We start from the raw sequence: 94,129 nt of genomic DNA on the forward strand, positions 1-94,129 counted from the left end.
GGATTGGTTTGCACTAAGGCTCGATGATGAAACCAGCTTAGTCGTGTTCCAACTACGAAACTCAACAACAGGCGAAGCCAGTTATGCTCACGCAAGGTTAATGCAACAAGATGGTTCTGGCATTGCGATTTCACAGCAAGACATCAGACTAACCGCCATCAAGCAAACAGAAATCGATGGGCGCGATTATCCAACAGAGTGGCAGGTTTCAATTCCAAGCCAGCAAATAGAACTGACAGTCTCGGCACTGAACCCCAAAGCAAAAATGCCACTATCGGTTCCCTATTGGGAAGGGCCTATTGTGATTGAAGGAACATACTCAGGCACGGGTTATATGGAGCTAACGGGGTATTAGGCATACCGGCACGAACCGTCTTAATACGGCACTATGCGCCTACTCAAATTTTACCGCTTTCTCCTATGTTAGAATCCTATTTTTACGTTGAAGTAGCTTATGAACCACAATCATTTCCAAGGTAAATACGAAGTTGAGCTTAAGTATCGTCTTGACTCGAAATCGACCTTTCTTGAAGTCTTACAGTTAATGCCTCACGAAGTTATGCTCGAAGATAATGTTGAATGTGACTGGTATTTTGATTTATCAGATAAAACCTTACATGCCGAGAATAAAAGCGTGTGTATTCGGACGATGGAACCTTCGGGTATCAAGTTGTGGATAGTAAAAGGCCCTGAGTCAGACCGATGTGAAGCGACAAATATTACTGACGCCTCGAAAGCTCGCAGCATGTTGGAAACCATGGGATTTGAAGTGGTGCTAAAAGCGGAAAAAACACGGAGCATCTACTTTGTTGGAGATTTTCATATTACCGTCGATTCCTTGGCGGGTATCGGTGATTTTGCTGAGTTCGCAATAATGACAGATGATGAATCTATGTTATCGGACTACAAAGTTGAACTGGAAGGTCTGGCGAATGAATTTGGTTTAACACCAAAAGCCTTGCAAACGAAATCATACAAGCAAATGTTCGTGGAAAAAGGAGCATAGCAAGAGGCTATGGCGTCGATAGTTCGTTTTGGGCGCTCTTTTTCCAGTTTCCTATCGAAAATAGTCGTTGTTAAGTAGCTTCAAATACCGATTCACATTAAAAAGCCATCACGAAGATGGCTTTTTAATACGGATTACAGAGGCGTACCTACTGCTTAGCATTGTTCAGACGACCAATCAACCGTTACATCTACTGCCATAAATATCGTTTACCCAGCCTGGGTTATCAATCAACGGGTTGCGGTTGCCTTGCCATTGCACGGCTTTTTCATGGCGGTTACGTTCCCAATTGTCTACTGGGTCAGCGTTATGCCATTGGAGTAATGTGCATAGCTTTCCAACCTTAGGCTTACCTGACGTACTCGAAACATCATCAACCAGATACAAGTCAGGCATGTTTGCGTTGTTACCTTCATAACGCACAGCCATGTAGAAAATCGAACGAGCAGTATCACCCTTAACGGCATCTCTAGGTTCAAAGCTGTCGTAATCGGTTTTGTTCAGTGGAGATTTTTTCAATGGCGAGCCGCCAAAATCAAAGTCTTTGTTTGAGCGGATTGAGTTAATCTCTGCATCGGTTGGCTGTAGGTGGTGGATATCGGTATAGCCCCACTGGTCTTTACGCTTGAAACCAAAAGATTTAGGCCAAAGGTGCTCACGGTTCCATGCATTTTTATCGTTATTTCCCGACGACGTAAAATCTTTAGATTGTGAACGGCCGCTGTAATACAGAATAACGTTGTTCGAGTTATTCGGGTCTTCATTGGTGTCTTTTAATGCAGACCAAACTTGGCTATACGACAATTGTTTTTGCCCACGAGCAGCAATGACACCAAGCATGTCTTTTAAAGCATTTCCACTCAGCCCTTCAGCTTCGAGGTAATAGCCGTCAGGGAATGTAGTATCGGCAAGCGCAACTGGACTAAGAGCTGTAGAAATTAGGAAAAGGCTTAGATTTAAACGCATTTTCATTGTTTTAGTATCCTTATTATTGTTTTAATCACTCACTATTGATGAGTGCCCTAATACTCTACAAAACACAATTTATATGCAATCGGTTTATTTATAAAAAGGGGAATCTAGCACTTTATTATTGAAGGGGTAAATATCCAGCTCTCGATACGCTATTACCAGCAATGCACTCTGGAGAATTTGGTTTAGCAATACTTCTCGTTACTTACCGATGACAGATATCCGCTTTTCAAACTGATGCCTCTCCATACACAAACTACAACAATCTGTTCTTATATTGTTCTGGTGTTTGGCCAGAATATTTCTTGAACATACTAATGAAGGGGCTGGCTTGGTTGTAACCTAATGTGAGGGCGACTTCTTTAACCGACTGGCCGTTTCTTAATAGATCCATTGAGTACAGGTAGCGAACTCTTAGTCGCCATTCGGTGAAGCTCATTCCCAATTCACTTTGGCAATGACGCGACAGAGTACGCTCGGTGGCGTGTACTTTCTCAGCCCAGTCTTTTAACGAGATATCGTCTGTTGGATTCTCTTCTATCGCCGCAAGAATGGGAGCAAGATACTTGTTATCCGTTGAGGGCAAGAAGTGATGCTCGACTTGGCGTTCTGCAAGTTGATCGAGCAATACCTGAACAAGCCTTTGATCTTGTTCGCTTTGTGCGACGTTGATATCACGCTGGCGAAAGTCATCAATGATCGAGGAGACGATTGGGGTGATCTTAATGAGGCTGGTTTTCTCCGGCAGATGCTGAGTTAACTCATGGGCAATATTCAATGAACAGTAGTCCAATGGCTTACGGTTGTAACTGCAGTGCATGACCCCAGCTGGCACCCAAATCGCTAGATGTGGTGGCGCGAGAAAGCGTATGCCTTCGGCTTCCATTTCAAGAATCCCACCGCTGATCAACTGAACCTGTCCCCAAGGGTGGCTATGTATACGAGTTTCAGTGTTCGATAAAAAAGCTTCGAAATTCATAAATACATTGGATGGTGCCTTATCGATTGATAAGGATGGATGAAGGTTTCTTGAGTGTTTTTTCAAACTTGTCTTCCTATCGCGCCTGATGTCTTTTTAAAGATATCTGTAAGTATAACGACCTGTCAAACTAGCCGCATCAACTCATTTGCGACGGAATTCACATGCATTATCTTTTACCATTTTTCACAGTCTGTATCTGGGGTGCAAATGCGATCGTCAACAAACTGGCCGCAAGCACCATTGAACCGAGCGCGATGAGTTTTTACCGTTGGTTTATTGCGATGTTAATTTTGACGCCTTTCTGCATTCGCTCAGTGATTAAACAGTGGCCAATCATTAAACCTAACTTGTCTAAGTTAGCGTTCCTTGGCTTTTTGGGCATGGTGTTAAACCAATCTTTGGGTTACTACGCAGGCTTAACCACCACCGCTTCTAACATGGCATTGATCACTTCGTTAGTACCATTGATCAGTGTGTTCCTTAGCGTACCTTTGCTAAACAAGTCTATTTCTAGCCTAAGTATTGTCGGCGGTGTGTTGTCTTTGGCTGGGTTGGCGTTAATGCTCGGCAAAGGCGACCCTCTGTTCTTCATCCATCAAAACCTTACCCAAGGTGACGGCTACATGTTAATAGCGGCCTTTGTTTACGCCTCTTACTGTGTGTTGCTAAAACGCTGGAAAATGCCAATCAGCAGTTGGGTTGTGATTTATATTCAAGGGCTGTTTGCTGTCGCGATGTTGACTCCTCTTTGGTTAACAAGCGAACAACTATTACCCTCACAGCAAGCGATTCCATTGATAGCTTATGCCGCAGTTGCTGCCTCTATTTTAGCACCTTGGATGTGGGTGAAAGCGATTGACACTATTGGTGCAGATTCAAGCGCGATGTTCATGAATTTACTTCCTGTTGTTGCGATAGTATTGGCGGCTACATGGCTAGGTGAAGAGATTAATCAGTTCCATATCATTGGTGGTGTGATGGTGATTTCAGGCGTTATCCTTGCTCAAATTAAAAGGAAACCAAGGCTGGAAGCTGCCCTACCTCAGCAAAGCTAAGTGAACGTTACCAAAACTAACCTAGCAACAATGCGCTAGTCGATTTCACCTCACAATGCCAGCTTCCTCAGCAGGCATTGTTGTTTTCCTGTTTTGTTCAACGGTTCTGTTCATAACGCTTTTAAATGCTTTTAATTCCAACACGCTGTGGTTGCAACATGTTACTGACTCAGGTTTAATGAATTCAGTACTGTTTAAATTGTAAAAGGAATTACAATGACCCAACCAACACTCCCTGTGATCATATCCTCACTGCTTGCTCTATCGTCTGCCTCAAGCTTCGCAGCCTCTGTTTCTACTGAGACACCATTAGCTGAAGAACAACATTTTGTGCGTGGCAATGGCGCAGAGCCCAACACCCTAGACCCCAACTTTGTTAATTCCGGTATGCCCGGCGACATCATCGTCAATGATATGTTTGAAGGCTTTGTGATTGAGAACCGTGACGGGCAGATCATCCCAGGACAAGCTAAAGAGTGGGTAATCAGCAAAGACGGCAAAACAGTGACATTTGTGTTGAAAGAGGGTCTTCAGTGGTCGAATGGCGATTCGGTGACAGCATCAGACTTTGTTTTTGGTTGGCAGCGTGCCGTGTCTCCGAAAACGGGCAACAACACGGGGTTTGTTTTCTCGACCGCGAACATCGTTAACGCCAGTGACATTATTGCCGGAGATAAAGATCCATCAGAATTGGGTATTAAGGCGCTAGATGAACACACGGTAGAAATCTCACTTTCAAAGCCTACGCCCTACTTCATGAGTTTAATGAGCATCAAAACCTTCTTCCCTCTACCCGCTAAGTTGGTTGAAGAGAAAGGAGATCAATGGACTCGCGCAGAAAATATCGCGACCAACGGTGCTTACACACTCAGTAAATGGGTACCCAACGAATACGTAGAGGTGACCAGAAACTCGAATTACTGGGATAACGCTTCAACCGTCATCAATAAGGTGACTTACCTTGGTTTATCGTCTCAAAATGCAGAGCTGATTCGTTATCAATCTGGTGAGATTGACATGACGAACCGTGTGCAACTTGAGTATTACCAAAAGCTAGCGAAAGAAAGCCCAGAACAGATTAAAGCGCAGGCTTTGTTAGGATCATATGTTTATTCGTTCAATACTCGTCAGGCTCCGTTTGATGACGTCAGAGTTCGACAAGCATTAAGCATGGCAGTAAACCGAGAGATTTTGGTCGATAAGGTGACAGGCCAAGGTGAACCTGAAGCCTACAGCGTAACGCCTAATAATATCCCGAACTACGCAGCTCCTAAGTCTTTATTCGAAGCGCTAGATAGCTCACAGCGCCAAGCTAAGGCTAAACAGCTACTTGAAGAAGCTGGCTATGACCAAGACAACCCACTCAAATTCACACTCACGTATAACACCAGCGAAAACCATAAAAAGATCGCCATCGCGATAGCTTCGATGTGGAAACCACTTGGCGTGAAGGTTGAGTTAGAGAATATGGAGTGGAAGGCGTATGTGGCCGCAAAAGGATCGGGAGACTATCAGCTTGCTCGTTCGTGGGCCTTTGGTGACTATCCAGAGCCTTCAGCCCTGTTAGAAGCCTTCACTTGTGGTCATACAGCTAATGAGAGCGGGTACTGTAACTCTGATTATGATGAGCTGTTGCAGCAAGCGAGTAAAACGGAAGATCAGTCTAAACGTTTTGCTTTATACCAGCATGCTGAATCGCTACTTAACGAATCTGCAGCAGTTATGCCTTTATATCACTATAACCACACTCGATTAGTGCGAAATACACTCAAAGGCTTCCCTAACAATAATCCGAAAGGAAATATCTACGCTAAGGATCTATACTTTGTAAAAGAGTAAAAGTGAGCTGAGCAATAAATAATTTTAACTACCACTTTAGTGGTAATTACGATACAGTCACTTTAACTAAACCAAACAAGCAACGGTTAGTTGGCAGACATAAAAAGGTACCGACATGAGTACCAAATGGCTTAGAAACACCTAGCATTACGCTAGGTGTTTTTTTTTTTGAAATCGACTTTCTATTTGGGTTGTTCATGTTTGCTCCGCCTTGTTTACCTCTCGCCTCCATCGCTAGAAAACACCGATGTTCATCAGTTCGTCATCCGTTTGAAAAAAATAGTCTTAACCGTGAGATTATCCGCTTTAATTTATGTCATCTTAAGTATATTGTTATTAGCAAGTAACAAGCATGTTATGCAGCACAATAATAATGAAGGAAGATAGATGAGCAGTAACAATAACCGACCAGATGGTAAACGAGACGTTACTCTGCGTTTTTTAGCTGAACCTGGGGATGTGAACTTTGGTGGTAAAGTTCATGGTGGTGCAGCAATGAAGTGGATCGATTTAGCAGCCTACGCTTGTTCTGCTGGGTGGAGTGGTAAATATTGTATTACCGCTTACGCAGGGGGGATTCGATTCGTAGCTCCGATCCATGTTGGCAACCTTGTAGAGGTAAGTGCGAAGGTCATCTATACCGGTTCATCTTCTATGCACATCGCTATCGACGTTCAAGCCAGCGACCCTAAAGAGCTCAACAATCGCCTAACGACTCACTGTATCGTTATTATGGTTGCTGTTGATGAAAACGGTAACCCGACTAAGGTGCCAGAGTGGGTACCAGAAACGCCAGAAGACATCGAATTAAGAGATTCGGCTATTCGCCTAATGAACATGAGAAAGCAGATAGGCGAAGAGATGGAAGCGCACGTGAAGTACCTTAAATAAGGTCCATATCTAGCGCTACCCTACAAAACCTAATTACAATGCCAAGCACATGCTTGGCATTTACTTATCTAACTCAACTCCCCTTTATAAACTCTCACAGACTAAGCCGCGTCTTACCCAATACTGCTTATATCAATACGACTTGTCTCAATACAGCTTATATAGCGTGATACCCAGCCAAGGGTTGAAATGAAGCCGCTATTGTTTATCGATTTACTCGGACTGTAATAAAGTCGTCATTTAGCTCTGGTTAAATACCGCCAATCATAATGGATGTATTTGAATTTCCCGGAGCTACTCTTGAGCGTCACACGCCCCACTCTTAGCGAATCTACACTGAACAATCTCAAGGCAGTTGAGTACCAATGGGTCAGAACATTGTACGTAGAAGGTTACGATAGCAATGAAATTAACCACTATATCCAGACTTGTTTTGGCGGGGATAACACGTTTGCGGATCTCTTTCGCCGTGTGGCACTCGATCAAGAAAGCATTTATGTGTTGTTGCAACACTTGGGTTGTGCTCCTTCGAGCAAAGAATTCTAGCTTCTACAGTTCATCGCTAATCGTTCATAGTTCCTAGCTAATCATTTCCCTAACCAATCATTGGTCCTAGCTGACCCTTTTTCCTAACTGATCATTTTTCTAACTGGCCCTTTTACCTAACTGATCATAATCATCAGAATCTAGCTTGAATCAGCGACTAACATCAACCATTCGTCATTCACTACTTTCCCAACTCATTCCATAAGCCAGAGATATAACTCTCTGTAATTCACAGCTGCCTACCGTTTCTATATACATTTTCTGTGTAACTTTTGTATTTGTTGCACGCAAATCATTGAAGTATCACGCATTGGATTATTAGCAATATATCAATAGACCAACAGCCCCTTATACTGAGTGTCTGATTTGTGAGACTCGTTCATGTCTTCAAGTAAGAGGAATGAGGTAGGGAAGGTTTGAGAGAGAAGTGACTCGAAGCTTTGAACATGAAGCCGTTATGAGCACAAGAATTGACAGGTAAAGCGAACATCAAGACAAAGTAGAAAGCAAAAAAGTAGCAGGCATAAAAAAACCCAAGTAAGTACCTGGGTTAGAGTTACAAAAACCACTAATCATTAATAGCGTAAGGAACCTGATTAGTAGCCAGCTATGCGTAACCTGAGGGTTATTTTTATTACTGATCGGCGGCCAAACCAAATGATGTAATAAAAATGCCAATATAGAGCGACCTAAAAGGTCGCTCTTTGTCTTTCTTATAGGGTACAGCTTATCCTTTTACACCACCTGCCGTCAAACCGCCAACTAACCAACGTTGAGCAAGTAAGAACACGATAGTAATCGGAAGTGCTGAAAGTACAGCCGCTGCCGCAAAGTCACCCCATAGGTAGTTCTGAGGGTATAGGTATTGCTGCATACCTACCGCTAGCGTGTAAGAGTTCACATCAGTTAGCAGGATAGATGCGACAGGCACTTCACCTACTGTTGCGATGAACGAAAGAATAAACACAACCGCTAGAATTGGCACAGACAATGGCAGTAGAACCAATCTGAATGCTTGCCAAGGTGTTGCACCATCAAGTGCAGCCGCTTCTTCCAATGAGTTATCAATCGTCTCAAAATAGCCCTTAATCGTCCATACGTGCAGTGCGATACCGCCCAAGTACGAGAAGATTAGACCGCCATGCGTGTTCAAGCCTAAGAACGGGATGTATTGACCGAGTTTGTCGAACAACGCGTAGATAGCCACAAGAGCAAGTACCGCTGGGAACATTTGGAAAATCATCATCGCTTTCAGGATAGTTTCTTTACCTTTAAAGCGCATACGAGCAAATGCATAAGCCGATGTCGTTGACAGTGCCACGATTAGAATCGAGGTAACACCCGCCACTTTAATCGAGTTCCATAACCAAGTCAGCACTGGGAACGGAGGTGGTGTCACTGAGCCGTCTGCATTCGTTACCGACATACCAAGAGCTAACTTCCAGTGCTCCAGTGATGGATTATCAGGAATCAAACTACCTGTTGCAAAGTTACCTTCACGGAACGAGATCGCGATGATCATCAGTAGTGGGAAGATAATCATTGCCAAGAAGCACCACAACACTGCATGCGTTGCCCACACTCGGTATTTAAGGCCTTTACCTTGTACCATAGCCATTGTCGTGCTCCTTAATCTTGAGACAGTTTAGTGAAACGAAGGTTTAGTAACGCGAGTCCACCAACCAATAGGAAAATAAGCGTTGCGATAGCACTTGCTAGACCAAAGTCTTGACCGCCGCCGCCTTCGAATGCGATTCGGTACGTGTAGCTTACAAGCAAGTCTGTGTAACCCGCTGGCTCTGAGGTGCCAATCATGTTAGGGCCACCGTTGGTCAATAGTTGAATCATTACAAAGTTATTGAAGTTAAAGGCAAACGCTGCAATCAATAGCGGTGTTAGCGGCTTAATCATCAGTGGGAATGTAATACGCTTGAAGTTATCAAGGAAGTTCGCACCATCAATCGCTGACGCTTCGTACAAATCATCAGGAATCGCTTTAAGTAGACCCATACATAGAATCATCATGTAAGGGAAACCAAGCCATGTGTTAACCATCAACACCATGGTTTTCGCAAGAAGTGGGTCAGAGAACCAGTTCGGGCTTAAGCCGAAGATATTCTCAAGCACCATGTTGATCTCACCAAAGCTCTGGTTGAATAGACCCTTAAAGATAAGAATCGAGATAAACGCTGGTACGGCGTAAGGCAGAATCAGTAGAACACGGTAGATTGAACGACCTTTGAGCTCTTCCCATTGCACGATATTCGCAAGCACAAGTCCGATAACAAGCGTGAACGCTACGGTACATACTGAGAAGATTACCGTCCAAATAAAGATGCTGATGAACGGTTCTTTAATGCCATCATCTTTCCACACACGTTCAAAGTTATGTGTACCAATATTAACAACAAAGCCTGGAGAGATTGTGTTACCTGTAAACTCACCATTGGCATCAACAGGTTGATAGAAACCCTCTTCCATATTTGGTTTGAGAACTTCACCCGTTTCATTGTTGATTAACGTTTCATCATCGTCTTGAAGCGTGTAAAGCGGAGCAACAGAAGCAAACTTACGTAAGCCACTCATGCGGATGTCGTCACCGTTAGGCAAGTGAAAATCAACCGCGTTGATCGCAGAACGGTTTTGGATGATCGCTTTGATCTTCTCTTTCTCACCTTGTGCAGACTCAATTGCAGATAGGTCCATCTCTGTTGCACTCATATCTTCAAAAGAAAATACGTCTGTTGCTAACAGTTGGTCACCATCTTTAACAACGATCTGGTGACCGTCATCAGTCTTGTACAAGGTAAATGGGTAACTCTCACCGCTTTGAAAAGATCGGTCTAAAAGGACAGTTTGAGTACGCTCTAGAGAAAGTTGGTTTTTTGCGCTGTAGTTAGTGAACGCAAGCCCGACGGTATAAGCCAATGGGAAAAGAATGAACAAGATCATTCCGGCAATACCCGGGTAAATATAACGGTGGGCGTAAGTTTTCTTACTGCCAAAAATGTAAAGTGCCAAAGCCGTTAAAATCACAGTAAGCAGCGCAAAAGCGAGCTCACCGCGTGAATACATTAGAATTGTAGCGTAGCCGTTAATTAAGCCAACGCTACCAAGCAACCCCCATTTGATGAAGACGCTTTTACTGCCTGGAAGGCTTGATGGTGCTGAGATAGCATCTGTACCTTGAACTGACTGCATAGAGGAACCTGCTAGCGATATAGATAAAAAATAGAAAAGTAAGGAGAGGTTACCCTCTCCTTAAAAGGTAGTGCTTGGTTGTTACTTAGTCATTCGACCTTCAGCAGCTTTTAGTGCTTGGTCTACTGATTGACGGCCGTCAACTACGTTGCCGATCGCTTCTTCCATGCTGTACCAGAACGTTGTGAACTGAGGGATGTTAGGCATGATTTCGCCGTTCATCGCGTTGTCCATTGTTGCAGCAATACGAGTGTCGCTATCTAGTTGACGTTGGAAAGAGTTAAGAGCAACAGCGCCTAGTGGCTTGTCGTCATTCAGGCTCTTCATGCCTTCGTCAGTTAGTAGGTAGTTTTCCATGAACTCAACAGCTAGGTCGCGGTTTGGAGAAGCAGTGCTGATACCACCAGCCCATACACCAACGAAAGGTTTAGACGCTTTACCGTTGAACTTAGGAAGCGTTGTTACGCCGTAGTCAACGCCAGCTTTCTCGATGTTTGCCCAGCCCCATGGACCGTTGATTGTCATTGCAACATTACCCGCAACGAATTCAGACTCAGCAACTGAGTAATCCATGTCTGCAGAAATAACTTTGTCTTGTACCATTTTCTCGATGAAACCAAGAGACTTCTGAACACCGTCAGACGCTACGCCCGCATCTTTAATGTCGTAACCTTCAGCAGTTTGTTTGAATGCGTAACCGCCGTCAGCTGCAAGTAGAGGCCATGTGAAGTAAGCGCCGCCACGTAGAGGCCACATGATCGCTTTCTTGCCGTCTTTTTGAAGCTCAGCGTTAAGTGCTGGGATTTCTTCCCAAGACTTAGGTGGGTTAGGAACAAGTGCTTTGTTGTAGATAAGAGAAACTGACTCAACTGCTACTGGATAAGCGATTGTTTTGCCTTCGTAAGAAACAGCGTCCCATGCGAAGTCTACGATACCTTCTTTAGTTTCTTTAGAAGGTTTGATATCAACAAGAAGACCGGCTTCTGCAAAACCACCAAAACGGTCGTGTGCGTAGAAAATCATATCTGGGCCATCGCCAGCTGCTGCAACTTGAGAGAACTTCTCTTCTAGTTTGTCAGGGAAAGCAACGGTTACTTTAACACCAGTGTCTTCTTCGAAGCGTTTACCTACTTCAGCCATGCCTTCATAAGCTTTGTCACCGCCAACCCAGATTGTTAGTTGTCCTTCTTCGATAGCAGCATTTGCACCAAAAGAACCCAGAGCAACTAATGTTCCTAGAGCTACAGCGCTTAGAGCGTTTTTCATGTGAATATCCTTTTTATATTTATACGTAGGGCACATCTACCAAGACGAGCCAGTTTTCAGGGCTTATGATCTGAGAAAATAGACTCTAACTCATCATCCTAGCCACTACGCCCTAGCTATTATGGCTTAATTTCGTGATCGCCATCCGGTCAGATTGGAGACTGAAATCACAAAACACATACTCATCGTGATCAGAGTCACCGTTATGCCGTGGATTTATTTGAACTGGATCGCCTATTATCAATAACCCCATTTATCTACTCCTCCCCTCCTACTCCCCCTCGTTAATTTTTCATTGGGAGGATGTACGATTGCGCCAATTCACCGAAACTGCATTCATCCAAGAATGGATAGTAAGAACCCTTTACCAGCGAATGTTATGCGTTGACGCATTGTTCATTTAGTTGGCTTCACTGCCCGCTGTTGTCTTTATAAAGCATCGAGCTAAATCTGTGATTGAATCACGGGGGAGATTTAGCTGGATGTGGGGGAAATAGGCACCAGTTTGGCTATGACGGGTGGGCTTGGTTAAAGAATCCAAGTCTCACCCACTTTTTTTCTTACTCATTCAATACTTACCAATTCCTACAGTTACTGCTGACCCAAAAATTTCTTATAATGATAAGCAGTAAAACTTAAAATTTGATCGATCGAGGACTAGCTAGATGGCGAGTGTCACGTTAAAAAACGTTTATAAATCATATGGTGATGTACAGATTTCTAAGGATGTAACCTTAGACATCAACGAAGGTGAGTTCGTAGTATTCGTTGGACCATCAGGTTGTGGTAAATCGACGCTATTACGCTGTATCGCAGGTCTAGAAGACATTACGTCTGGTGATTTGTACATTGGCGACCAACGCATGAATGACGTTGAGCCTTCAAAGCGTGGCGTAGGTATGGTATTCCAGTCTTACGCGCTTTACCCTCACCTTAACCTTTACGACAACATGTCTTTTGGCCTAAAGCTAGCGAACGCTGACAAAGCTGAAATTGATAAGCGTGTTGAGCATGCTGCAGAAATCCTTCAGCTTGGTCACCTACTAGAGCGTCAACCTAAAGCATTGTCTGGTGGTCAACGTCAGCGTGTTGCGATTGGTCGTACTCTGGTTTCTCAACCAAATGTATTCCTACTTGATGAGCCGCTATCTAACCTTGATGCTGCGCTGCGTGTTCAAATGCGTTCACAAATCACTAAGCTACAGCGTCAACTTGGTTGCACCATGATCTACGTTACCCACGACCAAGTGGAAGCGATGACAATGGCCGATAAGATTGTTGTTCTTGATGGCGGTTACGTATCTCAAGTCGGTAAGCCACTTGATCTTTACCACTACCCTCAAAACCGTTTCGTTGCTGGCTTTATTGGCTCGCCTAAGATGAACTTTATGTCGGTTCACATCGAGCAAGCTGAAGCAGAACGTGTATTGGTACAACTTTCTAACGGCATGACTTTCTGGATCCCAGTAGATGGTACCACTGTCAATGCTGGTGACCGTATGTCTTTGGGTGTTCGTCCTGAACACTTGTTGTCTGCTGAAACAGGTGATGCGACGATTGAAGCTGAAGTGATGATGGTAGAGAAACTAGGTAACGAAACACAAGTTTACCTAAACCTCGAAAGTGCCGATGCTGATGTTATCTACCGTCAACCAGACACGTTGACGATTGAATCTGGTGACAAGCTGGCGATTGGTATTCCTGCACACCGTTGTCACTTGTTCCACAGCGATGGTCGCGCATGTCGTCGCTTGTACAAAGAGTACGGTACAGATTAATCGGTTCGCCTTTTAAGATATAACTTGCCCATATCGAATCCCTCTTACCTTGTAAGGGGGATTTTTTATTCTGTAAGCTCTACTCACTTAGTTCCGCTCTCATTCATCTTCATCTTCATCTTTTAACGACTGACAATAAAAAAGGCCTAGCGGATGCTAGACCTTTATCTATTTGAGCTAGAAGCCACCCTATCTAACGATATAGGTTGGCTCTACTGAAACTTAGTGGATTGGCGTATCACTTGTTTTGTTGAACTGGCCAAAATGCTTTTCTAACACTTCTGGTGTTAGTTTGCCTTCCGCTTCTAGTCGCTTAAACTCAGCAACGATCGCTTTTTGCTCTTCAATTGATGGCAGTTTTACTTCTGGCTCATCGCCCATCTCTTGAGTCATCTGCTCTAGTTCTTTTTCAAAATCGCTCATGATACTTACCTAAATATTAAACCTAATCAGATTTTACTCATTTACGCCCTGTGATGCTAGAGCGATTAAGTGCAAAGCCCGAAACCAGATCAAGCTAAGGCCAGTTAGAAGAAAACAAGCCCGTAAATAAAAAGAGCTGGATTCACGATTAAATGAATCCAGCTCTTCGTCTATGTCCCTTTCTAAGCCATGCTACAGCGTAAAGGAATCAAAACTTAAAGGAATTAAAGCTTAAATGAACCAACCATCTTATCCAGACGTGAAGAAAGGTCTCGAAGCTCTTGGCTCGCTTCAGCAAGCTGCTCAGCAGTGCCCGTTGTCACTTCATTGATTGCGTTAATCTCTTCAATGTTCTGGTTGATGGTGTGAACTACGGTTGATTGCTCTTCCGTTGCCGTTGCCACTTGAGTGTTACGGTCAGTGATGTCAACGATACGATCTGAGATACCACCCAACACGTCTACCGCTTCATCCGATGCTGACACGCCCTCAAGTGTAATCACTTTACCTGCACTCATTGCCGTTACCGCATCTTTCGCATCGCTTTGAAGTTGGTTGATCATCTTCTGAATCTCTTCCGTTGAATCTGCCGTGCGGCTTGCAAGGTTACGAACTTCATCTGCTACCACAGCAAAGCCACGGCCTTGCTCACCGGCACGTGCAGCTTCAATCGCAGCGTTCAGTGCGAGTAGGTTGGTTTGCTCTGAAATATCACGAATAACACCCAGAATAGAACCGATATCTTGAGTTGTTGAAGCAAGCTGTTCAACCACTTGACCCGTGCTTTCGATATCTTGTGCTAAACGACTGATCGCGTCTTTTGCTTTGTTTACCACAGAACGACCCACTTCCGTATTCCCAGAAGCTTGCGTGGCTGTTTCTGCTGCTGTCGCCGCGTTTGATGCAATCTCACTGATGGTCATACCCATTTGGTTGATTGCAGCCACCACTTGAAGGGTTTGGTCACGTTGTTCTTGGCTGTTGTCGTGGGTGATGTGTGCTTTGTTAGAAACACTTTCCGCCGCCACCTGAAGCGCTTGGCTTGTCGAGCATACTTCTTTCATCGACTCGTGAATCTTCTCAATGAATCCGTTAAAGCCCTTAGAAAGCTGTGCGATTTCATCGTTGCCTTTTACTTCAATACGCTGCGCAAGATCGCCATCGCCTTCGCCAAGGTCACCGAATCGCTTGGCCAGAAGTTTAATTGGCTGAGTAATGCTGTTTGCTAGCACTACGCCCATTAGGATAAACACCAAAGCCACAACAGCCGTCATGATCAGCATCTTTTGCGCAGTCGCATCAAGCTCAGCAAACACTTCATCGGTTGGAACCACACCAATAACGAACCAGTCCATTGATGACACATAAAGACTCGCAACAAATAGCTCTTGTCCTTGGCTTTCAGTGGTGATCAGGTTGAAGCCCGACTTGTTCAACAGCTGGCTTGATTGAGGGCCGTAAAGTTGTTGCAGTGAAGAGTCACTACGAGAACGCTCACGGTGAATTTGTACATCACCTTGACTATCAGTCAGAAATACAAAGCCAGTATTTTCAATCTTGAAACCGTTAAGCAGGTTAACCATGTCATCCATCGACTTTGATAGACCTGACATCGCCAAACCAGAAGGCTGTTGGTAGTTAGCGAACATTTTCACTTCACCATTGGCTTCTTGGAACATGCTCACCATGGTTGGCTGTCCAGATTGGGTAAAGCCAAAGAACCAACCATCTTGTTGTTGGTTTAACTGACGTAAGAAACCATTTTGGTTCCAGTAGAAAGCCGTTTGACGGTTCGCTACTGAAGCATCGTTCAACTGATATTGATTACGCACGTTGTTCAGTTGTTTAACGAGTTTGTTTTCTAATTCAGCATCACGATCGGTCGATTCGATAGCATCAGAAATGAATTCATTTGACGCAATTTGCTCCGCAGCTAACAACAGTTGAGAGACCTCACGGTCAATTTCACCATTGATTCGCTCAAGCATCCCAGGAAGCTCAATATCAACCAATCGATGACTCAATACATCTCTTGCTTGTTGTTGCGCCATCGCACCGACAATGACTGTAGAAGCCAGAACCGCAAAAGTAATTCCAAGTACAACCTTTTGCTTAATACTCAGAGAGTTAGTTTTCAACATATTTGGACCTTTAAAAAGAATCGCTCGTTATTTGTGTACCCTGAACAGGACTTTTTTAGTGCACTCCAATCAGAAATGCACAATCTGAGTGATGTATCGGCCAAAACCAATAAAACTAGAGAGGATTATCGCAAAAATTTGCAAATATGATGTAACAACTAAATTAACTTAGCTTGAAATGGTATCAATAGGGTAAATACAGAAAAGCTTGGTATTTATTTTTGCTATTTGACCATTGAGGTTTCACCTGATTTTCACGAGAGTCATCCTTTGAGCTTTAGTATGTAAAAGCCGGTTGATATGGTAAAAATCATAATCGTGTAGTGTTTTAACTAAACACTTGTAAATCATTCCATTTTTGGAAAAATAAATTACGTAGATGTACTGGAACTTTTTCCTATTAATAAGTGACCAATACTCAAAATAAGAATCAAATGGCCCCCAGAGAGTCCAAAAATGCATAAAAATAACTTCGAAATCCTTCAAAACTACTTAGAGTCTCAAATCATTGGTCAGCAAGAGCTCGTTAAGCAACTAATGATCGCCTTATTGGCAGATGGTCATATTCTTGTTGAAGGGCCTCCCGGGTTGGCAAAAACCCGTGCCGTAAAGTCACTGGCTGACTGTGTCGAGGGAGATTTTCACCGTATTCAATTTACCCCCGATCTATTGCCTGCCGACTTAACTGGTACCGATATTTTTCGTCCAGAAACCGGAGAGTTCACTTTCCAATCTGGACCTATTTTTAACTCGCTGATTCTAGCGGATGAGATCAACCGTGCTCCAGCGAAAGTCCAAGCCGCGATGTTAGAAGCGATGGCGGAGAAACAGGTGACCGCAGGTCGAAAAACCTATGCGCTGCCTGAGCTGTTTTTGGTGATGGCAACGCAAAACCCGATTGAGCAAGAAGGTACTTACCCGCTACCAGAAGCTCAGTTAGACCGTTTCTTGCTGCATTTAGAAGTGGCTTATCCAGACATGGAAAGTGAGCTTGAGATCTTGCGCCTAAACAGAGGCGAAGCTCAAGGCAATCAACCTGTTCAACCAGAGCCTATTTCTCAACAAACTATCTTCGAAGCTCGCCAAGAAGTGCTCAACATTCACATGGCAGACACCATCGAGCAGTACATTATTCGACTGGTTATGGCGACTCGCCAACCTAAACAATACAGCGACCAACTTGATCAATGGTTAGACATGGGCGTTAGCCCGCGTGCAACCATTGCGTTAGACCGTTGTGCCCGCGCTCACGCTTGGCTTGCAGGACGAGATTACGTCACGCCACAAGACGTTCAAGCGATGGCATTCCCTGTATTACGCCACCGCCTGCTTCGTAGCTACCACGCACAAGCCGAAGGGGTCACTGCAAACCAAGTGATCGCTCACCTTATCTCGTTGGTTGGTAGCGCCTAGGGATACGCGCATGAATAATCAATTACCCAACCATAGTGACGGCGTCACGTTAAATCTGGACGAACTGCTGCAATACAAAGCGCAGTCTGTTCGCTGGTTGCCTCCAGCCAAGAGCCTGTGGTCGCAACTTAACGGTCAACACGAGAGCAATCGTAAAGGTCGCGGGATGAATTTTTCGGAAGTTCGTCAATATCAGGCGGGTGACGATATCCGCAGTATTGATTGGCGCGTCACGGCGAGAACAGGCAAGGCGCATACCAAGCTGTTTTCTGAAGAAAGAGAACAGCCTGTGATTTTGTTCTTAGATCTGTCGAGCAGTATGATTTTCGGCTCAACCTTGTTGCTGAAATCGGTTCAACTCGCGCACTTTGCCAGCCAACTTTGCTGGTTAACCGTTGCTCAAAGAGATCGTATTGGCGCAGTAATAGATACCGGCCAAGAGATCATTGAGATTAAACCCAGTGCTAGCAACCATGCACCGCTGCGTATTTTACAAAAAGTCATAGAAATCAATAATACAGCGCTGACCAACCCAGACAATCACAGCAACACAACCTTAGAGCATGGGTTGAAGTCTCTTCATCAGCTTTGCCCGAAAGGCAGCGATATCATTATGCTCAGTGATTTTGTTCGTTATAACGAAAGTAATTACTCACTTATCAATCAAATACGTCGACATAATCGGGTTCGCTTGGTGCATTTTTACGACCCGTTGGAGCAAGGTGTTACTGCATTCAAAGGTTCAAAACAGATCACCGACGGCAATAAAACCCAATGGTTTAACTTTTCATCAAGCAAGGAAAAGGAAAAGCTAAGTCATGCATTCGATCTGAAACAACAACAGCTTATGCAAATGAGCCTTTCTTTGGCGATCCCATACAGTTCATTGTCTTGTGCGCAATCGTTAATGAGCCAAGTATCAGGAGTTCAGTCATGAATCAACCTCTCGACTTGAGTCCTATTATTACGCCAAGCGCACCGTCATGGTGGCCTTTGGCATGGGGTTGGTGGGCTGTGATTATCACGGCTATTACTCTGATCGCCTTAGTGTATTTCATTGTAAAACGCAGACAAAAGAACCAACACGCGAAGAATGAAGCACTTGCTTGCTTGCGTAATAGTCAGCCTTCAAATGCCTTGTCTCCGAGTGCAGCTCAAAACATCCTTCGTCAAGCAGCACTGAGCTATTTTCCACGCGACAAAGTGGCAGGTTTGTCTGGTGATGATTGGTTGACGTTCTTAGATGCGCAATTGGCAAAGCCGTTATTCGCCGCAAAGCAATCGCAATGGCAACAAGCGCTCTACCAAGATGCATCCTTGATGACCGACGAACAGAAAAAGGCTCAACAGCAATTGGTTAATGATTGCGAAACCTGGCTTCGTAAAGCCCTTCCTCCAAAGCGAGGTCGTTATGACTGATCTTTTAAGCACGAGCTTACTAAATATTGAATTCGTTTGGTGGTGGATGTTTTTCCTCGCGCCACTGCCGGTTCTCGTTTACTTGTTCTCTCCTAAGGCGGAATCGAACAATGCCCTAAGGCTTCCGTTTTTGCCCGAGGACAGCAATACCAAAACGCCGAGCAGTCGCTTGCCCAAGGCGTTGTCGGTCATCATCTGGCTTTTATTGGTAACGGCGATGGCACGCCCAGTTTGGTACGGTGAACCGGTTGAGTTTCAACCAAAACACCGAGACTTGATGCTGGTTGTCGACCTCTCCTACTCCATGAGCCAAGAAGACATGCAGTTCAATGGCGAGTACATCGACCGCTTATCGGCAGTGAAACATGTATTGAGTGACTTTATTGAGCGACGAAAAGGCGACCGAGTTGGACTGGTGTTATTTGCTGATCACGCCTACTTGCAGACGCCACTTACGTTAGACAGAGACACGCTCTCACAACAACTCAATCAGGCTGTCCTAAAGCTGATTGGTACTCAAACTGCGATCGGTGATGGTATCGGCCTTGCCACCAAAACCTTTGTCGACAGTGACGCCCCTCAGCGTGTGATGATCCTACTCAGTGACGGCAGCAATACCGCGGGCGTATTAGATCCACTAGAAGCCGCGGATATTGCTAAGAAGTACAACGCGACGATTTATACCGTAGGTGTCGGTGCGGGCGAAATGATGGTCAAAGAGTTCTTCATGACTCGTAAGGTCAATACTGCTCAAGACTTAGATGAACGCACGCTAATGGAAATCGCCAAGCGCACTGGCGGTCAATACTTCCGAGCGCGAGACAGCAAAGAACTGGCAACTATTTACGACACCATCAATCAGTTAGAACCCGTGACGAACGCCACTAAGATATGGCGACCGCAACAAGAGTGGTTCGTATGGCCACTGTCTGCGGCAATGTTCTTCGCATTTATGCTGTTAGCCATTAGGAGAAACAATGTCTAACTTTACTTTTATCTACCCATATTGGTTCTTGGCTCTTGCCGCGCTGCCCGCTATTTGGTGGCTTAGCAAAAGACAATCGAAGCAAGGGTTATTAGCGTCACATATCGCCCGCTACTTGGCTCCTGAATCGAGCAAGCCATCGAAAAACCGCAGTACTTACTTTGGTATTTGGTGGATAGTCGGTGTCATCGCGTTGGCTGGACCAAGCTTTGAAAAAAATGAACAGCCGAGCTTTGAAAAAACGCAGGCGCGAGTTGTGATCATGGATATGTCGATGTCGATGTATGCCACCGATATTAAACCGAACCGTTTAACACAGGCGCGATACAAGGCTTTGGATCTGCTCTCATTATGGCAAGAAGGATTGACGGGAATGGTGGCCTACGCAGGTGATGCTTACACCATTAGTCCTTTGACGTCAGACATCAATACCATCAAGAACCAAGTCCCTAATCTCTCTCCGGATATCATGCCCTTTCAAGGCGGAGATGCTGCATCCGCAGTCAAACTCGCGATTGAGATGATGGCTCGTGCTCATATCTATCAAGGCGATCTGGTACTTATCGGCGATGATATCGATGATCATGAGAAGACAGAGATCGAATCGCTACTCTCTGGTAGCAATTGGACATTGTCGATTTTAGCGGTAGGAACTGAAAGTGGCGCACCGATCTCTCTACCAAGCGGGTCGATGCTGCAAACAGATTCAGCTCAAACCGTGGTTGCGAAAACTAACTTAGACAATATGCGCGACCTAACTCGTCGCTCTGGTGGCACGTTCACTGAAGTGCAATTTAATAACTCAGATGTTGAGCACATCGCAAGTTATCTCGACCGAGTTGCTACAACATCAGAAGTCACCAAGACCAATAACTCACTCAACACCAGAGTGAACAACGGTTTCTGGCTATTGCCGTTTCTATTACTTCCTGCCCTTGGCCTATTTAGAAAAGGGGTCATTTGGTGTGGCCTAGCTGTGCTTGTATCGTTTAGCCAGCCGAATACTGCGTTTGCGAGCCCTTGGAAAACCGATGACCAAGTGGGTTATCAGTTGTATCAAGATGAGGACTTTCAACAAGCTGCAGAGCAGTTCCAACAACAAGAGTGGAAAGGCATCTCACAATACAAAGCAGGCGAATTCGAAGCTGCAGAGCAGACACTACAAGGTTTGAATGGCGAAGATGCTCGTTACAACCTGGCGAATGCACAAGCTCAGCAAGGCAAGTACGATCAAGCAATAGAAGAGTATCAACACATTCTAGACAACAACCCTGAGCACGCATACGCGAAGAAGAATCTAGAGATCGTCAAACAAGCCCAACAGCAACAGCAACAGCAACAGCAACAGCAACAGCAACAGCAACAGCAACAGCAAGGCGATTCTGAGTCCAAAGACCAAAACGAACAAGACCAGCAAGGTCAGCAAGGTCAGCAAAATGATTCTTCGCAAAGCTCGCAGGATCAACAACAAAGCTCTGCTGACAATGGCAAGTCGCAAAGTCAAAGCGGCAGCCAAGATCAAAACAACAAACAAGATCAAAGTGAAAGCCAAGCTCAGAATACTGACCAAAGCCAAGCTGATAGCCGCTCTGATTCCATGACGGATGAAGAAAACGACAAGCAAGCTGAGCAACAAAACAAAGCGGGTCAAAAAGATAAGCCGTCACAGGACAAAGATGACTCAGCATCTCAGGTAGCCCAAGCTCGAGAATCTGATAAGGAAGACAGCGATAACAATGCTCAACAAGCTGCAGCACAAGTATCAGGTCAACCGATGTCGAGCGATCCTGATATGCGGAAACTTGAGCAAGTAGAAAGCGCTCGTGATCCGAGCCAACTGCTTAAAGCGCAAATGATTCTACAAGCACGACAAAAAAGTGCTCCTAACAACCAAAACAAAAAGTGGTAACCATGCGATTATTAAACAAGCCATTTTTATCAATACTACTGACACTGCTAATCGGTGTTTTCTCGTCACATTCTGTATTCGCAGCGAACGCTGTTGCGAGTGTTTCGCAAAACAGTGTGACCAAAGATGAAGTCTTCCTACTTAGAGTAGCGACCGATGAAAAAGTATCGTCCGGTGCTTTAGATCTATCCTCCCTTCAGAAGGATTTCTACGTCAGCACCCCAAGATTTGGGTCGTCGATGCGAATCGTCAATGGCAGCCGTTCGGTGTCTAGCGAATGGAATATTACCCTTGCCCCACTTCGATTAGGCCGATTTGAGATTCCTAGCTTTGATATTGACGGCGCAAAAACCCAACCGATCACCATCAACGTTTCGGTTAATAAATCCGCTCCAAAGCAGAGTGATATGGCCGAGTTTAAACTTAATCTGAGTAAAGATTCGCTGTACCCTCAAGAGGTCGCGGAGCTTGATGTAAAACTCATCATTAAGGCGGATCCTAGAAGACTACAAGACCCTAAAATTGCGCCACCGAGTTCACCGCAATTAGACGTGGAACCGATTGGAGAGTCTAAGCAATTTCAAGATGTTATCAACGGACAAGAAGTCACGGTTGTTCAGCAATCTTTCCATATATCGTCACAGCAAGCAGGACAGTTTCAGCTTCAAGGGCCAAAGTTAACTGGTGCTGTTGTTTACTCAACCAACAACTCAAGCACAACGCGCCTTTTCCAGCTCGACACGCCTGTTGAAACCTTAGATGTCACAGTGAATCCGGTACCACAAGGCTATCAAGGTGAGTGGTTACCAACATCGAACTTCAAGTTGATTCAGAAGTGGTCAGATAGCCAAGGCAACGAGCTGAAAAATAGCAATGCTTTAGGTGGCGACAAGCAGAATATTGAAATGGAAGCCGGTGATTCGTTAACTCGAACCATCACAATGACAGCCAGCAACTTGACCCAACACCAGTTACCAAAACTGAACATCACCTACCCTAAATCGGTGCGTGTTTATGAAGAAAAACCGCAATTTGGCACTACCCAATCCGGTAATGCTATCGTGGTGTATAAGCAAGTTCTAATCCCTAAGGAATCTGGAAGCATCTCTCTGCCTGATGTTTCTCAAACTTGGTTTAACACCGATTCGCAATCACAAGAGACCAGTAAAGCTCTTGGACTTGAGTTGTCGGTTCAAGCAAGTGACCGCGCGATATCAAGCACGCCGCCTCCTGTGATAGAAGCACCAACCCAACAAGCCAGCCCGACGATTGTTACCGTTGATAACCCTGGAATATGGCCTTACCTAACCGCGCTGTTCGCAGCCTTGTGGTTAATCAGTTCTGCAGTTGGTTTCTACTTCTGGTCACGCCGCGGCACAACAGCAAAACCAAAGCGACTAGATGAACGTCAATCCGATACAGCAGAAGCGCTGATTACCGCGCTGAAAGCAAAAGATGGCGTGATGACGAGAACCTTGTTTGAGCAATGGAAAACAGAAAACTCAGACTTGAGTGGTGAGACGTTAGAAACAGTCGAGGCCGAGCTAACCAAGCTCAACCAAAGCCTCTATGCTGAAGCTGGCTCACCAAGTCAGTCATGGGATCCTTCTGAGGCAATCAAAGCGGTTAAGAAGCCAAAACGCATCTCGAGCAAAGCACACAAGAGCACATTAGAAAGGCTTTAGTTAACCAGCAAGCTAAGTAAGCAGAAAGCTAGTTAAGCTGAAAATCGAAGTAAGCTGAAAAGAACGAAGCCGTGATGACCACATTGTGATCATCACGGCTTCATTCGTTTTTAAGAACAGAAAAATTAAATGCCACACTAAGTCAGTGGCGTCGCAACCTTTCTCCGCTTTAAAGCAGAGACAATTCGATTTCGCCCTGAGTCTTTGGCTTGATACAAAGCTTTGTCGGCCTTGCCATACAGCAGATCAAAATCGAATTGATGCTGGTCTGAGGTTATCGAGGCATAGCCGACGGATGCGGTTAAATACTGACTGGTGCTGCTTTCACAATGAAGGATTTTCGCCTCTTCAATGCATTTTCTGATCGACTCTGCACGCTGTTTAGTTTCAGAGTGATGAGTGCCGATCATCAACAACATAAACTCTTCACCACCAATACGACAGAAAGTTTCCTTATCGCTATGAACATGGGCATTCAGTATCTTGCCTATGGTACGCAGAGCAGCATCACCTTCCGTATGGCCATAAACGCTGTTGTACAAACCAAAGTGATCGAGGTCGACAAGGATCAATCCAAATGTGACTTCGTGTTGCGTGGCAAACGCTCCTTGATCGTCACAGTTTAGATCTTCTAACACCTGCGACAACATACGACGATTTCCAAGACGTGTCAGCGGGTCTAATTTAGAGATGATATCCAACTGCTCATTGGCTCGTTCAAGCTCTTGAGTGCGCTTACTGACCTCTTGTTCGAGGGTTTCATTAAGCTTTTTGAGCTCCTCTTGCGCCATGGTTCTCTGTAGCACCTCCGCAAGGCTAGAAGCGAAGATACGTATCACCTCACGGAGCTGTGAGGTTAAAGGGCTGCGAGTTAATAAGTTATCCGCGGCAATAAACGCAATCGGCTCACCCGTATTGGTGGTAAGCATCGTCATTGCCGTCCAACCGACTCCCACAATATTGAAATCGTGATAGATAGGCACGGACTCTTCAAAGGCGACTTGGTTAGGACAGGCTCGCGCTGCGGCGACAATGTCACGCTCCACCAGCTCTGAGCGATAATAGGATTCATCGACAATATCGCCTTTTATGTCCGTGCCCCACGTACCTTGCATGTAACTGCAATTTTTATCGGTGAGGAAAACAGCCAGTCGGTCGATGCCTAAATGCTGAATCGCAAAGCTCACCGCCGATTTACACACTTCACTGACGGTATCGCAACGAGACAGCTCCACCATACTTGAGTGCAGCATGCGTATATTTTGTTCTTGGCGCTTGCGAATATAGATCTGAGAAAGCAGAGAGCCAAAGGATTCAAGCATCTGCTTTTGATAATTGGTGATAGGTGAACGGTGAATGTAGTTATCCATCGCAATCCAGCCGACGGGTTTATCGCCTTCACGTAAGATGAGCATTCCATTCCATCCCTGCCCGACCACTTTCCCTTCTGTGTAAAGCGGGGCTTGCTCGATAACAATCAGGTTGGTGTGATTGTCAGATAAAGCCTCAATATATTCGGCTTCAAGCTGGTGTAAATCATATTGAGTATGGTGCTCACTATTTGTCTTACCGGACTCATCAGTGCCGTATGTCCCGCTAAAACAGCGCTTTTTCATATCCAATAGCATGAAGATCGCTCGGTCAAAGCCTAAACGGTCGCGCACCGCTTCTACTGACGCTTTATATAACGCATCCAAAGAGTCGGGATTAGAAAGCTCTAATGCCACCTGATGAACCAGTTTCATGTTCTCGACAAATAGCTCACGAAGCTTAATTTCATCTAGGTACTGCGCTTCACGCGTGTCGCGGTGTTTGATCTCCAGCGCAGCGTTCTTTTCAGCACGAATGCATTGCCAGCGTGCTGCTGCAAGTTGAAGGACATCAAGATCTTGGTCGAAGGTTTGGTTGATCCGCTCTGCATTGCAATTTTGAACAATTAAATAAGTTCTGCAGGCAGGCGCGTTGTCGAGCATCATGATGAATGACTCTCCACCTAATACCTTCATGTGTTCCCACTTACAGGTATTGATAGACATTGGAAGCACACCATCAGCGGTATCAAACTGGGAAACCCAAGGCCAAAACGTCGCAGGATAATTCGCCAGAGAGGTTAGCCCACCACAACAAAATAAGGGTAACGAATCGCCTTCCGGTATCGGTTCTGCAAATATCCCCATTCCTTTTGGCGCGAGTACCTTAGCAAGGTAATCAAAAAGAAACTCTGCCAATAAACGGTGGTCGCGAGTAGCAGATATTTGTTTTGCAAAGGCTTTAACAGGCACGCTTCCGTCCATTGGCGATTAAGAGTGAAGCAAAAATACCGAAGCATTGATATGCAATCAATGTAACTAAAAATGAGATGTTAAGCGGGTCGCAATTTCAATTTTTACATTATCACAAGCATGAGAAGGACGACAAAAATGGGATTTTCTGCCCAAAATTTCATCGACATTAGGACTTTTTTAAAGACATAAAAAAGCCCCACCTAAAGTGGGGCAAAACTTCCATCGCTTATAGTTATAGTGATAATTCTGTCGATCTATTCGATTATCTAACCTGCGTTTCAGTTAGCGTACTGCCTTTTAAAAAACTAAAGCAGCACTGAGTTAATCGAATTAACCAAAGTCACCGTTTACGTAACCTTTAGTACGATCATCTTTTGGTTCGCTGAAGATAACACTCGTTTCATTGTGCTCTACAAGCTCTCCCATTAGGAAGAAAGCAGTACGGTCTGAGATACGACGCGCTTGCTGCATTGAGTGCGTTACGATAACGATAGTGAAGTCTTTCTTCAGGTCTTCCATCAATTCTTCAATCTTGTGTGTCGCGATTGGATCGAGTGCCGATGTAGGTTCATCCATCAGGATTACATCCGGTTCCATGGCAATCGTACGAGCGATACATAGACGCTGTTGCTGACCACCAGACAAACCAAATGCGTGTGCTTTAAGACGGTCTTTCACTTCGTCCCAAAGTGCCGCACTGCGTAGTGAGCTTTCTACTACTTCATCAATGTGTTTCTTGTCTTTGATACCTTGAGCACGTAAGCCGTAAGCGACGTTCTCGTAGATGCTCATTGGGAATGGGTTTGGCTTTTGGAATACCATGCCTACGCGAATACGCAGGTCAGCCACATCAATGTTACCGTAGATGTTCGTGCCATCCATATCCAGCTTACCTTTAATAGTAACGCCTTCAATTAGGTCATTCATGCGGTTCAAACAACGTAGCAGTGTCGATTTACCACAACCAGATGGGCCAATCAGAGCCGTTACCTGACGTGTTGGAATTGGCAGGTTAATAGACTTAAGCGCTTGGTTGTCACCGTAAAACAGATCTAGGTTCTCAATATCAAATTTGTTCATTTTCGTATTCTCTAAATTCTTAAATTCGTGTCTAACTTGATGCTTTCTTTATCACGGGGGCTCTTTTTATTGTTGAGCCAGCTAATGAGCTTAGTAAGTTGCCGTGTTGAAGCGTCTCGCAATCAGTTTTGTAACCATGTTGATCAAGAGAACCAATACGATTAAGACTGTTGCCGTGCCGTAGGCTTGGTTCCACTCATCGATAGTAAATAGCTCTGTTGTCAGCTTATATAGGTGAACCGTTAGTGTACGGCCAGAATCAAATACCGATTCAGGAACACGTGCCACCATACCTGCTGTTAAGAATACAGGTGCTGATTCGCCAATTACACGACCAATACTAAGAATGACCGAAGTTAAGATACCTGGCATTGCGCTTGGTAAGATCAAACGCCAGATAGTGTAGATTTTTGAAGCGCCAAGGCCGTATGAGCCTTCACGGTAAGTTTGTGGTACTGACATCAATGCTTCTTCTGTAGTACGAATGATTACAGGAAGAATGAGAATACTCAGCGTTAATGCACCCGACAAAATCGAGAAGCCAAGGCCAAGAATCGAAACAAAGAAGGTCATACCGAACAGACCAAAGATAATCGATGGAATACCCGCTAAAGATTCGGTACAGAAACGAATTACTTTAACCAGTTTACTGCCCACTTTTGCGTATTCAGTTAGGTATATTGCCGTCATGATGCCGAGTGGCGCTGCCACAGCAATTGATGCGATTACCATGTAGATCGTGGCGATGATCATTGGGAAAATACCACGTTCTTCACCGGTACGAGTGTAGTCGTCAGTGATGAAGTTCCAGTCTACGTATTGCAGGCCATTCGATAAGATGTACCAAATGATCCAGAATAAGAAACCAACGGTGACTGCTGCTGCCGCCCAGATAAAACCTTTCAAGATATTATCTTTCGTTTGACGTGCTTGTTTTAGTTTTACGCGATCCATATTACTTATCCTCGCCTACTTCGTTTTTTCACGATTAAGATAAAGCAGAGCACCATTTAACATCATGATGAATACCAGAAGCACAACGCCGGTTGCGTAAAGTGCACTCGCGTGGATGCCGCTTGCGTAAGACATTTCAATAGCAATGTTTGCTGTTAGCGTACGAGCTGAATCCAGAATACCTTCTGGCATTGCTGGCGCATTACCCATCACCATGATGATTGCCATCGTTTCGCCCAGTGCACGACCGATACCCAAAATCACACCAGTCATAATGCCTGAACGTGCAGCAGGAACGAGTAACTTAAAAATCGTGTAGATTTTAGAAGCACCCAGTGCAAGTGAGCCTTCTTTGTACGTACGAGGTACAGCGCGGATCGAAGTTTCAGAAACCGTAATAACGGTAGGAAGAATCATGATACCCAGAACAATGATACCCGCGAAGATAGTGTTACCCGCTGGTACTTGGAAAACGTTCTGAATCATTGGAACGATAATTACTAGACCGAAGAAGCCGTAAACTACCGACGGGATACCCGCTAGAAGCTCAACTGCTGGTCGAATAATATCGGCAAGACGCTTTGGAGCAATCTCAGCAATAAAAATAGCGGTTAATACACCAACTGGTACACCAACAACTACAGCTCCAAGAGTCGAAACAATCGATGCAACAATCATAGTTGCAACACCGAATAGAGCTGGCGGTAACCAATCCACACCCAGAACGATGCCAGAAACACCGGCCTCTTGGAATGCAGGGATACTCTCTGCAACGATAAAGTAAGCGATAACGGCTAGTGATACGATGCCGATTACAGCACTCGATAAGAACAAGCCGTGGAAGATTCTTTCTCTCCAGTCAATGCGCTTCTTAGCACGCAGACTCGGCTTATTGATTTGAGTCGCTTCAGTATTCATAAGCTTTTCACTATTTGCGATGGTCATATATAAAATCTCAAACTTTGTGGCTCAAAAAGAGCTCGAAATAAACAAAGTTGAAAGAAAAGGCTCAGCCTAAAGCAGGCTGAGCAATAATTAAGATTGAGTCAGTTAAGATTAGTTAACTGTGATGTAGCCTTTCTTACCAGCGATAGCTTGAGCTTCGTCTGCAACCATCCAGTCTAGGAATTGTTGAGTTTCAGCTGTTGGAGCGCCTGCTTTGTAAAGAACTAGGAAAGGACGAGCAACTTTGTAAGAGCCGTTCTTAACGTTATCAACTGATGCTTCTGCGCCGTCGATAGTTAGAGCTTGAACTGTGTTGTCTACAGTACCAAGAGAGATGAAGCCGATAGCGTATGGGTTGCTAGCTACAGAAACTTTAAGTGCGCCGTTACCGTTTGCAACTTGTGCACGTTGAGAGATAGCCGATACTTTCTTATCGCCAATCTTCTTCTTAAGTTTCATGATGTCTTCGAATGCACCACGTGTACCAGATGCAGTATCACGAGTGATTGCTACGATTGGCTTATCAGCACCGCCAACATCTTTCCAGTTAGTGATGTCGCCTTTGTAGATTGAAGTGATTTGCTCAGCTGTAAGAGCAGATACTTCGTTATTTGGGTTAACAACAACTGCGATACCGTCACGAGCGATAACTAGCTCTTTCAGGTCAGCTGTTTTCTCTTCTTCTTTTAGGTCACGAGAAGAGATACCAAGGTCAGCACTTCCATTTTTTGCTGCTTTGATGCCTGCAGAAGAACCTGGTGCTTGAATTTCGATGAACACTGGTTCGCCTTTATTCATGTAGGTTTCTGCAAAAACTTCAACCAGTGGAGAAGCACTGTTAGAGCCAACTACAGAGATAGTTTCTTTAGCTGAAGCTGTATTCACTGTTAGAGCGCCTAGTAGTGCGATTGCACCGATAACTGTCTTTTTCATCACAAATTTCCTTTAGTGGCGTTATTGCCGTAATGTTGTTTTGCTTGAACGGTGCCCACTTTAGAATCTGAATGTGACAGTTGTGTTTCACTTAATTGAAGCCTATATGACAACTACAATTTATTTTCTTGTTTTACCCCTACCAAATAGCCTTGAAGTAATAAATTGACCTCATTCATAGGCGCTGAATATTCATTCCAACCTATTTAAGCCAAACCGCTCAATATCTCGCCACCCCTTTAATTACCTAATACCACACAAGGTTCCGTGCTAAATAACCCTATCTTAAAAATGGCTAAAGCCTTGTTTGCACAATAAATAATCAAAATTTATTAAATATCTATCGCATATATCAAAATCGAATCTATTACTGATTGAATTGTCATTCTCAGAAGTTAGAATCTCTGGCTAATTACAATAATAACAATTGCTTCTGCTCATTTACTTATTCAAAGAGGGACAATACATGCGCCAACTTCTCAGTGGCTTATCGATAAAAATACAAATTCTTATTCCAGTACTCTTTTCCGTCGTATTACTTTTGACGGGTGTCATTATCGGTGGTGACAAACTGGAAAATGCTTTTAAAGATGTATCAACAGCAACGGATCAACTCATTCTACATAAAGAAGAACTTAGCGAAATCGTCGACAACAGCTACGGCATGCGCATCAAGGCCATCTACAGCCTGTTCAATGCTGATGATGTAAAGACGCTAGTAGAAACGCTAAATCAAAAACGAGACCAGAATACTAGACTACTGAACTCGCTTGATACCGTACCAGGCATGCAAGATGAAGTAGCCGCAATGAGCAAAGCGATGAATCACTACGTCGACTTTTCTCGCACCACCATGCTTCCTCTATTAAGAGCAAAGCATGGCAATTCAACGCTATCTTCTGACTTTGATAACCGCTACCAGATCGCAATTGACCAATACCGTCACGCGGGTAATGACATGGTGCAAGCAATCAACACGCTTTCTAAAAAGCTCAACCTGCTTGCAACTCAAGAAGTCGACATCAATGGCCAACAACACACCAGCACACTGAATACGGCGACCATTGCTCTACTCGTGATTCTTTCAATCGCATTAATCATCAGTTGGACGCTTGCTGGCATCATTGTTAAGCCGCTTAGCAATATCCAAGAAACCATGCGTGAAGTAGCGAAAGGCAACCTGCTCGTTAAAGCTGAAGAGTATGGCGATAACGAGATCTCACGCCTTGCCCAAGACGTAAACAAGTCGGTTGAGCAATTGCGCGACACAGTAAGTTCACTTTCTCGAATCAGTATTGAAGTGGCGTCTGCATCAACAGAGTTGGCGGCTGTGATGACACAATCAAGCGCTAACTCAGATCAAGAGAAGCAAGAGGTGGAGCAAGTTGCTTCTGCAGTAAATCAACTTGAGAGCACAGCATCACACGTCAACGAGAATGCGGTACAAGCTGATTCAGCATCTAAGCAAGCAGACGAAATGGCAACACACAGCATGAGCTTGTTTAACGAGAGCAACCAAGCTAATGAGCAAATGGCGATTCAGCTTAGCGAAGCGGCAAACGTTGTAGGCACACTAAAAGAGCACTCGGAGCAAATAGGTAAAGTGATTGAGGTGATTCAAAGCATCTCCGAGCAAACTAACCTTCTAGCGCTTAATGCAGCAATTGAAGCCGCTCGTGCTGGTGAGAGTGGCCGTGGCTTCGCAGTGGTAGCCGATGAAGTTCGAATGCTGGCTGCTCGTACGCAAGATTCAACCAAAGAGATCCAAGCGATCATCGAAGGCTTGCAGGTTCAATCGGGCAACGCTAATGAGAGCATGAGCAGTTCACTGTCTATGTTAGAGCACAACCAAACGCTCTCGGGCGAGGTAAGTGCAGCCCTTTCGGGTATTGCTAACTCAGTAACCGACATGACTGAAATCAACACCCAAGTTGCCTCTGCCGCAGAAGAGCAAAGCCAAGTGACTGCAGACATCAACCGTAATATCTCAAACATCTACAGCCTAGTAAGCCAAAACGTAACCGGCATTACCCAAGCCGCTGCAGCAAGCCATGAGCTATCTAATCTAGCCGAGCAGCAAAAGCAGCAGTTGGATTATTTTAAAGTCTAAGGTTTAAGGTCTAAGGTCTAAGGTCTAAGGTCTAAGGTCTAAGGTCTAAGACTTAAGTTAAGACCTATATACCAAAACCTAAATGGCCGTGGAAAACCACGGCCTTTCTATTTACGCATTAAAAACTAAATCATTCTGCAACTAATAAGACGCTAAATTTATATTGTGCTGCGTTGTACTGGTAAACCTCACCATTAATCGAATCAAACGTCATCACGCTCTGACCATCACTCGCAGGAGTTGAACTCCATATATAAACGGCTAAGTTTCCAGCTTCAACGTTAAACGTATCACCAAACACCTTGTGACTTATTGCTGGAGAATGGCAAGCCACTTCTTTTAATGACACTAACTCTTTGATGTTTGGCAAGCGCCACTCTTTTTCACCACCGAACTGATGCAATGCATGACTGCCACTCTGATCATTGATTGATTCGACCATAGAGAGCGCACTCTGCCAATGGTAGGTTTCAGCTGGCCCACTACAAGCCAATGTCTTCGTATCCCAAGTTTTACCCAGTTGGCAACGCATCCAAGTTAGGCCCGTCAGTTCATCGCTAAACGTCCCATTATCATTCGCGACATAACGCGTGCTCGGCGCCGATTTTTCCATATCTAAACTGCACTCTTGTGCCATTGCACCCGCAGAAAACAGAGCCATTAAAGTGATGGAGAGTAAATTTTTCATATCTATTGACCTTGTAGTGAAACTAAACGAACTGGAAATTGGTACGAGTCATAATTATCTGAAGAATCAACATCACCTGAATAGATCTCTATTGAACCAACAACTCCTCTATCTGAGCCTTGTGTTCCAATCTCGTTATAATAGAAGCCACCTTCAACAGCGCCATTTGTGTATTGGCTATAAGTTATGGATTGAGTCCATACCGAGCCAGTGTAAGTTGTATAATCAATACCAAGGGTTTGATATGGGAAGTACTTGTAAGTTAAGCCATAAACTTCACCGTCCGAGTTGGTTTCTGTCTCACCGAAGTCGAGTACGTTGTAGAATTCATGGAACGTTGGTAAGCGCCAATCTGACTTGCCGCATAAGTTCATTGCATTGATATGTTCAACGTAATCTTGAGTGGTACATATCGCGTCACCTTTCGTTTTACACGTCACTAATTCAACATCTTGATCGTAAGGCGTTACTATTCCGGGTAACTCAAGCGCTAATATGCGATCTTTATGTTGAATAGAGCTTTCATCATCCGTTTTCGACTCCCAAATCAAGCCACTACGTTGATCCAAAACACAAGACCACTCCGCTGCATCATCAGCAAGCACCTGGCCACTTGAATCTAACTTTGCGAACTGGAAACCATTGCCGGTATTAGCATTCAGCTCTGTTTTATCAAAGCCATATTCAGCATCTTGACCTGGGAATGAACTCTGTGGTTCAACGACATTTTGTGTGTCATCGATATCTGAGAAATAACGTAAAACACCCGTATCATTCAATGCTGTCGCAGCTTTTAGCTCTCCTTCGAGGAAATTTGCAAAAGCAGTAACTTGGTCATTATCTAGTACTCCACCCACATAATCGGCCGCACTCTTATCAAATTTCGCACTCAATTGAGCCAGCATAAACGCGCGATTAGAGTGCTTAAACGCCTTAATTGTTGATACGACATTTTGTTCCAGACTCGCGAGTTCAGACGCAGATAAATCGTCTTGAATATCGCCAGATATAGTGATGCCACTTTTCGCCAACTGCGCTTTTAATTTGTTGTTAGCTTCAGCTACCGTCAATCCGTCCGCGACATAACCCGCCAATAGTGAACTGATACCATTAATCTCATTCCCCGTATTTTTTTGAAGACCGGGAGCGGCAATATAAGCGTAAGAAGATGCAGAACCGCTCGTGCTATTGGCTGCAATCCCCGTATCCACCTGAGCTAACAAAGGAACCGATAAAATCGACTTCTTAGTACTAGTAAGACTAAATTCGCCATTCGCGTTAGCCGTCGAGCTTGGTTCTCCACTATCACACATGTAGTTTTGATTTATGTCTGCACAGACCTTACTTTGTAAATCTACATTCTGTGCTGTCACTGTACCTGACACTGTATAGGTTGGTGCTGCTGATGCAGAGGTATCGGAACCACCCGAACCACCGCAGCCAGCAAGAGCCAAAGAGATGGCCAAAATTGTCAATTGAGGTTTCATAGAGTTATCTTCTTGTTTTGTTTTTAAAGAGCCTTGCCGTTAGAGACAAGTAACGCGTACCAAATGACCTGCCGAACGAGAGCAAGGACATGAATAGAATTGATATGAGTGAAGCTGAACCACCAGAAGAGCCACTGGTAACTGTTGGTTCTTGTGGTGAAGTCGTTGTTTCTCCACATTCGTATTTCGAAATCGTGCCAAGCCCCCACCGTTTTAAGTGCCCAGTTTCATCATTTACATAATCGGCAATTTCTAAACGCCAAGACCCGTTAATAGGCTCACCCTTAAACGAATCAAGAACCGAGTCATGCTTAAGTGTGAAGTAACCATCAAAGCCAGAAAATCGCGTCGATTTATGGTTAAGTAAATCAACTCGTGTTCCCTTCGGGGAAATAAGGGTCACCACTAAATCACTCAACCGAGGGTGATCGATATCTAAATACAGACCGAAATTTTCGTCTGCGGTCTGAGCCGTGCCATTTAGAGTGAAATTGAATGTTTTAAAGCCAACGATCGGCTGATTAGTTGAGCTAAACCGGCTATCAGGAAGGTAACTGTTCACTTCTTTGATATCGGATTCGAGTACAGGTAAGCCATATACAAGAGACAAATCATGTTGCCAATTTTGTGATTTGAGGGCGTCGTTGTATCGGTAATCGACACTCGTATTCATCGCGACTGAAGAACCACACATCTCACCTGTCGGAAGTGTCGCTTCAATCGTTAGTTGGTTAACCGGAGGACTAACAAACGACTTCATCAATCCTGAAATATTAATTTGGCCATCCACTTGAGCCTGTCTTAACGTCGGGTACAATTCCATCGTCAACGGCTTCTTTGGATCAACATAGCGGTCAAGAACCTCTACTTTAAATGGCTCAATGATCAATCCATGCACATCAAACTTTTGCTTCAATATTTCGGCATAATCTCGATTCGGATACAGCTTTTGAGCCACAAACAGTGTGCTCTCAGCTAGGTCGTGCATTTTCAATCCACGACCCAACCCGTACATAGACTCGAGTATGATTGAATCAAACTCGTTAAAAGCGATCTCACCATACTGCTCAACTGAGGCTTTCAGAGCCTGGAATAAAGGCGTTGACCAAAGCTCATCACCTAGTTCACCAGCAACACTTTCATGAGGGCGATATTCCGCTTGTCTAAAGTAACGTGCTCTTTGGTTCCATAGGCTACGAGTGGTATTTCTTACGCCAAAGTAACCATCCCAGTTAAAAACAGTATCTATCTCGAACTCTTGCCCGCGAGTCTGTGCATTTTCATATTGAGTACGAAAGCTAAAGCTGCCCGCCCAGTAGTCTCCAAACCCTTCGCCGATGGCACCTGTATGACCATAAGCCCAATCCTTTACTATGTGATAATGAATTCCGTGTCCAAGCTCATGCAGAATTACGTCACCATCTAATGCATCTGGAGAGCCACCGCCAATACCAAACAAAGCCGCTTTAGGGCCATAATAGTACGTCGAGTTATCTGCAGATAAGCCTCTGCCATCGAACTCAAGCGGGACATCAAACAGATCAAAGCCCAAGCTACTGATATAGCTTAAGGACTGATCTAGATGGGTAAATACCATCAATTGAGGGAATCGCACATCTTGCCAATCCACATTTTGCAGCTCGTTCAGATCAGCAAACTTTGTGAGACCTTCAGCTGCGAGAAAATTTGAAGTGTCACGGTTCGTTGTCGCACCTGAGTCTGGATCAAGTGAATACAAGGCTGTTGCATCAACCTGAGATACACGAGCATTGGTAAGGTAGATACCATCGCTGTGGTTCAATACCTCCACATCAGTTTGTACATAATGTGGAAGACTCGGGTATTGGCTGACATCGGTTAATAAAGTTTCTGGTGGTGCAGCTCTGTCCATGGTTCTCAAATCTGGACTGAATACGTTCACATGCGTCGCAACAACTTGACCACTGCTTAAGCTCGGCGCTCGCTCTGCTTCTAATAAACGAGGAACTTCCAGCTCAGCAGCCGTTGTCGGATTTCCGTTGAGTAACACGGTATTTTCTAAGCTTCTGAAAACGCGTGAAACCTGCTCGTCAGAGTTAGTGGAAAGAACCATGGACTTTTGTTGTTGGTACTCACCTTCTATCAATACATCGAAGTTGTAGTGGTGTCCCAATTTAGACTGTGTTTCATAGCGAAACCTTAACGTACCAACCTCAGGATAAGCTTCTTCTAAATAAGCCTTAGCTTCTTGCTGCGTTGTCACAACGGTGTTACCAATTGGGTAATCCCACTCGGCAGCACTGCTTGTTGCTGAAACCAACAACAAAGCGAGGTACAGAGGACTCTTTTTCATATGTCCTCCTTAAAACGCATACTTGGCGTTAACGGTGAAGTATCGGCCAGGTTCTGTGGAGTAGATTTTATTGCTGTTCGCAATACCCGCAACGTCTTGGTATCGGATGTATTCTTTGTCGAATAGGTTCATCACATTGGCGCTGACGTCCAAGCCAAAGCTCCAAGAGTAACTTACTCCTAAGTCGACACTCGCCCAGCCAGAGGTGGTCGCACAGTCAGTAACGATACCTAAATCATCTTCACATTGAGGGACGTTATCCATCGCTTGCGCCCAATTAACCTGCGCATAAGCGGAGAAGGCTTTATCGTCATAAGTCACCTCGGCATTGCCTTCCCAAGGTGTTAGCGTACGAACTTTTTCTCCATCCTCATCTTCTCCATCAACGTAACCGACTTTAGTACTCACGCTCCAAAAATCGCTTAAACGGTGTGCGACAGAAGCTTCAATACCATATGTCTCGACTCCATTTACGTTTTGATACTGCTTGTAGTAGTTACCTGTATTTGGATCCGGCACAAATGTGACCTGTTTAACGTCGATAAAATTATCGAACTTCTGATAGAAAACGGCCGCATATAGCTGTGTTTGTCCATTATCAAACTTACTGCCTAATTCAAACGAATCACTGGTTTCGGCCTCTAGGTCCATATTAGGCACAATGACAAATGGGGTAATTGGGACAAAATCATGGTTCTGATAACCATAAATTTTGTCATAGCCCGGTGCTCTAAAGCCGTGGTTGTACGAAAGATATGTATTTAGCGAATCTGTTAACTGATAACTCACCGATAAACTAGGAGAAAACTCACTCGAATTTTGTTCCTTCACTTCGTAGCCATTGATTGTGCTCTGTGACTCAGGTTTCAACTGGTGTAAATCAAAACGGGCACCTGCCGTCACAGTCCAATGGTCAATTTCAATCGCGTCACGAATAAAAGCAGCAAAATTGTACGAGCGGGCGGGAGCAAAAGGGACATCCGCGTTAAGTGACACTCCGTTCCAGTCTAAAACAGACGATTGACTTGGACGCTCATGGAGGTTGGTTTCCATATTCACACCATATGACAAGGTATGGCTCATGTTTTGATGTTGGAAGGCACTAATAAAATCAGCGTTTGCACCAAGAAGCTGATCCGTAAAACCACGAACATCAATCGTTCTGCGTAACTCGGAAACGTTGTTGTTGGTTCGAGACATCAAACGATTAGTGGTATCTTCATTAGTCATATCACGCCAATAAATCTTGGCATCTAATTCCTCAAACCAAGTATTGGCAGGTAGGTACTCAAACCCCGCATACGCAGAAAACGTCTCGGTATAAGACTGTTGGTCAAAATCTTCAGTGTCCCATTTTCCGTCTTTTTGGATCTTAGAGGATCCTTCTTTTCGACTTAGATTATCTTTGTAGTACTCAACATTACCTTTGAGCATCAAGGAATCACTTGACCAATAATTTAGAGTGTAACCACCACCGACGCCATCTATCTCCCGGTTATAAAGGTCCTCATCAAAGTTACGTGTTTCTTCACCTTCCCAATAAGAAAGATTGACTAAGCTTTCGAATTTACCTGAACGGAAAGCAAGGTTTGTCGCACCTTTGTATTTATTACTGATACCGGTATAGGTTGCAGAGACGTCGCTGTAGAAGTTTTTATCTCCGAGGTAATCTCCTGGCTTTTTCGTCCTAACCACCACGACGCCACCGATAGCGCCTGAACCGTAGACGGATGAACTTGCCCCTTTTATAACCTCAATACTTTCCAAGTTAGACATATCAAACGAGTTACGCCCTACCTTGTCATTGATGTCGTTGGCGCCAAAGCCATCAGCAGACTTTATTCCGTCTTTCACAATCAAAATCCGGTTGCCTGTCATCCCACGGATCGTAATGTTTTGAGGTCGACCAGCTCCCCCAGAAACACTGACACCAGGCTCACTCTTTATTGCATCATAAAGCTCCGTTGCGCCTTTTCTTTCTAGATCTTCACCAGTAATCACGGCAACTGAGCCCGCGACTTCAGATAGTGGTTGTTCTATTTTATTGGCTGTTACAATCACTTCTTCAAAGTGATAAACCTCAGATTCAGCGTGCACGAGGTTGGCAGCAAGTACACTCAGTACTGCCGCTGATAGGGGGGAAAGCTTCATTTACTGCTCCGCTTTAATGTCTTTCAGGGAAAGTGATAAAAGAAATGCGTACTCAAACGCTTGTTGCGATTGGGACTGTCGCCTGTCTGTCGAGTGTCCTTGAGTAAGATTTGTCGATAATAGGTAAGGGCCGCTTCCAGTCGTAAGTTCACTGAGTTTTGCGTAATACTTAGCCCCTTCCCAATAAGGTACGCGGCGGTCATTCAGTCCAATCTGAATCAATATTGGTGGGTAGTTTTGTTCGCTAAGATTCAGGTAAGGGTCATATTGCTGCATTACCTTCAATTCATCAGCAATGTTTGGATTGCCCCACTCACCGTACTGCTGAGCCGTTAAAGGTAATGCAGAATCAGACATGCTGTTCACAACGTCGACAAAGGGCACTTTTAGGACAGCACCATCAAACAAGTCAGGAGCCTGATTTAAAGCTGCAGCAACAAGAGTGCCACCAGCACTTCCACCCATCGCGTAAATAGAGTGCTTACCTAGATTGTATGTAGTCAAATCCCGAGCAGCTGCGATGAAATCCAAGATGGCATTTTCTTTTTTAATCCCCTTACCTGCTTGATACCAAGCGTCACCATAGAAGCCGCCACCTCGAACATGTGCAATCGCATAAATTACACCCTCATCAAGTAGGCTAATGATTTGGGGCATAAAGTAGGGCTTCATCGTCATGCCATAAGCACCGTACCCGTACAAAAACACTGGTGTGGTCTTAGTCAATTTGTCTTTGCGATAAGCCAGTGTGACTGGAATCGTTACCCCATCAGAATTCACCATGACCTGCTCGGTTTGATACGCTGATTGTTGGTATTGAGGGTATTCGTCTTGAGAGAAGCGTTCTCGTTGTAAAGTATTAGTATTTAGCCTGTCCCACTTCGCTGGCTGAGTCAAAGACATGCTGCGAATGTGCAATTTGTTACTTTGATAGTCGCCAACTTGGCTTACCCAAGCAACTTGGCCTGCGTCAGCCAATAACTGGCTTGAGCGATAGCGATTGTCATTATCGAAGAAGTGCAAAGAGTGCGACGCGCCACTCTGGCTAACAACTACAGCACCAGACTCAAACAAATAGAAGTTACTGATTCTAGATTCGTCCGTTGGTTCAAAAACCGTTCGCCAAAGGTTGATATCTGTAGCCTGAATAAGTGGTGCGGAATAAAAAGCAAAATCATTGCGGTCGTGATTGCTGTTGGCAAACAACATAGAATCCGAAACATCAACGTAGTACTCCACCCCAGTTTTTCGTGGTAAAAGTGGTTTAGAGATTTCACCACTATCAAGGTTTAACAAACGTTGCTCGCTGGAGTTTTCACTGTTTGCCTGAACGACAGCAAATTGCTTATCACTTGAAAGGTAATACGAAAGCAACCAAGCGGAGTCCGGCTCTTCCATTAACTGAATTGGTTTTGATTCATTTAAGAAGTATTTTGTTAGCGCATATGGTCTCGAAGTTTGGTGTTCAAGTTGAATCAAATACAGAGATTTACTGTCTTTCGACCATGCTAGCGAGCTGTCTACATTTTGAGCTACTGATGTAACTTGCTGAGTTTTAAGATCAACAACACTCACTCGAAACTGCTCAGTACCCGTAATATCTTCTGCTATCGCGAGCTTGGTTTTAGTTGAGTCTAATGCCCAACCACCTAACTGATAGTAATCATACTCGGCAGAACGAACATCAATATTAAGCAACTCGGTCAAATCCTCACTCCCAACTAATCGGGACAACAAGGCTCTTTTGCCCTTGTGATTTAGGATCGCATACTCGTAGCCACCGATTTCCTGCCATGGTTTATCGGCGCGTTTAGGGCGATTGTCTTGCCATTTCTGTTGTAGGGATTTGCTTAAATGATCAATACGTTCTTGGTATAGCTGAGTTTTATCATTCTGTTGATTAAGATAATTGAGTACTTTACTTGCACTACGAGAATCATCTCTGAGCCAAGAGAACTGATCAGATGCGCTAACCGCTCCCGTCAGTAAGAGCGCAAAAGCTAACAACACACACGCTTTCATAAATACAACAAATCCATACGCTAATTTAATAAATTTCGCGTATACTGCACCCAAACGATAATGAGATCAATTATCATTTACATAAATATGTGATATTAATCACGAGAAGGGCATCAATTAATGATGGATTACCATTGTAATCATGGAAGGAATTTATATTTAGATAAGCCTGATAAATCAGTCGATAGTGTTTAGTTTAATCAGAAAACTGACCATTTACAGAATAAGCAAACGTTTACTAAATTTGTTAAACAAATATCTCCACTAAGGCAATTTTGAAAACTTGAATAACGTCGTTAGATCAGCAAACCTTACTGACCATTCTCAGCGGCTCTGATTCTTTCAATCGCTTCTACCCTTCTAAGCTGTTGTGGCTGAAAATGAGCTTCTCTAAGCTGGGCAATCGTCTCTTTTTGTTCAATTTCTGAGAGTGCTGAGTCATTCAAAATGTCATTTCGTTCAACAAAGTAAATTTCTAAAGCTCCTTCAAAGTCCAATCTTTGTTGATCAAGCGCTTCGAGCCGCTGGGTCGCTTCTTCGCCGACCAGCTCATTTCTCTTCAAGTATTTACCTTGTTCATCTAGACCTTCTGAACTGGATAACTGTGGGAGTAATACCTGATTCTGCTGGCTCGTTTGAACGTAATCTGGCTGCTCAGATAAATAAGACTCAAGCCTTTGCTGATATTCGGGCTCGTCTAGCCCTTCTTGTTTCAGAAGTAACTTTTCTAAAGCAATTTCCCTCATTCTGTTGTCATGGGTAAATAGAATACTTATCTCGCTCTCACTGAAAAGTTGAGATTGGAGATCGAGCAACGCTTGATTGAGTGCGCGTAGGTCCTCAGCGGATATTGATGTGGTGTCGAATTGCACGTCTAATGATGTCAGTGCCGATTTGTACTCAAGATACTTGGCAAACAGTGCTTCATCGACAGTCGTAGCTTGTGATTGCTCGTGGTGTTTTGCCACATTGTCACGAATATCTTCAAGGGTTAATTCGGTATTGCCTGATACGAAATATTCCATCATGTCTTTGGCTGATGCATTATCGATTTCGGTATCTTGTTGAGAGGTAACCTTCAATGAGGAGGCGTTCTGTTGTTTGTTGTTTGAATTTAGATTGTCTGTTTTATCAGGCAAAAAGGTTACATATAAAAAGACCGCCGCTGTACTCATCAGGGCTATCGTAGTTATCGACAAAATGGCGGTCTTTTTCATTATATTTTCCTTATGATCTTAACTTTTGGGCAGTGCGACCTACAGGCCAGCCAACTTCAATCGATTCGCGTGTTGGCGATATAGCGTCACGGGATCGGTCTCAAAGAGGTGATGGATACCCAACAAGCCATTAATCTCGTCTAGGTGGTTCATTTTGTAATCATCACCAATCACTTTGCCCAAATGCGCGCTGCATGCTCCCACTAACCCGTCATTAGGTTCATTAAAAGCTAAACCAAGGATTGTCATCGCTCCGTCGGTAGGATCAAGAAGGTTGGTAAAAGTGGAAGATCCTGTCCATGAATAGTAATAAACACCGTTGTTTGCTTGCCATTCACCATCACCACACGCAGACGTCGGAACGCCTTCAGGGTAAAACTGATTGAATGTAAGCGAACCTTCAGTGGTCAACGCTTCAAGAGATGCAAGGCCATCTTGGTCAAGATCCGTTCCACCAGATAACAGGTTGATGAGCGTCGTCAATCCACCAGCCAACTTAACCGCGATACCTTCCGCAGCTGAGCCTTCTGATACGCTTCCACGCACGAGATCGGCGACTTTAGATCCTTTATGGACGCCACCAATGCTTGTCACTGAGGCAACCAGATCAGGACGAACTGATGCTACATAACGTGCTGTCGGTCCGCCGTGGCTGTGACCGACCAGATTCACCTTACTTGCCCCCGTCGCGGCTAACAGTGTTTCAACTTGAGCTAGCAATTGCTCGCCACGCACTTCAGAGCTGTTGGTCGCTGATACCTGAGCGACATAGACGCTCGCACCATCTTTGGTTAGGGATTCAGGTACGCCATAGAAGTAGTCGACACCCGCTAATGTATCGAAACCAAACAAACCATGTACCAACATAATGGGATATTTCGTTTCCGTGTATCCACTGACTTCTAATGCCGATGCGCTCGTTCCGGCATAGACACCAAAACTGGATAGACAGGCTATCGTCCAAATTAATATCTTTTTCAATGCTCTTTCCTTAAACAGATTAGACCTCTGATGAGTAAAAGAACCGTAGTTGATGATTTTATAAAACAGAAAATAACAACTTGATATTTGTGATATTGAACTTGAATTAAACAGTTGTGATGAACATTAGACAAATAGAATCAGACCAGATTTCAACACCATAAACTATTGATTATATTAACATTAAAATAAAACCAATGATGCTAAAACTTCAATTATCTTGACCAAAGATAAGCCCGATATTCACGAAAACGGCTCACCTCTTTTAGATCTACGCCGACAAACTGGCGAGTAGTAGCTCTCAGAAATCGAATATTAAGTGATAAATCTCTCTCTTCTAGTTGATTGTTTTTCAATCAGGAAGTCGTTGGAAAGTTGATACTTATACCAATTATGGAACGCCAACAACCTGAATGTATTGACGGTAATTATTGATTTTAGATATAGGTCGTACCAGTTATTTACTTATCCACTTATCAACAAGCAACAAGCAACAACGTTTTGTTTGGCTCACTAAATATCAAAGAGAATACAGTGATGAAAAATACGGCTTTAATACTCGCGTTAACCATACCATTTGGGGCTTATGCTGCAGATGACTCGATACCGACACCAGAATCGATGACATCAGCACAAGTGCTCAGCACACAAAGTTCAGAGACTTATTCTTATGTTCGATGTTGGTATCGAACCGATGCATCGCACGACTCTGCAGCTACCGATTGGAAATGGGCGAAAAAAGAAAACGGCGAAGATTACACGATCAACGGATATTGGTGGTCTTCCGTTTCTTTCAAGAACATGTTCTACAGTGATACCCCACAGTCTGAAATCAAACAGCGTTGTGAGCAGACTCTCGGCATCCAACATGACGCCGCTGACATTACCTACTTTGCCGCAGACAATCGCTTCTCTTACAATCACTCCATCTGGACCAACGATAACGCTGTTCAAGCCAATACCATCAATCGCATTGTCACTTTTGGTGATAGCCTCTCTGACACTGGCAACCTATTTAATGGCTCTCAATGGGTTTTCCCAAATGCGAACTCATGGTTTCTAGGACACTTTTCAAACGGTTTAGTCTGGACCGAATATTTAGCCAAAGCGAAAGACGTTCCTCTTTATAACTGGGCCGTGGGTGGCGCAGCAGGAACCAATCAATACGTCGCACTGACTGGCGTCTATGACCAAGTCACCTCTTACCTAACCTACATGAAAGTCGCTAAAAACTATCGCCCAGAAAACTCCTTGTTTACTCTAGAGTTTGGGCTCAATGACTTTATGAATTACGACCGAGAAGTCGCCGATGTCAAAGCTGATTTCGGCAGCGCTCTGATCCGATTAACGGAATCTGGTGCGAGTAATATCTTGTTGTTCACATTGCCCGATGCGACCAAAGCGCCGCAATTCAAATACTCGACGGAGCAAGAGAGCATTAAAGTTCGTGGCAAGATCTTAGAGTTCAACCAATTCATCAAGGCGCAGGCCGAGTATTACCAGAGCCAGGGGAAAAACGTGGTGTTATTCGATGCAAGTGCGTTATTCACCAGCATTACCGATAACCCAGAACAACATGGTTTTCGAAACGCGAGTGACGCCTGTCTTGATCTCAATAGAAGCTCAGCCGCAGACTATTTGCGAAGCCACAGCTTGACTAATGATTGCGCGACCTATGGTTCAGACAGTTATGTATTCTGGGGTGTGACACACCCAACTACCGCCACTCACAAATACATCGCAGACCATATCTTGGCGTACTCGTTCTCGACATTCAATTTCTAGCTAACAAGCTCTCTCAGTATCATCAGATACCGCCTGTAGTACTGAAAGCTAAGGCTTACACAAAATACAGATACAAAAAAACCGCCATCCTCGGCGGTTTTTGTTTACATCAACCTTTCAAAGCTAAGCTTTTAGGTCATGCAAGTTGATTACTCGTCGTCCACTTTTGGTGCGACTTTCTTCTTAGGGATAAACACGGTATCACCCACAGCCACATTTTGGTGGAAGCTCTTATCGCGCTTAACTGGTTTCTTCGGCGTTTTCTTAACTTGAGTGTTGGTCTTCTTCTTCGCAGGTCCGCCTTTAGCAAAAGCAGGTTTACGAGGCTTAATGCCTTTGAATTTACCTTTCAAGCCTTCAAGCACAGAGAAAGTAAGATCTTGTTGAAGGTAAAGCTCAACACGCTTAAAGCTATCCCAGTCTTTTGGACCAACCAAAGAGATTGCATCACCTTTGTTACCCGCACGACCAGTACGACCAACGCGGTGCACGTACTCTTCCGTATGCTTAGGCATATCAAAGTTGATAACGTGGCTTACGTTTGGAATATCGATACCACGTGAAGCAACATCGGTTGTTACCAAAATCTTGTAAACCGCACGCTCGAACTGACTCATGATGGCATTACGTTGCGTTTGGTTTAGGTTGCCGCTCAATGCCACAGCTTTAAGCTTCTTCTCGTTCAACTTATCCGTTAAACGGTCAGTATCGGCACGAGTTGCAGTGAAGATCATCACCTGACGGTATTCAGCTTCTTCAATCACACGATCCAAGATCGCTTCTTTATGATCGAGATGGTCACACAGGTAGAACTTCTGAGTGATATCTAGGTGCTGTTCGTTAGAAACACCCACTGAGATACGCTTAGGTGCGTCTAGCATTTCATTTGCAATGCCATTCACTTCAGCGTGATCAAGCGTCGCAGAGAACATCAACGTTTGACGACGACGGTGCTTAGCTGCATTCGCAATACGACGCAATTCAGGTGCGAAACCTAAATCCAGCATACGGTCAGCTTCATCAAGGATTAGCGTTTCAACACCATCTAAAAACAGTGAGCGGTGCTCAAGGTGGTCCGCAAGACGACCGGGAGTCGCAACAATAAAACGAGGGTACTTACGCAGAGCTTTAACTTGGTCGTTAAAGTTTTCACCACCTAAGATAAGTGTGGCTTCGTAAGACAGACCGCCAAGCATGCTACGCAGCTCGCCGTAAACTTGTTTTGCTAGCTCACGAGTAGGAGCCAAAATTACACCACGGGGATCTTTAGCAGAAAACGCTTTTGTTTTTAATGCTTTATGTATCATTGGCAACACAAACGCCAATGTTTTTCCTGATCCCGTTTTTGATGAAGCCAATAGATCCTTACCAGCAATAGCAACAGGGATCGCTTTTGATTGGATCTCTGTCGCCTTCTTGAAGTCGTAATGTTTTAAGTTCTTCAGTAAGCGGTTATCTAAGCCTAAATCTTTAAAGTGCAAAGGACTCTCCAGTCATGATGGTATTGAATAAAATTAATTTAACGTGACATGATACCGCGAAAGTACTTTATAAGGATAGAGATCACAGTAAATTTATCCCTTTATCTAATGTTAACCAGAATATTGTATGCACCGCGAACAAAGGGGTGACCCACCTTTGTACTGCATTATTGCCGCGCCACACACTTCATCTCAAAAGTGAGACAGATTGTGATACCTAGCTAATTACCTCAAAAATTTAGCAATTTCTTTAGTTATTGTTTTTGCAGTTAAAAAATTAGTCGCTACAATCATTAATGAAGCGACTATATGATAAAGAATGTATAGCGCATCTTTTGATGATAAATAAGCAAGGAGTTCTTATGAATAAGACGTTAATCGCAGCTGCAGCCTCAGTATTTATTTTAGCTGGTTGTTCTTCAGAGCCTGAAGAAGCAGCGGTATCAGAAATGGACCAACTAACTAACCAAGTTGCTGAGCTAAGCAGCGAAGTAGAAGCACTTAAGAGTGACAAAGCGGCTGCTGAAATGAAAGCTCAAGAAGCATCAGCTGCGGCTATGGCAGCAAAAGAAGAAGCGGATCGTGCTAACGACCGTATCGACAACATTGCTGAGTCTTACACTAAGTAGTTGAGATAGAAACTCAATGAAGCTGTAGATTTCAAAAGACGTATATACATGCAGTAAATTGACAACACCACCTCTTTTCGAGGTGGTGTTTTTTATTGAGGGAGGAATGATTCGTTTTTAAAACTCAATCACAGGCGGTGCTATTTCAACAGGCACACCATTTTGAGCAAAGATAACCGCTTTCGCCTTTGAATTAGGCAAATCTGCGTCTTCAAGCCACCATTTTAGTTCAACAGGAATTTGCAGTAATTTCTTAGAACCATCACTTCGCGTCAAAGGTTCGTGAGCTTCAACAAACACGCTTCTGTCGGGCTCCAAAGACACCTTAATCGGCTCATCGATTATTGTGACTTGTTCACCACGACTCACCTGCTCAAAAAGCCACTCAATATCTTTAGGTTCCATACGGATACACCCAGAGCTCACTCGCAAACCAATCCCAAAGTCTTTATTGGTACCGTGTATCAGATAATCACCAGCACCATAAGCAAGTCGCAATGCATATTCGCCTAAAGGATTTTCAGGCCCAGCAGGAACCACTCTTGGTAACTCTATGCCTTTCTCTAAGTACTCTTTGCGAATTGAGTTTGGAGGAGTCCAAGTTGGGTTTGGACGTTTTTGACTTATCTTGGTGATCATCTCGGGAGTATCACGCCCTACTCGACCAATCCCGACAGGGAACACATGCACCTGATTCTTCTCAGGCTCAAAGTAGTACAACCTCAACTCAGCAAGGTTAATCACAATCCCTTTTCTCGGAGTATCCGGCAGAATTAAACGGCTAGGAATGCTTAACACATAGCCTTCAGCAGGAAGAAAAGGATCGACCCCTTTGTTTGCCGCCATCAAAGAGAGAAAGCCAATATCATATTGCTTTGCAATAATAGCCAACGTTTCACCCGCCGCAACTTCATGTTGCTGTATTCTGCCCACAATACGACTTTCTTTTGGTGGCAACTCAAAAGTGGCAGCAGACACCCACGACGGAATCATCGCGCCTGCGAGTAGAGTTGTTACCAGAGGGAACAAAGTCTTTCTCACAGTAAGCAAAGCGATCTTGCGCAGCTGTGTTTTCATAGCGAGCAAAGGCGTCAAGTTAGCGCAATACGACATACAATTCCTTGGTTTGTCTTTTATCAAAGTTTAGATTATCGCTGATCAAACGTCTCTACAATGTATTGTTGTCTCTAAACTAATATGCAATAGGTTTATATTTTTAGATTTACCTGTAGATAGCTTGCAAATTACCCATACAAAATCGATTGCCTTTAAGGTTTCAACACATTTGGTTATCAATATTAATAAAACTATAATGTTGGATCTATTTTGTGACTAAAGTCTCATGGAGCCTCGTTTTAACTCGCTAATATTGCCTCAACAAAACGAATTCAATTCAATTCAACAGAATCGGTAATTTATTAAATCCTGTTCCTATAATTACCGTTTAAACTTTGGAGAACGACCATGGCTACACCTCATATTAATGCTCAAGCTGGTGATTTCGCAGAAACAGTACTTATGCCGGGCGACCCGCTTCGCGCAAAATACATTGCAGAAACATTCCTTGATGACGTGAAGCAAGTTTGTGACGTTCGCAACATGTTTGGTTACACAGGCACTTACAAAGGTAAGAAAGTTTCTGTAATGGGCCACGGTATGGGTATCCCATCATGCTGCATCTACGTACACGAGCTTATCGCTGAGTTCGGCGTGAAAAACGTTATTCGTGTAGGTAGCTGTGGTGCAGTACGTGACGACGTTAAACTAATGGACGTTGTTATCGGTATGGGTGCTTCTACTGACTCAAAAGTAAACCGTATTCGTTTCAACAACCATGACTTCGCTGCTATCGCTGATTTCGGTCTTCTAGAAGAAGCAGTAAGCCAAGCTCGTGCTCAAGAAGTTCCAGTTAAAGTTGGTAACGTATTCTCTGCAGACCTTTTCTACACTCCAGAAGCTGACCTTTTCGAAAAAATGGAAAAGCTAGGCATCCTTGGTGTTGATATGGAAGCGGCTGGTATCTACGGTGTTGCTGCGGATCTTGGTGCTAAAGCACTAACAATCCTAACAGTATCTGACCACATCATCCGTGGTGAGAAACTAAGCTCAGAAGAGCGTCAAAAATCTTTCAACGACATGATGAAAGTTGCTCTAGAGACTGCAATCAACATCTAACGATTTGATAAAAGATACATTGAAAAGCGTTACCCCGCAGCCAAGCTCATTTGGCTGCTCAAATAATCCCGAGGGGGAGATCGTGTCTAACGACAAGCTGCCAAAAGATGCGGATGGTTTGCAACTCAACTTTTGTAAAACATTGGCGTGTGACAACTTTGGCTTGAGCGATGCAAAACGATATGTTTTGCAACACGCTAACCCTAAGCGTCCAGCGATGGTTTGTCGTGAATGTGGAGCTTTCCCCCCCTTACTTAACAATCGTGAAGTGTTAAGCGAACTTCATCGCCTGAGACAACTTCACAGCGATGGCCTTCCTGCTTGCCGCAATGATGATTGCGATAACTTTGGCCTATCGGTTCACACCCACAAACATCTTTATCATGCCTTCGGTTACAGCGGTGACAGGCAGCGTTATCGATGCAAAGACTGCCAATCAACCTTCGTTGATAAGTGGTCTGGATCCAATAAAAAACTTCAGTTTCAAGAGAACCTTATGGGCTTATTGTTCATGGGTTATTCTGTACGTGAAATCTGTAGAAAATTAGAGATCAATCCAAAGACTTTCTATGATCATGTTGACCATATCGCCAGCCGTTGTCGTCGCAAATTAGCGATGATCGATGCTCGATGGGTTAATCATGCCAAAGACTATCAATTCGCTTCCCATTATCAGCGCTTACAACCACAAAGTAATAACGGTGTGGTCTGGATAGCAACGGGCGAGGCGCATTCTGGCTATATCCTTTGCCAACATGTCAATTACTCTCAAAATGAAGAGCCTTCGGGAAATGTTGACCACAACCCGTACGACGATGTGGCACGCTTTGTCTCAAAAGACCACTCATCAGAGGCAAACCTCGAACTTCCTCAACCTTCTGAGAAGTTGAAAGAGCGTATTGAGCAGCAGTATCAAGTGATCCTCGCGAGAGGCAACGTTGAGGACCCTATGGGTAACCTCACTACGTTTAGCTATCCGTCTAAAGGGGCACTCATTCGACCGCCTTACACCTCTTATGCACACTTCTTACATGTGTTGGATATGTGTGACGAGCATAAGCATGTCGCCATTTATATGCCACAAGACCCATTACTAAGATCTGCCGCCCTAAGCGTTTGCTTGCCGCGCATACAGAGTCAAAATATTGACCTTATGTATGTAGAGGAAGATCCAGGCTGGCAAGACGATCAAAGTTTTGAAAAGATCGACATTGTGCACATGAGTTGGTGGCGCGATCGTTGGGCTATTGCCAATCAAGGTGATAACCAGAAAGGCATTTGCTACCTAACAGGTAACAATCCAGAGCCAAAACAGTGGTTTAACACCGCATCCATTCAACAAACTAAGTTCTATCAACAACGCTTCCAAGTTCTGTTTGATAGCTTCATTAATGAGCCTAGACGTAAGCTTCGTCCAGGTGGCATTCTTCCATTACTCGACATATTCAGAGCTTGGCACAATCTGTGCTACCAAGATAAGCAAGGGCTAACTGCGGCACAACGTTTAGGCGTAACTGAGCAGCCATTAACCCTAAAGCAACTACTTTCATAGACACCTATAAACTAGACATTTATTTGGGAACTCATTGATTTTAAAGCAACAACATGAGGTAACACCCATAAATGGAAAAGATACATGTTCCTTACATGCTCTACGAAAGATAATTAGTGCTTATCCTAAACCACACTCTTATAATGATTGTGTTATCAATATGTTCGATAATTATGGATCTAAGCCTTGGACAAAAATCAGTACCTTCTTGAAACAGAACTAGAACAACTCAAAACTCGTGTCGACTCTGAACCGTTGGTGATCCTTGAGATTGCACAACAGTGCCTCGTCAGGTCAGAGCAAGTTCTGTTTGAAGAGGGCGCGATCCAGTCGCTGATGCTGATGGCAAGATGCAGCTGGAACCTGATGGATTACCAGACAGGTTTAAAGCACATCAAAGAAGCCTACAAACGACAGAACCGCTTAGACACCGACCTTTTCCTCCCTGAAATCCTTCACTTACATGCGCTCCAGTTCTGGGGACAAGCCAAATATTATTCAGCTCAACAATTTTGGATCAATGCCTTAGAGCAATCCGCGTTGGTTGATGAAGTTGAGATACAAATTGAATGCTTGATTGGCCTCGGCAATATTTGGCGAATGACTCACGAATACAAGCTAGCCCGCTCAACCCACCAGCTCGCCGTGAAAGTGGCGAACATTAGCCGAATTGGCTGGTTAGAGGGCAAGGCGAGAATACTACTCGCTTGGGATTACTACCTGCTCAACAATTACGTTGAGATGTTATCGGTACTGGATGGGGCGGAAGAAGCACTTAAAGAACATAAAGATAACACCTGGCATGTCGAAGTTTGGGACTTTAGAGGCCTTGCCCTGCTTGGCTTAGAACGCTTAGACGATGCAGAACGAGCGACAGCCAAAGCGCATACACTTGCAGTCGAGCACAACCTAATTTGGATGAAGGCGCACTCTTATATCAGTCGAGCTCGATTAGAACTTCTGAGAAAAAGACCTGAACACGCCGCTGAGTTGCTCAAACTTGCTGAACAATCTGCAAACGAGTTCGACAATGGTGAATTGCTGAGCCAGATCTGCTATCAACAATCTTTGGTTGCAGAAGAAAACCAAGATTTTAAAGCTGCATTAATCGCCTTCAAGAAATACCGTCAATATTCTATCGGTATGCTTCGTGAACAAACGACACGTGTTGGCTTAGATAAAGCGCGAAGCTCAAAACGCCAACTTGAACAAAGAGCACGAAAGCTTATAAACCGCATTCGTGGTCAACATGAATACGATCCAGAAAAGCACTTTTCCTTTGTTGTCTCTGAGACGTTTTGGTGGGAGCAATTGGTTCTCTTCAAAACAGAGCTCAAACGTTCGAATCACAGCATCATCATGTTTCAACACGTAGATCCCGACTACTTAGATGTCTGTACAGAAATCGCTCATACCTTATGTAATCAAAACGATTTCATTTCAAGGCTGAGCTCTGAACGTGTTGCACTGATGCTTTCCGAGAAAGATGAGGCGGCAGAGCAAACCTTCAAAACTCTAACCACCATGCTTGATATGTTCCCTTGGCATCGAAAAGGATTAAAAGGTTCAAAACCTACCGTCAGCCTCAATGACATTTTGACGTTCCCGTTCACTCTTGAACAACTAGAAGAAGATGATGATGCCGAGGTAAGAGATTGATGGAAACGCTATTAAGTAAGATCACTGACGCAGGTTTAGATCCGTCATCGGTATCGGGCGAAGAAGCGATCATATTCTGGGACCACATTCGCCAGCACGTTTCGACAACCAAAACAGAACAAGCACACTGCTATATCATCAGCTCGGAATACCGTGCTGAATTGCAACAAAACCAAGCCAGTATTGATGAACTCAGATTGGCACTCGACCTGCTCCACTTACCTACCGACATCGAAGACATCCTTACGGTGAAAACCAGCCTAAGTGATCGTCTCGTCGAAATTGGTGACTACACCTCAGCCCTGAATGAATTCGTCAGCTCATCATCAATCGCTGTTGAACATGGCTACATTGATGAGTACGTAATGGCCATTTTGGGAATGGGCAACCTGTGTGATGCCTATGGTGATCACAGCCGAGCGCTACGCTACTATCAAAAGATCAATAGCATCGATCACGCAATCAGCAGTCGTTCACTTCGTCTTAAATTCAAGCTGCATATGGTGGCGAGCCTTCTGCTACTCAATCGTATTACGGCGGCAACGGATTTGCTCAACGAATGTGAAGAGCTGAGTATTCTCGTCAGCGACAAGTTGTTGACCGCACAGATAGCGCTTTATCAAGCTAAGGTGCTTCGTGCTAAGAAAAAGTACCATGAAGCACTGCGCTGCCTATCTAAGGTTCAGTATTCAGCAAAGAACACACAAGCAAGCTGGTTAACCACCATGACTCGCTTAGAGCTGGCACGCTGCTTAAGTGCAATCAATAAGCAAGAATACGCAAGTATGATCTTATCGAGTACAGACAAACGAGTTAAAGATTACTCGTCTCCCGTGCTTGCAAAGCGTTTCTATGATTCATTGAGTGATGTGTGTATGAATCAAGGCCACTTCCAAGAGGCGCTGAGCTATGAGAAGAAAGGCTACCGCATAGAAACGGACTTAATGAAGCAGATTCCAATCAGTGAGCTTGGTGCAAGTCAATTGCGTCGCCTTTCTCGCTTCGAGCTGAAACTCAAGCTGATCTTATCTGAACAAGAAAATAGAGAACTCAAAGAAACTACTGAGCAGCACAAAAATGCCGTTGCTCAACTGCAACAAGACGTTTTCACCGATCCGCTGACGGGTTTGCATAACCGTCGATGGCTAGATGTGAAACTGAAAGACATGTTGCTGCACGAAACGCCTTTCGCATTAATGGTGGTTGATATTGACCACTTTAAGTCAATCAACGACGAACTCAGCCACTTAGTGGGCGACAAAGCGATTGTAAGCGTGTCTCAAGAACTTAGTGCCTACTTCAAGTTTAGAGGTGCATCTTGTGTCCGGTTTGGTGGGGAGGAATTCTTGGTCATCCTTGAGAACACCAACCTTGCTAAAGCAGAAATGCACTCGGAAAATTACCGCGAACGAATCTTCCAATTTGGTTGGCATGAGATACTGGGCGAACGCGGTTTAACGGTCAGTATTGGTATCACGTTACATCGCGAAGGGGAGAATACTCAACGTACCTTCTATCGTGCAGATAAAGCCTTATACCGAGCGAAGGCCAATGGTCGAAATCAGGTCTGCACTGAGTAGTTGCAATCAAGAGAGCATGATCTGAGAGTAACGATATAGATGAGAGAAAGTACAGACTAACTCTCATTCAGTGCAGCACTACTCTCAAATAACCTTCAATCTAGTGAAGTTATTGATAGCAATAGACTATTGATAGAAAAACAGAGAGATCCCACCTAAAGCGACAAGCGTCCCGATGATACTTTGCTTTGACACCTTTTCCCCTTTAAGCGCATAGATCACCAAAATAAAGACGGGGCTGGTCGCTATCAATGTCTGTGCAATCGCAGGATTGGCATTTTTCAACGCCACTTGCTGCAGCCATAAAGCGAGGAACGTCCCAACAAAGATTGCCCCGAGAAGCCAAAGCTTATCAAGCTTAGTCATCGCCCATAGGTCTCTTTTTATTGACGAATATGGTTTCTTCTCTACAAAAGGGATAATGAGCATTACAGCCAACACACCAATCGTCAGGCGAATCAAAGCGCCTAACAACGGCGGAATATCACCCGCCACTAAAGCATAATGGGAAATAACCACGCCCGAAGCCTGACACACGCTCGCCACAAGTCCGTATCCAATGCCGCTCCATTGCGTTTTGTCACTGGATTCTCCGCTCACCGATTTGGAAGGTTGAAACACAACAAAAGTGACTGCGAGCGTGGTGATTACAACACCCAACCAGCTTTGTAAGGTCAAAGCTGCACCGAGGAACATCAACGCCAGCACACCTGAAAGCGGAGGAGCCAAAGATTCAAGTAACAGAGTCTTGTTGGCACCTATTCTTCTCAACGCCGCAAAATAGGCACTGTCTCCAATCGCAATTCCGATAACACCAGAGATAGCCAATATCCAAAAGTGGTTAGCACTCAGTTCAAACTCTGGCATCGGAATAAGAGGCATCACAAGCAGCATCATTCCTGAAGCGACTACACCTTTAACAATATTCAGCTGCATCGCAGAAAAACGATGCCCAAACTGTCCATAAATCCATGTCGCACAGGCCCACACGATCGCAGCACCAATAGCAGCCAATTCACCTATATACATCCGAATTTATCCTTTGTGGTTATGCACGTCATTTAGAACAAAACTCTTTGTCAAACCAATGTCTTTATCAAACCAATGCCTTCATCGCTTCAACTGAATTACCTAACTCAATGCCCCAAATACGCCAAATACACCAAATACACCACCAAGCGTGGTTACTATTTTATAAGATTCAATAATGATTTTGTTCGCATTAGAAGCGAAAACACATTATTTGTAACTCGGTAAATCATTTTTATAACAATTACTTGGATGATAGCGTACTATATTTATAACTAATATCTAACATTACAAGGACCTGTTATGTTTTTAGACTATTTTGCTCTCGGTCTACTCATTTTCGTAGCATTAGTAATCTTTTACGGCATCATCGTTATTCACGATATTCCCTATGAAATAGCGAAAGAACGCAATCACCCTCATCAAGATGCTATTCATGTCTCAGGCTGGGTTAGCCTATTCACCTTACACACTATTTGGCCATTTCTTTGGATTTGGGCCACGCTCTGGCGTAAAGATCGCGGTTGGGGTTTTGCCAAACTTGAAGAAGAACAGCACGACATTCATCATCGTGTCGATATTTTAATTGATCAAGTCAGCACCCTCCAGGAAGAAATCGCGCAACTCAAACAAGCCGACTCAGTGAAAGAGAATCAAGCTAAAGATCATAATAACGTTCAAGATCAGGAGGTTAAGTAATGGATTTACTGCTGATAATGACCTATGCGGCGCTTTGTATCACCATTTTCAAGGTGTTCAATATCCCGCTAAATAAGTGGACAGTACCCACTGCCGTTCTTGGTGGTGTGATCATCGTAGGTACCCTCATTCTGCTGATGAACTACAACCACCCTTTCACGCAAATCGGTAACCAAGTTTACTCAACCACACCTGTCGTTTCAGGCGTTAGAGGTAAAGTTATCGAAGTTCCTGTAGAGGCAAACAAACCTCTTAAGCAAGGGGATATTCTTTTCAAAATCGACCCTATTCCATTTGAAGCAGAGGTCGCAAGATTAGAGGCAAAAGTAAAAGAAGCAAGCCAAGGTGCCCTTGGAATGGAGTCTGAAGTCACTGAAGCAGAGGCTGCAAAAATCAAAGCTATTGCAGAAAGAGATAAGGCCCAACGTGAGTTCTCTCGTTACAAGCGCGGTTATGACAGTGGCGCCTTTACCGAACAGCAATTAGACACTCGTAGACAAGCTTATAAGGCATCAGAAGCCGCAGTAAAAGTTGCAGACGCGAATCTAGAACAAGCAAAAATTTCTTTGGATTCTGAAATCGGTGGCGAAAATACCGCTGTTTTAAGTTTATTAGCTGAATTGCGTAAAGCTCAGTTCGACTTAGAACAAACCGTAGTAAGAGCTCCAACCGATGGTTATGTCACTCAATTAGCGCTTCGTCCAGGCGTGATGGCTGTTCCTCTTCCTCTCGCACCAGTGATGACCTTTGTTCACACTGAAGCTCAGTTTTATACGGCTGCGTTTAGACAAAACTCATTACAGCGCCTACAAACAGGGTTTGAAGCAGAGTTCTTGTTCAGAGCATTACCAGGAAAAGTGTTTAAGGGCCGAATTGATGAAGTGATTCCAGCGATTGGTGAGAGCCAATTCCAAGCGCGTGGTGCATTACTTGGAACTGAAGCACTGCGTACCAGTGGCCGCGTGTTCGTTAAGTTGACCATCACCGATGACCTGTCTGACTACCATTTACCTATGGGTACCGCGGTTGAAGTAGCAGTATATTCTGACAGTTTCACTCACGTGTCTATCATGCGTAAGGTACTTATTCGCATGAAGAGCTGGCAGAATTACCTATACCTAGATCACTAAGCTATCCATACCTAGATCTTAAGTAGACCTAACATATTGTTAATATGAATGAAAAGGCCAGACTCGTTCTGGCTTTTTTTGTTGACCAATTAACCACAAAATCGTGCATTCTTTGAGATATTCCCACGTTCGGATGGAATTTTAGACATCTAGACACTTACCTTCCCTTATGGAAGGGTTCTACTATATAATGCGCGCCTTATTTTTATATTTGCCCAAAAAACGATCTCATTGAGACACATATTAATAGTGGCGAATATTGGTTCTTTATTATGCTTTATCTTTCAGTATTCGAGGTTATCTATGAACTTTTCAGCTAAAACAGTCGTCGTTATCGCTATTGGCGCGGCACTGTACGGCATTGGTGGTTTACCTATGTTTGGTGTCCCAGTGTTTGCTAACACGACATTAAAGCCAGCAATGGCAGTTCTAGCACTGTTTTCTGTTCTGTTCGGCCCGATTGTTGGCTTCTTGGTTGGCTTTATTGGCCACTGGGTAACGGACTTGTTCGCAGGTTGGGGCGTATGGTTAACTTGGGTGTTAGGATCAGGCATCGTAGGTATGGTTATCGGTCTGTTCCCGATGGTAACCAAAAACCGCCTTCAACAAGGCGAACTGCCAATGAAAGACTTTGCGTTGTTCGTTGTACTTGCCCTTATCGGTAATGTTGTCGGATATGGCTGTTCTGCATTCTTAGATACTATTCTTTACGCAGAACCGTTCACGAAAGTCTTCACTCAACTGTCTATTATCGCTGCGGGTAATACCGTTCTGATCGCTGTTGTTGGTTTCTTGATCCTTAAATCAGTCGCTAAACGCAATAAGCAAAGCCGCAACCTGACTGAGGCATAAGCGATAATGACTATAGCATTTTCGAACTTCTCTTTTAGATATGAGTCGCTGGATAAACCGACGCTAAAAAATATCAATCTAAGGATAGAGAAAGGAGAGAAAATCGTCATTATTGGACCGAGTGGGAGTGGTAAATCAACCCTAGGTCAGTGTCTCAATGGTCTGATACCTCATGCCATTAAAGGTGAAGTAACCGGCTCTTTAGAGATCAACGGCAAGAACATTTCTGAGTTTTTGATGCACGACTATACCGAGCAAGTCGGTACGGTATTGCAAGATACTGATAGCCAATTTGTGGGGTTAAGTATTGGCGAAGATATCGCATTCGCATTAGAAAACCAGTTGATGTCGAACATTGATATGTACCCGTTAGTTAAGTCGACTGCAAAAATGGTCGACCTAGCGGATATGCTTGAACGTTCTCCACACGACCTTTCAGGCGGCCAGAAACAACGAGTTTCGTTAGCCGGCATTCTAGTCGATGATGTCGATATCTTGCTGTTTGATGAACCTCTAGCGAGCCTTGACCCTAAAACAGGCAAGGCAACGATTGAGATCATCGACCAGCTTCATAAAGAAACCAACAAGACTATCGTGATTATCGAACACCGCCTTGAGGATGTTCTGCATCGCGATATTGATCGTGTGATCTTAATGGAGCGTGGTGAAATCGTCGCGGACATGATACCCGATGAAATCTTAGCTTCTGAACTACTTGATAAACACGGTATTCGTGAACCTCTTTATCTGTCTGCGCTTAAAGCAGCGAAAGCACCTCTGACTAGCGAAGATAAGCTTTCAAACCTCAAAGCTTTGGATTACAAAAGATTCCGCCCTTCAGTACAGGGTTGGTTTGCTGAACGCCCTGCACCGCTAGCAGAGAAGCAGTACACGCCTTTACTCGAAGTACATGGCCTGACTTACTCTTACGACGGCGAAAAGAATGCGCTTGAAGATGTCAGCTTCAAGATTGGCAAGGGTGAGTTTGTTTCAATACTGGGTAAAAACGGCTCGGGTAAGTCCACCATCACCAAGATTGTTATGGGTGTGATTGATGCTGATTCAGGGTCTTCATATCTGAATGGAGAAGACTTATCTGAACTTTCTATCTTTGAAAGAAGTCAGAAAGTCGGTGTAGTAATGCAGAACCCGAACCATATGATCTCGCATCATATGATTTTCGACGAGATTGCATTTGGCCTTCGTAACCGCGGCGTTGCAGAAGATCAAATAAAACAAAAAGTTGAGAACGTTCTTGAGCTATGTGGACTAAGCAAGTTCCGTCACTGGCCCATCGAAGCTCTAAGCTATGGTCAGAAAAAACGCGTGACGATTGCCTCTATCTTAGTATTGGAGCCTGAGCTTCTTATCTTAGATGAACCTACAGCTGGTCAAGATTACCGTAACTACACATCGATGCTGGCGTTCATTCAAAAGCTCAATCGCGACTTAGGCATCACCGTTGTGATCATCTCACACGATATGCACCTCGTTCTAGAGTACACCACACGTTCGATTGTGATTGCAGACAGCAAGCTGATTGCCAATGCCGCGATGACGGAAGTTTTCAGTCAGCCATCGCTGTTGGAACGCGCAAACCTTTGTACCACCAGCATTTATGAACTCGCGACTATGATGAAAATTGACGACACCAATGCATTTATGCAGTACTTCATCGACTACGAGAGAAGCGCTCAATGAATGCATCAAAAGTAAAATTCGGCATCAATTACATTGATACAAAATCGCCGCTGCATGCTCTTAACGGCATAACGAAGTTTGCACTCTTCTTGGCTTGGGTAACCGTTGTCCTTACAACCTTCGATCTTAGGCTCATTGTTGTTTTGATCCTGACTGGCTTATACCTATTGAAGCTGACTCAAGTTCCAGTACGTGTGTACAAGCCGCTGTTGATTGGTACGGCAAGTGTTCTGAGCCTCAACGCCTTATTTATGTATTTACTGGCCCCACAACAAGGTCCTGAACTCATCGGTAGCGAAACTCTGATGTTGACGCTTCCTGGCAACTATTCATTGAGCCAAGAGACACTGTTTTACTTAGTGACTGTCACGCTCAAGTACATGAGTATGTTCCCGATAGCGTTGATCTTTGTCTTCACGACCCATCCAACTGAGTTTGCAGCAAGCCTTAACCGTATCGGTGTTCCTTACAAGATTGCGTATGCGGTGAGCTTAACATTGCGTTATTTGCCTGAAGTTAAAAAAGACTTCATCAATATCATGCATGCTCAACAGGCTCGCGGCGTCGAACTATCAAAGAAAGCACCACTAATCACTCGCATCAAAAATGTTGCTAAAGTGTTAGGCCCATTGATTTTTTCGAGCTTGGACAGAGCAGATGAGATTTCAAATGCGATGACACTGCGCGGTTTTGGACGACACAAAGCACGTGCTTGGTACAGCTATGCACCTCTCAAACGAGTCGACTATATGTGCTTGGCAGTCATCACCTTGATAGTGATATTGGCTATTGTAAAACGTATTGTTGAACCTGAATTATTTTGGTATCCATTCTAGTTCTTATTTACCATATATAAACAACAGCTTAAAATAACACACCGCTCAATAGAGCGGTGTTTTTGTATCGGCTCAAAGCTGATTAAAATTCAAGCGAACGATCTATCTTTATCGACTTTTGACGATATACTGACGTTTTATTTACCTATATGGTTTGAGATCTCTATCAGAAACTCTTAATATATGTTGTTTACAGAATGTTACACTCAATAGAGATTTGTAATGGCTCGAATTACTCAAGTACAGAAACTAGAAAACCAAAAGCACTACGATGAAATCGTACTAAACCTTTTTCTGGCTGAAGGACATGAAGCACTAACTTATGCAAGGATTGCTCAAGAAATTGGCATTAGTTTAACGACGCTTCAGGGCTATTATTCATCGACACGCGCTATCCGCTCAGTGCTTCACAAGCACATGTTATCGATTGTTATCGAGAGCCTCGACTTCTCTTCAGAGGAGGTATTTGTTAAATCTTGGCAAGACGCTCTAGATAACGAACGGTTCCGATACGTGATTAAATTGATGTTTTTCCACGCATCACAAGTAAAGAGTCCAGAAGAATTTAAGTCAATTTCGTGAGAAGATGTTTGAGAGCTTTGGGACCGATTCGGTTCGTATCCTTGAAACTGTCGTAGGTCGCTCAATGTTCTATCTAACGAATTTCAACAAGCATTAAGCCAAACAGATAGAAACAAAAAGGGAGCCCGAAGGCTCCCTTTTTATTTTGAGTTTTTAACTAGTTCAGCTTATAAAAAACCGTCGATAGTGGCGGTAAACGCAACTCAATTGATGTATCTAAGCCTTCGCTTGCTACTGATTCAATCTCTGCCGTCTGCTTCACTTCAAAGCCACTGCCCGCGTAATCAGCCGAGTCTGTATTCAGCAACAGTGAGTACTTACCTTGTGCTGGAACACCTAGACGGAAGTGCTCGTGAGGAACAGGTGTAAAGTTAGATACCACCAACACGCGCTCGCCAGACTCACTAATACGCTCATGCGCTAGGACACTCGCTTCTGCAGAGTCTTGAAGGCGCCATTCAAAGCCTTTCGGGTCGAAATCGAGGTCGTGCATGGCTGCTTCAGAACGATACAAGTTATTCAGGTCTTTAGTTAAACGCTGCACACCTTGATGGCGTTCATAATCTAACAAGAACCATTGCAGTTGATCATCATGATTCCATTCAGCCGTCTGACCAAACTCAGCGCCCATGAAGTTCAGCTTCTTACCCGGCTGCGCATACATGTAACCCATATAAGCACGCAAGTTCGCTGTTTGCTGCCATTCATCACCAGGCATCTTGTCATGGATAGAACCTTTACCGTAAACCACCTCATCGTGAGACAGAGACAATACATAGTTCTCACTGTGTGCATAAACCAATGGGAAGGTAATCGTATCGTGGTGATATTTACGGTTGATTGGGTCTTCTTGAATGTAAGACAAGCTGTCGTGCATCCAACCCATGTTCCACTTAAAGCCAAAGCCTAAGCCCCCCATAAAGGTCGGTGCTGAAACACCTGGGAAAGCCGTTGATTCTTCAGCAATCGTCATCGCATTCGGGAAGTGTTTGTACACTTCTTCGTTCATCCATTTAAGGGTTGCGATAGCGTCATAGTTTTCGTTGCCGCCATCCGCATTCGGGATCCATTGATCATGGCTACGCGAATAATCGAGGTACAACATCGAAGCAACCGCATCAACACGAATGCCATCGATATGGAATTGTTCGAACCAGTATAGTGCATTGGCTACCAAGAAACGACGAACATGCTCTTTACCTAAATCGTAAATGTACGAGTTCCAGTCTTGATGCCAACCACGACGTGGATCTGGATCATGGAACAAAGGCGTACCATCAAAGTTTGCTAGACCATGATCATCACTTGGGAAGTGTGCAGGAACCCAATCAAGAACAACACCTAGGCCAGCTTGGTGACATTGGTCTACGAAGAATTTGAAGTCATCCGGAGAGCCAAAACGACTCGTTGGTGCGAACAAGCCTATTGGCTGATAGCCCCAAGAACCGTAAAACGGATGCTCTGAAACTGGCATCAACTCAACGTGTGTATAACCAAGATCAGTCAGGTACGGAATAAGCTCCGCAGCAAGCTCACGGTAGTTTAGGAATTCGCCTTCAGCGTTGCGCTTCCAAGAACCAGCGTGCAGTTCATAGAATGAAAGTGCTTCTTTACGCTTTTGCGTAACTGGGCGATTCTGCCATTGAGTATCTTGCCACTCGTAGCGAGCGTGATCGTAAGTAACCGATGAAAATGATGGGTACTGCTCAGAGTAGAAACCCCATGGGTCAGCTTTATGCGGTAAGCCTTCGCCATCAGGTCCTTTTAATTCAAACTTGTATTGAGCACCTTCTTCCAGCTCAGGAATGAATAGGCCCCACATACCATAATCTAAGCGTTGCATTGGATGGCGACGACCATCCCAAGCGTTGAAGTTACCCACCAAGCTTGCCGCTGTTGCATGCGGTGCATAGACTAAAAATCGAGTACCCGAAATAACCTGACCATCACGCTCTAAAGTAACAAATTGAGCCCCCATGTGATGGTACATGTCTTTCGGTGTATGAAGATCTTCATAGCTAGCATAAAGTTCATGATACTGGTACGGATCATCAATGATCTGCTCTTCCCCAGCCCAATCTACTGCTAACTTGTAATGGGTAAAACGTAAGTCTCTTTCTTGCTTAAGAATGAAGCCACTTTCACCCTCTCGCGCTAACTCAATACGAGGTTCCTTTCCAACAATCAACTCGACTTTATCCGCCCCTGGAATCCATACGCGTAATGCACCTTGTTCAGAAGGTAAGTATGGCCCTAGAAAAGCAAAAGGGTCAGTAAAACAAGCCTGTGATAGTTGGGTATATATTTGTTTTTGCTTTGAAATCGAACTTAGTTCCAAAACGTTTCTCCCTAACCAAACATCCAAAAAATATAATACAAAAATGCCCGCTATTAGTGCGGGCAATATAACGACGGTTTATTCTACCAGATGAGCATTCATTATTGAGTGACCGAGGTTGTAGTTTCGTACGGCGTAAGCAAAAAACCACTTAAATTCAAGCCACTCAATATCATTACTTCGCTGCTTTTTCTCGAACGTCTGTCAACTTAGAAGCGATACGATTCACCCCTTCATGAGCAAAAATTTCGTCCAAGTTCATTGATAGTTTACGACGCCAGTTAGGGTACTCATCTACAGTGCCAGGAATGTTGACTGGCTTGTCCATCTCTAGCCAATCTTCCAGTTGAACACTAAGAAGTGTCGAACCACCAGCCGCAACGTGCAGTTGAAGTGCTTCAGCAAGATAAGAGTCCATCGGTACTTGGCTTGCATCGCGGCCAACACCTTCAGGTAGGAAACCATGCCATGCTACTGAATCTAAGATACCTTGTTTGCACTCCAGACGGTCATCGAACAAGGTTTCTAACTGTTCTGCATCTGGGTATAAACCAATCTCTTGCCCCATCTTCAAATCATCACAGTGCCAGAAACCGCGTAGGGTTGGCATATCGTGAGTACACAATGCTGCCATCGATTGTGGTGCGTAGTGTTTCGGTGAAATGAAACCGCCATCGTCTTCCGATGTTTCGAAGAAGAATACTTTGTAAGAATGTACGCCTGCATCCGCTAGGATATCGACGATTTCGTCTGGCACTGTGCCTAAGTCTTCACCGATAACGCTACATTGGTAACGGTGAGATTCAAGCGCCAAAATCGATAGCATATCTTGCACTGGGTAGTAGATGTACGCGCCTTTCGTTGCGTTCTCACCTTTTGGAATCCACCATAAACGCAGCAGACCTAAAACGTGGTCGATACGAAGTGCACCACAGTGCTTCATGTTGGCACGAAGCAATTTAATGTACGCGTCGTAGCTAGTTTCCAATAGGACTTCAGGGTTAAGTGGTGGCAGACCCCAGTTCTGACCTAGAGGACCAAGAATATCCGGTGGAGCACCAATGCTCGCATCCATCACAAGGTTGCCTTCATCAGCCCATGTTTCGCTACCAGAATCCGCAACGCCTACCGCTAAATCTCGGTACAGGCCAACCGCCATGCCTTTCTCTTCAGCAAGAGACTGTGCATCGTTGATCTGGCAATCTGCTATCCATTGCAGGTACATGTAAAGATGTACTTGCTCTAGGTTCTCTTTGATGTATTTCTGTGTTGCTGGGCTATCAAATGTACGGTATTTCTCAGGGAAGGCTGGCCATCCCCACATGCCTGAATCTTCAGCATGTAATTCACCGTGCAGAGCATCAAACGCCGCTTGATGCATCAGGCTTTCACCGCCCTCTTCAACGAACGCTAAGAACGCTTGTGCGCGGTCGCTGTTTTTATCTAGATGACGAGTCTTAAATTCTGCGAACAGCAGAGGCAAGATGCTCATCTTCAGCTCAGACACTTCGGTGTAATTCACCCAATGTGCGTCACGAGCTTTCTGTAGACGCTGTTGGAATTCAGCGCTGCCTACGGTTTGTTGTGCTTCTGCACTTAATGCGAATTCAGGTACTGAACTCACATCAATGTATAGGATGTTTAACCAACGACGTGAAGACGGGCTGTATGGGCTCGCACCTTCAGGGTTCGCTGGGAACAATGAGTGAATTGGGTTTAGGCCAACGAAGTCACCACCGCGAGACGAGATATCGGCAACAAGCTGTTTTAGATCGCCAAAGTCACCAATACCCCAGTTATGCTGAGTTCTTAATGTGTAAAGCTGTACACTCGGACCCCAAAGCTTTTTACCTTGCTCAATTGGCGCCTGTTTGAAACACGCTTTTGGCGTAATGATCAGTGTCATTTCGTAAGGCTTCTTACGACGTTTACGGCTCACAATTAGCTTGTGATAACCCCATGCCAGATCACTTGGCAGTGCAAACACTAAAGGGCCACCCTCGGCACGCTCATCACGAACGACTTGAGATTGAAGATAGCCTTCAAGTACCTCTCCTTGCTCGGTCTCTAAGCGCCAGCTGAACTCGCTTTCACGAGCACTAACACCTAAATTCAGCGCCACTTCTACTGGCTCACCATCACGCAAGACAAGAACTGGGTCTAGTACATCTTTTTTGTGTTTTCTTTCTGCTGACTTTAATAGTGCATCATCGCTGCTTGTATCGTAGCCCAATGAAGCCAATAGAGACGTAATCGTTTCGTCTGATACCTGTGCTTCATCGCCCCACGCACTAACGTAACTGTCGGCAATATTTGCCATTTCTGCGACTTGTTTTAATACGGTCTGTTCTTTCATCGCTCTCTCCGAAAACGTTCTAACGCTTTCAATTTTTGTAGGGTTGTTTATTTAATTTTTTACTAATCAATTAGCTTGTGACAATCCGTTTGTAAGCATCGCTATCTGAATAAGCCGTCTGTTTGCTCACAAGCTAATTGAGCCAAGGCAGAAACTGCCTTGGCTACTTTTGGAACTATTAACGTTTAACGGCTTCTAGCTTCCAGATGTTGTTCACGTAGTCGCGGATTGAGCGATCTGATGTGAACTTACCAACCAATGCTGTGTTAAGAATCGCTTTCTTAGCCCAACCTGCTTGGTCTTTGTATTGCGTGCCCATGTCTTCATGTGCTTTCACATAAGATGCGAAGTCTGCTAGACATAGGTAAGGGTCACCGCCGTCTAGTAGGCTATCAAACGTTGCACGTAGAAGGCCTGGTTGACCTGGAGAGAACTCATCACCAGTCAATAGGTCTAGAGATGCTTTCAATAGCGGGTCTGCATTGTAGTAATCGTAAGGGTTGTAACCCTGAGCTTTCAATGCAACAACACCATCAACGTCTAAGCCGAAGATGTAGATGTTTTCATCGCCAACTTCTTCACGGATCTCAACGTTTGCACCATCCATCGTACCGATAGTTAGAGCGCCGTTTAGAGCCATCTTCATGTTGCCCGTACCCGATGCTTCTTTACCAGCCAGTGAGATTTGCTGAGAAACGTCTGCTGCAGGGATGATGATTTCAGCCATGCTTACACGGTAGTCAGGGATGAATACCACTTTAAGCTTGTTACCGATGCGAGGATCGTTGTTGATCTTCTCTGCAATCTTGTTAACCGCGAAGATGATTTCTTTTGCTAGGTGGTAACCCGGTGCTGCTTTCGCTGCGAAGAAACATACGCGTGGCTCACACTCGAAACCAGGTTCATTAAGAATACGGTGGTACAGAGATAGAATGTGTAGCAAATCTAGGTGTTGACGCTTGTATTCGTGTAGACGCTTGATTTGCACGTCGAAGATAGCGTTAGTATCTAGCTCGATACCCATGTTCTCTTGAACCCAATCAGCAAGGCGCTGTTTGTTTTCTTTCTTAACAGCCATGAATTCTTTTTGGAATTTCGCGTCTGTTGCAAACTTAGCGATACCTTCAAGCTGCTCAAGTTTTGCTGGCCACTCAGTACCGATCTTGCCAGTGATTAGCGTAGATAGACCTGGGTTACAGAACTTCAACCAACGACGTGGTGTGATGCCGTTCGTTACGTTAGTCAATTTGCCTGGGAAGATTTCGTTGAACTCAGGGAACAAGTCTTTCTTAACCAATTGAGAGTGAAGTGCAGCTACACCGTTTACTTTGTAAGAACCGATCACACATAGGTTTGCCATGCGAACCATACGGTGGAAACCTTCTTGGATGATAGAAAGCTTCGCTTGCTTCTCACCGTCACCAGGCCACATCTTACGAACTTCTTGCATGAAGCGGTGGTTGATTTCAAAGATGATTTCCATGTGACGCGGAAGAAGACGGTTGATCAGTGATTCAGACCAAGTCTCTAGCGCTTCAGGAAGTAGTGTGTGGTTCGTGTATGCGAACGTATGAGCACTGATTTCCCAAGCTTGGTCCCAAGTTAAACCTTTCTCATCAATCAGGATGCGCATCAATTCAGGGATAGCGATAGTTGGGTGCGTATCGTTAAGCTGAATCGTTTCTTGCTTAGGCAGATCTTCTAAAGAGAAACCTGCAGCTTCGTGACGACGTAGAATATCGCGAACAGACGCTGCTGAGTGGAAGTACTGCTGCATTAGACGCAGTGTCTTACCTTTCTCGTGGTTGTCGTTCGGGTAAAGAACCTTAGTGATGTTACCTGCATCGATTAGCGAGTGTTGCGCTTCGAAGTAATCACCGTTGTTAAAGCTTGCTAGTGAGAATGGTGCAATTGCCTGACATTCCCAAAGACGCAGTGGGTAAACCGTGTTTGATTCGTAACCTACGATAGGCAAATCCCAAGGCATTGCTTTTACTTCCATACCTGGAACCCAAGTACGAACTTCTTTACCGTCAACGAATTCAACTTCTACATGACCGTAAAAACCAATGTGTTGTGCTAGCTCTGGACGAGCCACTTCCCATGGGTAACCCTCAACACCGCGCCACGCGTCTGGTGCTTCTTGTTGGCGACCGTCTTGGAAAGACTGTTTGAATAAACCGTATTCGTAGTGAAGACCGTAACCTACTGTTGGGTATTCTTGAGCGGCACAAGAATCCATGAAACAAGCAGCAAGACGACCAAGGCCACCATTACCTAGTGATGGATCGCGTTCTTCTTCTAGAAGGTCAGTTAGGTTTTGACCTAGCTCTTCCATTGCATGAGTGATTTGCTCATACAGGCCCATGCTGATTAGGTTGTTACCTGTCAGACGACCAATCAAGAATTCCAGCGAAAGGTAGTTAACACTCTTCGCGTTTTTGATTTTTTCATCGTTTTCAGTTTCTAGCAGGTCGAATGTTGTGAGTTCTGCTAATGCGCGACCCATTGCTAGGTACCATGCGCGGCTATCTGCATTTTCAATCGTTGTTGCGTAGGTTGCAGATAAATGTTTCTTAACGCTTTCTTGGAACGACACTTTATCGAAAGTTTTTTGCTGAGTTGGTTTCATTTCAGAAATCTCGCTTTTAATAGTTCTAATTCATCTGTGACATATCGTGCATGGTCACCATTAACTAAACATCCTCCCGCCCGTACGACTAACTAGGAGTAGATGGGAGGGCGTAGGGGGCGTACCCACATTGGGTTAGTGATCTGACTCTCATGTTCTGACTTCGAACAAAAACTTGGAGTGACTGGGATCACAAGCTCCCGTTCGATAACTTAACTTCAAATGATGTGACTTTTATTTAACCCATTTAAAGTCATTGCCAAATCTGAGTTTCAGATCACGAAAATATTTTCCGCCTCTCATCTTTTGCAGAGAAACATGTGTAGACAAGGACACAGTCACATTCACAAACCACCCCACAAGGTGAGCAAAGTCACAAATAAAGGGCGTAGAACACTAAAAACATGCAGGAGTGCAAGGTTTCTGAGGAGGATCATAGTCGGTAACGTTTTGCATCACGTAATATGAGTAAAGACTTAAGTAATTAGGCTAATGTCATTGGAGTGCACTCAACGATAGATTGGGATATTCCAGAACATAGCCACGGAATAGGTGTAAAACTTCGATATGTGGATCCCTTCGAAACTGACTCGTCCCGGCCGCTTACACAATGCAATCCTGCGACCTAGAGTTCTCGATCTGCTTCAGAATGCAGATTGCTACAAGCTCGTACTGTTCCGCTCTCCGGCGGGGTATGGCAAGACCACTATGGCTGCGCAATGGCTGGTAGATAAACCCAATGTGGGTTGGTACAGCATTGACGATAGTGACAATGATGCCTTTCGCTATATCAACTACCTACTTCAATCACTTAACAAAGCGACTCAAAATGCCTGTCCTAATGCCCAAAAACTGGCAGAAAAGCGACAGTTCTCATCACTGCATTCTTTGTTAAGCGAAGTGTTCGCCGAGATGTCTGAATTCCACCAGGAATGTTTCCTCGTGCTGGATGACTACCACTTAGTTAATAACGATGACATTCACGAGGCGATGCGCTTTTTCCTCAAGCATATGCCCGACAATCTAACGCTTGTTGTAACTAGCCGTGGGACACCACCACTTGGCACTGCAAACCTTCGTGTTCGTGATCTGATGATTGAGATTGGCAACGACTCTCTGGCTTTTGATACTGAAGAGACGACGCGCTTCTTCAATCAACGTGTTGCTGATGGCGTAGATGACACCACCGCTGGCAGTATCTGTACTTATGTTGAAGGATGGCCTTCTGCACTTCAGCTTATTGCCCTTCAAGCACAACATCAAAAACGCACGCTGGCCCAATCGGCCGAGTCTTTCTCTCACTTTAACCATGCCCACCTTTGGGATTACTTGGTTGAAGAAGTATTCGATCTACTGGATAAAGAAACCCGACAGTTCTTGATGCAGTGTTCAGTGCTTGATCATTTCAATGACGAATTAGTCTGCGCGCTTACCCAGCGTGAAGACGCGCTGGGTATGATCGAATCACTCAACCGATTTGGCTTGTTCATCTACCCTCTTGAAGGCGAGAAGAACTGGTACCGATTCCACAATCTATTCGGCGAATTTCTTGCCCACGAGCGCCAAGCTCGAATTCCACAGCAAGAAGCCGAATTGCACAGAAGTGCCGCAAAAGCGTGGATCAAACAGAAAACGCCTCATCAAGCACTACGACATGCACAACGCGCTGAAGATCCAGAGCTGATCATTCAAATTTTGACGGAACACGGTTGGCCGATGTTCAACCAAGGTGAGCTTTCATCGCTAGAGATGGCGATCAAGCAGCTCACCACGGATCAGTTATACAGTGAGCCGAAGCTATCAATGCTGCGCGCTTGGCTGGCACAGAGTCAGCACCGCTATGATCAAGTAGGTACCCTTCTAGAAGAAGCCGAAACTCAGTATCAAGCTCGAAACATCGAATTGGATACTCAGCAGCAAGGTCAATACAACGCCCTGCGTGCGCAAGTTGCTATTAATAGTAATGAACCAGAAAAAGCATTGGAATTGGCTGAGCTTTCTCTAAGCCAGTTAAACACGACCGTTTATCGTAGCCGTATTGTTGCGACCTCTGTTGTCGGCGAAGTCAATCACGTCATGGGCAATCTAAGCCGTGCTCTGCCAATGATGCAGCAGACTGAAAAGCTTGCACGTCAATATCAGGTTTACCATCAAGCATTGTGGGCGATTCTGCAACAGAGCGAAATCCTGATTGCTCAAGGTTATGTTCAAGCGGCCTTTGAACTGCAAGACAGCGCGTTCAAATTGATTGAAGAGCATCAGCTGCAATACGTACCTCTGCATGAATTCTTGCTGCGTGTTCGAGCTCAGATCTTCTGGTGTTGGAATCGACTAGATGAAGCGGAAGAGTGTTGTTACAAGGGCTTAGATATCCTTGGCCACCACTCACCAAGTAAGCATCTACATAGCTATTCAATGTTGGCTCGTATCTCGCTCAGCCGAGGTGAAATTGATAAAGCGTCGAAGTTTATCGACCAGATTCAGCACTTGTTACGCCAATCGACTTACCATGTGGATTGGACGGCGAATGCCTCCCTATCTCTGATCTTATTCTGGCAGGTCAAAGGTGATAAAGACGCCATTCGCGACTGGTTAAGTGTTGCAGTTCGACCTGAATCGGCGAGTAACCACTTCTGTCAGCTTCAGTGGCGAAATATCGTAAGATCTCACATCATCCTCGAACAATATGAAGAAGCGGAAGAAGCGTTGGCGTTCTTGAAGAGTGAAGCACAGCGTTCACACCTGATCACGGATACCAACAGAAACTTGATCGTTGAAGCCGTATTACGTACACAGATTAACGATGAAGACAGCGCTCGAGTATTGCTTGAAGAAGCTCTACATATGACCAACCAAACCGGTATGGTCGGTAACTTCTTAGTCGACGGTGGCACTATCGGACATATCTTGGATAAGTTGAGTAACAAGCCTGGATTAGGCGATTTAGAACGTCACCGTGCTCAGCAGATCATGAAAGATATCTCAACCACCCAACGTAGCCGTTCGGTTCACTTTGACGAAGACTTCGTTGAGAATCTGGTTAATCACCCGAATATTCCTGAACTGGTGCGCACTAGCCCACTCACACAGCGTGAATGGCAGGTGCTTGGTCTGATCTACTCTGGATTCAGTAATGAGCAGATTGCTCAAGAACTTGATGTAGCTGGTACCACTATCAAGACTCACATCCGCAACCTTTACCAAAAGCTTAATATTGCCAACCGTAAAGAAGCGATCAGCACAGCAGAGAATTTGTTGCAGTTGATGGGATACTAAAACGGATTTGAAATTCGAGAAAAACATAAGCTGGTCACCCATGGTGGCTGGCTTTTTTTTCGCTTGGAGAGTGAGGAGTAACCGATAAAAACTAGAGATAGCCAAATGACAGGCAAAAAAATAGCCAACCGCAATAATCGCGATTGGCTCTATATATTTGTGAACAAATCAAAGTTCACTAACAACGTCAGTTGGCTAGGTGACCCTCGGCTTAAGAAGGGTCAATCTATACAATGCAGTTAGCGTGCCAACTTTAATTTAGCGTTTTATAAGCCCTGCATCGCATAAAACCCGCTATTTTCACATGCGAATTGCAAAGTGCATTTGCATAATGCAACCAAGATGCAATATTGATAAGATACCAGTTTCATCGATAGTCTTAATGACAAATCACTAAGTGCTTGTATTTTAAATATTAGGTAAATGTTCAGTTCAACTTATTGCCTTACAATTAAGAAGGTAATAAAAGCACCTCGCCAAAGGCATATTCATACTTTTTTTACACTAAAGTTTGTATACTGCACAAAATCACCCTCAACTCTATGAAGCAATGAACTACTTAAGTACTTTTTTCAAAGGCATGGCAATGGGCGCAGCTGATGTTGTCCCTGGCGTGTCGGGCGGAACAATCGCATTCATCACTGGTATCTACGATACCCTGCTAGAAAGCATTCGCAGAATTAACCCTAGCGTACTTGGCTTATGGAAACGCGAAGGCTTCAAAGCGGCGTTTAACCACATCAATGGTTTCTTCCTGATTTCACTGTTCGCAGGCGTATTCACCAGTATTGCGACATTCGCAAAATTGATTTCTTGGCTATTGGTCACGCACCCTGTTCCTTTATGGTCTTTCTTCTTTGGCCTTATCTTGGTGTCGGTTTTCCACATTCTTAAGCAAGTAGAAAAGCGCGATATGATTCGATTCGTATTTTTACTACTTGGTGTTGCCTTCGCTTATAGCATTACTGTGCTTAAGCCTCTGCAAATGGAGCCAACCAGCATCAACCTGCTGATTGCGGGCGCGATTGCAATCTGTGCCATGATCTTACCTGGTATCTCCGGCAGCTTTATTCTATTGCTGATAGGCATGTACAGCCCTGTATTAGGTGCCGTAAAAGAGTTCCAAATAGATGTGCTTGCGCTATTTCTTAGTGGCTGTGTGCTTGGTCTATTAACCTTTTCACATGTGCTGTCATGGCTGCTGCGTTCATTCCGTGATTTTACATTAGTGTTCTTAACCGGTTTGATGATCGGTACGCTGCCAAAAATCTGGCCTTGGAAAGAGACCATCAGCTGGCGCACTAACTCGAAAGGTGAGCAAGTTCCTCTGATTCAAGAAAACCTATCTCCGTTCGACTTTGAAGCAGTAACCTCTCAGCCTTCTCAGCTGGTGTTGGCAATTGTGATGATGCTTGCTGCGATTGCTCTGGTTCTAGGATTAGAGAAGTTTGCAGAGCGCAACGCAGACTAGCTATTTAGAAGCAAATAGGAAATTCAGAAAACGAATGGGAAACGTGTTACATGGATAAGTCCCGTAAATACTGAGTTCAACATCCCTATTATTTAGATAAAAGCGAAGCCTATGGCTTCGCTTTTTTAGTTCTACCATACGCACAAAATTGCTTTTTGATACAAGCACGTATTGAGGGGTGTGATAACATCGCCGCTCTTATAAAATTAGATGAGAACACGACATGCACCCAGCATTAAAGGTTGCAGCTCTTGGAATCGCTCTCGTGGCAGGCTTTTATGGACCACAAGTATTTCAAAAACTTAAGTCGGTCATTGAGCACTCAACAGCCGAAGTTAACTTAGATGATTACTGCATGCTTTCAACAACATCGTGTGAGCAAGAATCTATTTCAATGTCACTTGATCGCGAAACCGCGCAACCTCTTCTACCCACGAAGATAAAGGTAGTTTGGGAAGGTGCCGCATCTGAAACACTGATGCTGTCACTTTCCGGTTTAGAAATGGAAATGGGCTCAGCACGTTTTCAATTAAAGAGCATTGGCAATAATACCTACGAAGGTGATGTAATTTTACCTGTATGTACTTTAGATAAGATGACATGGATCGGTGAGCTCACTGATGGTGTCGATACTGTAAACCCTGCAATAAGGATGGCAAGATGAGTAGAAATTGGTCGTTAGCATTGGTCGTTGCTTTTGTACTTGGCTTTGGTATCAAAAGTTATCTTGATGGGCAAAACGAAACTCAAGAAAAACACGCAGCAAAACAAGAGTTCTCCGCAACGACTCTTTTCGGCAAAGACAACAAACCAACGGAAATCTTTGACCAAACCGATGACAGAATTCGCATCGTTTACTTCGGTTTCACACGTTGCCCAGATGTGTGCCCGACTTCTTTGGCAATGTTAGCCGGAGCACTTAACCAAGTCTCTGACGAAGCAAAAGCGAAGATTCGCCCGATGTTTGTTTCGCTTGATCCTGAACGTGATGCTGCAGAAGCTTCTTACGAATACGCACAATACTTCCACCCGATGATGGAAGGGCTAAGTGGCCCGTTAGATGTGACAACAACGCTTGCGCATAACTACGGTGTTATTTTCAGAAAGACCAAGCTTGAAGGTTCAGAGTTAGAATACACCCTTGACCACAGCTCATATTTTTATTTTTTAAAGCCCGACGGCACACTGATTACCAAAGTGCCGCATACGTTAACGCCAGCGCCCATTGTTGAGGCTATCAACAAATTGACGCAGTAAAACGTAAAAATACAGAACTTACTCAATAAAGTTCGAACTAAAAAGTCAGGTCCCAGACCAAAACATAAAAACTAAGGACAACAACATGAAGTTAAAAGCTCTTGCTCTAGCAGGCATACTGCTCGCACCTCTTGCTCATGCTAAAGGTGACATTATGGTTCACGATGCTTACGCTCGCGCGACACCACCCTCAGCGGCCAACAGCGCTGTTTTCACAACCCTAATGAACCACAGCGATAAAGAGCGTTCTATCGTTTCAGCGACCACACCTGCAGCAGGTAAAGTAGAACTTCATGACGTGATCATGGACGGCGATGTAATGAAAATGCGCCAAGTTCAAACCATCGCAATTCCTGCAAACGGCCAAGTTGAACTTAAACCTGGCAGCTTGCACATTATGTTGTTTGACCTAAAAGATGGCCTGAAAGAAGGCGAGCAGATCTCAATGACGCTGACTTTCGCTAATGGTGAGACACAAACCTTTGATGCGCCGGTTAAGAAAGTAATGAGCGGCATGAAAAAGATGAATCACGATCATCACTAATTAAGCACCACTTGATGTTCAATGATACTGATCATGAGTAGAAGCGAATATCAGTTAAAAATTAGACAAAATTAAGCCACGATGACTTCTCGCCATCGTGGCTTTTTGCTAAACTGAGTTCGCTTTTTATTCAAAGCCTGAACACATAAATAACCCAAGGAGAATAGAAGATGATTGTAATGAAAACACTAAAACTGGCAGTAAAAGTAACGCGTTAATTTGTTTGGTTAATCAAACTTAAATACCGATCGACCAACATCTCGTCACCCGTGACGACCGCACACTTTTACCCGGTTTACCATTGGTCTTAAGTGATCAATACCTGCATGCCCAATAGCGCATGACTAAATCCGGGGTCCTATCTATTTGAATTCGACCCAAGCTCAAAACATTTTTGACGTCTCGACGCTTTTTAATCTCAGCAACTCTTTTTGGTCTCATTAACTCTTTTGATCTCATCAACAATAAGAGAACTCACAAGAAGTTAATATTCTCATAAGACTTTAATGCTCTCATAAGAAATCAAAGCTCGTACGTCTGGGTAAATAAACATGAATTCACAAACTGCATTTTCTCATCCAATGTCACTTCAACAACTTGGATGGCAACCTGTATTCCAGCAACAACTGACACTTGAAGACTATGACCAATCCGTCATTGCTCGCATTACCGCGCACCATCGCAGCGGCTATACGCTTGCGTCAGAACAAGGCGAAATCGTTCTACCCGTTCATCAAAACCAACCCGCAATGACGGTTGGAGACTGGGTGATACTAAACGCTGACTTACAATTCGACCGCTTGCTAGAACGTCAGTCGCTCTTCAGCCGTAAAGCGGCAGGCAGTCGTGTGGCGGAGCAGTACATTTCAGCCAATATCGACACCGTGTTTATCGTGGTCTCGTTAAACAATGACTTTAATCTAAGCCGCATAGAACGCTATCTAGCGCTCGCCAATGAAGCGCAGGTTGAAACAGTGATCGTCCTCACCAAGAAAGACTTGTGTGACGACTACGAAGACAAAGTACAGCAAGTGCAAAGCTTAGATTCGATGCTAATGATCGAAGCGGTAAACAGCCTAGACCAAGACTCAACTCAAGTATTGTCGCCTTGGTGTAAAACAGGCAAGACCGTCGCTTTAATGGGTTCATCCGGTGTAGGTAAATCTACCTTGGTCAACTCGTTGCTTGGTGATTCTCAGCAAGCTACAGGTGGCATTCGTGAAGACGACAGTAAAGGCCGCCATACAACCACATCACGGTCGTTGCATTTACTGACATCGGGAGGCTTACTGCTCGATACACCCGGAATGCGTGAGCTACAACTCGCCGATTGTGCCGAGGGTGTAAGTGAAACGTTTTCTGATGTGGAAGAGTTAGCGATGCATTGTCGCTTCTCTGATTGCAGCCATGAGTCAGAACCAGGATGCGCTATACGCAAAGCCATTGAAAGTGGTGAGCTTTCTGAAAGACGATTCTCTAACTATGAGAAGCTACTCAGAGAGCAAGCAAGAAACGGAGCCTCATTGGCAGAACAGAGAGCGAACAGTAAACAGCTTTCTAAAATGTATAAAACCGTGCAGTCAGAGAGCCGTAATATCAAGAAATCGTCTAAATAACCGATTATTAGATTAGGTTTACAACACGTAAATAAGCCCCGTGTCCCTATCGCGTATTAGCTCATTAATTCATGAGCTTATTAACGCATTAGGCTTGGGGCTTTTTTGTATCAACAGGGCTTCTTTGTATTAACAGGAACGCGATGAGATCATTTCTGCACACAATGATCTCGTGAATGGGCACTGACAGCGCTCTCACCAGAACATTGACCCGAATGAGTATTATCACGCAGACTTATATCTCAATCACAGCACAAAATTTTAACATTTAGCTCTAAAAACACCACGTAGCGCAAACAATCACCCTAAATCTAAACTATTCCTAGACACCCCGTTAGATCCCGCTAATATGACCGCCCATTCCACTAGTGTATAGTTGGATTTGGTACAACTTTATAAAAAGATACATCACTATAATAAATTAACAATTGCAGGTATTTTATGCAAAATCACAACATGCTCGCCCGCATCGCTCGTGGAAATCTCGTTCTACAGATCCTTGCTGGTATTGTTTTCGGTGTCGTTCTCGCCATGGTTTCTCCATCAGCAGCTCAAGATGCAGGTCTACTAGGTAGTCTGTTTGTTGGTGCTCTGAAAGCTGTAGCCCCAATTTTAGTATTCATTCTTGTTGCAGCTTCTATCGCAAACCAAAAGAAAGGTCAGCATACTCATATGCGTCCAATCATTGTGCTTTACCTGATTGGTACGTTCTCTGCTGCACTAACAGCAGTAGTATTGAGCTTCATGTTCCCAACCACGTTGACTTTGGTTGCTGGCGCAGAAGGTGCTAACCCTCCTCAAGGTATTGCTGAAGTTCTTCATACCCTTCTATTCAAGCTTGTCGATAACCCAGTAAGCGCGCTAATGAACGCGAACTACATTGGTATTCTTGCTTGGGCAATCGGTCTTGGCCTTGCACTGCACCACGCATCTGCAACAACCAAAGCGGTTTTCGAAGACCTAAGCCACAGTGTTTCACACATTGTTCGCTTCATTATTCGTCTTGCGCCATTCGGTATCTTCGGTCTTGTTTCGACTACGTTCGCAACAACAGGCTTCGATGCACTAGCAAGCTACGGTCAACTGCTCGCTGTTCTTCTAAGCTCAATGCTGATCATTGCACTTGTGGTTAACCCACTGCTTGTCTTTGTGAAAACAAAACAAAACCCATACCCACTTGTACTTCAATGTATCCGTGAGTCTGGTGTAACAGCATTCTTCACTCGTTCAAGCGCTGCAAACATTCCAGTGAACATGAACCTTTGTAAGAAGCTAAACCTAGATGAAGATACTTACTCTGTATCTATTCCTCTAGGCGCAACAATCAACATGGCGGGTGCTGCAATCACCATCACTGTGTTAACACTTGCGGCTGTTCACACGATGGGTATTGAAATTGATATCTTCACTGCGATTCTACTAAGCCTTGTTGCTGCAATTTCTGCATGTGGCGCATCGGGTGTTGCTGGCGGTTCACTACTGCTTATCCCACTAGCTTGTGGCCTATTCGGTATCTCAAACGATGTAGCGATGCAGGTTGTAGCGGTAGGTTTCATTATCGGTGTGATTCAAGATTCTGCTGAAACAGCACTTAACAGCTCAACAGACGTAGTGTTCACCGCTGCTGTATGTAAAGCTGAGCAAAACAAAGCTTAATAAGCTCTTAGGTATTAGCTTTTGCCTTTAGCTCTAAGCTCTAAGCTCTAAAAGCAAATAGCACATAAATAAAAAGGGAAGCATCAGCTTCCCTTTTTTGATCCTGTCATTCCTAACTCAGAGTCCCTCGCCTCCAATGGAGTGCAATTAAGATAAGCTGCATGACCTAAATGAGTTCAATTAATTCAAGCACTCACCTCATCAAGCTACTGGCTTAATTTTTGTTGCTCCAGTTGGTTTGGCTAAAATCTAAAGACGCACTGCTAGGCGTTGGTGACGATGCCTTATCTGTGTTCTGAGCCGTACCCGTTTGGGTCGCTGCGTGTTGCTCTGAAGTATATTGTTGGTTGTGTTGTTGATTGTGCTCTGAATTAGCGTCTTGAGCATTCATCTGGTCATTCATTTCAGCATCGCTGCCTTTCACCTTCGACACGTCAAGTTCCTCTTCTTCAGTCACGTCTTTCACCTTTTTAGGGATCGGGATGTTACGTTTGTAGAGCTTGTTCAACGCCTTAACGACCGAGTGTTTAGTGACCGCTTCTTGGGTCAGTTTGGTCATGATTGGTTTGGTTAGAGCCTGCAATCCTACGACAGCATCTACCCCAAGTTCGCCCCCCACTTTATCCCTCAACTGTTTTGCTTCTGAATAGCCGAAATGAGCGGACAGAAATAACCAGATATAAGCGATAGCATTGCCGTGTTCACCATGATCAATCCAAGCCTCACCAGCCCGAAACATGGCTTCTTCGCTGTTCTTTTCAGCTGCTGTCTCAAACCAGTACACAGCCTCACCATGGTTAGGCTCAACACCCACACCATTCAAATAACTCAAACCTAGTTTGATTTTTCCATCTAAGTTGTTTTGATCTGCGGCCTTTTGGTACCACTCGAATGAGCTTTCGGCTGAGTAATCTGGGTTTTCTTTGTCTAGACACCACTCACCCATAAACAGCATCGCTTCGGTATTTCCGCCGGTTGCAGACTCTTCGATGTAGGTATAACCCTTGGGAATATTTTTATCGGTTCCGCGGCCGAAAACGAGCGCTTTACCCATCTCAAACTTCGCGACCATGTCGTTCTCTAAAGCTGAGATCGCGAGCTGCCAAAAGTTGGCTTTTTCTCTTAAAATGAGGTCTTCTTTGCGCTTCATACTCATGCGAACAATGCCGTACATGCCTGTGACATTATCTAAATGTGCGGCTTTGTCGTACCAATATAGGGCTTCCTTAATATTGTTACGTTCAGCCTCTTTCGCCAAATACAGAATCGACGGAACATGTCCGGTTTCGGCTTTGAAGTTACGCTCTTTTTGCTCTTGTATGCGCGCTTTTTCAATCGCCTTTCGGTAAGCGACAGCACGAGCTTTACGTTCTTGTTCCACTCGCTGCTTTCTTAACGACAAAGAAACCAGCCATACGGCCACAAGTATTAACGAAAGAGCCGTCGCACCAATTGCGATTCCCATTGTACTCATAAAATATTTTAACCTAACTCGGCAGATACAAGACTCGACGTTGAGAGTGTGTTCTGCCCATAGTGAATGTTATGTTTCGAATTACAGGGAAAAGTGCAGTTACTAGCACGTTTCGCCCTAAAATGAACTTAGTTCAGTATCTCAGGATTACATTGCGATAAGAAGCCTAGGGGGTTCAATCCGTATGCAGTCCATAGATGATGTGATCTTGCTTCAATATAGATAAATTATGAAGACAGCCTTTCATCAGAAAAGTCCTATAGCTTGGTGACGCAATTGATGTTTTTCCATCAAAAGTTTCGTGCGACTTCCGTACAACTCTCTTACAAGAATAGCTCTATGCCTAGGTTAATTGACCGTATATGTAAGCCAACTCGGCAACTGTCTTCGCTGAGAATTTCTTCATCAAACTCGCTCGGTGTACTTCTACCGTTCTCATCGCGATACATAATTCATCGGCAATTTTCTGGTTACGTTTGCCGTCGATAATCTGCTTAAGAATATCGATTTCTCGCTCAGTTAACGACGCATACGCTTGGCGGTACACATTCATATGTAAGTGCTTTTCAGAAGCCTCTAGCCCTTGCTTGATCGCCTCAGCCAATTCGTTGCCTTTGACCGGTTTTTGAAAGAAGTTCACCGCACCGGCTTGTAGGGCTTCTACTGCCATTGGCACATCACCGTGACCCGTCAGATAAATCACCGAAAGTGGGCTCTGCGCTTTCATCATCAGTTCATGAACTTGTTGCCCTCTCATTTCAGGCATTCGGCTGTCTAACACCACGCACCCAGCAGCACTCAAATCGACTGAATCCAGAAAGCTCGGGCCATCTTCATAGGCTGACACCGTAAAATCATGCTCTTCCAATAAGAACACCAATGAGTCACGCATCGACTCATCGTCATCAACCACATAGACCGGCAACGTTTGATGAAGTTCAGACATAACAAGATTCCTTATGAATCATTTGAAAGAGAAAAAGGTAACGTCACTGCGACATGACAGCCATGAGGAGTCAATGATTTGATGGCCATTTGGCCGCTGTGGTCTTCAATCACGTCTTGGCAAATCGCAAGCCCTAAACCCAAGCCGTTTTCTTTGCTACTCACAAAGGCTTGAGTGACTTGTTGCTCGGTGAAATCTAAGCCTGTGCCGTTATCGATAACCGACAGCATCATTTTATCCGGTTGATACTCGGTAATCACTTTAATTGTTGATGGTTCACTGTTTTTATTATCAATATCAGACGCAGCGCTTTGTTCGCGATGCTGTTGTGCATTACACGCGTCTGTCGCATTGTTGATCAGGTTTACAATCACTTGCTGTAATCCCACCGGATCAACATGCAGTTGGATAGGCTTACCCACAGCGTGACGCTCAATGGTTATCTTGTGTTTCTGCAATCGAAATTGCAGCAACTCAATGGTGTCTGTGAGTAACTGTTCAATATCAGTCTGAGATTTCTCTGATGAGCGTTTTTTATCATGTTTCTTAAGCGTTGAATGATCGCGTCTGCACGATCCACTTGAGACTGAATTTTTTCGAACACGGGTTCAATATCGGTCAATGGTTTGTTCTTCGAAATCCGCAATAAACCACCTTCACTGTAGTTACGAATGGCCGCCAAAGGTTGATTGATCTCGTGTGCCAAGCTGCTTCCTAGTTCACCGACGACGGCGATACGTTGAGAATGTTCGAGCTGTTCACTCTTACTTTTTAATTTGTGCAACGTGGCTTCCAACTGCTTTTTACTGCGGCTGAATTTGTACTCTAGCCAGAAGTGGTAGGCATTAAGAAGCACGACTAACAAAAAGAACGCCCAAGCCCACTGTTGATTGTACTTAAGCCAGATTAACGCTTCCTTCCACCAAGGTTGTTGCAGTGGGTGCATGTCGAGTTGCTGATAAAGCTTGTCGATTGAAAGCAGACTAGTTGGTGACGTCCAACCCGAGGCATTTGCCGCAATGGCTGGCGCACTGCTCTTTGGCATTGAAAACAGCACCTGACTCATTTGCTTGGCCAGTGCCGAAGACGCTCGCCCTGTTTTAGCAAACGACCAATTGGAATACAGCGGTGTAGACACTTGGCATCGGAAGCCTTCAGGCGCTTGATTGCCAATAATTCGATATTGCCCAGCCACCAGCAAACCTTCATTGATCATGCTCTCAACTAAACAAGCAGGCACCACAGCCGCTTCAATGTGCCCTTCTCGCAGTTGGTACAAGCTGGCATCAATTGGGAAACCTAGGAATTGAGTATTAGAAAAAAAGTGGTTGGGATTGAGCCCCTCTTGCATCACTTGGTAACGCATTGTGAGGTAGCCACCAAATGCATTTTCCGAGACAGCCGCAATTGGCTTACCGCTCAGTTGTTCAAAAGAGATATAAGGTGACATTCTTCTCACCACCAAGGCAGAACCAATACTTTGCGTATTGTTGGCACCCGGTTGTTCGAAGTTATGACTGGTCATGGTCGCCATCCAAGAGAGCGCGTACTGACGCCCTAATCGAACCGCCTGACCTGGATTAGTAATAACAAAATCGACCGTGACCCCTTTCACTGCTTCGGCCATCTCTTCCAAGTTGAAAGGCTTGAGGACAAAGTGCTTACCCGCAATACGCTCAGACAGCCAATCCATGGTTGGCTGCCAACGCTGCTGTGCGGAGAGTTTGCCTCGAGTCGCTAACACGCCAACCTCGATAATCTGATCGGGTTCAGTGATCTTTAGGTTTGGGTTTGGGCTTGTGTTTGAAGCTGCTATCGCTTGTTCAGATTGAGCCGCAAAACACGCACCCGCGGTTAGGTTTAACCAGCAAAGGCTAACGATTGTCATTAGTTTACGAACGGTCACTAAAATCTCTTTCTCCAAACGGACTGTGTATTCATTTTATTCTGTCGTCATTTCACTTCGTCTTTACGCTGACGACATATTTAAGCTTAACTTATGCTTTAGATCGCCTTAAACAAGCCGCTAAAACAAAGCATAACAGCTAGATAGCGAAAACCACATTTGTTCTAGATCAACTTTGATCTGGGTATGTGGAAATCCACAATACCCCGTGAACGGTCAAAAACTGACAATGAGCCTAACAGATCGAATACCCATTTATAGGTACCTCTATGGACTCATTGAAAAGACGGTTTCTCAGCCAATTCGGTAAAGTTTCCGCCGGCGCTGCACTCATTCCCATTACCGGAATCAACACCGCAGTCGCGAGCACAGCCATTCGCAATAACAACCAACCAGACCGCAAAGGCGAAGTAGGTAAACGCTACGCAATGGCGATCGATTTACGTAAATGCGTTGGTTGTCAGGCATGTACTGTTGGCTGTAGCGTTGAAAACCAAGCGCCAATTGGCCAGTTCAGAACCACAGTAAAACAGTATGAAGTCTCCCTTGATGATGGTTCGACTGCTCAACAAGACGTGAAATCATTCATGTTACCTCGCCTTTGTAATCACTGTGACAACGCACCCTGCATCAAGGTTTGTCCTGTTCAGGCGACCTTTCAACGTGAAGACGGCATTGTGATGGTCGACAATGAACGCTGCGTAGCCTGTGCTTACTGCGTTCAAGCCTGCCCTTACGACGCACGTTTCATTAACAACGACACGCTTACCGCAGACAAATGTACCTTCTGCGCACATCGCCTTGAAGACGGCTTACTGCCCGCTTGTGTAGAAACCTGTGTCGGTGGCGCGCGTGTCATTGGCGACCTTAAAGATCCAAACAGCGAGATCAACCGTCTACTTAATGAAAACCAAGACGACATCAAAGTGCTTAAGCCAGAGCAAAATACCAACCCACATGTTTTCTATATCGGCATGAACGAGCGATTCGTTAGCCACATCGAAGGCCAACCTGCGATTTATGATCCAGCCGCCATCGATAACTCATCCTCGAGCAAACAAGAATTGGCAATCGCAACACAAGGCAAACAAGGAGAGACAGCATGAATATCACTGAGGTGTTAGTTCCCGCTCAAGAGATCGCTTGGCTACCGTGGGCAGTTCAATATTTCTTCTACATTGGTTCGGCTTACGCAGCGGCTATTCTGTTTTTGATTGCACTGATATTCAAAAACTCTACCAGTCATCAATTCCGTTCAGCCCTTGTGCTTGTAATGGCCATCGGCGCAATTGTTGGCCCACTGGCGCTAACCGGTGACTTACACCAACCGGGCCGTGCGTGGCACTTCTACGCTCACATCACACCTTGGTCATGGATGTCATTAGGCTCTCTGTTTCTTCCTCTATTTTCTGGTCTGTCTGTCGCTACCGCATGGGTTTACCTACGCGATGACATCGCACAACTTAAAAAAAGTGAAAACCCGCTTCTAAAACGCTTGTCTTGGCTAACACTGGGGCAATGGCAGGTTTCAACAAAATTGATGATTGCACTCGCTGCTGCAACTGCAGTTTCGGGCTTAAGTATTACGCTTTACACTGGCGCCGAGATTGCAATTTTGGCGAGCCGACCGCTTTGGCATCAACCGGCTTCCCCGCTGCTTTGGTTCACGACCGCATTCTTTGCTGCAACGGGTTTAACGCTGTTGATTTGGGCTCTTCTGCCTTCAAGCAAGCCAAGCTTAAAACCAACAGACCTCGCACTGGTACAAAGAACCATTACCTTAACCGGTGGCCTTGCCATCATTCTTACGTCGATTTGGGCATCTAACCATGGTCACTTCAATCTGTATGAGAACGACGCTTGGGGCATTAATTTAGGCATCATGACTACTAGTATTTTGCTGTGCATGATCTTGGTTCTTCCGCTGCAGCGTCTATCGCAAAGCAAGCTAGGAATTATCTGTGTTGCGCTTGCGACCATCGTTTCAGCATGGGCGGTACGTTGGGTCACCATGATGGAAGTTCAAACCATTCCACGCTTTGATGTGGGTGCATTCCCGTATGAGTTGCCTATGGGTAGTGCAGGTTTACTCGGCATTGTTGGTATGTGTGGTCTTTGGTTAGCACTTGCCTTATTCGCCTCTGAAATCGTGTCTACTGGTTCTACACGAACAACTGGCTCTGCACCAAAGACAACATCGAAGCCAAACCAAAATACACCTTCACCACTTAACCGCTCACATAGCTTGTAGTCTGAGGAGTCATCATGGATAACAAACGTCGTCAATTTTTGAAAACAGGCCTTGCTGCCGGTGGTGTTGGAGCCTTTGCTGCAGGTTATGCGACAACCACAAAACACATGGTTCACGGTGCTATCAACGGTACTGCCGGTAAGAAAACCAATCACATCCACCACGGTAATTCGTTAGAGACGGAATACAATGTCGATGAGCAAGGTAAGATCTCGCCGAATCCAAACCAACGCGTTGCACCATCAATGTGTTTTGGTTGCTGGACACTGTGTGGCTTGCGTGTGCGTATCGATAATCGCAACGACGAGATCTTACGTATCTCAGGTAACCCGTACCACCCGCTATCAAGTGATCAGCAAATCCCGTTCGAAACGCCTGTAAAAGAGGCCTACATTGGCTTGTCTGGTGAATCAGGCATCAATAATCGCTCGACAGCCTGCGCCCGCGGTAACGGCATGTTAGAGATTCAAAACAGTCCATACCGAATCACTCAACCACTCAAACGCGTAGGTAAGCGTGGTGAAGGCAAGTGGGAACCGATCAGCTACGAACAACTTATCTCTGAGATCACCGAAGGTGGTGACTTGTTTGGTGAAGGCGAAGTCGAAGGTCTACGTTCGATTCGCGACATCGAAACACCACTTGATCCGAACAACCCTGAATACGGACCAAAAGCTAACCAACTGCTTGTGACCAATGCCGGTAATGAAGGCCGTGACGACATCTTGAAGCGCTTTGCATTTAACAGCTACGGTACTCGCAACTTTGGTCACCACGGCTCTTACTGTGGCTATGCGTTCCGCGCAGGTTCAGGTGCGATCATGAATGATCTAGACAAATTCTCGCACTTAAAGCCTGACTTCAACAACGCAGAGTTCATTCTTTTCATCGGTATGTCTCCAGCTCAAGCGGGTAATCCGTTTAAGCGCCAAGCAAGACAACTGGCTGAGGCTCGTACCAACGGAAAACTGAGCTACACCATAGTGACTCCTAGCCTTCCTGCAGGATCATCAAGCCTTGCTGCGGGCGATCGCAACAACTGGCTACCTATCAAACCGGGCACCGATTCAGCATTAGTTCTGGGCATGATCCAGTGGATCATCGAGAACCAACGTTACAACCATGATTTCTTGTCTCGCCCAAGCGCACAAGCGATGCAGAAAGCAGGCACCACCCACTGGTGTAACGCATCTCACCTCGTGATCAGCGATGAAACACACCCACAAAACGGGCGCATGCTTCGTTCATCGGATATTGGTTTGCTAAAAACGGGTGAACCGCTATCTGACGATGATGCATTTATCGCACTAAATGTGACAACGTCACTATTAACATCAAATGTTCAGGTCGATGAGGCTGCGTTGTTTGTAGATCAGGAGGTAGAAATTGATGGTCAAACCGTTCGTGTTAAGTCTTCTCTGCAAAGATTGAAAGAAGAAGCCTTCAAATACGACCTTGCTTACTACAGTGAGCAGTGTGAAATCCCACAAGATCAGATTGTTGCGCTAGCGAAACGTTTCACCAGCTATGGGACTAAAGCAGTCGTCGATACTCATGGTGGCAACATGCACACCAATGGTTTCTACAACTCGTTCTCTATTCTGATGCTGAACGCGCTGATCGGTAACATCAACGCGAAAGGTGGTGCGATGGCAAAAGCGGGCGGCTACCCAACTTCTGTTGCTGGCCCACGTTACGACTTTACCAAGTTCAAGGGTAAGACTAAGCCTCAAGGTGTGTTCTTGTCTCGTAGCAAGTTCCCGTATCAAAAGACCAGCGAATACAAACGTCGTGTTGCGGCAGGTGAATCACCTTACCCAACGCGCGCGCCGTGGTATCCAATCTCAGCACCGCTTTTAACCGAGCATTTATCAGCAGCCATTGATGGCTACCCTTACCGCGCAAAGGCATGGATCAACCACATGGCGAACCCACTTTATGGTGTTCCGGGGTTAGACAATCTATTAGGCGAGAAACTTAAGGATCCAAAACAGCTCGGTTTGATCGTCTCTATCGATGCGTTCATCAATGAAACCACAGCACTCTCCGATTACCTTGTGCCAGACACAGTAACCTACGAGAGCTGGGGCATGGCAACACCTTGGCATGGTGTCGCGACCAAAGCGATCACCGCTCGCTGGCCGATAGTTGAGCCTAAAACCTCACGTACTCAAGACGGACGTACCATCAACCTAGAGAACTTCTTTATTGATCTGGCGAAAACACTCGACTTGGGTGGCTTCGGCGACAACGTAATCAAAGATAGCCAAGGTAACTGGCACGGTATTCATAGCGCTGAAGATTTCTACTTGCGCTCTGCAGCTAACTTGGCATTCGCAAAAGGCGGTGTGCCGAATGTAGACGCTGAAGATATCGTTTGGTCTGGTCTAGAGCGCCTAGTGCCTGTGATGAACAAAACGCTTAAACCAGAAGAGATGCTCAAAGTGGCATATATCTTTGCGCGTGGCGGTCGTTTTGAAGACGCAACCAATGCCTACACCAATGAAACCATGAAGTATAAATGGACCAAACCACTGGCTATTTGGAATGAAAAGCTTGGTACCTCGCGCAACACCATCAGTGGCGAGCAGTACATGGGTTGCCCGACTTGGTATCCACAAAAACTGGCAGACGGCACGCCATTAGCAGAGCAGTTCCCAGCAAAAGAGTGGCCATTTACTCTGACCAACTTTAAATCCAATATTCACAGTGCGGTGTCTAACCTGTCACCACGCTTGGAATCGATTAAAGGCGTGAACCCGGTTTACATTCACCCGCAAGACGCCTCTTCAGCGGGCATCAAAACCGGTGACGTATTTGCTATTGAAACACCGAGTTCAACCACACACGCGTTGGCGATGGTGATTGATGGCATCAAACAAGGAACATTAGGCTTTGAACACGGCTTTGGACACAAAGAGCTCGGTGAACGTGCACACTGGATTGGTGACACACAGCAACCAGTAAAAATGAAGTCAAACGATGGCGTTAACATCAATGATATTGGTTTAATTGACCCGACGAGAGAAGGCAAAGGCGTCATGCTGGATTGGGTTGTAGGCGCAGCAGCAAGACAAGCGCTTCCGGCTAAGATCTACAAAGTCTAATCAGTGACCCAATACCTATCTCTAATCATTTCTGAATAGGAACGCAACAGAGCAACTTCGTCATTTGAGGTTGCTCTGCTTTTTTAACAGCCAAAACATCGGCAGCATTCAATCCGCAACATCCAATCTAAGCCTCAACATTCAATCCAACCCACAAGCTCTCTTCACTTCTATTCTCTTGTCTTCTCTTCTTTTCACCGTAACTTTTTTAGCCAGCCTCCATAAAGCGGCTATGCTTATACAATCGGTGCCATAAAAGAGCCTTAACAAGCAGTTACACCGAGGCGAACATGGCAGTTCCTTGCACTTCGTTAACGGCAGCTGGATTCGCCTATCGAAATTCACACCAATACCATTATAGTGATTGAGGTTATTAATGTGAGACTTACCTCAAGTTCCAAGTGAATTAATGTGGAAATCCACAATAGCGCGAACATCCAATTATGTCGAAAATGCGTGCATTACAACCAATAGCGACGCCTCATGATTAAGCTGAACATAAAAACTCAAACTCTAACGCTTTGCATCGCTGCTCTGGGAAGCCTTTCTTTATCCGGTTTTGCACAAGCAGCGCCTAATCCAATGCCAGAAGCCGCAGAAACCTGTAGCGGTTGCCACCAAGCCGACGGGAAAGGCATGCCCAACATCGCCCCTATGCTTGCAGGGCTCAATGCTGACTACCTAGAACATCAACTGGTCTTATTCTCAAGTGGCGAGCGTCAAAGCGCGATCATGAAAGGGATGGCGGATGGTGTGTCTGATCCTGCGATTCGTCGAGAGGTAGCAGAATACTTCGCTTCACTGCCTTCTTATGAATTCACTGATTTAGAGCAGCGCGGCTCTCAGGCAGATATTGATAACCCGTATCGTAAACTGGTATTCCAAGGTGATTGGGACCGCAACATTCCCGCTTGTGCAACCTGTCATGGGCCAAGTGGCATGGGCGTAGATAAGTTCCCTCGCTTAGCGAGCCAGCACGCCGACTACATTCAAACTCAGCTTAACGCTTGGAAAAACGGCACTCGTAAGGGTGATGATTTGAACATGATGGGCAATATCGCCGGTAAGTTGACCGACGATGAAATCAAAAACCTGTCTTACTACTTCGCATCTTTCCGATACTAAAGGGCTCGCATGAAAACATTACTTTTAATTACCGCAACCCTTGCCTCTGGAATCGCTTATGCCGAAGGTGAGTTGCCCGATCGCCAAACCGAACTGCCAGCTGTTGAGAAACCACAAGATAACAAATATCTGGTGCCACGAGACTTAGTCGATATTCCTGCAGGGGAGTTTGGCGACAAAGTTAAACTGGGCTATTCACTGTTTGTCGATTCACAACAGATGCGCGGTACTTTCGTAGGCAATGAACAAAACTGTGTCAACTGCCACATGAAGGCGAATGCAGCACCTCTATGGGGAGCGTATATGGCCTACCCCGCTTACCGTAAGAAAAACGACAAGGTAAACAGCTACGCAGAACGTATCCAAGGCTGTTTCACATACTCAATGAATGGCTTGCCACCAGCAGTTGGCTCAAAAGAGATGGTCGCGCTCACGGCTTATTCATACTGGTTGGCGATGGGCGGTATCTTAGATAAGAACGGCATGCAAGACACGCCTGTTCCTGAGATCAGCGATGCAGATTTACAAGTCGGAGGAAAAGCGGAAAGCTTCCCTCTTCCTGAAGAACTGCTAAGCAAATACCCAATCGACGACCGCAGCAAATTGGCAGGCCGTGGCTACCCTAAGATTGACAACCCTGAACAAGAACCGTCAATAGCGCGTGGTGAGAAGGTTTACCAAACCAGCTGCCAAACCTGTCATGGTCAAAATGGTGAAGGTATTAAAGGGGAGGATGGTCGCTCATACCTACCGCCACTTTGGGGCGAAAACTCGTTCAACTGGGGAGCCGGTATGCACCGTGTAAATACGGCAGCCTACTTCATCTACGAAAACATGCCTCTTGGAAAGAGCCAACAGCTTTCAATTCAAGATGCATGGGATGTGGCCACGTTTGTAAACAGCCATGAACGCCCACAAGACCCACGATACAAGGGTGATGTTGCAGGCAATGCTAAGCGTTACCACAACCACCAAGGTTACTACGGTAAAGAAGTCGACGGTCATGTATTGGGTTCAAAAGCATACCCAAGTGGTAAGGAAGCGATTCACGAACACTAGTCTCGAATCAAGAGACACTCTTTTCGAGAGCAAGAGACAGTTCTTTCGATAAAAAGAACCGCTCACGCCAGCTATAGCTAAACTTTACATTGTAAATCAGTTATAGCCGGTAGAATAAAAAGGAGCCAGATCGTGTGACGATCTGGCTCCTTTTTTAGTTTGTACTATTAGAAAAACAACTAACCTTGCTGCATCTTCTCCCAAATGGTCGGAGAGCCAATATAGTCTTGAACCGTAGTAATGAACTCTTTGACCAGTTTGGTCTGCTTACGGTGTGGATAGACAGCGTAAATCGCGGTATCGATTGTAGAAATCGGGTAATCCGGAAGCAAAGTAACCAAGCCAAGTTCTTTCATTGAGGCATACAGGTTTGATTGATCAAGGAAGCCATAGCCTAAGCCATCTTTTACGCAAGACACCATGGTGCGAACATCACTCACCTTATAGTTGCCACGAATCGTTAAGCTCTGGAAAGTGTTGCCATGCGGCTCTTCACTGATTCTCAGATGATCGACCGTCATATCACCATTGGTATAAATCACAGCGGGTAAAGCGAGCAAATCTTGTGGCGTTTTAGGTTCACCATGCTGCTTCACAAAGTCGTTCGAGGCGACCAACATAAAGTTACTGTCGGCAATCTTCTTGGCAATCAAGTTGGATTCAACAAGCTTACTGAAGCGAAAGGCGATATCAAACTGCCCAGCAATGATGTTGGCGATCTTATCGTCTAGTGAAAGTACGATCTGAACATCCGGGTACTTTCTCATGAACTGCGTGATGATAGGTTGTAGGTATTGCTGACCAAAATAGATTGGCGACGTAATTCGCAGCACACCTTTGGGTTCAGACTGATAGGAATCTGCAATGCCTTGGATCTGATTGATGGTATCTTTCAACACATAGGTTTGCGCGAGAATATCTTCCCCTGCTGACGTCAGCGAGAACGAGCGCGTAGAGCGGTTGAGCAGCTGAACACCTAAGTCTTGCTCGAGTTTTTTTATCTGTTTAGAGAGCGATGAGTTGTCCATATCATGCAAGGTTGCCGCTTTGGTAAACGACCCCTGTTGAACCACATCTAAGAACAATAATAACTGATTAGTATTTGGCACTGCGCCTCTCCTGAAATAAAACTCGACTAGCGTTCATCTTTTGGGGTATCCATCACAACCATGGTCGTTATTGATTGAACCTGAGCGCACTCCCCAAGCACATCGGCATGAAACTTCTTATAGCCCGGCAGATCTTTGGTTTCTACTCTCAGCAAATATTCGTTAGCACCAGTAATGTTGTGGCACTCCACCACTTCTTTTTCCATGCTGACATGCTGTTCAAATTCTAGCTGAGCCGATTTGCTGTGGCTCGATAAACCAATCGAAACATAAGCAATAAAGCCGACACCCATCAAGCCATTATCCAGAACTGCGCGGTAACCTTGAATGATCCCTTTACGTTCGAGATCTTGTACTCGCCTTAGGGTCGCTGAAGCCGACAAACCAATTCGTTCTGAAAGCTCAATGTTGGAGATTCTGCCGTCCAATTTAAGCTCTTGCAATATCCTTTCGTCAAATCTATCCATAGGTACTTATTATTGTGCATTTAGTGATAATAAGTGAAATAAAAGCACATAATTGCCTCACTTTCCACCTACTATGTTTCTCAACACGTGAAAGTCATGACCGGTCAGTCACTTCGTTCATTTTATTGCTGGAGAACCATTATGCCTTTAGAACAACTTAGCGCACTTGCCTTGTTTGCGTTTGTCTCGACGTTCACGCCGGGTCCAAATAACATCATGCTCATGACATCAGGTGCCAATGTTGGCTTTGCCCGTACTATTCCGCACATGCTTGGGATAGCTCTGGGGTTTGCAGCCATGTTGTTGTTGGTTGGTTTCGGCTTAATGGGCATTTTCAACGCTTACCCAGTCTCTCACCAAATATTGAAGTACCTAAGCCTGACTTACCTTGTGTACCTAGCAATTAAGATTGCATTGAGCGGCAAAGCCAAAAGTACCGAAGCTTATAAGCCCATGACCTTCATTGGCGCGGCAAGTTTTCAGTGGGTAAACCCGAAAGGTTGGTCAATGGCACTGACGGCGATTTCTGTTTATAGCAGTGGCAGTTCATGGTGGGAGCTTGCGATCATCGCAGCAATATTCACGCTAGCCAACTTACCATCTGTGACATTCTGGACGGCAGCAGGCAAGCAACTGCAACACTGGCTAACAACACCAGTACGTATCAAGAGTTTCAACTATGGCATGGCGGGATTGCTGTTAGCATCAACGATTCCAATGCTCTAATCGAAGAGTTTCCTATCTTGTGATGGTTAGTACACACGTGCTAGCCATTATTATCGTTAAAGATATCCAATAATCTCACTAACCCAACGACCAAATATAGCCTGCCCACTTGGGGTTAACGTCCACACAAACGACGCTACATTAATTGTCATAGTCAGCCAATAGATAGCTCTGAACGGCTGCTTTTGCGTTTTATGGCGCAGCTTATCTTGAGCAATCAACGCGCCTAGCCAGCCACCAGCAACAGACAAAATATGGAGAGTTTTCTCAGGCACACGCCAATTGCCATTGATCGCCGCCCTCTTGTCTTTTGCGTACACAAAAAACGTCACCAATCCGATAACCAAATACCACACCAACAGCGCTTTCGAACTTTCTACAAACAACGCGGATACCGCCACTAGGACCAGATAAGTGATGGCGATTTGAATAGATGAAGACAACATCAACTCCTTTTGGGTAACAGCTCACATACTGTAGCAATTACGCCCTGTAAATTTTGATAAGGATGAGTAAGGCATATTGTAATTCAGTTAGCCTGCTAAATAACAAACAAGCCCTTTCATCCCTACATAACATGATGGAAGTTAAAGGAATTATAAATATGTACAACCAAAAGTACGCCATCTATCAAGTTTTTACGCGTTTATTTGGTAATAAAAACACTCAACATGTTCCGTGGGGCACAATAGAGCAAAATGGCGTCGGCAAATTCAATGATTTTACAAACAAAGCGCTGTCTGAAATTCGCAAACTCGGCATTACACATATTTGGTACACCGGAGTGCCACATCACGCCGTCATCAATGATTACAAACACATTGGTATCTCAGACGATCAACCGAGCGTGGTAAAAGGTCGTGCTGGCTCACCTTACGCCGTCAAAGATTATTACTCTGTAAACCCAGATCTCGCCGACAATCCCGAGCGTCGTCAGGAAGAGTTTGAGGCATTAATCAAAAGAAGCCACGACAACGGTTTAAAGGTGATCATCGATATCGTCCCTAATCACGTTGCGCGTCATTATGAGGGGCTAAATAACCCAGAGGGAGTCAGTGACTTTGGCGCTCACGATGACACTACGCTTGAATATCACCGAGACAATAACTTCTACTACATTCCCAACAGCGCCTTTGAACTGCCGGATGTAGAGCCAGCCTTTAGCCCACTTGGTGGTGAGCAGCACCCTAATCTGAAAGCCCCGTTTATCGAGACACCCGCTAAATGGACAGGCAACGGCTCACGCTTGGCTAAGCCGGATGTTGACGACTGGTATGAAACCATGAAGATCAATTACGGCGTGCGCCCTGATGGCTCAAAAGACTTCCCTGAGCTGCCGAGCGATTATGCACAGCGTGATCACCTAGACCATTACCACTTCTGGAAAGGCGTGAATGTGCCAGACTCTTGGATTAAATTCCGAGACATCGCCTTGTTCTGGTTAGACAACGGTGTTGATGGGTTCCGCTACGATATGGCTGAAATGGTGCCTGTCGAGTTCTGGAGTTATCTCAACTCATCGATAAAGATGAAAAACCCCAGTGCCTTTTTAATGGCTGAGGTTTATCAACCGGACTTATACCGCGACTACATCCATCTCGGTAAAATGGACTACCTGTATGACAAAGTTGATCTGTACGATGGACTTAAAGACATCATGCAAGGCAAGGCTTCAACGGCTATCATCCCCGAAATCCAACATCAGATGATGGATATTGAACATCACATGATGCACTTCTTGGATAACCACGATGAACAGCGCATCGCGTCTCCTGAGTTTGTCGGTGACCCGAATATAGCGAAGCCTGCAATGCTCGTCAGCGCGTTATTAAGCAGTTCACCGACCATGATCTATTTTGGACAAGAAGTTGGCGAACCGGGAGCTGAAGATGCAGGCTTTGGACAACCCTCACGTACCTCTATATTCGATTACATCGGAGTCCCACAACACCAAAAATGGATGAACCATGGTGCATTTGATGGTGGGCTATTAGACGACAACAAAAAGCAGCTACGTCACTTCTATCAGAAGGTAATGAACTTTTCGCTTGAGCACTCTTCAATGACGGGGCAGTACGTAGACTTACACCAGAGCAATAATTTGAGTGATTCGGTTTACGCATTTCTGCGCTATGACCACCAAGAGCTCACCATTGTGGCCGCAAATTTCAGCCAGCACATCACAGAGAGAATTCACTTGACGGTTGCAAGTGATGTCATCCAAAAACTCAAAATAGCGGATGGCAATTACTTGCTAGATGAACATATTGAAGGCGTTCACCAACAAGTATTCACCGTTGAAAATAGCATCGGAAATTTTAATATCGAATTAAAACCGCTCGCATCTTTGGTTTGGGTATTATCGTTAAATGAATAACCCATCTATCAATATTAGTGACCGAACAACTAGGCTTTGTTGCGTAATTC

At 44.7% G+C, this 94,129-nt stretch carries 70 protein-coding genes and 2 pseudogenes (1 of these 72 running past the window's edge); 40 read left to right on the forward strand and 32 right to left on the reverse strand.

Annotated features, from left to right (window positions below):
* Positions 1-355 carry the final stretch of a lipocalin-like domain-containing protein gene (locus BCT49_RS22300; RefSeq protein WP_102438274.1) on the forward strand. It extends 779 nt beyond the left edge of the window, so the window shows 355 of its 1,134 coding nt (coding positions 780-1,134); its start codon lies off the left edge, out of view; the stop codon is at positions 353-355.
* A 99-nt stretch (positions 356-454) separates the two neighbouring features.
* Positions 455-1,006 carry a class IV adenylate cyclase gene (gene cyaB / locus BCT49_RS22305; RefSeq protein ID WP_102438275.1) on the forward strand — a complete coding sequence of 184 codons (552 nt, stop codon included), beginning with the start codon at positions 455-457 and terminating at the stop codon, positions 1,004-1,006.
* A 177-nt stretch (positions 1,007-1,183) separates the two neighbouring features.
* Here the strand turns inward: cyaB and BCT49_RS22310 are convergent, their stop codons facing one another.
* Positions 1,184-1,978, reverse strand: a complete 795-nt coding sequence (locus BCT49_RS22310) for an endonuclease I family protein (protein WP_102438277.1) — start codon at positions 1,976-1,978, stop codon at positions 1,184-1,186.
* Positions 1,979-2,234: 256 nt separating this feature from the next.
* Entirely contained in the window at positions 2,235-3,023 is a 789-nt protein-coding gene (locus BCT49_RS22315; protein ID WP_065111466.1) for an AraC family transcriptional regulator, read from the reverse strand.
* A 98-nt stretch (positions 3,024-3,121) separates the two neighbouring features.
* On the opposite strand from BCT49_RS22315, the gene BCT49_RS22320 reads away from it, so the two are divergent.
* Positions 3,122-4,015 carry a DMT family transporter gene (locus tag BCT49_RS22320; RefSeq protein ID WP_102438279.1) on the forward strand — a complete coding sequence of 298 codons (894 nt, stop codon included), beginning with the start codon at positions 3,122-3,124 and terminating at the stop codon, positions 4,013-4,015.
* Between the two features lie 216 nt (positions 4,016-4,231).
* Entirely contained in the window at positions 4,232-5,854 is a 1,623-nt protein-coding gene (locus tag BCT49_RS22325) for a peptide ABC transporter substrate-binding protein (RefSeq protein WP_102438281.1), read from the forward strand.
* A 46-nt stretch (positions 5,855-5,900) separates the two neighbouring features.
* Here BCT49_RS22325 and BCT49_RS25735 read toward each other — a convergent pair whose 3' ends face one another.
* Positions 5,901-6,053, reverse strand: coding sequence for a hypothetical protein (locus BCT49_RS25735; RefSeq protein ID WP_157938620.1), 153 nt, complete (start codon positions 6,051-6,053; stop codon positions 5,901-5,903).
* Positions 6,054-6,241: 188 nt separating this feature from the next.
* Between BCT49_RS25735 and BCT49_RS22330 the strand changes: the two genes are divergently transcribed.
* Both BCT49_RS22330 and BCT49_RS22335 read left to right on the forward strand, forming a co-directional pair.
* Complete coding sequence (locus BCT49_RS22330; RefSeq protein WP_004732005.1) at positions 6,242-6,745, forward strand: acyl-CoA thioesterase; 504 nt, start codon at positions 6,242-6,244, stop codon at positions 6,743-6,745.
* Positions 6,746-7,018: 273 nt separating this feature from the next.
* On the forward strand, positions 7,019-7,291 hold the full coding sequence (locus BCT49_RS22335; RefSeq protein WP_192891296.1) for a hypothetical protein: 273 nt from the start codon (positions 7,019-7,021) through the stop codon (positions 7,289-7,291).
* Between the two features lie 727 nt (positions 7,292-8,018).
* On the opposite strand, the gene malG is transcribed toward BCT49_RS22335, so the two are convergent.
* The 3 genes from malG to malE form a co-directional block, all read right to left on the reverse strand.
* The gene (gene malG / locus BCT49_RS22340; RefSeq protein WP_010431447.1) at positions 8,019-8,909 is read right to left on the reverse strand and encodes a maltose ABC transporter permease MalG; all 891 of its coding nucleotides are present in this window, start codon (positions 8,907-8,909) and stop codon (positions 8,019-8,021) included.
* 11 nt (positions 8,910-8,920) lie between these two features.
* A complete protein-coding gene (gene malF / locus BCT49_RS22345) occupies positions 8,921-10,492 on the reverse strand; it encodes a maltose ABC transporter permease MalF (RefSeq protein ID WP_102438283.1) in 1,572 nt (523 codons plus the stop codon).
* A gap of 81 nt (positions 10,493-10,573) precedes the next feature.
* Entirely contained in the window at positions 10,574-11,758 is a 1,185-nt protein-coding gene (gene malE, locus BCT49_RS22350; protein WP_102438285.1) for a maltose/maltodextrin ABC transporter substrate-binding protein MalE, read from the reverse strand.
* Between the two features lie 665 nt (positions 11,759-12,423).
* On the opposite strand from malE, the gene malK reads away from it, so the two are divergent.
* A complete protein-coding gene (gene malK, locus BCT49_RS22355; RefSeq protein ID WP_102438287.1) occupies positions 12,424-13,536 on the forward strand; it encodes a maltose/maltodextrin ABC transporter ATP-binding protein MalK in 1,113 nt (370 codons plus the stop codon).
* Positions 13,537-13,758: 222 nt separating this feature from the next.
* Here malK and BCT49_RS22360 read toward each other — a convergent pair whose 3' ends face one another.
* Together BCT49_RS22360 and BCT49_RS22365 are read right to left on the reverse strand one after the other, a co-directional pair.
* Positions 13,759-13,959 carry a hypothetical protein gene (locus tag BCT49_RS22360; RefSeq protein ID WP_004732016.1) on the reverse strand — a complete coding sequence of 67 codons (201 nt, stop codon included), beginning with the start codon at positions 13,957-13,959 and terminating at the stop codon, positions 13,759-13,761.
* A 224-nt stretch (positions 13,960-14,183) separates the two neighbouring features.
* Complete coding sequence (locus BCT49_RS22365; protein ID WP_102438289.1) at positions 14,184-16,100, reverse strand: methyl-accepting chemotaxis protein; 1,917 nt, start codon at positions 16,098-16,100, stop codon at positions 14,184-14,186.
* Positions 16,101-16,556: 456 nt separating this feature from the next.
* On the opposite strand from BCT49_RS22365, the gene BCT49_RS22375 reads away from it, so the two are divergent.
* Genes BCT49_RS22375 through BCT49_RS22400 form a run of 6 tightly spaced genes read left to right on the forward strand, consistent with a single transcriptional unit; the run spans position 16,557 to position 23,511 of the window.
* Entirely contained in the window at positions 16,557-17,513 is a 957-nt protein-coding gene (locus BCT49_RS22375) for an AAA family ATPase (protein WP_065605719.1), read from the forward strand.
* A gap of 10 nt (positions 17,514-17,523) precedes the next feature.
* Entirely contained in the window at positions 17,524-18,450 is a 927-nt protein-coding gene (locus BCT49_RS22380; RefSeq protein ID WP_102438292.1) for a DUF58 domain-containing protein, read from the forward strand.
* Entirely contained in the window at positions 18,447-18,932 is a 486-nt protein-coding gene (locus tag BCT49_RS22385; RefSeq protein ID WP_102438294.1) for a DUF4381 domain-containing protein, read from the forward strand. The genes BCT49_RS22380 and BCT49_RS22385 overlap by 4 nt, the downstream gene beginning before the upstream one ends.
* On the forward strand, positions 18,925-19,917 hold the full coding sequence (locus tag BCT49_RS22390) for a vWA domain-containing protein (protein ID WP_102438296.1): 993 nt from the start codon (positions 18,925-18,927) through the stop codon (positions 19,915-19,917). Before BCT49_RS22385 ends, BCT49_RS22390 begins: the two co-directional genes overlap by 8 nt.
* Positions 19,910-21,826, forward strand: coding sequence for a VWA domain-containing protein (locus tag BCT49_RS22395; RefSeq protein ID WP_102438298.1), 1,917 nt, complete (start codon positions 19,910-19,912; stop codon positions 21,824-21,826). The genes BCT49_RS22390 and BCT49_RS22395 overlap by 8 nt, the downstream gene beginning before the upstream one ends.
* 2 nt (positions 21,827-21,828) lie before the next feature.
* Positions 21,829-23,511, forward strand: a complete 1,683-nt coding sequence (locus BCT49_RS22400) for a BatD family protein (RefSeq protein WP_102438300.1) — start codon at positions 21,829-21,831, stop codon at positions 23,509-23,511.
* A gap of 137 nt (positions 23,512-23,648) precedes the next feature.
* On the opposite strand, the gene BCT49_RS22405 is transcribed toward BCT49_RS22400, so the two are convergent.
* From BCT49_RS22405 to BCT49_RS22425, 5 genes are all read right to left on the reverse strand, one after another.
* The gene (locus tag BCT49_RS22405) at positions 23,649-25,793 is read right to left on the reverse strand and encodes a sensor domain-containing diguanylate cyclase (RefSeq protein WP_102438302.1); all 2,145 of its coding nucleotides are present in this window, start codon (positions 25,791-25,793) and stop codon (positions 23,649-23,651) included.
* A gap of 333 nt (positions 25,794-26,126) precedes the next feature.
* Complete coding sequence (gene pstB / locus BCT49_RS22410) at positions 26,127-26,876, reverse strand: phosphate ABC transporter ATP-binding protein PstB (protein ID WP_004732036.1); 750 nt, start codon at positions 26,874-26,876, stop codon at positions 26,127-26,129.
* Positions 26,877-26,966: 90 nt separating this feature from the next.
* A complete protein-coding gene (pstA, locus tag BCT49_RS22415; protein WP_102438304.1) occupies positions 26,967-27,830 on the reverse strand; it encodes a phosphate ABC transporter permease PstA in 864 nt (287 codons plus the stop codon).
* A gap of 15 nt (positions 27,831-27,845) precedes the next feature.
* Positions 27,846-28,775: a phosphate ABC transporter permease subunit PstC gene (pstC, locus tag BCT49_RS22420; protein ID WP_102438306.1), complete on the reverse strand. Its 930-nt coding sequence runs from the start codon at positions 28,773-28,775 to the stop codon at positions 27,846-27,848.
* Between the two features lie 111 nt (positions 28,776-28,886).
* Positions 28,887-29,708, reverse strand: coding sequence for a phosphate ABC transporter substrate-binding protein (locus BCT49_RS22425; RefSeq protein ID WP_017108956.1), 822 nt, complete (start codon positions 29,706-29,708; stop codon positions 28,887-28,889).
* A gap of 466 nt (positions 29,709-30,174) precedes the next feature.
* On the opposite strand from BCT49_RS22425, the gene BCT49_RS22430 reads away from it, so the two are divergent.
* Positions 30,175-31,818 (forward strand): methyl-accepting chemotaxis protein, encoded by a 1,644-nt coding sequence (locus tag BCT49_RS22430; protein ID WP_102438308.1) that lies wholly within the window; start codon positions 30,175-30,177, stop codon positions 31,816-31,818.
* 130 nt (positions 31,819-31,948) lie between these two features.
* On the opposite strand, the gene BCT49_RS22435 is transcribed toward BCT49_RS22430, so the two are convergent.
* The 7 genes from BCT49_RS22435 to BCT49_RS22465 all read right to left on the reverse strand — a co-directional run bounded on the left by BCT49_RS22435 (position 31,949) and on the right by BCT49_RS22465 (position 42,696).
* Complete coding sequence (locus BCT49_RS22435) at positions 31,949-32,506, reverse strand: DUF1566 domain-containing protein (RefSeq protein WP_102438310.1); 558 nt, start codon at positions 32,504-32,506, stop codon at positions 31,949-31,951.
* A 2-nt stretch (positions 32,507-32,508) separates the two neighbouring features.
* Positions 32,509-33,993, reverse strand: coding sequence for a DUF1566 domain-containing protein (locus BCT49_RS22440; protein WP_102438312.1), 1,485 nt, complete (start codon positions 33,991-33,993; stop codon positions 32,509-32,511).
* A 4-nt stretch (positions 33,994-33,997) separates the two neighbouring features.
* A complete protein-coding gene (locus BCT49_RS22445) occupies positions 33,998-36,325 on the reverse strand; it encodes a proprotein convertase P-domain-containing protein (RefSeq protein ID WP_102438314.1) in 2,328 nt (775 codons plus the stop codon).
* A gap of 9 nt (positions 36,326-36,334) precedes the next feature.
* Entirely contained in the window at positions 36,335-38,476 is a 2,142-nt protein-coding gene (locus tag BCT49_RS22450) for a TonB-dependent hemoglobin/transferrin/lactoferrin family receptor (RefSeq protein ID WP_102438316.1), read from the reverse strand.
* Positions 38,477-40,498, reverse strand: coding sequence for a prolyl oligopeptidase family serine peptidase (locus tag BCT49_RS22455; protein ID WP_102438318.1), 2,022 nt, complete (start codon positions 40,496-40,498; stop codon positions 38,477-38,479).
* Between the two features lie 311 nt (positions 40,499-40,809).
* A complete protein-coding gene (locus BCT49_RS22460; RefSeq protein ID WP_102438320.1) occupies positions 40,810-41,715 on the reverse strand; it encodes a lipase secretion chaperone in 906 nt (301 codons plus the stop codon).
* Positions 41,716-41,754: 39 nt separating this feature from the next.
* On the reverse strand, positions 41,755-42,696 hold the full coding sequence (locus BCT49_RS22465) for a lipase family alpha/beta hydrolase (RefSeq protein ID WP_102438322.1): 942 nt from the start codon (positions 42,694-42,696) through the stop codon (positions 41,755-41,757).
* 537 nt (positions 42,697-43,233) lie between these two features.
* On the opposite strand from BCT49_RS22465, the gene BCT49_RS22470 reads away from it, so the two are divergent.
* Positions 43,234-44,481 carry an SGNH/GDSL hydrolase family protein gene (locus BCT49_RS22470; protein ID WP_102438324.1) on the forward strand — a complete coding sequence of 416 codons (1,248 nt, stop codon included), beginning with the start codon at positions 43,234-43,236 and terminating at the stop codon, positions 44,479-44,481.
* Between the two features lie 149 nt (positions 44,482-44,630).
* Here the strand turns inward: BCT49_RS22470 and BCT49_RS22475 are convergent, their stop codons facing one another.
* Entirely contained in the window at positions 44,631-45,962 is a 1,332-nt protein-coding gene (locus BCT49_RS22475; RefSeq protein WP_017104563.1) for a DEAD/DEAH box helicase, read from the reverse strand.
* 362 nt (positions 45,963-46,324) lie between these two features.
* Between BCT49_RS22475 and BCT49_RS22480 the strand changes: the two genes are divergently transcribed.
* Positions 46,325-46,591 (forward strand): Lpp/OprI family alanine-zipper lipoprotein, encoded by a 267-nt coding sequence (locus BCT49_RS22480; RefSeq protein WP_004732066.1) that lies wholly within the window; start codon positions 46,325-46,327, stop codon positions 46,589-46,591.
* Positions 46,592-46,708: 117 nt separating this feature from the next.
* Here BCT49_RS22480 and BCT49_RS22485 read toward each other — a convergent pair whose 3' ends face one another.
* Positions 46,709-47,704 carry a L,D-transpeptidase family protein gene (locus tag BCT49_RS22485; RefSeq protein WP_102438326.1) on the reverse strand — a complete coding sequence of 332 codons (996 nt, stop codon included), beginning with the start codon at positions 47,702-47,704 and terminating at the stop codon, positions 46,709-46,711.
* Between the two features lie 351 nt (positions 47,705-48,055).
* On the opposite strand from BCT49_RS22485, the gene deoD reads away from it, so the two are divergent.
* The 4 genes from deoD to BCT49_RS22505 all read left to right on the forward strand — a co-directional run bounded on the left by deoD (position 48,056) and on the right by BCT49_RS22505 (position 53,557).
* Positions 48,056-48,766, forward strand: coding sequence for a purine-nucleoside phosphorylase (gene deoD, locus BCT49_RS22490; protein ID WP_102438328.1), 711 nt, complete (start codon positions 48,056-48,058; stop codon positions 48,764-48,766).
* Between the two features lie 82 nt (positions 48,767-48,848).
* Positions 48,849-50,318 carry a lactate dehydrogenase gene (locus BCT49_RS22495; RefSeq protein ID WP_102438330.1) on the forward strand — a complete coding sequence of 490 codons (1,470 nt, stop codon included), beginning with the start codon at positions 48,849-48,851 and terminating at the stop codon, positions 50,316-50,318.
* A gap of 186 nt (positions 50,319-50,504) precedes the next feature.
* Positions 50,505-51,977, forward strand: a complete 1,473-nt coding sequence (locus BCT49_RS22500) for a hypothetical protein (RefSeq protein ID WP_102438332.1) — start codon at positions 50,505-50,507, stop codon at positions 51,975-51,977.
* The gene (locus tag BCT49_RS22505) at positions 51,977-53,557 is read left to right on the forward strand and encodes a GGDEF domain-containing protein (protein WP_102438334.1); all 1,581 of its coding nucleotides are present in this window, start codon (positions 51,977-51,979) and stop codon (positions 53,555-53,557) included. The genes BCT49_RS22500 and BCT49_RS22505 overlap by 1 nt, the downstream gene beginning before the upstream one ends.
* Positions 53,558-53,683: 126 nt before the next feature.
* On the opposite strand, the gene BCT49_RS22510 is transcribed toward BCT49_RS22505, so the two are convergent.
* Positions 53,684-54,586, reverse strand: coding sequence for a DMT family transporter (locus tag BCT49_RS22510; RefSeq protein WP_102438336.1), 903 nt, complete (start codon positions 54,584-54,586; stop codon positions 53,684-53,686).
* Positions 54,587-54,889: 303 nt separating this feature from the next.
* Between BCT49_RS22510 and BCT49_RS22515 the strand changes: the two genes are divergently transcribed.
* From BCT49_RS22515 to BCT49_RS22540, 6 genes and pseudogenes are all read left to right on the forward strand, one after another.
* Positions 54,890-55,285, forward strand: coding sequence for a DUF3302 domain-containing protein (locus BCT49_RS22515; RefSeq protein ID WP_102438338.1), 396 nt, complete (start codon positions 54,890-54,892; stop codon positions 55,283-55,285).
* The gene (locus tag BCT49_RS22520) at positions 55,285-56,415 is read left to right on the forward strand and encodes an HlyD family secretion protein (RefSeq protein WP_102438340.1); all 1,131 of its coding nucleotides are present in this window, start codon (positions 55,285-55,287) and stop codon (positions 56,413-56,415) included. Before BCT49_RS22515 ends, BCT49_RS22520 begins: the two co-directional genes overlap by 1 nt.
* 303 nt (positions 56,416-56,718) lie before the next feature.
* The gene (locus BCT49_RS22525; protein WP_102438342.1) at positions 56,719-57,267 is read left to right on the forward strand and encodes an ECF-type riboflavin transporter substrate-binding protein; all 549 of its coding nucleotides are present in this window, start codon (positions 56,719-56,721) and stop codon (positions 57,265-57,267) included.
* A 6-nt stretch (positions 57,268-57,273) separates the two neighbouring features.
* A complete protein-coding gene (locus BCT49_RS22530; protein WP_102438344.1) occupies positions 57,274-58,968 on the forward strand; it encodes an ABC transporter ATP-binding protein in 1,695 nt (564 codons plus the stop codon).
* A complete protein-coding gene (locus BCT49_RS22535; protein WP_102438346.1) occupies positions 58,965-59,804 on the forward strand; it encodes an energy-coupling factor transporter transmembrane component T family protein in 840 nt (279 codons plus the stop codon). The genes BCT49_RS22530 and BCT49_RS22535 overlap by 4 nt, the downstream gene beginning before the upstream one ends.
* A gap of 222 nt (positions 59,805-60,026) precedes the next feature.
* A pseudogene (locus tag BCT49_RS22540) lies at positions 60,027-60,483 on the forward strand (TetR/AcrR family transcriptional regulator).
* A 60-nt stretch (positions 60,484-60,543) separates the two neighbouring features.
* On the opposite strand, the gene glgB reads toward BCT49_RS22540, so the two are convergent.
* The 3 genes from glgB to BCT49_RS22555 form a co-directional block, all read right to left on the reverse strand.
* Positions 60,544-62,724 carry a 1,4-alpha-glucan branching protein GlgB gene (gene glgB, locus BCT49_RS22545; RefSeq protein ID WP_102438348.1) on the reverse strand — a complete coding sequence of 727 codons (2,181 nt, stop codon included), beginning with the start codon at positions 62,722-62,724 and terminating at the stop codon, positions 60,544-60,546.
* Positions 62,725-62,899: 175 nt separating this feature from the next.
* Positions 62,900-65,080 (reverse strand): 4-alpha-glucanotransferase, encoded by a 2,181-nt coding sequence (gene malQ / locus BCT49_RS22550; protein WP_102438350.1) that lies wholly within the window; start codon positions 65,078-65,080, stop codon positions 62,900-62,902.
* A 178-nt stretch (positions 65,081-65,258) separates the two neighbouring features.
* Positions 65,259-67,712: a glycogen/starch/alpha-glucan phosphorylase gene (locus BCT49_RS22555; protein WP_102438352.1), complete on the reverse strand. Its 2,454-nt coding sequence runs from the start codon at positions 67,710-67,712 to the stop codon at positions 65,259-65,261.
* Between the two features lie 567 nt (positions 67,713-68,279).
* On the opposite strand from BCT49_RS22555, the gene malT reads away from it, so the two are divergent.
* The 7 genes from malT to sstT all read left to right on the forward strand — a co-directional run bounded on the left by malT (position 68,280) and on the right by sstT (position 77,532).
* Positions 68,280-70,988 (forward strand): HTH-type transcriptional regulator MalT, encoded by a 2,709-nt coding sequence (gene malT / locus BCT49_RS22560; protein WP_102438354.1) that lies wholly within the window; start codon positions 68,280-68,282, stop codon positions 70,986-70,988.
* Positions 70,989-71,538: 550 nt separating this feature from the next.
* Positions 71,539-72,459 (forward strand): DUF368 domain-containing protein, encoded by a 921-nt coding sequence (locus BCT49_RS22565; RefSeq protein WP_102438356.1) that lies wholly within the window; start codon positions 71,539-71,541, stop codon positions 72,457-72,459.
* Between the two features lie 223 nt (positions 72,460-72,682).
* On the forward strand, positions 72,683-73,123 hold the full coding sequence (locus BCT49_RS22570; RefSeq protein ID WP_102438358.1) for a hypothetical protein: 441 nt from the start codon (positions 72,683-72,685) through the stop codon (positions 73,121-73,123).
* Entirely contained in the window at positions 73,120-73,716 is a 597-nt protein-coding gene (locus tag BCT49_RS22575; RefSeq protein ID WP_102438360.1) for an SCO family protein, read from the forward strand. The genes BCT49_RS22570 and BCT49_RS22575 overlap by 4 nt, the downstream gene beginning before the upstream one ends.
* 85 nt (positions 73,717-73,801) lie before the next feature.
* The gene (locus tag BCT49_RS22580) at positions 73,802-74,260 is read left to right on the forward strand and encodes a copper chaperone PCu(A)C (RefSeq protein ID WP_102438361.1); all 459 of its coding nucleotides are present in this window, start codon (positions 73,802-73,804) and stop codon (positions 74,258-74,260) included.
* A gap of 551 nt (positions 74,261-74,811) precedes the next feature.
* Positions 74,812-75,876 (forward strand): ribosome small subunit-dependent GTPase A, encoded by a 1,065-nt coding sequence (gene rsgA, locus BCT49_RS22585; protein WP_102438363.1) that lies wholly within the window; start codon positions 74,812-74,814, stop codon positions 75,874-75,876.
* A gap of 441 nt (positions 75,877-76,317) precedes the next feature.
* The gene (gene sstT, locus BCT49_RS22590; protein WP_102438365.1) at positions 76,318-77,532 is read left to right on the forward strand and encodes a serine/threonine transporter SstT; all 1,215 of its coding nucleotides are present in this window, start codon (positions 76,318-76,320) and stop codon (positions 77,530-77,532) included.
* A gap of 214 nt (positions 77,533-77,746) precedes the next feature.
* Here the strand turns inward: sstT and BCT49_RS22595 are convergent, their stop codons facing one another.
* From BCT49_RS22595 to BCT49_RS22605, 3 genes and pseudogenes are all read right to left on the reverse strand, one after another.
* Positions 77,747-78,997, reverse strand: a complete 1,251-nt coding sequence (locus tag BCT49_RS22595) for a tetratricopeptide repeat protein (RefSeq protein WP_102438367.1) — start codon at positions 78,995-78,997, stop codon at positions 77,747-77,749.
* A 352-nt stretch (positions 78,998-79,349) separates the two neighbouring features.
* Positions 79,350-79,952 carry a response regulator transcription factor gene (locus BCT49_RS22600; protein WP_102438369.1) on the reverse strand — a complete coding sequence of 201 codons (603 nt, stop codon included), beginning with the start codon at positions 79,950-79,952 and terminating at the stop codon, positions 79,350-79,352.
* Between the two features lie 11 nt (positions 79,953-79,963).
* Positions 79,964-81,858, reverse strand: a pseudogene (locus tag BCT49_RS22605) (sensor histidine kinase).
* A gap of 269 nt (positions 81,859-82,127) precedes the next feature.
* On the opposite strand from BCT49_RS22605, the gene dsrO reads away from it, so the two are divergent.
* From dsrO to BCT49_RS22630, 5 genes are all read left to right on the forward strand, one after another.
* Positions 82,128-82,964, forward strand: coding sequence for a sulfate reduction electron transfer complex DsrMKJOP subunit DsrO (gene dsrO, locus BCT49_RS22610; protein WP_102279811.1), 837 nt, complete (start codon positions 82,128-82,130; stop codon positions 82,962-82,964).
* Positions 82,961-84,109 carry an NrfD/PsrC family molybdoenzyme membrane anchor subunit gene (gene nrfD, locus BCT49_RS22615; RefSeq protein ID WP_102438371.1) on the forward strand — a complete coding sequence of 383 codons (1,149 nt, stop codon included), beginning with the start codon at positions 82,961-82,963 and terminating at the stop codon, positions 84,107-84,109. Before dsrO ends, nrfD begins: the two co-directional genes overlap by 4 nt.
* Positions 84,110-84,123: 14 nt before the next feature.
* Positions 84,124-87,216 carry a tetrathionate reductase subunit A gene (locus BCT49_RS22620; protein WP_102438373.1) on the forward strand — a complete coding sequence of 1,031 codons (3,093 nt, stop codon included), beginning with the start codon at positions 84,124-84,126 and terminating at the stop codon, positions 87,214-87,216.
* Between the two features lie 483 nt (positions 87,217-87,699).
* Positions 87,700-88,341 carry a c-type cytochrome gene (locus BCT49_RS22625; protein ID WP_059017575.1) on the forward strand — a complete coding sequence of 214 codons (642 nt, stop codon included), beginning with the start codon at positions 87,700-87,702 and terminating at the stop codon, positions 88,339-88,341.
* Between the two features lie 9 nt (positions 88,342-88,350).
* Entirely contained in the window at positions 88,351-89,400 is a 1,050-nt protein-coding gene (locus tag BCT49_RS22630) for a c-type cytochrome (RefSeq protein WP_102438375.1), read from the forward strand.
* A 179-nt stretch (positions 89,401-89,579) separates the two neighbouring features.
* On the opposite strand, the gene BCT49_RS22635 is transcribed toward BCT49_RS22630, so the two are convergent.
* Both BCT49_RS22635 and BCT49_RS22640 read right to left on the reverse strand, forming a co-directional pair.
* The gene (locus BCT49_RS22635) at positions 89,580-90,509 is read right to left on the reverse strand and encodes a LysR family transcriptional regulator (protein ID WP_004732134.1); all 930 of its coding nucleotides are present in this window, start codon (positions 90,507-90,509) and stop codon (positions 89,580-89,582) included.
* 26 nt (positions 90,510-90,535) lie between these two features.
* Entirely contained in the window at positions 90,536-90,976 is a 441-nt protein-coding gene (locus tag BCT49_RS22640; RefSeq protein WP_010431662.1) for an Lrp/AsnC family transcriptional regulator, read from the reverse strand.
* A gap of 141 nt (positions 90,977-91,117) precedes the next feature.
* On the opposite strand from BCT49_RS22640, the gene BCT49_RS22645 reads away from it, so the two are divergent.
* Entirely contained in the window at positions 91,118-91,702 is a 585-nt protein-coding gene (locus BCT49_RS22645) for a LysE family translocator (RefSeq protein ID WP_010431665.1), read from the forward strand.
* A 56-nt stretch (positions 91,703-91,758) separates the two neighbouring features.
* Here the strand turns inward: BCT49_RS22645 and BCT49_RS22650 are convergent, their stop codons facing one another.
* Positions 91,759-92,148 carry a DUF1294 domain-containing protein gene (locus BCT49_RS22650; protein WP_102438377.1) on the reverse strand — a complete coding sequence of 130 codons (390 nt, stop codon included), beginning with the start codon at positions 92,146-92,148 and terminating at the stop codon, positions 91,759-91,761.
* Between the two features lie 158 nt (positions 92,149-92,306).
* Here BCT49_RS22650 and BCT49_RS22655 point away from each other — a divergent pair, with 158 nt between their 5' ends.
* Positions 92,307-94,079, forward strand: a complete 1,773-nt coding sequence (locus BCT49_RS22655; RefSeq protein WP_102438379.1) for an alpha-amylase family protein — start codon at positions 92,307-92,309, stop codon at positions 94,077-94,079.
* The last annotated feature ends 50 nt before the right edge of the window (positions 94,080-94,129 follow it).

Origin of the sequence: Vibrio lentus (assembly GCF_002875945.1) — a bacterium.
In the GTDB taxonomy this organism is placed as follows: Bacteria; Pseudomonadota; Gammaproteobacteria; order Enterobacterales; family Vibrionaceae; genus Vibrio; species Vibrio apostichopi.

Bases quoted from the DNA above. Each gene is read 5' to 3' on its own strand.
- BCT49_RS22505 (WP_102438334.1), top strand. From the start codon at position 51,977: ATGGAAACGCTATTAAGTAAGATCACTGACGCAGGTTTAGATCCGTCA.
- BCT49_RS22535 (WP_102438346.1), top strand. From the start codon at position 58,965: ATGAATGCATCAAAAGTAAAATTCGGCATCAATTACATTGATACAAAA.
- BCT49_RS22440 (WP_102438312.1), bottom strand. From the start codon at position 33,993: ATGAAACCTCAATTGACAATTTTGGCCATCTCTTTGGCTCTTGCTGGC.
- BCT49_RS22470 (WP_102438324.1), top strand. From the start codon at position 43,234: ATGAAAAATACGGCTTTAATACTCGCGTTAACCATACCATTTGGGGCT.
- BCT49_RS22565 (WP_102438356.1), top strand. From the start codon at position 71,539: ATGAACTACTTAAGTACTTTTTTCAAAGGCATGGCAATGGGCGCAGCT.
- BCT49_RS22525 (WP_102438342.1), top strand. From the start codon at position 56,719: ATGAACTTTTCAGCTAAAACAGTCGTCGTTATCGCTATTGGCGCGGCA.
- BCT49_RS22435 (WP_102438310.1), bottom strand. From the start codon at position 32,506: ATGAAAAATTTACTCTCCATCACTTTAATGGCTCTGTTTTCTGCGGGT.
- BCT49_RS22430 (WP_102438308.1), top strand. From the start codon at position 30,175: ATGCGCCAACTTCTCAGTGGCTTATCGATAAAAATACAAATTCTTATT.
- cyaB (WP_102438275.1), top strand. From the start codon at position 455: ATGAACCACAATCATTTCCAAGGTAAATACGAAGTTGAGCTTAAGTAT.
- BCT49_RS22365 (WP_102438289.1), bottom strand. From the start codon at position 16,100: ATGTTGAAAACTAACTCTCTGAGTATTAAGCAAAAGGTTGTACTTGGA.
- pstA (WP_102438304.1), bottom strand. From the start codon at position 27,830: ATGGATCGCGTAAAACTAAAACAAGCACGTCAAACGAAAGATAATATC.
- malQ (WP_102438350.1), bottom strand. From the start codon at position 65,080: ATGAAAGAACAGACCGTATTAAAACAAGTCGCAGAAATGGCAAATATT.
- BCT49_RS22655 (WP_102438379.1), top strand. From the start codon at position 92,307: ATGTACAACCAAAAGTACGCCATCTATCAAGTTTTTACGCGTTTATTT.
- BCT49_RS22530 (WP_102438344.1), top strand. From the start codon at position 57,274: ATGACTATAGCATTTTCGAACTTCTCTTTTAGATATGAGTCGCTGGAT.
- BCT49_RS22640 (WP_010431662.1), bottom strand. From the start codon at position 90,976: ATGGATAGATTTGACGAAAGGATATTGCAAGAGCTTAAATTGGACGGC.
- malF (WP_102438283.1), bottom strand. From the start codon at position 10,492: ATGCAGTCAGTTCAAGGTACAGATGCTATCTCAGCACCATCAAGCCTT.
- BCT49_RS22425 (WP_017108956.1), bottom strand. From the start codon at position 29,708: ATGAAAAAGACAGTTATCGGTGCAATCGCACTACTAGGCGCTCTAACA.
- BCT49_RS22570 (WP_102438358.1), top strand. From the start codon at position 72,683: ATGCACCCAGCATTAAAGGTTGCAGCTCTTGGAATCGCTCTCGTGGCA.
- BCT49_RS22580 (WP_102438361.1), top strand. From the start codon at position 73,802: ATGAAGTTAAAAGCTCTTGCTCTAGCAGGCATACTGCTCGCACCTCTT.
- BCT49_RS22455 (WP_102438318.1), bottom strand. From the start codon at position 40,498: ATGAAAGCGTGTGTGTTGTTAGCTTTTGCGCTCTTACTGACGGGAGCG.
- BCT49_RS22380 (WP_102438292.1), top strand. From the start codon at position 17,524: ATGAATAATCAATTACCCAACCATAGTGACGGCGTCACGTTAAATCTG.
- BCT49_RS22310 (WP_102438277.1), bottom strand. From the start codon at position 1,978: ATGAAAATGCGTTTAAATCTAAGCCTTTTCCTAATTTCTACAGCTCTT.
- BCT49_RS22650 (WP_102438377.1), bottom strand. From the start codon at position 92,148: ATGTTGTCTTCATCTATTCAAATCGCCATCACTTATCTGGTCCTAGTG.
- sstT (WP_102438365.1), top strand. From the start codon at position 76,318: ATGCAAAATCACAACATGCTCGCCCGCATCGCTCGTGGAAATCTCGTT.
- BCT49_RS22595 (WP_102438367.1), bottom strand. From the start codon at position 78,997: ATGGGAATCGCAATTGGTGCGACGGCTCTTTCGTTAATACTTGTGGCC.
- BCT49_RS22450 (WP_102438316.1), bottom strand. From the start codon at position 38,476: ATGAAGCTTTCCCCCCTATCAGCGGCAGTACTGAGTGTACTTGCTGCC.
- nrfD (WP_102438371.1), top strand. From the start codon at position 82,961: ATGAATATCACTGAGGTGTTAGTTCCCGCTCAAGAGATCGCTTGGCTA.
- pstB (WP_004732036.1), bottom strand. From the start codon at position 26,876: ATGAACAAATTTGATATTGAGAACCTAGATCTGTTTTACGGTGACAAC.
- BCT49_RS22330 (WP_004732005.1), top strand. From the start codon at position 6,242: ATGAGCAGTAACAATAACCGACCAGATGGTAAACGAGACGTTACTCTG.
- BCT49_RS22480 (WP_004732066.1), top strand. From the start codon at position 46,325: ATGAATAAGACGTTAATCGCAGCTGCAGCCTCAGTATTTATTTTAGCT.
- malK (WP_102438287.1), top strand. From the start codon at position 12,424: ATGGCGAGTGTCACGTTAAAAAACGTTTATAAATCATATGGTGATGTA.
- BCT49_RS22375 (WP_065605719.1), top strand. From the start codon at position 16,557: ATGCATAAAAATAACTTCGAAATCCTTCAAAACTACTTAGAGTCTCAA.
- rsgA (WP_102438363.1), top strand. From the start codon at position 74,812: ATGAATTCACAAACTGCATTTTCTCATCCAATGTCACTTCAACAACTT.
- BCT49_RS22645 (WP_010431665.1), top strand. From the start codon at position 91,118: ATGCCTTTAGAACAACTTAGCGCACTTGCCTTGTTTGCGTTTGTCTCG.
- BCT49_RS22320 (WP_102438279.1), top strand. From the start codon at position 3,122: ATGCATTATCTTTTACCATTTTTCACAGTCTGTATCTGGGGTGCAAAT.
- BCT49_RS22510 (WP_102438336.1), bottom strand. From the start codon at position 54,586: ATGTATATAGGTGAATTGGCTGCTATTGGTGCTGCGATCGTGTGGGCC.
- BCT49_RS22385 (WP_102438294.1), top strand. From the start codon at position 18,447: ATGAATCAACCTCTCGACTTGAGTCCTATTATTACGCCAAGCGCACCG.
- malE (WP_102438285.1), bottom strand. From the start codon at position 11,758: ATGAAAAACGCTCTAAGCGCTGTAGCTCTAGGAACATTAGTTGCTCTG.
- BCT49_RS22555 (WP_102438352.1), bottom strand. From the start codon at position 67,712: ATGAAACCAACTCAGCAAAAAACTTTCGATAAAGTGTCGTTCCAAGAA.
- malG (WP_010431447.1), bottom strand. From the start codon at position 8,909: ATGGCTATGGTACAAGGTAAAGGCCTTAAATACCGAGTGTGGGCAACG.
- BCT49_RS22520 (WP_102438340.1), top strand. From the start codon at position 55,285: ATGGATTTACTGCTGATAATGACCTATGCGGCGCTTTGTATCACCATT.
- BCT49_RS22620 (WP_102438373.1), top strand. From the start codon at position 84,124: ATGGATAACAAACGTCGTCAATTTTTGAAAACAGGCCTTGCTGCCGGT.
- BCT49_RS22360 (WP_004732016.1), bottom strand. From the start codon at position 13,959: ATGAGCGATTTTGAAAAAGAACTAGAGCAGATGACTCAAGAGATGGGC.
- BCT49_RS22630 (WP_102438375.1), top strand. From the start codon at position 88,351: ATGAAAACATTACTTTTAATTACCGCAACCCTTGCCTCTGGAATCGCT.
- BCT49_RS22445 (WP_102438314.1), bottom strand. From the start codon at position 36,325: ATGAAAAAGAGTCCTCTGTACCTCGCTTTGTTGTTGGTTTCAGCAACA.
- BCT49_RS22335 (WP_192891296.1), top strand. From the start codon at position 7,019: ATGTATTTGAATTTCCCGGAGCTACTCTTGAGCGTCACACGCCCCACT.
- BCT49_RS22515 (WP_102438338.1), top strand. From the start codon at position 54,890: ATGTTTTTAGACTATTTTGCTCTCGGTCTACTCATTTTCGTAGCATTA.
- pstC (WP_102438306.1), bottom strand. From the start codon at position 28,775: ATGACCATCGCAAATAGTGAAAAGCTTATGAATACTGAAGCGACTCAA.
- BCT49_RS22485 (WP_102438326.1), bottom strand. From the start codon at position 47,704: ATGTCGTATTGCGCTAACTTGACGCCTTTGCTCGCTATGAAAACACAG.
- BCT49_RS25735 (WP_157938620.1), bottom strand. From the start codon at position 6,053: ATGAACAACCCAAATAGAAAGTCGATTTCAAAAAAAAAAACACCTAGC.
- BCT49_RS22600 (WP_102438369.1), bottom strand. From the start codon at position 79,952: ATGTCTGAACTTCATCAAACGTTGCCGGTCTATGTGGTTGATGACGAT.
- BCT49_RS22325 (WP_102438281.1), top strand. From the start codon at position 4,232: ATGACCCAACCAACACTCCCTGTGATCATATCCTCACTGCTTGCTCTA.
- BCT49_RS22460 (WP_102438320.1), bottom strand. From the start codon at position 41,715: ATGAAAAAGACCGCCATTTTGTCGATAACTACGATAGCCCTGATGAGT.
- BCT49_RS22390 (WP_102438296.1), top strand. From the start codon at position 18,925: ATGACTGATCTTTTAAGCACGAGCTTACTAAATATTGAATTCGTTTGG.
- BCT49_RS22575 (WP_102438360.1), top strand. From the start codon at position 73,120: ATGAGTAGAAATTGGTCGTTAGCATTGGTCGTTGCTTTTGTACTTGGC.
- BCT49_RS22400 (WP_102438300.1), top strand. From the start codon at position 21,829: ATGCGATTATTAAACAAGCCATTTTTATCAATACTACTGACACTGCTA.
- malT (WP_102438354.1), top strand. From the start codon at position 68,280: ATGTGGATCCCTTCGAAACTGACTCGTCCCGGCCGCTTACACAATGCA.
- BCT49_RS22395 (WP_102438298.1), top strand. From the start codon at position 19,910: ATGTCTAACTTTACTTTTATCTACCCATATTGGTTCTTGGCTCTTGCC.
- BCT49_RS22625 (WP_059017575.1), top strand. From the start codon at position 87,700: ATGATTAAGCTGAACATAAAAACTCAAACTCTAACGCTTTGCATCGCT.
- dsrO (WP_102279811.1), top strand. From the start codon at position 82,128: ATGGACTCATTGAAAAGACGGTTTCTCAGCCAATTCGGTAAAGTTTCC.
- deoD (WP_102438328.1), top strand. From the start codon at position 48,056: ATGGCTACACCTCATATTAATGCTCAAGCTGGTGATTTCGCAGAAACA.